This is a genomic window from Paenarthrobacter nitroguajacolicus (genome assembly GCF_051027655.1).
In the GTDB taxonomy this organism is placed as follows: domain Bacteria; phylum Actinomycetota; class Actinomycetes; order Actinomycetales; family Micrococcaceae; genus Arthrobacter; species Arthrobacter nitroguajacolicus.
Genome location: NZ_CP073234.1, coordinates 1,930,638 through 2,045,980, shown reverse-complemented (window position 1 = coordinate 2,045,980; position 115,343 = coordinate 1,930,638). Strand labels below are relative to the sequence as shown.

Below are 115,343 nucleotides of genomic sequence, written 5' to 3'. Positions count from 1 at the left end.
CCGGCGGCCCGTGCTGTCTTGCACTGCTCCATGACTTCATCCAACGTGGTAGCTTGCTTGAGGCCAAGCTCCTTCAAGACCGCGGTGTTCTGCAGTTCCGTAATGGGCGCCAGGTCCGCCGGAACGGCAAAAATCTTGTCTTCGTCGTAGTACAGGTTCTTGGCGGAAGCGGGGATCGCGTCCGCGGCCCACTTCTGGTCAGTGAGTTCCTGCAGGTACCCAGCCTCCGCCAAAGAGGCAAAGGACTGATTGTTTCCACGGCCTGCAGTCACGTAGAAAATGTCAGGGGCGTTGCCGGCCTGGAGCTGAGTGCGCATGGTCTGCCCATGCTGATCGTTGGGCGATTCCACCAGCTTCACAGTGATGTTGGGGTTCTTCGCTTTGAAGGCGTCGATGAGTGCGAGGTAGGGATTTCCGGTGCCGCCGCCCGTGTAGGCCGGGGTGGCAAGGGTGATCTCAACAGGACCCGTTTCTTCGACTATGGGTTCGCTGCTGCTGGCGTCGCCTCCGCCGCAGGCGCTCAAAGCCAGTGCGGTCACGGACGCGAGCGCCGCGGCGGAGAGGAACCTCCGGCCTGCGGTGCTTGTTGCTTTCTTCATGGTGTGGCCTTTCATGACGTCGTTGTCCTGCTCGCCAGAGCGATCAGTGGATTCGAGCCTTGTGTCAGTTTGTGTTTCCTGGATCACAAGCTGGCTCCTGTCATTCAAGGTAGGTCAGGTCACAGCGGGCATGGAAATAGTTATCGTCTATGCTCACCATCTTCTCTCCGCATGCCTGTTTCCCCCCATGGTGCATTCACGCGTTTTAGGCTGATTTCAGACTTGGCGGCGAGAGCCGTCTCCCTCCAGTAAGGAAGCTCCAGTGCCCGACGATGTCACGCCCGCCCTTTCCCCAGATGCAGACGCCCTATTCCCGGGCTTCGTGGATCCGCCACTCTCCGCTCGTCCACGGGTTTGGTGGCACTGGATGGATGGAAATGTCGATGAAGACGGGATCGTCAAGGACCTCGAATGGTTGGCAGCTTCCGGTGCCGGCGGCGTTCAAGCGTTCACGGGGTCGATGGGTATCCCCCAGTTCACCCGTGAGCACGTAGCGTTCCGCTCACCGGAATGGCAGTCGGCCATCGCATGTGCCGCATCAACAGCTACAAGGCTCGGGCTCGAGTTGGCGATCGCGACCTCAGCAGGCTGGAGCGCCACAGGCGGCCCCTGGGTTGCCCCCGCCGCTGGAATGAAAAAGCTCGTCTGGAGTGCTACGCGTGTAACTGCCGGTCAGCCAGACCAGCCAACCTTGGCGGCACCGCCGTCGTCGTCGGGACCTTACCAAGACGTGCCCTTTGCGGCCCTTCGGAAGGATCCGATCGGGGTACCGAACTACTACGAAGACGTGGCTGTTGTGGCGTTCCCCCTGAGGGGCGGCCACTTTCCGGTGGAGCCGGATCGCCTAACCGCCAGCGGAATAGCCACCGGGGAGCGGGGTGCTGATTCGCTGACGGACAGCCGCTTTTGGCCGGCCCTGGACATCGCTTCTGACGACAATGCTCCTTGGGTCATGGCGGAGTTCCACGAGCCAACGTCCGTCTCTTCAGTGAGGGTTGGTCTACCGGTGCGTCATGGATTCGGGACGCCTCCCGCCCCACGGGCCCGACTCGAAGCCAGTGTTGACGGCGTGTCGTTCGACCTCGTGGCCGAGCTCCCGGCGTCGGCCTCGCCTGTTCGATCTGCGAGCTTTCCTGCCGTGACAGCAAGGAGTTTCCGACTCGTCCTTGAGTCCGGAGACAGCCCCAGCTTCCCGATTGCGCCTGGCATCAAACCCCTGCCCTTCACGGCCTCGTCAAGCACTCCAATTTTCAAAGTGTCCGCCTTTCAGCTGTTCTCCGGAGCACGGGTCACCCGCTCGGAGGAAAAGGCCGGGTATGCGCCCGTCCCGGACTACTACGCGCTTGACGGCGGTCCATGCCACCCGTCCGACGCGATCCGACCACAGGACGTCCTCGACGTCACGGAGTATCTGCTTCGGGATGGAACCCTGGAATGGATGCCTGACAGCGGAGAGTGGACCATTATGCGGTTTGGCTATTCGTTGACCGGCCATCTCAACGCCCCGGCGCCTGTTGTCGCTACCGGTTTGGAGGTGGATAAACTGGACGCGGAATTGGTCACGGAATACTTCGGGCATTACCTGGGCTTCTTCGAAGACGCTCTCGGCAGCGATTTGGAAGGCATTTCGGCACTCCTCAGTGACAGCATCGAATCGGGCCCGCAAAACTGGACTGGCGCCATGCGCAGCGAGTTCCGGAAGCGTCGCGGCTACGATCTACTGCCGTGGCTGCCCACCATCAGCGGCATGATCGTCGGCGATGCGGAGCAGAGTGATTCCTTCCTCTGGGACCTCCGGAAAACCATCTCCGAGCTCCTTGAGGAGAACCACTACGGGACCATCTCCACCATTGCGCGCGAGCGTGGCTTGACCTACTACGCCGAAGCGCTGGAGGATCATCGGCCACAGCTGGGTGACGACCTTGAAATGCGCTCCCACGCGGACGTCCCCATGGGAGCCATGTGGTGCTACGAGCCGGGCCAAGGACCCCAGGCCACCTACGTTGCGGATCTTCGAGGAGCCGCGGCTGTTTCCCACGTCTACGGAAAAGCAGCCACCGGCGCGGAGTCAATGAGCGCCTTCGGAAAACCATTCATCTATACACCCCGGAAACTTAAGCCCATCGTCGATATGGAGTTCGCCCTGGGTGTCAATCTCCTGAACATCCATACATCGCCCCATCAGCCAGAGACGGTTCCCAGGCCCGGGATCACCTTGTCTCCGTATCTGGGACAGTCTTTCACCCGCAACGAGACATGGGCGCATGCGGCAAAGCCATGGCTCGACTACATTGGCCGCTGCAGCTACCTGCTCCAGCAGGGCACCTACGCCGCCGATATCGCCTACTTCTACGGCGAGGAAGCTCCCGTCACGGGAGTTTTCGGCGACACGGTACCCGAAGTTCCTGAGGGGCATGGCTTCGACTTCATCAACCTTGACGGCCTGCTTCATCACCTCACTGTCACGCCCGACGGCGGTCTGCGCACCACGGGCGGCACTACGTACCGGTTGCTGTATCTCGGCGGTTCCAGCCACCGGATGACGTTGGCTGCCGTCCGGCGCATCACGGAATTGCTCGACGCCGGAGCCACCGTTGCAGGTTGGCGTCCCCAAAGCTCGCCCAGCCACAGCGACCATCCCGTTGAGTGGGCTGCCGCCGTCGAGAATCTATGGGGCGGAGGTCCTGGCCTGCTGGACCTTACCGGGGTGGAACGTGCAGATGGGGTTGCCACCGCCCTTGCGAGGGCAGGCGTGGGGCCCGACTGGTCGATGAGCGCATCAGACGCCGCGGTGCTTCCAGTCATCCACCGTCAGCTCCCGGACGCGGAGCTCTACTTCGTCAGTAACCAACGTGATTGGCCGGAAAAGATCGCTGCATCGTTCCGGGTCGAGGGAACAGCGGCGGAAGTCTGGGACCCGGTCCAGGGTGCCCGCTCCTCCGTTAGTGTGCGCGCGGAAGCCGGCCGGGCCGCCGTCGACCTTCAGCTCGAACCGTTCGGCTCAGCCTTCATTCTTGTCTCGCGGACAGACGGGGCCGCCGCCTCTGTAAGTAATCAGCGCAAAAGCATCGCCGCGGAGCATGTACTGGAGGGCCCGTGGGAAGTGACCTTCGACGGTGACGGCCAGTCTCCGTCGCCTCTCACCCTGGATCGCGTTGCGCCGTGGGCCGGGCCGGGCGCCGGCCAGCATACGAATGACGTCACGTACTTTTCCGGGACCGCGACGTACCGTCACGTGTTCTCTGGTGACCACGTACTGCCGGGATCGAAAGAACGGATGATGTTGGACCTCGGCGACGTCCGCGATCTCGCCGAGGTACGCCTGAACGGAGAGCTTCTGGGAACTCTTTGGACGCATCCCTTCAGAATGGACGTCATCTCTGCCGTCCGAGCCGGCAAGAACACGCTCGAGGTCGCGGTAACGAATTCATGGTGGAACCGTCTCGCTGGCGATGCCGCGGAAGGCAATACTGCACGGCCGGGGGCTGGCATCTTTGAAGCCCGCGCTGAGGCCCTGTCTTCCGGACTTCACGGCCCGGTTCGATTAGTCACAGTGGACGACTAGACACGCCCGGGCAACAAGTACGCCGCTACCATGGCGGAAAGATTGTGGAGCATCTCGTCCCAATCATCTTGCTCGGTGCGCGGCGATGAATGCCCCAGCCCCAGGTGACGGGCGAGGACGTCGTAGGAGAAGGTGAAGGCCCAGTACCGTTTCCTCGCGGACGCTTCGGGGACTTTAGGCCCAAACTTCTGGAGGGCGTCGTCGAACAGTGCTCCCAGCTGCGAGTGGGAAGCGGCGCCGCGCTCCGAGAGGGCTCTGTCCTCCACTGCGTAAAACATTAATGCCCTGAGGACGGCTGCCTCTGATTCCAGTACGGTGGCAAGGCGCGACACGACGTCGCCGACGAGCTTCTCCGGCTGACCCGTGAGTTGACCTTCGTCGGCATCGAAAAGCCCGGCAGAATGAGCGTCCATGCGGTCCATGACTCTTTCATGGACCGCATGGATGAGTTGGCTTTTGCCCTTGAACCTGGAATATATGGTCCCTGTGGTAACTCCCGCGCGGGATGCCACCTCCGCCAAGCTGAAGTCTCCTGCGCCCCGCGCGGAGAGGACATCTTCCGCAGCATCCAACAGCTTGGCTTCAGACTGCCTGCTGCGTTCTTGCTGCGGAACTTTCCTGCCCGCTCCAACCGCGTCCATGGGACTCCCTGTTTCGTAAGACCTAGTTCAAGAGTTCCGCGGGCGTCTGCCACTCAGCCGGGGGCTTCCAGTCTCCAAGCGGCGGCGTGGGAACGGGATCGCCGGCATCGTTGCGTGACGGCTGTGTGGGGTCGCAGAATTCGCGGAACTCCTTGATTTTCCCATCCTCCAAGCGGAAAGCCATGATGTAGTGGTTCGCGGCGTTTACTGGCTCATGTCCTTCTATCCGGATGACGCCTCTGCCGTCGCACTCAACCCAGAATTGGTCATCGTGCTGTGTGTCGAAGATTTGCACACCGCTCCAAGTCCAGTCCGTGAAGATTTGGCGGTTGCGGGTGAAGTTGTAGCTGATCTCCCTGATGCCTTCCATGTCGATGGGGTGACCCATCGAGGTCCACGGAAGCTCCTTCCGACCGTCCGCGGCGAAGAGGGCTGCCCGCTGAAGTCCGGAAGTCACGAAGAATCGTTCCACGGTTCGTCGGTTGACTCCTTTGATGTTGCTGTCGGCCATACTGGCTCCTCCTTGAGCTGTTCCATCGTCCAAACCATAACCATAATTATGATTATGGTTAATGTAGTGTCTGCCAGACTGGCCGTCAAGAATCGCGCCTAGCTTGGATCCTTATGGTCCGCCAGGTGCTGCTCAGGCATGAAGACAGATAGCAACACCCCGGCAGCGAAGATGCATGCCAGAAGCCCGAAGGTCGGAAGGAACGCATCGGTGTAGATGGTGGCCACGCCTGACTGAAGCGCTGGAGGCAGCTGTTGAACGGCGTGGGGATCAGTGATCATTGACGGCGGCAACCCAAGTTTGTTCTCCGCCGAGCCCCGCGCGAGCATCGTCGCGAAGAGTCCGCCGAAGACCGCGGTGCCTACCGTGACACCAAGTTCACGAAGATAACCAAGAGAGGCAGTCACGCTTCCCACCACCGAATGCGGCATCGCGTTTTGCGCTGCCACAACGGTGATTTGCATGAAGCTGCCCACGGCCAGTCCCAGGAGCGCCAGCAGAATCCCGACCACCGGCAGCGGCGTGCCGGGCTGGAGGAACCTCAGGCAGATGGCCACAGCAGCAGCAAGGGCCGAGCCGGCAAGAGGGAAGATCTTGAACCTGCCGGTGCGGCTAACGATCCAGCCCGTGAGGTTGGTTGAGACCATCATTCCCAGAACCATGGGGAGGAGGATCATCCCCGCTACCGAGGCCGACGTCGAGTAGACCATCTGCACGTAGCTGGGGAGGTAGGCGACCACACTGAACAGGCCGGCCCCGATGACCAACCCCAAGCCGGCCGCATTAACCACAGGCCAACTCCGGAACATCCTCATGGGGATCAAGGCATGCTTGGAACGGATCTCGACCACCACGAAGAGCACCCCTGAAACAGCCGCCAGCGCACCGAGGGCTAAAAGAATCCCGGTTGGAATTCCCGATTCAGTGGATAGCGAGATCACAGCGACCAAAGAGCAGGTGAATATCACCATGAGCAGGGTTCCGGCCCAATCCACGCCACCGACGCCACGGCTGGATTTCAAGCGACGGAGGGAAAACGCCATTGCAAGGGCCAACAGGCCAACGGGAATGTTGATCCAGAAAACCCACCGCCAGCCGACCGTGTCAGTAATGGCACCGCCAGCCAATGGGCTGATCACTGTAGCCACCCCAAAGACCGAACCCAAAGGCCCCAGGTACTTGGCCCGCTGCCGGGGCGGAACGAGGTCGGCGATGATCGCCGGCGGCAGCACAGCCAATCCTGCGCCGCCCAGCCCCTGCATGCCACGGAACAGCGAGAGCTGAATCATGTCCTGGGCAAAGCCGCACAGCACGGATGACCCGAGGAAAATCGTGAGGGCGACCATGAGAAGGGCGGGGCGGCCATATCGGTCCCCCAACCGCCCGTAGACGGGCATGCCGATTGTCATAGCCAAGGTGTACGCCGTGATAATCCAGGCCATATGGCGGGCACCATCCAATTCGCCCACCACTGTCGGCAGGGCCGTGGCAACGATCGTATGGTCCAAAGCACCCAGCAGGACGATGATCAGCAGAGCTGCATAGATTGTGCCCACACGGACTTTCGATCCCGGCTGAACGTCCGGAAGCGGCAGGCCCGCCCGCCGGCCCGGCGCCGAATATTCGTCAATCGGAGGCTCACCTCCCGCGGGATCGGAGCTGGCTAGTGGGGACAAGTTTGAACGGCGCACCGCAACCTCGTTCTGGGAGAGTCAACAACATTGACTCGACACCGGCCAGATGCGCGTCCGGAGGAACGTTCACCCCGGCCGACGGGCCATGAAGCCCCGGTATCCCAACGAACCTATCACCGGCGCAGTCCTCAGGGTGCAGCAATGCAGCATCGGAATTAGCGATAGCCCGCATACTTTGGAACTATTTCCACACCCGCCTCTCCCCGGCGTTTACTGGAGGAAATCTCAACGAAGAGGAGAGCAAAACGATGACCCAGAGCATCCGAGCTTCCGCTGCCGAAACGCAGGAAACCAGCCCCGAAAATGCCGCGTGGTTCCGCTACGTCCTCGGCCAGTACCCCACCGGCGTCACCCTGATTACGGCTGCAATCGGCGACGATGAACCCGCAGGAATGGTGGTGGGAACGTTCAGTTCCGTGTCACTGGATCCACCCTTGGTAGCGTTCATGCCCGACGTCCGTTCCACGAGTTGGCCCAAAATCCGGGAAACCGGTTCTTTCTGCGCGAACGTCCTCACTGCTGGACAGCAGGATGTCTGCCGAGCGTTCTCCCGTAAAGCCGAGGACCGCTTCAGCGCCAACCAGTGGGGTGACACCCCCTCCGGGAGCCCCAGACTTGAGGGTGCAGCCGCTTGGATCGACTGCGACATCGAAGACGTGATCCGCTCCGGCGACCACGACATCGTCATTGGTCGGGTCAAAGCACTCGGTGTCGGGTCCTCCAGGGAGTTGCCCCTGCTGTTCCTCCGCGGTGGCTACGGTTCCTTCACCATTCCCTCCATCGTTTCTCCGGCTACCGCACTGACCAGGCACGTCAAGGCCGCCGACGCCGCGCGTCCGGTCATTGAAGCGCTTGCAGATGAACTAAAGCTCGAAGTCCTGGTAAGCGGCGTCGTTGACGATTCCGTCGTCGTGCTCACCGCCGCCGGCGTCGACAGCTCCCCCGGAGGTTCACCATCACGCGTGGGAGTCTCCTTTGGTCTTGCCGCTCCGCTGGCTCCGCTCTACGTAGCCTGGGCAGGCGAGGCTGCCGAGAAGCGTTGGGTCGACAACGCCCGGGACGTCGTTGGCGATGTTGACGCCGGACTGGCGCATGCAGAACTCGAGCATGTGCGAGCCGCGGGCTACGCAGTCTCCGTGGATGTGGGCGCAGCAGCTGAGTTCGAACGAATCGTGCATATCCCCAGCGACACGGCAGCGCCCGATCTCAGCGGTGTACTTCCCCTTCTCATCGACAGGGCTGCATCATCCGGACCGGCGTCCCTGGACGATCCCGCTGGGGTGACTTCCCTGCACGCCCCGGTCTTCGATGCCCAGGGACAGGTTGCAGTGACTCTTACACTCAACGGATTCTCAGGAGATGAATCCTTGGCGCGCCTGGAGGAGTGCCGCGACAGGTTGCTGGCTTCGGCCAAGGCAATCTCCGAAACGATCGGAGGTACTCCCCCTAGTCCAGCGTCCTAGCTCAAAGCTGCTCTTGACCGGGGGTGTGGCGCGTTTCATAATTAGTATCAGTATTCTAATTCGAATTTGGAGAATCACATGGTCAACCTTCTGACTGCCGACCTCAACCTCCTGGTTGCCTTGGACGCCCTACTGGTAGAACGCAACGTCACGCGAGCAGGCGCCAGGATCGGCATCAGTCAGCCGGCCATGAGCTCGTCCTTGCAGCGGCTTCGCAGGCAGTTCGATGATGAGTTACTGACGCGCGTCGGCTCCTCCTATGAGCTCACGCCTCTGGCGCAGGTCCTCAAGGAAGACGTCGCCCAGATCCTCCGCATGGTGGAGCGGACGTTTGATGCGCAGGCCGTCTTTGATCCAGCGTTATCGAGCCGGAGCTTCCGGATCGTCACTTCGGACTACTGCCTTACAGCCATCTCGGGGAAATTGATGGCAATGCTTCAAGAGGAAGCACCGGGGGTTCAGGTTCACTTCGATGCCGTCACGCCCCAGGCGGTTGAGCGCATCAAGGAGACCCTTCAGTCCGCTGATCTCATGCTCATCCCCAAAGGTCATTTTTCCGGCTTCCCACACACCGAGTTGTTTACCGATAACTGGGTGTGCGTCACAGGAGCGTCGTCACCGGAAAGGACGCTGACCGTCGAGGAAATGCGGGACGCACGCTGGGCGAGGCTCTTCGGGGCCGAGGTTGATTCAACGTTGGCCGACCGCAGGGTCTATGACCTCCAACTGGGCGAGAAGACGGACATCATTGTTGACAGCTTCCTGATGCTGCCCTTCGCCGTGACGGGAACAGCCCGCCTGGCCCTCGTCCAGGAAAGGCTCGCACGGATGCTCGCCTCCGTGGCCGGCGTCAGGATCATGCAGCTACCCATCAGCCTTCCCACCTTGGTGGAATGTGCCTGGTGGCACCCCTCCAAGACCGCAGACCCCGGGCATCAGTGGTTCCGCCGGTTGGTAGCGCGCGCCGCGGCTCAACTGGACACCGAGGCCATCGACAGCCCTGTAACACCACCATCAGAAAAACCCGAGGCAGAGCGATCCTCCGAGCCGCAGACGGCTCAACACGTTCTTGCCTGACACAAAACACTTCAGGAGTTCCCATGCATTTCTCTTTGTTCCTCACTTCCCGTTCCCGCGGCCCCGAAGAAGACCGCCCCGTCATGCAGGCCATGGTGGAGCACGCAGTGGATGCCGAGCAGAAGGGATTCGATGCCGTCTTCCTTCCCGACCACCACTTCACCGGGTACGCTCCTCCAGCCAGCGACCCATTCGTCTTTGCTGCCTACCTCGCCGGTAAGCTCGACCGGATGCACTTCGGGTTCTCCGTCCAGACCCTTGCTCTCCACCACCCTGTCCGTTTCGCGGAACGCCTTGCACTGCTGGACCAGTTGACCGATGGCAAGCTGCTGGTGGGCGTGGGCAGCGGAACCACGCCTGAAGAGATGATCGGCTTCGGGGTGAATTACCAGGACAGCTCACGCCTGGCCAATGAGAACCTGGAAATCGCAGAGCGGCTGTGGGCCAAGAAGCCCGGCGACGAGCCGGTGATGTTCGACAACGGCCACTACCGAGGCGCTGTTGTTTCCCGCATAGTCCCCGCTCCATACACCAAGCCTGAACCGCGCGTCATGTCCGTTGCTGCGCGTCCTTCCAGTGTTGAACGCGCCGCCAAGAACGCACAGCCCGCCTTCATCCTGGCCTTCACGCCTCCAGTGATTGACAGCGGAAACGCCTACGAAGAAGTGAAGAAGAACTTCAGCATTTACCGCAACGCCCTGGAAGCGGCCGGCCACTCGGACGAGGCCGTCAAGGCTGCCCTTGAGTGGACCACCCACTCATACCAGCACGTGCACATTGCCGAAACGGACGAGCAAGCGGCCGTCGAGATGGACATCATCCTTGAGCAGTATCAGGAGACGGTTGAACGCGAGCACGCTGCCAACAAGGCTGCCGAGCAGATCAGCGGGGTAGATTTGCGCCCGACGCCGGACGCGCGCACTGAGGGCTACAAGGGAACCTGGTGCCTCTACGGCAGCCCGGAAACCGTCGCCGCTGAGCTTCAAAAGTACGCCGACCTTGGCATTGGCAATGTCCTCATGGCGGTCATGGGCGGCCCGCTCACCGAAGAACGCCGCCGCTTTACAGCTCAAACGATGCGACTCTTCTCCGAGCGCGTTCAGCCGCTGATGCGGGCTTCCGAGACTGCCGCCGAAGATGACAAAGTTGCGGCCCTATGACCGCCGGAGCCGCCACAGGCGAACAAACTGAGGCACGGGGTCCGGAATCCGGCACCGAGCCGGACCTCACTGGAGCAGAACTCACCGGCGGCCTGAACGGCTGGAGCACTGCGGCAAGCACAGCCGCCGGCGTTGAGGAAATGGTCCTGCTGGACGGACCTCTTGGCATCGTCAGCAAGGCCATGGACGAACGGGACACCTCACTGATCATGCCGTCCGGGACAGCTCTTGGCGCCACCTGGAACCCGGAGTTGATCTCGGAAGTAGGCCAAGTCATCGGTCAGCAAGGTGTGGAGCGTGGAGTCTCAGCCATCCTTGGACCCAATCTGAACATGCCGCGGTCTCCGCTCACAGGCCGGGGTTTCGAAATGTTCTCCGAGGATCCCTTCCTGACGGGCGTGCTGGGCGCGGCATGGATTGAGGGAGTCCAATCGCAAGGAGTGGGCTCCTGCACCAAACACGTTGTAGCAAACGACACAGAAACTGAACGACGCCGCATGAACTCCCGTGTGGAACAGGCCACCCTGCGCGAAACTTACCTGAGGCCGTTCGAGACTGCTGTCCGATCAGCCAACCCGTGGATGCTGATGATGGCGTACAACCGTGTCAACGGCACGCACTGCTCGCAGAACGCGGAACTGATCAGCGTCTTGAAGGATGAATGGAACTACGACGGCGTCGTCGTCTCCGACTGGTACGGCGTGGACGACACCATCGAAGCTGCCAATGCCGGGCTGGACCTTGAAATGCCCGGACCCGCCACATACCTCGGTGCCCGTTTTGCGGCGGCAGTTGCCGCTGGTGACGTTGCGCAACCGCGCCTGCGTGACGCCGTCCAACGTGTCACTCGGCTGGCGGATCGAACAGGGCGCCGCTCCGGCGGCACTGCACCAGCCCCCGCTCACCTTCGCAGTCAGGAAGAGCAAAGGGACGTCCTTCGCCGGGCCGCCAGCGAGTCGTTCGTGCTGCTAGAAAACAAGGACGACGCCCTGCCCTTGGACATGTCGGGGATCCGGACGCTGGCCGTCGTGGGGCCCAATGCTCAGAAACCGTGTTTCCAAGGCGGAACGTTTGCCACCGTCCGCCCTGAAGGTGAGGTGGTCACGCCGCTGGACGCCATCCGCGAAGCAGCAGGACCCGGCGTTGAGGTTCTCTACGAACCCGGCGCCGCGCCGTCGTCGGCCCTGTCCCTGACGGATCTGGGCAGCACAGCACCCGACGGCACGCCCGGCGTCCTTTTGGAGGTCCTCTCCGCCGGAGACGCGGAAGACGTCCTCTACAGCGAAGTGCGCAAGGCGTCAGCGTTTGTCTGGTTCGGTCCCGTCCCAGGTCTTGGGTCCGGCGTGCCCGGCCGCGCCCGCATCACAGCGCACTTCGACCTGCCCTCCGCGGCACGGTGGTCGTTAGGTGCCGGCGGAACCGGCGTTAGCTCCCTTCGGGTGGCTGGCACGGAAGTCTTGGTGGTTCCTCCGCCCGCACCCGATGACGTCATGGGTGTAGTTGCCCGTGCGGACACACAGCATATCGACCTGGACATGCCCGCCGGAAGAGTTGAGGTGGTTATCGATATGGCCTTCCAACCTGGGCGCGTGCAAGCCATCACCGCCGTCGCAACGCCCGAACAAGTCACCGACCCCTTGGCTGCAGCGGTGGACCTCGCGGCCCGTGCCGACACCGTCGTGATCGTCGTTGGCGATCAGCAGGGATCATCACGTGAAAGCGCGGACCGCACGACGGCGGCACTCGACCCTGCCAGCAACCGCTTGGTTGATGCGGTGACTGAGGTAGCGACGGAAACAATTGTGGTGGTCAACGCCTCAAGAGCGGTGCTCCTGCCGTGGGCAGAGAAGGTCAAGGCTGTGCTCATGGTTTGGTTCCCCGGGCAGGAATTCGGCCCGGCCTTGGCCTCACTCCTGACGGGCAATACTGCCCCTTCAGGTCGACTTCCGGTGTCATTCCCCCTTCAGAATGAAGATATTCCTGGATGGGGCACCGGACTGGATGCAGAACTCACCCTGGACTACGCAGCCAGCGAACCCATGGGGTACCGGCATTTTCAAGCTGCAGAACGGAAACCTCGTTATGCCTTTGGCTACGGCCTCGGCTACACCACGTTTGAGTTGGAGGACGCCGTGGCCTCCGTTGGCTCCACCCGCAGGGGACCTGCCAGCGATGGCTTCAGCGATGTAACCGTGCGGGCAACCGTCAGCAACAGAGGCGGCACGGAAGGGCGGGACGTCGTCCAGGCCTACACCAAGGCGCCGGGTGAGACGGATTTTAGGCTGGCCGGCTTCACTGCCCTCAAGGTGGACATAGGCGAGACAAGAGAGGCAAAGATTGCCTTGGACCCCCTCGGGTTCAGGCGATGGAACTCCTCGGAAACGGAATGGGTGGTCCCAACCGGGGAATGGGAGGTTCGTGTGTCCCGGAGTGCCTCCGACGAGGGAATCCTCTGTAGGATCGCGTTGTGACCCTTCCGGAGACCAAGTCCCGCGAACCTAAGCAGGCCAGGAGCCGCCAGTCGTTTGAGAAAACGATCGAGGCGGCCCTGGCCCTGCTTGAAGAGCGGGGCAACGATGAATTCACGCTTGCCGACGTCAGCGCTCGCTCAGGTGTATCCATTGGGTCCATCTATGCGCGTTTCGAAGGCAAGGATGACCTCGTCAGTGTTGCCCATGGCCGCAAGATGGACGACATCGACGCCGTCTCCAACCACTTGTTCGAGCCTCTTCCGTCCCATCCCGAGCACGGGCTGGAAGCCGTGGTCCGAGAGGCCATGGACAAAACCATCGAAGTCCTCAGGCGGTACGCCGACATTCTGCGACCCTTCATGCTCCGAGCGACGAACGATGAAACCATCTCGCAACGCGGGGCAGCTTCGCATGCAGTGCTCGCAGGCAATTTTGCTGCGGTGCTCCGAAAATGGCCTGGCGGCTACCTGGGACAGGACGAGATCGACTGGTGCTTCAACGTGGCGTACAGCGTCATCGCCCGAAGACTGGGCCTTGGCAGCACTGTGGAAGGCAGCGGCAAACGGGAGTGGCCGGAAATCTCGGAAAAGCTGTCCGGCATGGTGGCGGCCTACCTTGTGTCCAGCATGGAAGCCCCTTCAGGTACGGCATAACTTTCAGCAATACCGGCTATCCAAAAGCTCATCTTCCGGACGCTTCCCGCCTCTCGGCATAGTGGAAATAAGCACAAATTTCCTGTCGATTGAAAGGAGTCCGCCGTGCACGTTCGCGTCAACCCCGGATCCGTAGCCCTGGATGAGCCCGACGATTGCACCAGCTTCAAGGTGCTGTTGTCGGAGTCCGCACGAGAAAGTCTCCCCACGCTCCTCAGGACCACATCCGCCGGGCATCTCGCCAACGGAGATGTTTTGGTGTCTGTCGATTGGATCCGCAACGAGTGTGCGGGCAGGATCGGCATGGGGTGGAACTACCGCTTCGCCAACATGTTGGTCTATGCAGCTGGCAAGGGGTGGTTGAGTGACGACGGCAGCCATGTGCGTGCCCACGTTGAGGCCTACTAGCGGCGTCCGTGACGGGGAGGCAACGTGGAAGCCCCTCCCCGTCGTAGACGAAGAACGAATTCCTAGCGACGGAATGTGGGAGGGTGGAGGACCGAAGCATACCTACCCCTCCTTCCTTCTGAGGGTGCAGTCTCGCGGACGTGTCGTCACGTTCACCCTGCAGCGAGTCAGCCCGGGATCGATGGATCGAAGCCCGAGCTGAAGGCGCCCGCATGCGCGGGCGCCTCTCTTGTATTGAGGCATACCGGCTACCACCTGATCTGAACTTCCTTGGAGATACCCCGAAATGCCCACACTTTCCTTTAGGTATCCACGCTCTTTATACAGGTGGATTTACCGCACGAAAGCCTTGTTGGATCTCATTAAGTTTGCGAGGAAGCCACACAAACGAAAACCCACCTCTCGCCACGGCTCTGCCAGATGGTGCGCTTGCGAACGGGCGTCATGTCGCTCGGGCCTTTACACGCGATGAGTAGATGTAGGTCGAACAAGTGGAAGGAAATGGCTGTGATCAGGCTCAATAAAGAAGATTTAAGGGTGGACAATGTCCACACCCCCTTTGGCCTGACAAAGCTCTCCCCAGTCAAGCCTCTTAGCTCCAGCAATGAGCTAAAACTAACAACTTTGACGCAGGATCTCGAAGTCATGTTGTGCTCAGTCCCTCTACCCATGAAGAGGTGTCGGCCAACCACGACCTACCGAAAGAACCAAGAAGGGAACCCATAGCCCCAGTACAGAGCCAGCGGAGGGCCATCAGCCAAGACCCTAAACCCGCTCCCCCATAACTGAACAGGCCCACCGGCGGCCAGGCATCAGCCGGCACCACGCATCAGGGACTCGTGTCCACATTTGTACACACGTTAAAGCAAAAACCCCTCTGACGAGGGGGTATGCCGTGCCCGAGGTGGGACTCGAACGGGATTCCAGGCCTTGAAAACACGGGGAAGCGGCGGAAACATGCGGAATCCGGGCCAGTCCGATGGGTGTACGGGCCAGTCCGAGGTGGAAAGTGTGAACTCTGTCCACACGCCTTTTTGCCCACGCTCCATCGACCCATGCCCAAACGACACTGCCGTCCGTCGGGCAGTCATCCACCGTCGCCGCTACAGATTGGCCGTTCAGTATGAATCGAATCCGTTCACCGCGGCCGAATCGGGGAGGCGGCTCAGCCGAGGCGCCTGGGGCATTGAACGCCGGCACCCAAGAAATCTCTCCCGAAGCTTCGATGGCTATTCGTCTCATCCGCTGCTCGCCGTATGGAATGGTTGTTAATGGGCATATTCGCTTTCTGGGTGTCGCAGGTCATGGCTCCCGGTCAGGGCCGCCTCAGCTTGAGTGTTGGCGGGCGTCGCGTACTCAACACCTGTACGCGGGGTAGCAAGTCCCTTATTAGGGCACAGGAATGACGGGGTCGGCGGCGTCAGGAGCCGGCCAAGTTGATTCGGATCCGGCGCATCATCACCACCCATGTCCGTTCCCCGGCTGCGGGCGTGCCAGGTAGTCGATCGCAATGTCTTTCAGCGCTTGAAGGCTTAGCTCAGGTCCGTGGCCCGCGAAGATCGAGGCCGCTTCCAGATCCCGTAGCCGTTTCATGGTGTGTCGGTAGTCGTCCTGGTCAGCTCCGGTGATGGTGTCCAGCAGCTGTCCCTTATAAATGGTGTCTCCGGTAAAGAGCCAGTTTCTTTCAGGGTGGTAGATGCAGATGCTTCCCGGAGAGTGGCCTGGGGTGCCGATGACTTCCAGCGGGGTTCCGAGAGTGTCAATGACGTCTCCGTCCCTGAGGAGTCGTTGCGGGATAGCCCGTGAAATCTCGTATCGGCCGGGGTCGTAGTCAGGGTGCGGGACCTTCTGGAGCATGGAGTCCGCTTCTCCGTCTGGAACATCGATTCCGAGTATGCCGTAGAGGGTGCGGGTATCGAGGGAAACCGGTCCCGGGTTGATCAGTGCGTTGGCTTCGGCTTCGTGAACGGCGACGTCATCAAATTCGTACGCTCCGCCCACATGGTCCAGGTGAGTGTGCGTGATGATCAACTGGGGATCCCGTTCAAACATCTGGGGTATCTCCTGCCGCAACGGGACAATACCGAGGCCGGCATCAATGACCACATCCCGGTCTGGCCCCCGTAGCCACCAGATGTTGGACTGCAACATGTCATGAACGTACGGTTCGGTGACTTTTATGAGCCCTGGCCAGACTTCTTCGAGTTTGAACCATGCTTGCGAACTGGCAGCTTCTCTGCTCGGGATACGGCGGCTCAATGGATGTGCCTTAGGAAATCGCGGGTCCGCTCGTGCTGGGGGTTCTTGAAGAACTCTTCGGGAGGAGCCTGCTCGACGAGTACGCCTTGGTCAAAGAGGGCTACTTCCGTCCCGACCCTGCGCGCGAACTGCATTTCGTGGGTCACGACTACCATTGTCATTCCGTCCGCAGCAAGTTTCTCCATGACGGCGAGGACGTCGTTGACCAATTCCGGGTCTAGCGCTGATGTCGGTTCGTCGAAGAGCATTACTGACGGGTTCAGGACCAGAGCCCGGGCGATGGCCACCCTTTGTTGCTGTCCGCCGGAAAGCTCACTGGGGTAATGACGCAGGTGCGAGCCCAAGCCAACACGGTTCAAGATCTCCGCTGCCTGCTCTTTTGCTTGTGCGGCGTGCACCTTTCTGCTCAACCGCTGGGCCAGTGTCACGTTCTGGAGGACGTTGAGGTGGGCAAAGAGATTGAACCGCTGGAAGACCATACCGATCTCAGATCGTTGGTGGGCCAGGGTTCGCTCGCGTGCAGGTCGGTTGCGGGCGTCCACTCCGATGCGGTTGCCTTTGAAGATCACTTCTCCGGCGTCGAGGGGTTCCAGTAATGCCATCAGTCGGAGCATCGTTGACTTCCCGGATCCTGAACGGCCCAGAACAACTTTGACTTCACCGGAAGCAACGGAGAAATCCACTCCTTTGAGGACCTCTTGGTTTCCATACTTTTTGTGGAGGTTCCTGACCTCAAGCACGGTCGTTACGGTTGGACGCACAGGTGCGATGATCTCGGACATATTAGAGTCCTTTCAGCGTCGACGGGACAGGTTTGGACCAAACTTGGGACCTGTCTGGTTTGGAGACCCACCGGTATCGCTTTTCAACTTGGTGCTGCAACGCCATGACAGCACTGACGATGACCAGGTAGTAGACCAGTGCCGCGGTGTAGTACTCGGCGTACCGGAACGTAGTTGCAACTTGGACCTGCGCCGTGGTCATCAACTCCTGAAGTGAGATGACTGAGGCCAGGGATGTGTACTTGATCATTCCAATGAATTCGTTGCCCGTGGGAGGCAGCGCGACCTTGATCGCTTGGGGAAGTTCTACCCTGAGGAAGGTCTGCGCCGGGGTAAGTCCCAGTGCCCTGGCTGCGAGCTTTTGTCCGCTATCAACACTGAGCAGCGCGGAACGGAGTATCTCTGCCATGAAGGCACCTTCGACCACCGAAAGCCCGATGAAGCCTGCCAGGAAGGGTGAGTACCAGCTGTCCCGAAGTGCCGGGATGATCTGGGGGGCCGCGTTCCAGACGATGAGAAGCAGCAACAGCGTCGGGACCGAGCGGAAGAACCACACGTAGGCCCACGCCAGGCTCCGCAAGGTCTTCTTCTTTGAGATCCCGGCCATGGCAACACCGAGGCCAATCAGCGTCGCGGCTATTTGGGAAACTATCGCCAGCTGAAGGGACAAAGCCGCCCCGGTCAGGAACTCCTTGGATGTCAGGGCCTGAAGGAAAATGCTCTGGTCAAAATCCATTATTTCCCCGCATCAGGGAGCCGGCTGGGGTCCAACCCGTACGTCTTGGCGATCTCGGCAAGCTTGCCTTCGTCGGAAAGCTCCTTGAGTCCGGTTCGGATCTCCTCAGTTAGAGCAGAATATTTTCTTGGCGTACACGCCGAAGACAGCGTCGGTTTCGAAGATACCGGGAACAGCTTGCAGTTTCCCGCCGGTCTTTTCCACGATTTCACCAACCGAGACGTCGGCATCAATGAGGGCATCAGCCTTGCCGTTCGTCACCGCAGCCGTGGTTTGGGTGTTCTGCGGGTAGGACTGCTGGACCAGGTCTGCCAGGCCTTTGCTCTTCAAGGTGTTCGACAAGTCTTTGAGGTTCGCCTCGTAGGCTCCGCCGGCAAGAACGGCAATCGTCTTTCCGGCCAAGTCGTCCACGCTCTTGATGTCCGACCCCTGAGGGGCAATGATGACCGAACCTGTCTTCAGATATGGGACAGCATCGGCAACCTGCTGCCGCGCGTCGTTGACGTAGAGGCCGGACCAGACCACATCGCAGCGGCTGGCTTGCAGGGCGGGCATCAAACCGTCAAAGGCAACATCGGAAAACTTCGCCTTCACACCCCACGACTCGGCCAAAGCGACTGCGGCATCAGCATCAAACCCGATCGGCTGACTGCCAGTGTTGCCATCTTTGTAGAATTCCAAAGGCTTGTACTGCGGCGTCATGCATACGCTGAACTCACCGGCTTTCAGAAGCGCCTTGGGACCACTGGCGGCTGACTCAGGCGCGGAAGCACCGGCGCCTCCGGAACACGCGCTCAACAGTACAGCCGCACCTACAGCAGCTGCGGAGCTGAGAAACATTCTTTTCATGATCTACCCTTTGCCTCGAACAAGTTCGCCATTGTGGCGCTTCTCACATGGTAGGCCCTTCATTTGGACAAAAAATTAGACAGACCGCCCACTTCTGCTGATATGCAAAGTACGATGTGATGATTGATTATCATCACATGTTTTTCCCCTTATTTTTCTGAAAATGAACGACTTGGGATTGACCGAAAAAACTTCTGTAACGAAAACACAGGTGCTGACTCATGGATGAAATCGACGAGCAAATACTGGCCGAGCTCCTGCGGAACGGGCGCATCACACTCACCGAACTCGCCACAACACTGGGCCTCAGCCGCGTGTCCGCCGCGCGACGCTTAAACGCACTCCTGACCGAATCCGGACTCCGGGTCATAGGGCTGGCACACCCTGCTGTTGTCGGGCTTCCAGTCATGGCCCACGTCTCCATCGATGCCGCCGTTCCAGTCCAGGATCTGGCCGAGCAGATCGCCCAAGATCCTCGCGTGCCGTTCGTCTCCATCACCGCAGGCGTAATGTCCTTGATCGCCGAAATCCGGGCCAAAAACCATGAAGACCTTCAGGCCTGCATCGACGACATCCGCCGCATACCGGGAGTGACGTCCATGCGAACAAGCATCTACACCGAACTGCTGGTCGACATCCTGAGCCCTGCCCACATAAAGAACCCCATCCTCGACAAACTCGACCTCGCCCTCATCGACGTGCTCCGCCAGGATGGACGAGCCAGCTACGCAACCATGGCATCAACGCTTGGCGTATCAACCGGAACCGTACGCACACGCGTCATGCGCATCCTGGACAGCGAAATCGTCAAGATAGGTCTCAGTTGGCGACCCGCTTCGCAGGAACGCGTCACCCGCATGGGCCTGGGAATCAGGATCACGGGCACGGCCCTGGACCTCTCGAAATCCCTTGAAGGAATTCCAGGGTTCACCTTCCTGGCTTCAAGCATCGGTCAACACGACGTCATCGCAACCATCCACGGATCCGACGCAAACTCGGCGCTTATGGCTGTCGATCAAATCAGAGCACTCCCCGAGGTCCTAAACATCGAGTCGTGGATCCATCTCAAAGTCATCAAGGAAGAACACTAGAAGCCAGGCCATCCCAAGCAAGACGACATGAGCTGCACCCACTAGATGCAGCGCAAAAAAGACAGCCTCTTGTCCTCCTGTTGGGACTATGCAGTGTCGTCAGGCAAACGATGATTTTGACGCCGGAGGTGGAGGATTTGTCCATGGGCTGCTGCGACGGCGGCTTCGAGTTCGGCGATCCTTTTCCGGTTGGTCGAACGTTCATGGGCGAGTTTGGCGATGAGTGTCCTGACGATGCTGCTCGTGTCGGGATATGGCGGTTCGCGCCGTGAAGCGGAGTGCGTTCGTGCGGTGGTGTTGGCATGGCCCGCAAGGGCCGCCCTTCCGCTGATCGGCTCGGCGGCGGCCCGGAGCAGGTCAGGGTGGTGGCGCTTTCGGTCATCCAGGCGTGGGCACTCTGCGCGCCACCTCGGCCGCTTGCATCGAGCTTTTCTTTGCTGAATGGCAGCCTATTTCCGGGTCATCGTGACGCTGGCGTTGTGGCGACCATCGGAGCTGTCACCGACGCAAATCTCGGTCATGCTGTTGCTGTCGCGGTTCGTCATGCAGGTTCCGCCACCATATCCTTCGGCTTTGAACTCATCGATGTTCTTACCAAGGCGTGAGGCGATCTCGTCAACCGTTACCTCATGGTCAACGGCCCACGCAACTTCCAGCCTGAGGCAGTGGCTGTCGATGGAAACGCAGCCGGGGTCAACCTTCCGCTCAAACCGATGAGTTTCAGTCCAGCCCTCCTCCCGTACGTTGTCAACTGCAGCCCTCATGGCCGCAGCTTTCTCAGCCTGGCTTCCGCCGCCTCCGTTGATCTCGCTCACCAAGGCGGAGCAACCGGCGAACAGGAGTATTCCGCAAATCGTCAGGGAAAGAGCGATGATGCCGAGAATCCATCCAGCCTTGCTTTTCCTGGGTGGAGGCGGAGCCCACTGCTGGGGCTGGCCGTACTGGGGAAAGCGCTGAGGATTTTGTTCATAGTACTGCTGGTGCGGATAGGAAGGCTGATTTGGGTGCCCCGGTCCCTCACGTCTCTGCGGCTCCATACCGCTACCCCCAATATTCTCTTACCCGGTCTTTTGAAAGGACGATGATGCGTTTCTCTCCGAGACGATCATGTCATGTCGAACCTGCCACACCGTGAGTAGGGTCGCCGTAACGACCTGTGGAGACCAGCGGACTCGAACGACCGACCAAGCACACGTTCTCCGGTCCGGGCTGTGGCGCCCTGGACCACTGCACTCACGGAATGGTTGGATATGGTCATGCCTGCGCCTCCCACTGTCGCTATCTGCGGCCCCGCGTCGTGGAACCACCTCATCCTCCTGGACCACCTTCCGGAGCCTGCCCCCCACATGCAATTTGCCCGCCGTTCGTGGGAGACGATAGGTGGGACATCCGCCGGTAAGGCCCTGCATCTCGCAGACCTAGGTGTCACCGTTCGGTTGAGTTCTCTACTCGGAACTGACATTGAAGGCCAGCGGGTCCGCAGCGCCCTCACCGCGGCCGGAGTCGCCGTCGAGGCCTTAACGACCGGGCAGACGGAACGCCACGTCAATTTGATGACCGACGGCGGCCAGCGGGTGTCGCTGTACGTTGCGGTCCCGACCACTCCTCTCCAGCACGAGCTCCGCATCACGGCTGAGGCGGTTGCCGCAGCAGATGTCGCCGTGATTGACCTCAGTGAACTCGGTGCGCTTCTGTTGCAGCGCCTGGACGCCCATCAGACGCCTATTTGGGCGGACCTTCACGACTATGACGGATCGTCCGAATTCCATGAACCATTCGTTCGCGCCGCCACTACAGTTTTCATGAGCAGTGATAGCACGGAGGACCCATGGGAACTTATGCGTTCCTGCCTCGAACGCGGTCCTCGCTTGGCCGTTTGCACCCTCGGAGCAGACGGCGCCATTGCGCTGGAGGCTTCCGGGGCGCGACATGAGGTCAGTGCCCCTCCCGCCGATGTGGTGGACACCAATGGTGCCGGTGACGCCTTCATGGTCGGATTCCTGGCAGCGACGCTCCACGGCGCCACAGTTGATGATGCTCTCAAGGCAGCAGTAGCACAGGCTCGCATTGCGATAGAAAGCGAGCATCTGCACCCGAAACTCTCCGAGGTGCTGACGGCTCCTTAGTACAGCTCGATGTCCAGGGTTTCCTCTTCAACAAAATCCAGAGCGCTCCTCACAGCACCCATGGTCACCACGGAATCACCTAAGGGTGAAACGGCCAGCCGCGGAGGAGTAGCGGTGAATTCAGGCAGGCGCTCAGCAATGGGATCCAGCAGCGCGCCCGCCGATTTGGCTACTGCGCCCCCTATCACCACAAGCTCCGGGTTGTGGATGGTGGCCACAGCCCCGATAACCCTCGCCATGCGATCGGCCAGCCGATCCAGAATCCGCCGTGCCACAGCGTCACCCCGGAGTGCGGCGGCGAAGACGTGTTTTGCTTCGATGGCCTCTGGAGGATATTCACGGAGTAGCGTTTCGTCATTTCCAGTGATGGCCTCGGCAGCCCAGGTGCGTGCCATGAGAGCTATCCCAAAGGTGTCCCCCACCCCCTCAACCTGCTTGAGGAACGCCAGCTCGCCGGCGCCTCCGCCGCAACCATGCAGAAGCCGGCCGTCGTCGATCACTCCGGAACCAAAGCGCTCACTGGCGAGGATAACCACGACGTCGTCCACCCCCACTGCTGAACCGCGCCAACGCTCGCCCAGGGCCGCCAAGTTTCCGTCGTTGGCCAGCAACACCGTCCACCCATGAAGATCCTTCAGAGCCGATTTCAAGCCAACGTCCAGAAGAGCCCAGAAGGGTTGAGTCGTCAGTACATTGCCGTTACGGCCCACCGGGGCCGCAATTCCGGCGCTGACTGCGAGAACCGCGTCGGAGGTGACGCCAGCCTTGCGAAGGGCATCACATGCCGTACTGTCAATGGCCGATACACGCTCGCGGGGACTGATATCAGAACCCGGAATACGGTCATCAGCCGTGATCTGAACTCCACGAAACTGCTGACTCGCCCTGCCCACAATTTCACCACGAAGGTTGGACGCCACGGCCGTCACCTTGGAGACCCCCACATCCAGGCCAATGACGTACCCGGCGTCCTGGTTTAGAACGAACCGTCGGGCAGGACGTCCTTTGAGGTACTCACCAAACTCGCGTTGGTTTTCAAGCTCCAGAATCCAGCCCCGGTCCATGATCTCTTCACATACAGAAATGGCAGTTGCACGGGCTAGCCCCGTGCCCTCCATAACGTCCGAGATTGTCACGATGGTGGAAGCCCTCATAAAGTCCAAGACCGATCTAAGGCTTGCCCGCCGAAGCATCTGCGGCGTCGGCGAGGATGAAGGGGCGCTCATCGGGTCTTGACCTCTCTGTAGCTCAGGTCACATAATACTTCAGGCACTAAATTTTGAATCCAAATTAACTTCGGAGACACAATGAATGCAGCCCCGGACTATTCAGAATCCCCCGCCCCCAGCAACTCCGCCCTGGATCGATGGAACACCCTCTGGGAGCCCGCCGCGCGCCGGTACCAGCCGATCCTCGATCATCCGACGCCGGCCTCCGCTTCCACAGCCACCCCGTCACCAGAGGCGACCGCCCAGCTTTAGCGCCGAGAGCCTCTCGTCCCGCCCCTTCGGAACTACCAGGCAACCATCTTTGTGCGCTTGGCTTTTTGAGGCCTCAGTCGCGCCCGCTTCCATCTGCAAGCGCTTCCAGTTTCTGCTCTTTTGCTCTTGTTTAATGTCTAGACTCCGCCTACCTTGATGGGTAGCCGTCATCGTGACGCGGCCGCCGATCAGTAGGGCGGCGTCGGTCGCTGCCTAGGACTCCCGGCCTGCAGCGGCTCCATCATCGAGGAGACTCACCTCCATGCCAGCACACGACGAGGACGTCGCAGTCCACTTTTCTCACAAAAGGAAACGCTTGCAATTCTTAGCCACGTTGGTCCTTCTTACCGTCTTCGGCACACTGTTTACCTCCACGCTTTCAGCTCCCCTGGCCCAAGCCGCGGCTCCCGGACCCAAAGACGCCACCGCGGTGATGTTCTCCTGGACATGGAACGCAATAGCCCGCGAATGCACAGAGAACCTCGGGCCAGCCGGATACGGATTCGTACAGACATCTCCCCCGCAAGAACACGTACAAGGCCCGGAATGGTGGACCCACTACCAGCCGGTCAGCTACAAGGTGGAGTCACGGCTGGGCACGCGTACGGAGTTCAAGCACATGGTGGACACCTGCCACACCGCGGGTGTGAAAGTGATCGCCGATGCCGTGATTAACCACATGTCCGGAAAGAGCACCGGGGGAACGGGTTGGGCAGGAACCACATTCCAGCACTACGACTATCCCGGAAACTACCAAGGGCAGGACTTTCACTCGTGCCGAAGGGACATCGCCAACTACCAAAACCGATGGGAAGTCCAGGAGTGCAATCTGGTCAACCTCTCCGACCTCAACACGTCCTCCCCCTACGTTCAGGGAAGAATTGCCGAATACCTCAACGATCTGGTGACCTTGGGAGTTGACGGGTTCCGGATTGACGCCGTCAAACATATTGCGGCCAGCGACATGCAAGGAATTCTCTCCAGGGTCAATGACCGTGCCAGGCTCTACGTAGTCCAGGAAGTTATCCGGGCCAACGAACCGGTACAGCCGGAGGAATACACCAGCAACGGTGATATCCACGAGTTTGCCTTCGCCCGCAAACTCAAAGAGGCCTTCAACGGCGGGAACATCAACTGGCTGATCACAGGTAATGGCATCGGCTCCACCTGGGCCGGTTTCCTTCCTCAACAGAACGCCGCAGTCTTCGTCGACAACCATGACACAGAACGAAACGGCGAAACGCTCACCTACAAGGACGGGGCAAACTACGATCTCGCCCAGATCTTCACAATGGCGTGGAACTACGGATCCCCCTCGATCCATTCAGGTTATTCCTTCTCCAACAATGAGACAGGACCGGCTGTTGCCTCGAACGGGGAAGTCATAGATCCCGTGTGCGGCCGGAATGGCTGGACTTGCAAGCATGCGCAAACCAACATCGAAAACATGGTGGGCTTCCGCAATACGACATATGGCGCCCCGATCGTCAACAAGTGGGACAACGGCTCGAACGCCATCGCCTTTGGTCGTGGCGATAAGGGCTATGTGGCGATCAACCGCGGCAATGCCATCACCAGGACTTTCCAGAGCTCCCTTCCCGCCGGCCGCTACTGCAACGTGGTGGCGGGACTGCCCACCGCTACCGGCTGCTCAGCGGGTGACGCGGTAACCGTGGACGCATCCGGGACTTTCCAGGCCACTGTCGACCAAAATGCCGCCCTCGCGTTGCACATCAACGCAAAAGCAGGCGGGCAAACAGAGCCGGGGGCAATCAACCTCAAGGTGTACTACTCCACCGCCAAGGGCTGGAGCGACTACAAAATGCACTACCGGGTGGGCGCCGGCGCCTGGACAACCGCACCGGGCGTCACCATGACCGCCGCCTGCCCTGGGTGGCTCTCGTACACCATCCCCGCCGGCTCAGCCGGTGCAACGGCTGCGTTCAACAACGGAAACGGCGTATGGGACAACAACAACACCAGCAATTACGCCTTGAGCGGTGGGATCGCAACCGTGAACGGCAATGTGGTTAGTCATGCCGATCCTTGCAGCGGTTCATCTACCCCTGGACCGACAGACACCACAGTGCTGTTCTACTCAACCAACAAGAATTGGTCCGCCTATTACGCCCACTATCGGGTGGGGACCGGTGCATGGACCACGGCCCCGGGCATAACCATGACTGCCTCATGCCCTGGTTGGGTAACCACCTCCATCCCCCTCAACGGAGCTTCCGGAATTACCGCTGCATTCAATAACGCGGCGGGCACCTGGGACAACAACGGAGCAAACAACTACGCTGCTGGACCCGGTTATCACCAAGTGAAGGACGGAACAGTCAGACAAGGAAACCCTTGCGCCTGACACACAAAGACCTCACGTACCCGGGCCTTCCGGTCACGTGAGCCGGGAAGGAGGCGGCGCCGGATCCCGGCGTCGCCTCCGTTTGCAGCCTCATCGTCGAAGCCGCGGTGAGCAGGTCTCCAAAGGACCCACAGAAGTACCTGGCAAGCGAAACCGTTTCTTGCGCAGTCTGCATGGCTCGCAGTCCGAGAGTCGCCACGACCTCCAGGGCCGTCTCCCTCCGGCCGGTAGAACCGTGGTCTGGCCGGGGAGTCAGCCATCCGCCACGTCCAGAACTGTATGTCTGACTCCCTCTGGCCGATAACGGCGTATATGTCGGGACTGAAAGCAGTCCCCGGCCCGTCCGGCACAGCCGTCCCGCCAAGCGATGGCACATGCCGAAGACCAAGGTCCGCTCACGTCATGACGCCCCACCCCCGCCTGCCCATGAATAGCCAGAAGCAACAACGCTGTTTGTCATTCTGATATCCCGATCATCGCTGGGTGGGGCCTCCGCGGAACCAGGGCGCTGGTATGCCGGTGCCGATCTGGAAACTTCGCTTAGCGCTCCTAAGCGACCTGCACCTTCCGAACTTTCCGGACCTGCCCCGATCCCCCCAGTTGGACTCCAGCCCTTACCAGCACATCGGCCCCTAGCAGAACGACCCACGAGACCGACGACCGCATGACAACAGACAAGGGCAAAGGAACAGGACAATGAATGCGCTCATCATCAAAGACCCGGCAGACCTGCTCAGCTTCATCGGGCACACTCTAGGGTTCTGGCCCCAGGAAAGCCTCGTCTGCATCACCCTGGACAAAGGAAAGGTCGGCGCCACCCTCCGCATCGACCTTCCCCGCCAACCGGGCACCGAACTGTCCTACGCCCGAACCGTCAGCAGCTACCTCACCAGCGACACCCAAGCTTCGAGCATCGTCTTCGCCCTCTACACCTCCCAGCCGTGCCAACCTGGCCAGCCCAAACCGCACGCAGCCATCATCGCAGCACTGACCGGAGTCCTCGCCGAAAACGGCATCACCATCCGCGACGGCATCTTCGTCAGCGACGACACCTACTCCCCCTACGACAGCGGACCAGGCCAGGACATCAGCCTGCCCATCAGCACTACCGAATACAGCCGAGTCAACGCCGAATTCATCTACCGCGGCAGCACCATAGAACCCACCAACCGGATCATCCTCCCCACACCGACCGGCGAAGCAGACCACGCCATAGCCGTCGAAAACCGCATGCGCACGATTCGCGCCCAGGCGCCGCATCAAGCCGCGCTACAAGCCAGCGGACTGTGGACGACCATGCTCGAGAGGAACGACTTCCCGACCGACGAGGACTGCGTCATGCTCATCGCGAACTTCCAATTCCCCCACATCCGCGACCGGCTCATGGCAGACATCCCCGGCATCGACGAACCACCCCAACACATCCTCTTTGCCCAAACCGCGGCCTCCCCCAAATGGTCGCGCGTCGAATGGGCCCAACAACTGCTCCTGCACGCCTACACCAGAACCAGCCCGCAACACGCAGCACCAATCCTCACCACCATCGGCTATATCAACTGGTGGGAAGGCCGAGGATCGAAAGCACACCAATGGGACTGCCCCGGCTTTTGTTGACTCGGGGTCTTAGGCCGCTGTGAGCGCGGTCCGGTTGATTGTTTCATATTCGATGGGCGTGAGTTTTCCCAGCCGTCGTTGGCGTCGCCGGCGGTGATAGGTTCTCTCGATCCAAGTCGTGATCGCCAGTCGGAGGTCTTGCCGGGTGAGCCACCGCTGGCGGTCCAGGACGTTCTTCTGCAGCAGCGAGAAGAACGATTCCATCGCGGCATTATCCGCACACGCACCGACCCGGCCCATCGACCCCGTCAGCCCCTGGCGCCGGAGTGATTCAACAAAACGGCGGGACCGGAACTGGGACCCGCGATCCGAATGCACCACTGTCCCTGCAGGTTTGCGTGCCCGCACCGCGTTCTCCAGTGCGGCCACGGCCAGCGAGGACTTCATTCGCAAGTCCATCGAGTAGCCGACGATCCTCCCGGAATAAACGTCCTTTACGGCGCAGAGGTAGAGCTTGCCCTCGGCGGTGGGGTGTTCGGTGATGTCCGTCAGCCATAGCTCGTTCGGTGCCGCAGCGGTGAAGTCCCTCTCCACCAGGTCGTCATGAACCGGTGGCCCGGGTCTGCGGTTCAGGCCACGCTTCTTCGAGAACACCGACCAGATACCGTGGTCACTGCACAGGCGCTGGACCCTGTTCTCGCTCGCCGCGATGCCCTTCTCGGAAAGTTCGTCGGCGATGAACCGGTACCCGAAGGCCGGGTCGTCTGCGTGGATGTCAAAGGCGGCGTTGACCAGGTGCGCATCCACCCAGTCCCGTTCCGTTACCGGGCTGACTCTCCAGCGGTAGTAGCCTTGCTTGCTGAATTTCAACACCCTGCAGGTCACCGCCACTGGAACACCGTCGGCGGCAAGATCCGTGACCAGCGGGTAAGTCATTTTGGGTTGATGTCCCTGGCCAGATAGGCAGCAGCGCGGCGCAGAATCTCGTTCTCCTGCTCCAACAAGCGGTTACGCTTCTTCAACTCCCGCACCTCGGCCGACTCACTCACTGCCGGGCCGGCCCCGGAATCCTTACGTTCAGCAATGGCAATCCAACGCTTCAACGTCGTGACCGACAGCCCGAAATCCTTCGCAATCTGCGCCAGCGGCGCTTCGCCCTTGCGGGCCACATCAATAACATCCTGGCGGAACTCCGCCCCATAAGCCGTGGGCATGGTCAACATCCTTCCACGAGCACAAGCTCGCTAGATCAAGGAGTCAACAAAACTGGGGGCAGTCCCTGTTCAAATCCCTTCAACGTCAACGCCGCAGGAGAGCGGTTGATGAGAAATCTAGCCGTAGCCACCGACATTGAAAGGCCTGACTTGTGCCTCTCGAGAAGAACGAGCGTCTACGCACATCCAACAGCTCAGTTGAAATAGAAATCGCGGTAGGAGCTCCGCACGTTGAAACGGCGGCCGTCCTTTCGTCGTTGCAGGAACCCGACGACCGTATTGACGTCGTTCGGGCGCATGCCCAGCTCACGGCACGTTCTGCGCACTTGTTCGACAGAGATCGACGCCCATCGCTCGGGCCGATTCATCATGTCCGCCTTGAGCTTGTCTTCTTCATTCCATTTCAGGCCTGACGAATAGCCAGCTGCCATGCTGGCAACGTACCCAAGTATCTCTTCGACACCGTTGGGAAGCGGTTCACGGGCTTTCTCGCTCTCGATTTCACTGTCAGGCCTTACCGTCTGACCGTTTAGGAGATTAACGGGCTTGGCGTTGGAGATCCATTCTGCGCTTGCTTGGGGATCCCATTCGATAACGACAACCGCATCGGCATCCGCGTTCCAGAGGTCGCTCAACTGCTGGCGATCAGGCCACGCGTAGACCACCCGGCTGCCGGACAGTGAGGCTGCCGAGAAGCCTCGCCAAGTCTGATGCGTTACGCCTGGGCTCGTGACTAGCTTTTTGAGGCTCGGGCTGTCGACATCTTTCCGAGGAGTGACGACTACCATCGCTCCACCAGATTGCTGCTTCAACCATGCGATTGCTCGAAGGACTTGTGGTTCGCGTGATGTCTCGCCTTCGCTGAGTCGAGAAACCGCCACCGGGTAGGAGTAGCCATGAGATGACAACGTGTTCTTCATTCGTTCGTGACTGACGTTCTCACCGTATAACCGGCGACCGACATTCAATTCGCACCCCATGACAATTTGATGCAGCACGCCGCCCGGGCATCACAACACTTGCTCTCTAAACACAGCTAAGGCAAGCGACTGGCCAGCTGATCATGTACTCGCTCTTGACTACAAACATGAATAGGCAAGCACGTTTCACCAAGATCGGACTCTCATGGACCTGGAATTCTTTGAGCCTGCGGAAGCAGCAAGCCTAATGCGATGCAGCGAAGGATGGCTGCGCGACGGCGCTGCCGCGGGACGCTTCCCTCACGCCTGCTGGGGCAAAGGAAAAATCGTCTTTACGTCTGAGCACATCGCGGAGATCGCCAGGATTAGTGAGATATTGCCCGGTTCCCACCCGGCAAAAGATGTTCATGAGCGAAGCAACACCAACACTCGGCTCATAGGGACTAGAGCACGCAACCGCTTAGCTTCCTAGAAGGCCGCTTACGAGTCCGCCCGCGTTAGCGCATGAACGCAGCTACCGACCGCTCCGTGGCGTCCGCCCCGGCTTGGAGAGCCTCGGGCATGAGGTGCCCATAAACGCCCTCCGTTGTCCTGGTCGACGCGTGTCCCAACCGACGCGAGATTGTAAAGATCGGGACACCGTCCTGAATCAGCCAAGAAGCATGAGTATGCCGTAGGTCGTGAATGCGCGGGTTCTTCCGCAGTCCACGATCCTGAGCGGCCTTCACCGCCGGCATCCAGTAGTGGTGCCAGAACAGCTTGTGCACGATTCGCTCACCTTTGGGTGTTTTGAAAAGCAGGTCACCACCAAGGCGCCCAGCCACCAACGGAATCAGCAGGTCCACCAGTGCGGGGTTCAAGCCAATGGTCCTTTTGCCTGCGCCGGTCTTCGTCGGCCCGATGTAGAACTGGTTCTGCCCATCCCGTTTCCACGCCTTGTTTATGCGGGCGGTGGCCGGCTTTCCCAGCAGGTCGATGTCAGCAACGGTTAGTGCAGTCGCTTCGCCAAAGCGAGTCCCGGTCATGACCAGGAAGTTGGTGAAGTCCTTGTAGCGCTCCCCCATGCCCTCCATGATCAGACCGAACTCCGCGTGAGTCAGAAACATCATTTCGTCTTCAGCCTTTTCGACGCTACGCAGCTGCACACCTCGGCAGGGATTGCGCGTGATGTACCCCAGCATCTCCGCTGTGTTCATCGACGCCGAGATCAACCCATGGACATTTTTGATTGTCTTGGGAGATCGCCCCTTGGCCATCATCGATTTCACCCAGTAAGCGATGAGTCGGTAGTCGAGCTTGTCGACGGGGACGTGGCCAATGACCTTTTTCACATGCAGATCGAGCATGGTCTGATACGTCTTGACCGTGCCACTCGACGGCCGGATCAGCAGGTCGATGTGCTCCTGAATGACTTCGCCAACCGTGGGTATCTTCGCCCTGTTGTCCAGCAGTGCCTGCTGTGCGATTTCGAAGGACTGACCGTTCGCATCGAGCAGCCGCTTGAGCGTTTCAGCCTCATGCGCAGAGTCGACAGTGATGCCTTGCTGCTTCCGGATCTTGGGGTCGCGCCAGACCACCATGAAGGACGAAGAGCCGTCCTTTTTGACGCGTTTCCGGATACTAGCCACATAAAAATGCTAGTTCCGTGTCAACAGATTTGGGGGTTTTGTCAACAGTCAGGGGCCATATAGGCCCCTGACCTGCGACATTACAGTGCCCGAGGTGGGACTCGAACCCACACACCTTTCGATACTGCATTTTGAGTGCAGCGCGTCTGCCAATTCCGCCACTCGGGCGCGGATTACCGGGAAGTTAACTCTCGCTGACTGCTCTCATCTCTGTGAGCAACGCGATCCTTTCCCAGCACGCGAAATTACTATACATGCAGATAGGCTGATTCAAAGAACCGGGCGCGCTGATGCAACAAAAACCAGCCATCAAAGAGTCCACACTAAGATGGACATGAACCCGCCGAACCTTTTCAAGGAGATCCCGTGACCGAACAGACGGAGTCCACGTCCACAGCCCAGCCGGCCCGACGAGTTGTCGTAGCCGAGGATGAGACCCTCATCCGCCTGGACATTATCGAGATTTTGAAGGGCGAAGGGTACGACGTCGTAGGCGAGGCGGACAACGGCGAGAAGGCCGTGCAGCTGGCCGAGGAACTCAAGCCTGACCTTGTCCTCATGGACGTGAAGATGCCCGTCATGGACGGCATTTCGGCAGCTGAGAAGATCGTCAAGGCACGCATTGCACCTGTTGTGCTGCTGACCGCTTTCAGCCAGAAGGAACTGGTGGAGCGCGCACGCGACGCCGGCGCCATGGCGTACGTCGTTAAGCCGTTCTCCCCCGCGGACCTCATCCCGGCCATCGAGATCGCCCTCTCCCGTCATGAGGAGATCAAGGCGCTCGAGAACGAGGTTTCCGATCTCCAGGAGCAGTTCGCCACGCGCAAGCTTGTAGAGCGCGCCAAGAGCCTCCTGACCACCAAGATGGGCCTCACGGAGCCGGAAGCCTTCCGCTGGATCCAGAAGACCTCCATGGACCGTCGCCTCAGCATGCGTGAGGTTGCCGAAACCATCATCAACCAGGTCAACTAAAGCAAAAACAACAAACGACGGCGGCCGCTCACCTCACGCGAGGTGGGCGGCCGCCGTCGTAAACCCTAACAAGCCGAAGACAAAACAAAGTGGGCCCCACCGCACGGCGGGACCCACTTCGCAAAACAAAACTGAAGAACTAGCTCTTGGCCTTGGACTTCTTTTCAGGCCACGGGCCAACGGGTTCCTTGCGTGAACCGTCGTCGGTCTTGGAGGTGTCGGCGAGGTCGCCTACCTTGTGGACCTTCAGCGAGTTCGTGGAACCGGCCTGTCCTGGAGGGGAACCGGCAGCGATGACAACCAGGTCGCCTTCGTCCACGAGATCCATTTCCAGCAGGCTCTTGTCCACCTGTGCAGTCATCTCGTCGGTGTGGCCCACGGAGGGAACCAGCACCGGCTGGATGCCCCAAGTGAGGGCCAGCTGGTTCCAGACGTGCTCAACCGGCGTGAACGCGAAGACCGGCTTGACCGGGCGCAGGCGCGAGAGGCGTCGTGCCGAGTCGCCGGACTGGGTGAACGTACAAATGTACTTAGCGTCCAGCTGGTCGGCGATTTCGACGGCGGCACGGGTGATGGCGCCACCGCGGGTCTTGGGCTTGGTTCCCAGCGGGGGGACGCGCTCAAGACCGTGGACTTCGGTGGATTCAATGATCCGGGCCATGACCTTGACGGTTTCGATGGGGTACTGGCCCACAGAGGTTTCGCCGGAAAGCATGACTGCATCGGCGCCGTCGAGAACTGCGTTGGCGCAGTCGGACGCCTCGGCGCGCGTCGGACGCGGGTTATCGATCATGGATTCCAGGACCTGGGTTGCCACGATGACCGGCTTGGCCCAACGGCGTGCCAGTTCAATGGCGCGCTTCTGGACGATCGGCACCTCTTCGAGCGGCAGTTCAACACCGAGGTCGCCACGGGCAACCATGATGGCATCGAAGGCGTCGATGATTTCGTGGAGCTGCTCCACGGCCTGCGGCTTTTCGATCTTGGCGATCACCGGCACACGGCGGCCTTCTTCATCCATGATCTCGTGGACGCGCTTGATGTCAGAGGCATCACGCACGAACGAGAGGGCAATGAGGTCGGCGCCACGCTTGAGGGCCCAACGGAGGTCGTCCTCGTCCTTTTCGCTCAAGGCGGGGACGTTGACGGCAACACCGGGAAGGTTGATGCCCTTGTTGTTGGAGACCTTGCCGCCAACAGTCACCGTGGCTACAACTTTGACGTCGTCAACCTCGATGGCGCGCATGGCCACCTTGCCGTCGTCAATGAGCAAGGCATCGCCAACGTTGACGTCCTCGGTAAGGCTCTTGAGCGTGGTGGAGCAGATGTCCTTGGTGCCGGGGACGTCTTCGGTGGTGATGGTGAAGGTGTCGCCGACAGCCAACTCGTGGGGTCCGTCAACAAAACGGCCAAGACGGATCTTGGGTCCCTGGAGGTCGGCCATGATGGCCACAGGCTTGCCGAGCTGGGCGGCTGCCTTGCGGACGTTTTCGTAGGTGTTGTCATGCACGGAGTAGTCGCCGTGGCTCATGTTCATGCGAGCAACGTCAACGCCGGCCTCCAGCACCGCGAGGGTGTTCTCGAAGCTGGAGATTGCCGGGCCGAAAGTTGCCACAATTTTCGCGCGTCTCATATACCTACCCTAAGTAGTCATGCTGATTGAGTAAAAGATGTGTTCCTGCCGGCGCTATAAGACCGCTATCGCCCGGTCGGTGGGGGCGACCGGTGCCGGGAGGATGGTGCTTCCCATCAGGAACCTGTCCACTGCAGCCGCGCACGCACGACCTTCCGCAATGGCCCACACAATCAGTGACTGGCCACGTCCGGCATCACCGGCAACAAACACTCCCTCAGTGTTCGTCATGTAGTAGCCGTCGCGGGCAACGTTGCCCCGACCGTCGAATTCTGCACTGACCTGCTCCGTGATACCTGCCGGCTCAGCACCGGTAAAGCCCAGGCTCAAGAACACAAGGTCAGCTGGAATGATTCGTTCTGTTCCGGCCTTGGGCAGGCGTTTGCCGTCCACGAACTCGGTTTCAGCAACTTTAACGCCGGTGAGCTTGCCGTTTTCTCCAACGAACTCAACGGTTGATGCAAGGTAGGTACGTTCGCCGCCTTCTTCGTGGGCGCTGGCGACCTCGAAAAGGGTGGGGAACGTTGGCCACGGCTGGTGGGTGGCGCGTTCGGCGGGCGGCTGCTTGCCGATCGCGAGCGTGGTCACCGAGGCAGCCTGGTGGCGGTGGGCGGTGCCGATGCAGTCAGCACCGGTATCGCCACCACCAAGGATGACAACGTGCTTGCCGCGCGCATCGATGTGGTTCTCGGGGTTCTCCCCCGCCACCTTGCGGTTGGACGGAACAAGGTAATCCATGGCGAAGTGGACACCCTCAAGCTCACGGCCCGGGATGGGCAGGTCACGCGGGACGGTGGCGCCGGTGGCGACAACAACGGCGTCGTAACGGCGTCGCAGCTGCTCCCAGGTCACATCGGTACCCACAGCGACGCCGGTCCGGAAGCGCGTGCCTTCGGCCTTCATCTGTTCCAGACGACGGTCAACCTGTTCCTTCTCCATTTTGAAGTCGGGGATACCGTAGCGGAGCAAGCCGCCGATCTTGTCGTCTCGCTCGTACACAGCAACGGTGTGGCCCACTCGGGTCAGCTGCTGTGCCACGGCCAAGCCGGCGGGACCGGAACCAACCACAGCCACCGTCTTGCCGGTGAGGCGTGTGGGAGGAAGGGGCTGGACCCAGTCGTTGTCGAAGGCCTGATCGATGATCGAAACCTCAACCTGCTTGATGGTCACGGCAGGCTGGTTGATCCCCAGCACGCAGGACGCTTCACAGGGTGCAGGGCAAAGACGGCCGGTGAACTCCGGGAAGTTGTTCGTGGCGTGAAGGCGCTCAATAGCTTCTTCACCCTTGTCCCGCCACACGAGGTCGTTCCACTCGGGAATGAGGTTACCCAGCGGGCAACCCTGGTGGCAGAACGGCACGCCACAGTCCATGCAGCGTCCCGCCTGGCTCTTCAGGACGCCCTTTTCCTGGGCTTCGTAAACTTCTTTCCAGTCCATGATGCGGACGGGAACGGGACGGCGTGGCTGCGTCTCGCGCTGCCGGACTTTCAGAAATCCGCGTGGATCAGCCACCGGTTACCTCCAGGATTCGATACCATACTTCTTCGCCATCGGGGTCAAGGCCCTCTTCGATGGCGTCGAGACGGGTTTGCAGGACTGCGGCGTAGTCGCGCGGCAGTACTTTGGTGATGCGGGCGGCGGTGTCGTCGAAGTTCTCGAGCAGACGGCCGGCCAGGACGGATTCGGTTTCCTCAACGTGCTTGGTGAGCAGGCCGTGGACAATGTCGCGGTCCTCGGCGTCGAGCTCCAGGAGCTGGAGTTCACCGGTATCGAGGGCCATCTTGTTGACGCGCTCAGGCTGCAGGTCCAGTACGTAGGCAGTACCACCGGACATGCCGGCACCGAAGTTGCGGCCGGTACGGCCGATGATCAGTGTCTGGCCACCGGTCATGTATTCGCAACCGTGATCGCCAATACCTTCGACGACGGCGGTCGCACCGGAGTTACGGACCAGGAAGCGTTCGCCAACCTGGCCACGCAGGAACATTTCACCGCTGGTGGCGCCATAACCGATCACGTTGCCGGCAATGACGTTGCGCTCCGCCTGGAAAACGTTGGTGCGGTCCGGGCGAACGATAATGCGTCCACCGGAGAGGCCCTTGCCGACGTAGTCGTTGGAGTCGCCGAACATGCGCAGCGTGATACCGGCCGGCAGGAAAGCCCCGAGGGACTGGCCGGCAGTACCGTTCAGCGTCACATCGATCGTATCGGTCGCCAGCACATCGGTGCTGAACGTCTTGGTCACCACGTGGCCGAGCATCGTACCCACGGAACGGTCCGTGTTGATGACGTCCAGGGTGATCTTGACGGGCATGCGGTCGCTGAGTGCTTCCTGCGCCATGGTGATCAGCCGCTGGTCAAAGTGCTTGTCCAGCTCGTGGTTCTGGCCGGTCATGTTGCGCAGCGGCACGTCGTCGTCGAACTCGAGCCCATGCAGGATGGGATCGAGGTCCAGCCCTTCGGCCTTCCAGTGGTTGATCGCTTCGCGGGTGTCCAGGACTTCGGCGTGGCCGATTGCCTCTTCCAGACTGCGGAATCCGAGCTCGGCCAGGATTTCGCGGACTTCTTCTGCGAGGAACTCGAAGAAGTTGACCACGAACTCGGGCTTGCCGTTGAACCGGGAGCGAAGCTCGGGGTTCTGTGTGGCAACACCAACAGGGCAGGTGTCCAGGTGGCAAACACGCATCATGATGCAGCCGGAAACAACCAGCGGTGCAGTCGCGAAGCCGTATTCCTCGCCACCCAGCAGGGCGGCAATGACAACGTCGCGTCCAGTCTTGAGCTGACCGTCAACCTGAACCACCACTCGGTCACGGAGACCGTTGAGCATGAGGGTCTGCTGGGTCTCGGCGAGGCCAAGTTCCCAGGGCACACCCGCGTGCTTCAGCGAGTTAAGCGGCGAGGCGCCGGTACCGCCGTCGTGACCTGAAACAAGCACGACGTCGGCCTTCGCCTTGGTGACGCCGGACGCCACCGTGCCGATCCCGACTTCCGAAACCAGCTTCACGTGCACGCGGGCCGAAGGGTTGGCGCGCTTGGCATCGTAGATGAGCTGCGCGAGGTCTTCGATCGAGTAGATGTCGTGGTGCGGGGGCGGTGAAATGAGTCCGACGCCGGGTGTGGAGTGACGCGTCCGGGCTACCCAGGGGTAGACCTTCTGTGCCATCAGCTGGCCACCTTCGCCGGGCTTGGCACCCTGCGCCATCTTGATCTGGATGTCATCGGCGTTGGTCAGGTAGAGGCTGGTGACACCAAAACGGCCGGAAGCGATCTGTTTGATGGCAGAGCGGCGCTCCGGGTCCAGCAGGCGGTCAACGTCCTCGCCACCTTCACCGGTGTTGGACTTGGCGCCCAGACGGTTCATGGCAATTGCCAGGGTCTCGTGGGCTTCCTTCGAGATGGAGCCGTAGCTCATTGCACCCGTGGAGAAACGCTTCACGATGCTGGAGACAGGCTCCACTTCCTCGAGCGGAACAGCCGGACGGACACCGTCCTTGAACTTAAGGAGCCCGCGAAGGGTCATCAGGTTCTCGGACTGATCGTCAATGCCCTTGGTGTAGGACTTGAAGATGTCGTACCGGCGTTCGCGGGTGGCGTGCTGCAGGCGGAACACCGTCTCCGGGTTGAAGAGGTGCGGTTCGCCGTCGCGGCGCCACTGGTATTCGCCGCCTCCGAGCAACGGCTGGTGCGGGTGCTCGATGCCGCCTTCCGGGTACGCCATCTGGTGGCGTGCCGAAACTTCCGCGGCGATGACGTCCAGGCCGACGCCGCCCAGCTGGGAGTGCGTGCCGGAGAAGAATTCGTCCACGAGCTCCTGGGACAGGCCCAAAGCTTCGAAGGTCTGGGCGCCCGTGTAGGAAGCCACAGTGGAGATGCCCATCTTGGACATGATCTTCAGGACACCCTTGCCGAGGCCCTTGATGAGGTTGTAGACACCGTCTTCGGCAGTGACGCCTGTGACGTCGCCGTTGGAGATCAGCTGTTCAACCGATTCCATGGCCAGGTACGGGTTGACGGCAGATGCACCGTAACCAATGAGTACCGCTACGTGGTGCGTCTCGCGGACGTCGCCGGCCTCAACCACGAGCGCGGTCTTGGTTCGGTTGGCGCTGCGGAGCAGGTGGTGGTGGACTGCGCTGACCAGCAGGAGCGAAGGAATCGGAGCCCACTGCGCGTTGGAGTCACGGTCGGACAGCACAACGTACTGCACGCCACGGTTGATTGCACCGGAGACCTGCTCACAGATCTCGGTCAGGCGTGCACGGAGTGCCGCCTCTCCACCCTCTGGGCGGTAAAGGCCACGGACCTTCATGGCGATGCGGTCGCCGTCGGGGCTTTCGATGTTCGCGATCTTGGCAAGCTGGTCGTTGTTGATCACGGGGAACGGCAGGGAGATCTGCGGCTGGCGGACCTGCTTGCCATCCAACAAGTTGCCGTTGGGACCGATGGCGCACTTCAGTGAGGTGACCAGCTCTTCGCGGATGGCATCCAGCGGAGGGTTGGTGACCTGCGCGAAGGACTGCACGAAGTAGTCGAACAACAGGCGCGGACGCTTGGAGAGCACAGCAACAGGAGTGTCCGAACCCATGGCGCCCAAGGGCTCAGCGCCTGTACGGGACATGGGCCCGAGCAGGATCTTCAGCTCTTCGGTGGTGTAGCCGAAGGTCCGCTGGCGAATGTTCACGGACGCAGCCGTGTGAACAACGTGCTCACGCTCGGGGAGCTCGTTGATGTCGATCAGGTTGTCCTTGAGCCACTCGGCCCACGGGTTTGCTGCGGCGACCTCGGCCTTGACCTCGGTGTCGTCGATGATGCGTCCGGCCTCAGTGTCCACCAGGAACATCTTGCCGGGAGCAACACGTCCCTTCTTGACCACGTTGGAAGGCTCCACCTCGATCACGCCAACTTCGGAGGCGAAGATGATGAGGCCGTCTTCGGTGATCCAGTACCGTCCCGGGCGCAGGCCGTTGCGGTCCAGCGTTGCGCCGACGAGGTTGCCGTCGGTGAAGGAGACAGCAGCCGGGCCATCCCACGGCTCCATGAGCAGTGAGTGGTACTCGTAAAACGCGCGGCGGGCGGGATCCATGGTGGCGTGGTTCTCCCACGCTTCCGGGATCATCATCATGATGGAGTGCGTGATGGGGCGGCCGGACAGCCAGAGGAGCTCGGCTACCTCGTCGAAGGAAGCGGAGTCCGAGGCACCAGGGGTGCAGATGGGGTACAGCTCTTCGGGAACCGAGCCCAGCAGCGGGCTGGCCAGCTGGGACTGGCGGGCACGCATCCAGTTGCGGTTGCCCTTCACCGTGTTGATCTCACCGTTGTGGGCGATGGTGCGGAAAGGCTGCGCCAACGGCCATGACGGGAACGTGTTGGTGGAGAAGCGCGAGTGGACGATAGCGAGCTTCGTCTTGAAGCGCTTATCCGAAAGGTCCGGGTAGAACGGCTCCAGCTGGGCGGTGGTCAGCATGCCCTTGTACACAATGGTGCGCGAGGACAGGGACGGGAAGTACACGCCGAATTTGTTCTGGGCACGCTTGCGGATACGCCAGGCGCGGGAGTCCAGCTCGTTGTGCTCAAGCTGCTCACCGGTGGCGGAGGCAAAGAACGGCTGCGAGAAGTACGGCATACAGGCCCGTGCCATGGCGCCTACGAGGTCGGCGACCACGGGAACCTCACGCCAGCCGAGAACCGTCAGGCCCTCGTCAGCAGCAAGTGCTTCAATGCCGGCCTTCGCAGTCTCGGCTTCACGGGACTCAGCGGGAAGGAAGGCGGTGCCCACCACGTACTGGCCCGGGGCAGGCAGTTCGAATTCGGTGACGGCCCGGAAGAACTCGTCCGGTACCTGCATGAGCAGGCCCGCACCGTCGCCGGTACCTTCATCGGCGCCCACGGCGCCGCGGTGTTCGAGATTGCGGAGGGCGGTCAATGCCGCTTCCACGATGTCGTATCCCGGTTCCCCGCGGAGCGTGGCAATAATAGCCAGGCCGCAGGCGTCCTTCTCCTTGTCAGGGTTGTAAAGACCCTGAGCCTCCGGGAGCGCGGCAAAGCGCTTGAATGGAGACATGGCACCCTGAGGTTCGATATTTTCGGACCAACCGGGGTTATGAAGATGGGTCATGGGAGACGTCCTTCCTCGGAATCGTGCGTATGGAAGGGACAACGTTGGCCCCACCTTGCCTGCCCTGTGACGGGCACAACAAAGCGCTAGTAATTGGAATTGTAGGCCAGCCGATCCAGCGCAACGAACAGTTACGCAGACCTCTGGCCCCGGCTTGACCAGTGAACATCGGTATGCTGCGATCCGGTTTCCGGGGTGCCACGACGCTGTGGACTGGGCCCTACGAGCGGTGACTCTGTTGCCCCTTTACCGAACGCGACTACTTGGTGTCGTCTGCCTTCGGCGTGGATCCGGGGGCCTTCCTCGCGGCAGTAGCAGCAGATGTGGAACCGGTGCCGGACATGCTGTCCTTATCCCTGTCCCCTGCTGGTTCCTGCGGCTCGTCAACGTGGCCCGGATCGCTTTGGTTATCTGGGAGATTACCACGCGAACCAGTATCTGAGACAGATGCGTCCACATCATGACTGGTGACGCTGGTCACCGAGGCAGGGTCTTTTTCCGCCTTCTTTTCCGGCGCCCGGCCCGGCAAATAAGGAGTGTCGGGCACCGGACGGCCCCGCCTGCCAAGGATGAAGAAGATCGCCAGCGCGGCAATAAAGACGAAAATGCTGGTCCACACATTGAGCCTGGTGGTGATGCCAAAAAGACTGATCTGTTCGGCATCGTCAATGCGCAGCGCTTCAATCCACACACGGCCCAGGGTGTAGTACACCGCGTACAGCCAGAAGAGCCTGCCCCAACGGAAGTTGAACTTCTTGTCCAGGAGCAGCAGGATGGCCACGCCTACGAGGTTCCACAGCATCTCGTACAGGAACGTCGGGTGGAAGAGCGTACCTGCAGCCATATCGGGCGGGAAGTTGGCATTCGCGGGATCGATTTCGAGTCCCCAGGGCAAGGTGGTGGGCGCACCGAAGAGTTCCTGGTTGAACCAGTTCCCCAAGCGGCCAATGGCCTGTGCCAGCAACAATCCAGGAGCAGCGGCGTCGAGGAAGGCAGTCAACTTGACGCCGGCCCGGCGGCAGCCGATCCAGGCACCTACCGCACCTAAGATGACGGCACCCCAAATGCCCAGGCCGCCACGTTGGATCTGAGGTATCAGGGAAAGGTCCCCCGTGCCGTCAAAACCCGGGCCGAAGTACGCATCCGGTGAAGAGAACACGTGATAGAGGCGGCCACCGATGATGCCGAACGGAATAGCCCAGATGGCAATGTCCCACAGGCTGCCTTCGGGCGTCCCGCGGCGCTTCCAACGGGTGGAGGTCAACCACAAGCCCACGATGATGCCCGCCAGGATGCAGAGGGCGTAAGCGTGGATGCGCAACGTCCCCCACGGCAGCGGAATGTCGAAACCGGACCACGACGGGCTCGGGATACTCATGGGGACCATTGCCGCAGCGTGGAGGACGGTCTGCATTCGCTTCGCTGTTTCCTTTTCCTAGGCTTCTGCAGCTGCGCGGCCCAAGCCGGCGCTGAGGTTCTTGGTGAGTTGTCCGACGGCGTCCACGCCGCCATCGCGGAGGGCCGCCACCAAAGCGGTGCCGACGATCACGCCGTCCGCGTAGGCGGCGATTTCGCGGACGTGGTCCGGGTTGGAGACGCCCAATCCGACGCAAACGCGCTCGGCGCCGGCCGCATGGGCGCGGGCCACCACATCTTCAGCACTGCTGCTGACGGAGGTGCGTGTTCCAGTAACACCCATGATGGATACGGCGTAGACGAAACCACGGCTTGCCTTGACCGTCATGTCCAGACGCTCCGGGGTGGACGAGGGCGCCACGAGGAACACCCGGTCCAAACCGTACTTGTCCGAAGCTTCGAACCATTCCTGAGCCTCGTCGGGTACCAGGTCCGGTGTGATGAGTCCGGCTCCCCCGGCTTCGGCCAGCCTTCGGGCAAACTCGTCGACGCCCATGCGCATCACAGGGTTCCAGTAGGTCATGACCAAAACTGCCGCATCAGTAGCGGCCGTAATGCCGGCAACCACGTCAAACACATTGGCAACGCGGAAGCCGTTGGAGATCGCTTCTGTGGTAGCGGCCTGGATGACCGGTCCGTCCATTACGGGATCGGAGTACGGAATCCCGATTTCGATGAGGTCGGCACCGTTGCGGGCCAAGGCTATGCCTGCCTCAATGCTCTCCTGGACCGTGGGGTAGCCCGCGGGAAGGTAGCCCACCAGGGCAGCGCGTCCTTCTGCTTTGGCACGATCAATGGCCACGGCGGATTTGCTGGCAAATTCTTCAGTCATCAGTTCTGGTCCTCGTTGACGTCCACGGCTGCTTCGGACGGTCCTTTGGGCTTGCGTGTGGAGAGCGTAGTGCCCTTGACATGCCCTTCCTCGTCCAACATGTTGAACCAGGCAGCGGCAGTTTCCACGTCCTTGTCTCCACGTCCGGACAGGTTGACAATCACCGTCACGTCCGACGGCGTGTCCTTGCCTTCGGTGAGCCGCTTGCCGATCTTGATGGCACCGGCCAGGGCGTGGGAGGACTCAATGGCGGGGATGATGCCTTCGGTCCGGCACAGCAGGCTGAACGCATCCATGGCCTCGGTGTCAGTCACGGCCTCGTAGGTCACACGCCCGATGTCGGCCAGGTACGAGTGCTCCGGACCAACGCTGGGGTAGTCCAAGCCGGCCGAAATGGAGTGGGATTCGATGGTCTGGCCGTCTTCGTCCTGCATGAGGTACGAACGGGCACCGTGGAGTACGCCTGGACGGCCCAGGGAGATGGCTGCAGCGTGGCGGCCCGTTTCTACACCTTCGCCGCCGGCTTCAAAGCCGTAAATCTTCACGGACGCGTCATCGAGGAATGCGTGGAACAATCCGATCGCGTTCGAGCCACCACCGATACATGCAGCGATGGCGTCGGGAAGCTTACCTGTTTGCTCCAGGATCTGGCTGCGTGCTTCTTCCCCAATGACTTCGTGGAAGTAGCGGACCATGGCAGGGAACGGGTGCGCACCTGCTGCAGTGCCCAGAAGGTAGTGGGTGTGCTCCACGTTGGAGACCCAATCCCGGAGGGCATCGTTGATGGCGTCCTTGAGGGTCTGGGAACCATTGGTCACCGGAACCACCGTGGCGCCGAGCAGCTGCATGCGGGCCACGTTCAAGGCCTGCCGACGGCAGTCCTCAGCACCCATGTACACAACGCACTCGAGGCCCAGCAGGGCTGCGGCCGTGGCACTCGCAACGCCATGCTGACCGGCACCGGTCTCGGCGATAACGCGGGTCTTGCCCATGCGCTTCGCGAGGAGTGCCTGGCCCAGCACGTTGTTGATCTTGTGGGAGCCAGTGTGGTTGAGGTCCTCGCGCTTGAGGAAAATACGTGCTCCCCCGGCGTGCTCTGAGAAGCGCTTGGCTTCGGTCAGCAAGGAAGGCCTGCCGGAGTAGTTCTTGTTGAGGTCCTTCAGCTGCGCGATGAACTCGGGATCAGCTTTGGCCTTCTCAAAAGTGTCCTGAACCTCGTCAAGGGCGGCGATGAGCGACTCGGGCATCCAGCGTCCGCCATAGCTGCCAAAGTAGGGCCCCGATGCGTTCCGCAGCGAAGGGCCACCTTGCAGGAACGCGTCCGCCGCATTCTCTTCTGAGCCGGCTGTTGGCGCGTCGACCATCAGTCTCACCGTCCTGTTCCAGTTAGTTCATTGGGTAGTTCCACGTGCCACAAGGCAGCCTCAGGCTTATGCCCGGGCTGCCCTGCAACTATTCGCCGTGATTCAGTTACTGCCTCAGTTCCTGACGGCGATGGCGGCAGCTCCAGCTGCCTTGAATTCAGTGATACGTTCGCGCGGTGTGGAATCGCTGACCAGCGCCTCCCCCACCAGGATGGCGTTAGCGCCACCCGCGGCATAGTGCGAGACGTCCTCGGGACCCCTGACTCCGGATTCCGCCACGATGACGGACTCAGCCGGAATCAAACCGGCCAAAGATCCGAAAACGGAGCGGTCGACGTCGAGCGTCTTGAGGTTGCGGACATTGATGCCGATGATCTTGGCCTGTGCCGCAACCGCGCGCTCGATCTCTTCCTCGGTGTGCGTTTCCACCAGCACGTTCATCCCGAGCTCGTGGCTCAGCGCACTGAAGTCGGCAAGCTCCGAGTCGGACAGTGCCGCTACGATCAGCAGGATGAGGTCGGCTCCGTGGGCACGGGCCTCCCAAATCTGGTACTCGTCAACGGTGAAGTCCTTGCGCAACAACGGAGTTTCGACGGCGGCGCGCACCGCATCAAGGTCCGCCAGCGAGCCGCCGAACCGGCGCTGTTCGGTGAGGACGCTGATGACGGAAGCCCCGCCGTCGGAATACTGCACAGCGAGCGACGCGGGATCGGCGATGGAGGCCAAGTCACCCTTGGAGGGGCTGCGACGCTTGATTTCAGCGATGACTTTGAGGTCGTTGCGGATGGATGACGGGCCGCCAAGGGCCGCCCAGGCATCACGAGCGGGAGCGGCGTTTGCGGCGCGCTCCTTCAGCTCCGCGAGGGACACGAGGCCTCGGCGGGCCTCCATGTCCTCCTTGACTCCAACAATGATGTCATCAAGAACGGTCACGATTAGTGGCCGTTGTTCTGCAGCTTGCTGCCGCCAACTCCGTAGCCTGCCTTACGCATGACGAAGCCCACGATCAGGCCGATAACCATGACAACCAGTCCGCCGACGAAGATCGGGGTGCTGGCGATGACGAACGCGATGGAGGAAATCAGGGCACCGACCAGCATCACAAGTACGCACGTCCAGGCAGCCGGGCTGTTTCCGTGGCCGATGGCGTCAGCGTGGCTGGCCATGGTGGATTCCGCTTGGTTGTTGGACACTGTGGTTTTGCTCATGTGAAATCTCCTCAGGATGAATACTGCTTACATTCTGCCATTTATTGACGACGGCCGGGACATCGCCGGACGTCAGGACGGCCAGTGTCGGCTTTGTTGCACCGGACCTGCATAAAAGTCCGCTGTGAGTGCCTACGTCGGGTCTTCACCGCGCGAGAGGCTGTCCCAACTGTCGATCTCGTCCACGGGTTCGCTGCCGCTCTTCTTTACCCTCGCCGCGGCGTCGTACTTGGTTCGTGAGGTCCAGTGGCGTCCGGCCAGCGGCAAGACAATTGCGCAGACCGCCAGGAGGCAACCGGCAACGATGGCAACCACAGGGAACGCAGTTACTGCTGCGTCGGCTTGCCCGCCCGAGACTCCCGTGGCCGCGGCAATGGAACCTTGTGCGGCTCCCAGCGGATCGAGTATCACGGTGACAGCCGCGAGGACGATCCCCGCAGCAGACATCGTGATGAGGACAGCGATGATCCAGCGGGCGATCTTTCCGGCAATGGATGCGGCCAAACCGCCGGCCAGAGCGACGACGGCCAGCGCCGTGACTGCTGTGGCGGCCTTGCTGCCTTGGACATGGAGGTCGCTGTTCGAAGCGCCGGCGGGGTCCAGGCGCACCTCGATCCAGGTCTGCGTCGTGGCTCCGAAAACAGCCAGTGCAAGGATGGTGGTGGCAAGGACAATCGTGGATTTCCGCGCCCAGCGCGGCGCCTGCCTGACGGAAGGAGCTGATGCTGCCGTGCTCATGAGGCGGGAGTCCCGTCGTCGGAAGCGTCCGCGTTCCGCACGGTGTCCACGGCGATGTTCTGCAGCGACCCTGCCGTGTGGACTGCCCTTAGCGGCGCTGCGGCCTTGTTCACCGTCTCCAACGCCTCGGAAGGCTTGTGGGAATCAGCCACGATCCCACCGCCGGCCTGCACGTAAGCGCGGCCATCACGGAGAAGTGCGGACCGAATCGCAATGGCCATGTCCATGTCGCCGGCAAAGTCCAGGTAGCCAACCACACCACCGTAGATTCCGCGCCGGTGGGGTTCGAGTTCGTCCAGGAGCCTCAGCGCCCTGGGCTTGGGCGCTCCGGACAACGTACCGGCCGGGAAGGTCGCTTTGAGGACGTCGTAGGCCTTGGCATGGGGGGCGAGCTCGCCAACCACAGTGGACACGAGGTGCATGATGTGGCTGAACCGCTCCACTTCCATGAACTGCGTGACGTCAACCGTTCCGGCTACGCATACCTTTGAGAGGTCGTTGCGCGAAAGATCAACCAGCATCAGGTGCTCGGCGCGCTCTTTCTGATCGGCCAGCAGTTCAGTAGCCAGGGCCTTATCGGCTTCAACAGTCTTACCGCGGGGGCGTGAACCGGCGATCGGGTGGGTGATGACTTCCTCACCGGTCACCGTCACCAGGGCTTCGGGTGATGAACCAACGATCGAGTACTCGCGGCCGTCCGCATCCTGCAGGCTGAAGAGGTACATGTACGGGCTTGGGTTGGTATTGCGCAGGACGCGGTAGACATCCAGGGGGTCGGCAGCGCACTCCATTTCGAAGCGCCGGGAGATCACTACCTGGAAAACCTCCCCGTCAACAATGGCTTCCTTGCCGCGATCAATGGCCTCCAAGTACTTGGCTTCATCCCAGCGTTCCTGCACGCTGGAGGCGAAGTCCAAGGCTGCAGTTTCCAGCACGGAAACCGGCTGGGCAACAGGAGTGCTGATCTGGTCCAGCAACCCCTTCACCCGGGCTACGGCGTCGTGCCAGGCGTCATCCACACGCTCGGAACTGTCATCAAAGTTGATGGCATTGGCGATCAGGAGGACGGTACCGTCCACATTGTCGTGCACCGCCATGTCGGTGACCAGGTTCAGTGCCATCTCCGGCAGCTGGAGGTCATCCACGGGCGGGGAAGTCAGGCGCTCCCAGTGCCGCACGGCCTCCCAACCAAGGAAGCCGACCAAGCCGGAGGTGAACGGCGGCAGGCCGTCGAAGCGGTCCGTCTGCAGAGCAGCAATGGTGTCGCGAACAGCTTCCACCGGGTTGCCTGAAACCGGCACACCGACGGGCGGCTCACCGATCCAGTGTGCTTCCCCGTCCTTGGTGGTCAGCGTTGCCCGGGATTTGGAACCAATGAAGGAATAGCGCGACCAGGCGCCGCCGACCGCTGCGGATTCCAGGAGGAAGGTACCCGGCTGCCCCTTGGCCAGCTTCCGGTACAGGCCGATGGGGGTCTCGGCGTCGGCCAAAACCTTGAGTCGGACAGGGATGACACGGCTGTGGACGGCGAGTTCGCGGAACTCTTCCAGGCCCGGGCTGATGATTCCAAGGTCCTGCATGGCTATGTTCTCCGCCTTATTGTCTGAGGTGGTGCGTCAGTGGAAAGTGGTGGGTGCCTTATTCGCGGTGGCCCGTAACGACGGTGAAGTCGCGACCATCGAAGCAGGTCCGGGTTCCGGTGTGGCAGGCTGCGCCGATCTGGTCCACGCGGATCAGGAGGGCATCGCCGTCGCAATCAAGGGCGACAGACTTCACGAACTGTACGTGTCCGGAGGTGTCGCCCTTGCGCCAGTACTCCTGGCGTGAGCGGGAGTAGAACGTGACCCTGCCGGACGTCATGGTGCGGTTGAGTGCCTCATCATCCATCCAGCCGAGCATGAGGACCTCGTTGGTATCGTGCTGCTGAACGATCGCTGCGACAAGGCCGGAAGAATCCCGTTTGAGGGCGCTGGCGATCTCCTGCGGCAAGGGGCTCGCGGGGTCGCTGGAAAGCTCCGCGGCAGGAGTTGGGCTGGGGGCGGACTGCTCTGACATCAGATCAAGTCTAGTGCCTTCGGAGGGAGCGGGATTCTGCGGCGGTTCCACTGCGCAAGAGTGCTCCGATCGTGCTAGTTTCACAAGTGATGCATTTCGTCGATCCTTCCCGAGAAGTACTGGCCGAAACCCTGCTGGCTGCCGGGCCTGACTCCCCCACGCTCTGCGAAGGGTGGTTGACCCGGGATCTTGCCGCGCACTTGTACCTGCGCGAACGGAAGATCGCCGTGGGCCTGGGGCTCCTGATCCCCAGCCTGGGCAAGGCATCCGAAAAAGCCACGTCCAAACTCGCTGCCAAGCTGAAGAGTTCGGACGCCTACGCGGACCTCGTCAAGACGTTCCGTGCAGGTCCGCCGGCGCTTTCCCCTTTGAAGATCAAGGCGCTGGATGAGACATCAAACCTCATTGAGTACTTTGTGCACACCGAGGACATTCGTCGCGCCGGTGACCGCTGGGCGCCCCGGGCCTTGGACGAAGCCTATTCGGACGCCCTTTGGGACGAACTGATCAAGCGTGCCGCGTTCCTGTACCGTGGCGTGGACCTCGGCATCGTGCTTGTGCGCCCCACCGGCCCCCGCCATGTAGCCAAGCGCGCCCCCGTCTCCGTTGCCATCGTTGGCGAACCTGGCGAACTTCTCATGCACGCCCACGGCCGCACCAGCCAGGCCCTTGTCACTTTTGAGGGCCAGCCGGACGCCGTCGCGCTTTTGCAGTCCGCGGACATTGGCCTCTAACCACCAATAGGGCTTAACAGCAAGGGAGGGTCACCTGCACGGTGGCCCTCCCTTGCTGTTAACCCTGAAAGCTAGCGGACTTCGAAGCCGGCGTCTCGAATCGCCGTCTTGACCTGGGCAATCATGTCGTCCGGGCCGAAGTGGAACACGGATGCCGCCAGTACTGCGTCGGCGCCTGCCTCCACGGCGGGCGGGAAGTGCGCAGGCACTCCTGCCCCACCCGAAGCGATGATCGGAATGTTCACCGCGGCACGAACCAGGCGAATCAATTCGAGATCGAATCCGTCCTTGGTGCCGTCCGCGTCGATCGAGTTGAGCAGGATCTCTCCCACTCCCCGATCGGCTGCTTCCTTGGCCCAGGCAATGGCGTCGATTCCGGTCCCGGTGCGGCCACCGTGGGTGGTCACTTCGAAACCGGACGACGTCGGCTGGTCGCCTTCGCGCGTACGGCGCGCATCCACGGAGAGCACCAGCACCTGCGAGCCGAAGTGGCGGGTGATTTCGTCAATGACGTCGGGCCGGGCAACGGCAGCGGTATTGATGGACGCCTTGTCCGCACCAAAGCGCAGGAGCTTGTCCACCTCGGCAACACCACGCACGCCTCCACCCACGGTCAGGGGAATGAAGACTTCCTCCGCTGTACGGCGGACGACGTCGAACGTGGTTTCGCGGTTTCCGGACGATGCTGTGACGTCAAGGAATGTGAGTTCGTCGGCCCCGCCATTGTCGTACCGGTGGGCAAGTTCCACCGGGTCGCCGGCGTCGCGGAGTCCTTCAAAGTTGACGCCCTTGACGACGCGGCCGGCGTCGACATCCAGGCAGGGTATGACGCGTACGGCTACAGCCATGTGCTGCTCCTCAGTTCTTTGTGCTCAGCTGTTGTTACGCGGCTCAAATACGGCAGGCGTGGATGCTGCTGACCAGGATGGCGCGCGCGCCAAGGTCGTACAGCTCGTCCATGATGCGGTTGGTTTCCTTCTTGGGAACCATGGACCGCACGGCAACCCACTCGGAATCGCGAAGCGGCGAGACCGTGGGTGACTCCAAGCCAGGGGTCAGGGCTGCTGCGTCTTCCACAAGGTCCTTGCGGATGTCGTAGTCCATCAGCACATACTGGCGTGCCACAAGAACGCCCTGGAGGCGACGAATGAGGATCTCGATTTCCTTGGCCGTTCCGTTGGCGGCGCCACCGGAGCCGGAGCGGCGGATCAGCACGGCCTCGGACTTCAGGATGGGATCGCCAAAGATTTCCATACCGGCAGCCTTGAGGGTGTTGCCTGTTTCAACGACGTCGGCAATGGCATCCGCCACGCCGAGGCGCACGGAAGACTCCACGGCTCCGTCCAGGCGGACCACTTTGGCGTTGACGCCTCGCTCGGCGAGGTAGTCGCGCAGAAGTCCGTCATAGCTGGTGGCCAGGCGCTTGCCTTCAAGCTGCTCGACGCCGGTGAAGTCACCTACGGGACCAGCAAACCGGAACGTGGACGGGGCGAAGCCCAGGGGAAGCAGCTCTTCGGCTTCCACCTTGGCATCAAGCAAGAGGTCGCGGCCAGTGATGCCGACGTCCAGGGTTCCCTGGCCTACGTAGACAGCGATGTCGCGGGGACGCAGGAAGAAGAACTCAATGTCGTTGTCGGGATCAACCATGACCAGTTCGCGGGTATCGCGGCGCTGGCGGTAACCGGCCTCGGACAACATTGCCGAGGCGGCTTCGGACAGGGATCCCTTGTTGGGGACTGCTACACGGAGCATTGGGAGACTTTCTTTTTGGAATGGAGGTTTTCAGGCACCTTGGCCACGCAGGGGGCTCCGCAAAAGGCAGGCGGAGTGGCGTGGCTAGAGATGCTTGTAAACGTCCTCCAGGCTGAGGCCCTTGGCGAGCATGAGGACCTGCAGGTGGTAGAGCAACTGGGAAATTTCCTCAGCAGCGGCTTCGTCCGATTCGTACTCCGCGGCCATCCAGACTTCGGCGGCCTCTTCGACCACCTTTTTGCCGATGCCGTGGATTCCGGAGTCCAGTTCGGCAACCGTGCGCGAGCCTGCCGGGCGGGTCGCTGCTTTCTCACTCAGTTCTGCGAACAGCGTCTCGAAATTCTTCACGCCCTCCAGACTACTTGCTCGGGGGCGACCACCGCTTGTTGGGGCGTTGCATGACGAAGGGGATGTGAGTGAAGACACACCCACATCCCCTTCGAGCCAACGCTTCTAACTGAACTGCTTGAGTGTCACAGCCGTGGCCAAGGCAGCGGTCACTGCTTCGTGGCCCTTGTCCTCCTTGGAACCGGGAAGGCCTGCACGGTCGATGCCCTGCTGCTCGGTGTCACAGGTGAGGACGCCGAACCCGACCGGTACGCCGGTGCGGACACTGACGTCGGTGAGTCCCGACGTCGCGGCCTGGCAGACGTAGTCGAAGTGCGGCGTTCCGCCGCGGATAACCACGCCAAGTGCTACGACGGCGTCAAAGTGCGGCGCGAGCCTGGCCGCAGCAACAGGAAGCTCAAAGCTGCCCGGAACCCGCAGCAGCGTGGGTTCCGCGATGCCGGCTTCCTTGGCTGCGCGCAGGGCGCCGTCAACCAATCCGTCCATGATCTGCGTGTGCCAGCTTGCCGCCACAATGGCGAGCTTCAGCTGCGAGGTTTCCTCGGGGTTGAGGGTGGTGAGGTCAATAGTGGGTGCGCCGTGGCCGCTCATGTTTGTTGTGAATCCGATCAGTCTTGGTTGTTGTCAAAGGGGTTGGGTGCCGGTGTCTTGCCATTGCTGACCGGCTCGACATCGAGCGTCAGACGGTGGTCCATCCGGTCCTTCTTGGTCTGTAGGTAACGCAGGTTCTGTTCACGGGACGGCACCTCGGTGGGCACCATCTCCACAACAGTTACCCCGGCCTTGTCCAGGCGGTGCTGCTTGTCCGGGTTGTTGCTCAGCAACCGGACTTCGTGGAGGCCCATCTCGGCCAGGATCTGACCTGCCGCAGCGTAGGAGCGCGCGTCAACCGGCAAACCCAGCTGCTCATTGGCTTCAACAGTGTCGAAGCCGGCTTCCTGCAGCGCGTATGCCTTGATCTTGTTGGCCAGCCCGATGCCACGGCCCTCCTGGCCGCGCAAGTAGAGCAGGGTTCCGCCCTCTGCGTGGATGAGTTCCAGCGCGAAAGCCAGCTGTTCTCCGCAGTCGCAGCGGTAGGAACCGAACACATCACCGGTAAGGCACTCGGAATGCAGCCGTACCAAGGGTGCGCGGCCACCCGCGGGCGGGTTCGGGGAACTCACGGCAAGGTGCTCGTGCCCGGTCTCAAGGTCCGTCCACGCCTGGGCCACGAAGTCACCAAAGGCCGTAGGCAACTGCACAATCGGCCCACCGCTGACGGGGTGCGGCGCGGGGCCGGTGTGGTCGCTGTTGCGTGTGGTCGATGCGGTCATCGCTTCTCCTCGTCCTCCTGTGAAACAAGTGCCGACTGGGACTCTACCGCCTCAACATACGACACCAGGTCCTCGATCGAGATGAGGGGGCATCCATGTTCAGCGGCAAAGTCTCGCAGACTGTCCAGCCGCATCATTTCACCGTCGTCATGTACCAACTCTGCGATCACACCCACCGGAGCCAGCCCGGCAAGACGACACAGGTCCACGGCAGCTTCCGTGTGACCTGGACGTTCACGCACTCCCCCGTTAACTGCCCGCAACGGGAAAATATGCCCGGGGCGGGTGATCGATGCCGGAGTACTGCTTGGATCTGCCAGAATCCGGGCCGTCAAGGCGCGGTCAGTGGCTGAAATTCCGGTGCTGACTCCGATCGCGGCGTCGCAGGAAACGGTGTAGGCAGTTCCCTTGGCGTCCTCGTTGATCTCCACCATCGGCGGCAGGATCAGGGCGTCCGCACGTTCTCCATCCAAGGGAACACAGATGACGCCGGATGAATACCGGATGGTCCAGCCCATGAGGGCCGGAGTCGCGTGTTCCGCTGCGAAGATAATGTCGCCTTCGTTCTCGCGATCTTCGTTGTCCACCACGATCACGGCTTGGCCCGCCGCCATCGCGGCGATAGCGGACTCAACAGGATCAAGTCCGGTACGACGCTCGCCGGCCGGAGTTGTCTTGGCAGGAGCGCTCATCGTACGTCTCCCTGCCGGGGCGCGAAGGACAGCAGTCGTTCGGTGTACTTGGCCAGAACATCAACTTCAAGGTTCACGCGGCCGCCCACCGCTTTGGCCCCCAAGCCTGTTTCTTCCAGCGTGGTGGGGATCAGTCCCACTTCAAACCACGGTGCCGTTTCGGCCGCAGGACTGACGGCGGTCACGGTGAGCGAAACACCGTCGACGGCGATCGAACCTTTTTCGGCGATGTAGCGTGCCAGCTGGGCCGGCACTCCAAACCGCAGCCGGTCCCAGTTTCCCAGCGGCTCGCGCTCCAGCAATTCACCCACACCGTCCACATGGCCCTGGACAACATGGCCGTCCAGCCGCCCGCCGGCCGGAACGCAGCGTTCCAGGTTCACGGCATCTCCCTGCGCCAGCTCGCCGATGGTCGTCCGGACCAGGGTCTCCCCCATGACATCCACGCTGAAGTCCTGTCCGTCGATCCGGGTGGCTGTCAGGCAAACTCCGTTGACGGCGATGGAACCGCCCAAGGGCAATCCCTCCGCGGTGGTGGGCGCTTTCAGCCTCAACGTTGCGCTGGTATCGCCGTCGTGCTCAATGCCCAGCACAGTGCCTTGCTCAGCAACGATTCCCGTAAACATCAGTGTCCTTCCGTGACATATTCCGCAGCTTCACTGTGTGAAGCCAAATTGTTCTGCGGAACCGAATTCTTGATAGTGCTGGCGGCCCCTCGTGGGGACCGCAGATGGAGCCGAAGGTCATTGCCGAGGATGCGCACAGCGCCACCGCCGGCCTCGTCCCAAGACCAGTGCTGGGCGTCGGCCAGCGTGGTAATACCGAGGTCGTTCAGTGCCGGAGTTCCGGATCCCAGCAGCGTCGGAGCCAGATAGACGATCAGTTCGTCCACAAGGTCTGCGGCGAGGAACGTGCTCAGAATCGACGAGCCGCCTTCCACCATGAGATGACGGACCCCCTGCTCGAACAGCATGCCCAAGGCTTCCGCCGGATCCCGTGTGGGCAGGTGGACGAAACGCCCATCAGTTCCGCGGACCGCAGCGTCTTGGGGGACGTCCCGCAGGCCCATGACGGCTCGTATTGGCTGATGAGGTGAAAGTTCGCCGTCCGGGGTTCGGGCCGTGAGCCGCGGGTTGTCGACCAACACGGTCCCGGTGCCCACCAGGATCGCGTCAATGAGTCCGCGCAGTCCATGGTTGTCGGCAAGCGACTCCGGACAGGAGATCCACTGGCTGGTGCCATCCACCGCTGCGATGCGGCTGTCCAGGGTCTGGGCGATATGCAAGGTGACGAACGGACGCTTGGCCGCGACGGCGTCGAACCAGTCACGGTTCAGGTCCAGCGCCTTTCCGCCTTCCAGTCCCGAACTGACCTCAACACCGGCGGCCGTGAGCGTACGCGCACCGCCCGCGGCAGGGTCATGGGGATCGTCGACGGCGTAAATCACCTTCGCGATTCCGGCGGCAATGATGGCCTGGGCGCAGGGGCCGGTGCGACCCACGTGGTTGCACGGCTCCAAGGTCACCACCATAGTGGTTCCCACGATGTCGATGCCCTTCTTTCGGGCTTCGGAAATTGCGTCAGCTTCGGCATGGGCAGTGCCGGCTCCCCGGTGATAACCAGTTGCCAGTTGCTCGCCGTCAGGACTGAGGATTACCGCCCCGACCAGCGGGTTGGCTCCACGGGGACCCGCCAGCGCCGCGGTCAATGCGGCCTCCATGGCCCCTTTTTCGGCGGCGGTGTAAGGCGTGTTGGCGAAGCTCACAGGATCGCTCCCGCAGAAACGGCAGCTGCCGGGCTGGCAGCGCGGACGGCGCGTTCACGCTTTTCTGCCCGCCACCATACGAAGAACCCCGTGAGGGTGAAGAAGCCATAGAACAGGTACATCACCGCGCTGGCGTAGTAACCAGCGCTGAACAGGAGCGGCACGCCCACAATGTCTACGGCCACCCAGATCAGCCAAAACTCGGTCCATCCACGGGCCATACCGTAGGTTGCCAGCAAGGAGCCCATGAAGGTCCAAGCATCGGCCCAAACGGGCGGGTAGGAGCCAAGGGCGTCGAACAAGGGCGTCAATGCTGCCGTGCCGGCCACCATCGCACCAATCAGGGCGATGCGGACCTTATTGCTGGCCCAACCGGGGACGATGGCGCGCCCTTGGGTGCTTGATTGCCGACCCTGCTGCCACCGGTACCAGCCATAGATGGCGACGGCGATGAACATGATTTGGCGTGCGGCTTGTCCCCACAAGGTGGCTGGCGCTGCTGCGCCGAAGATGTTGCCCAGGAAGACCGTGAGCAGGAGGATGTTACCGACGATGCCGATTGGCCAAGCCCAGACTTTGCGGCGCATACCGCCGAGGGCGCTGAGGAGCCCAAAGATGTTTCCAAGCACTTCGCGTAAGACAAGAGCAGATCCTCCAACGGGGATCTGTGCTTCGAAGAGCCATCGCAGAAAGTCCATGCCGTTCCTTCCCAGTAAGCCGCGATGACTCCGGGGGTGTACGACAGCGCAATGCCGGGCGTTCGCAAAAGGAACGCCCAAGGCATGACTGTACGTGCTTCTCCCATCCAGACTTTAACTGTCGGTACCGGAATTTCACCAGTTCAACCGTCCGCCACCGGATGCCAATTTCTTGGAATCCAATGGCTCGCGGGTCGCGGACTATAACCGCCGGTTCGGACTTACACCGACCCCGGAGCACGTATGTGTGTTGTTATTCTGCCACAACTACCAAGATGTCCGGGCTATTCCCGGGCCATCTTCGTAACATATTGTGACGGTCGTCAGGCTTTCGTCGCGGAAGCAGCCTGGCCCGCAGCGCGGAGCCGGTCGATCGCTTCCGCAGGGTCCTGATGCCCATAAACTGCCGAGCCCGCAACGAATACGTTGGCCCCTGCCTCAGCGGCCCGAACAATGGTCTCCTCAGTGATGCCGCCATCCACCTGGATGGCAACGCCGATGCCCGAACCTTCGATTGCCGCCCGGGCACGACGGATCTTGGGCAAGATGATGTCCAGGAATGACTGTCCCCCGAATCCGGGCTCCACCGTCATGATCAGCAACATGTCCAGCTCGCTAAGCATGTCCAGGTAGGGCTCCACGGGCGTTGCCGGGCGCAGGGCCATACCTGCCTTGGACCCGCGGGCCCGTAGCTCGCGGGCCAGCTTGACCGGCGCGATGGCAGCTTCGGCATGGAACGTCACTGAAGCAACACCTGCATCCGCGTAGGCAGGTGCCCAGCGGTCGGCGTCGGAAATCATCAAATGCGCGTCCAGCGGAACCGGGCTGACCGCTTGAATTCTCTGCACCACTGGCAGTCCCAGGGTCAGGTTGGGCACGAAGTGATTGTCCATGACGTCCACGTGGACGGCATCAGCATTGCTGATGCGATGGAGTTCCGCCTCAAGGTTGACGAAATCCGCTGAAAGGATGCTCGGGTTGATACAGCACTGAGACAAGGCAGCCCCCTCTAATGGAGTGATAGTCGAAAGCTCGGTGATGGTCTAAAGATTGGTAGCTACGGCTTCTTACGGATGATCGCCATGAACATGGCATCCGTCTGGTGAACGTGCGGCCACAACTGGGCTGTGAGCTCGTGACCAGCGCCGAGGCTACCGGTGAGGCTGACATCGTCCAACGCTTGTCCGGCGTCGAGGAGTTCAAGGTCCCCGCGCTTGGCCAGCACGTCAGTAACAACAGCTGTGGTTTCGGCCGGATGTGGCGAACACGTCACGTAGGCCACCACGCCGCCGGGCTTGACGGCATCAAGAGCGGACTTCAACAAGTCCCGCTGCAGCGGTCCCAGGTCGCCAATGTCCTTGGGCGAGCGGCGCCACCGCGATTCGGGCCGACGTCGAAGGGCCCCAAGACCACTGCAGGGTACGTCCACGAGCACACGGTCAAAAGTTCCGGGCTGCTCTGCGCCCACTTCACGACCATCACCGGTCCGCACTGTCCAGGCCTCAGCGGGAACAGCCGACAGCGCTTGCTGAACAAGTTTGGCCCGGTGCGGTGCAGGCTCGTTGGCCAGGAGAGTCGCGCCGTCGCGGTAGGCCAGGGCAGCTAAGAGCGCCGCCTTCCCTCCGGGGCCGGCGCACAAGTCCAACCATCGTTCACCTTGTGCAGGCGACTCCCCCAGCTCGACGCCGGCCAAAGCCCGAGCCACAAGTTGTGATCCGACGTCCTGGACACGCGTTGTTCCGCGCCGGACCGATTCGAAACGGCCGAGGTCTCCGCCAGCGGATAGAGCTGAATCTTCTACCAGCTCACCTGCGGTGGCTCCATTGTCGAAAGCTTCGTCGAGGTTTCCCAGTCCTGGCAAGGCCACCAAGTTGACCACCGGCGCGGCGTTATCTGCCTCCAGGAGGGCGTCGATTTCGTTTTTAGGGCGGCCATGGTTTACCAACGATTGGCGTAGTGCCCGGACAATCCATTCAGGGTGCGCATGGCGCAAGGCAGCGATTTTGGTTTCGTCGGATTCGTCATCCAGCAGGATCTCAAGCCACTCGGCCATGCTGTGAACAGTGACTTTGCGAAGTACCGCATTGATAAGGGCCGACGGGCCGGCGCCGATAACCGCGCGTGCCAGGCCGACGGTCTGGTCCAACGCGGCATGGGCGGGAACGCGCATGGAGAGCAGCTGGTGCGCACCGATTCGCAGGGCATCCAGAATTGCAGGATCCAATTGCTCCAGGGGGCGGTCCACGCAACGGGCAAGAATGGCATCGTAGGTACCCTGCCCGCGCAAGGCCCCGTAGCTCAATTCAGTGGCGAATCCGGCATCCCGACGGTCAAGGCGGTGTTCCCGGATGCGCGCCGGAAGCACAAGGTTTGCGTAGGCATCTTCGGAAGCAACCGCGCGGAGCACTTCAAAAGCCACCAATCGGGCTGGATCTGCGCGGCGGGTGCGCTGCGACGGAGCGTTATTGGTGAAGCCCCTCTGCGGTCCCCTGTTTCGCTCGCGGCCCTGGGCGTTGCGCTTGCTCTCCCCACGGGCTCCACGGTTGCCCTGCGAGTCTCGGTTTCCCGCCCCGCCGCCGTCCCGGCTCCCGCTGTTGTTGGGGCCTCGGCGGCCGGACTCGCTCATTCGAATACCACTCTCTCGGGTGTTGCCAAGCCGCGGGCCCAGTCGGCCGACGACATCATTTTCTTACCGGCCGGTTGGATCCGGCCAAGCTCCACTGCATGCGAACCTGTACCCACCAGAACCGACTTGCCCTCCACCCGGATGCTTCCCGGAGGAAGGTCCATGATCCCGGGACGGAGAGTTACTGGCTCAAGTTTGACCCTCTGGCCTTCCAAAGTTGTCCATGCGCCGGGTTCAGGAGTAACTCCGCGCGCACGGCGGTTCAAAGCAAGGGCCGGCTGCTGCCAGTCCAAGCGCCCGTCGTCGAGAGTCAGTTTGGGGGCAAGGGAGATCTCCCCGTTTTGAGGCTGCGGAGCAGCTTGACCCGCATCAATAGCGGAAAGTGTTTGGCTCAGCAAAACTGCGCCGCTGATGGACAGTCGCTCGAGGAGATCGCCCGCGGTATCTTCCGGACGAACTGTTTCGGTCAGTGTCCCGAACACAGGCCCGGTATCGAGGCCTTCTTCAAGCTGGAAAGTAACGGCCCCGGTGACGTCGTCGCCCGCGATGATGGAACGCTGCACGGGGGCAGCACCGCGCCATGCCGGAAGCAGGGAGAAGTGCAGATTGACCCAGCCGTGCCTCGGGACACCCAAGGCAGCTTTGGGAACGATGCCGCCGTAGGCAACAATGGCGGCGACGTCGGGAGCGAACTCCTCGATTCTGGCCGTCGTGTCGGCGTCGACCTTTGCCGCGCGAATGACCTCGATACCGAGTTCCATCGCCCGTCCAGCCACCGGCGAAGGAGTCAGGACACGTTTGCGGCCCACGGGCGCATCCGGCCGCGTTAGAACGGCCACGACGTCGAAGCCGGCCTTAACCAGCGCATCCAACGACGGCACAGCCACAGCCGGTGTTCCGGCGAAGAGTACCCTCACTCGGGCGCCCCGAAGCTTCCGCCGCCAAAACTCGACCCGACGGAATTGGCTCGCTTGGACGTGGTCTGCTCGGTAATCGCGTGGTAGTTGGCATTCCGGATAGCGCGGAGGGCGGCCTTACGGTCGTCGCCTTCCAGCCTGTCGGTGTACAGGACCCCATCAAGGTGATCTGTCTCGTGTTGGAAGCAACGAGCGAGCATGCCTTCAGCCTCCACCGAGACCGGATTGCCGTTCAGGTCCACGCCGGTTGCCCGGGTGGCCCGAAAGCGACGCACAGGGAAGCCCAGGCCGGGAATGGAAAGGCATCCCTCCACCTCGTCCGGCTGGAAGTCCTCACTGTTTTCCAGGACCGGGTTGATGATGTGGCCTTCCACTCCCCCGATGCGATAGGTAAACACCCGCTGGCTGACGCCCACCTGCGGCGCGGCGAGACCTGCACCCTCAACGTCCTCCATGGTTTCCGTCATGTCAGCTACCAGCTTGGCGAGCTCCGGACCGAAATCGGTGACGGGGTCAGCTACGGTGCGCAGCACCGGGTCCCCGATGATTCGGATACTCAAAATTGCCATCTGCTGTCAGTCCTCACGATCGTCAAACCAGGTTCCGGTTGTTGCGGAGCCTAAGCCAGTTTAGTTGAGGACAAGGCCGGTGTCGGTGCCGCTCCGGCTGACGCAAAGACCGGCGGAGCAACGGGAAGCAGTGGCTGCCCCGCAGCGACAACGTCCGCTGACATCTCCCATACCCGCCGCAAGGCGCAGAACTTCCACCAATGGTGCTTGAGGATGTCAGGGTTGGCCCGCTGCGGCCGGACTTCGGTCTCACCGATGGCCACCGCGAGCAGCATGGGGTTGTCACCGTATTTCCACGGCTCCCATTCGCCCGCAACAGGATCCACCAGGCTTTCCTCGGCCTTCATCCCGGCCGCGAGTTGCATGACCACTTTGTCATCCAAAGCCTTGACTGTTCCGTCCCTGGTGGTTCCCTTGGTTTTGTAGTCAATCAGGCAGATGCGGCCGTTGATCCGGGCTACGAGGTCCAACGTCCCGGCATAACCCACCGTCTTGTTCCACACAGTGATCTCGGGCGCGAGTGGCTCCACCCGGTAGAGGTCCCACCATTCGTCAAAGCGCGCCGCGAAGGCCTGTTCACCATGGGCAGCGAGGTCGTCCCTGCATTCCTGCATCCGGTGCGGACGACCCATCGCCCGCAACGCTACCTGTTCGCAGTAAGTGTGGACGCGGTCACCGCGTGCGGCCGCCGCGTCCCGGTAAACCTCCGCGGCTTTGGAAGCTTTGTTGATTGCCTGACGGATTTTCGCGGGGCTTCCGAGAATCGAAGGAAGCTCAGGATCCGCGGCCAGGCTGCTCGCCCCCATGTAACTGAACCACCCGTCCAAGGCGTGCGCCTGTTGTCCGATCACCGTAGTAATGGACGGCACGGAAAATTGCTCAGTTGTGGAGCGGGCGTACATCCGGCCGTAGTCAGTAGCGTGGGCAAGCAGTGGAGCAGTCATACAAAGACTGTGTCATAGAGGGCCGACAGAATTCATCCGCGGGAAGATCAGCGCCAGTTGCTCTGGGGGCAGCCTGGCGAGCTTGCCGGCGAGAATCGGGGCGGTCAGCGCGAGATCCGCGAAGGGCGTGGCAGGTTCCGTGGAGGCCGTGGCAGTGGCCTTGGCCGCAGGCAAGTCCGGGTCTTCTTGTTCGCGCATGCTGATGTGTGTCGCGTCCGCACAGTTCGTGACGCAGAAACCCGCAATCCGCCAAACAAGCCTGCTGCAAAGAAAAACCCCGTCCGGGCTGACTCAATCAGTCCAAACGGGGTTTAACCATTTGCATACAGGTGGTGGGCGATACTGGGTTCGAACCAGTATCGCGTTTGCTTGCGAAAGAGCGACATGACGCTAGAGTCCCTTGGATTCACCGGAAATATGGGATGCTGCTTAGGTCATTAGCGGTCACGAAGTACCACGGAATCCCACAACGAGTACCACGCAGGTACCACGAAAGCAGTATGAAAGAGACCCACATGGCCCGCGAATCCTTCGGGATCATCGACAAGTTGCCCAGCGGCAACTTGCGCGCCCGGTACACAGGTCCCGACGGAAAACGCCATGCGGCGCCCGGGACTTTCAAAACCAAGGGTGCTGCCCGGGCTTAGCTGTCGGACCGGAAGACCGAAATTGCTTCCGGCAGGTGGGTACATCCCGACGTGGCCGCCACAGCCAGTGCTGTGCAGTCGGTGACCTTGGGCGATTACGCGGAGACCTGGATTATGACGCGCACAAACAGCAAAGGCGAACCCCTCCGGATCAGGACCCGCGAGGAATACCAGCGCTTGCTCAATGGCCCCTTGGCGGAGTTCCTTCCGCTTATGCTCGGCGCCATCTCCCCCGCCCGTGTCCGCACTTGGCGCTCGGCACTCATGGCCGAAGGTAACGTGACCCAGACCAGCCGGGCCTACAGCCTGCTGAGCTCGATCATCTCCACAGCAGTCCAGGACGGAATAGCTACATCCAACCCCTGTCAGATCAAAAGCGGGCACAGCACGACCACCGGCAAGGCAGTCAAGCCGCCCACAGACGATGAACTGGCAACCATGCTGAAGACAATCACGCCCGAGTACAGGGCAATTGTCATCGTTGCTGCCGTCGGCGGCCTGCGTTTCGGGGAGGCCACTGAGCTTAGAGCCAACAGCGTGAACGTTGAGTGCGACGACAACGGCGCAGTCACAGCTGTGAGACTGAGCATTACCCAAGCTGTCGTGAAGACCGCCACAAAGGGACGCCTGGTTGGCGAGCCCAAGAGCGCCGCTGGCGTCCGCACGCTTGCCATATTCGGCGAGGACGCCGAGATTCTCGCTGACCATGTCCAAGGCAAGACCGGCAATGCTCTGCTGTTCCCGGCGGCAGACGGCACGAGCCATCTCAGCCAAAGCACCTTGTGGAGGCACTGGAACAAAGCACGGGTAGCAGCAGGTCGCAAGGATCTGCCCTTCCATGGGCTCAGACACTACGCGGGCACCCGCTACGCCCAGGCCGGCGCCACGACCAGCGAGACCATGGCACGGCTGGGCCACTCGTCCGTCAAGGCTGCCATGAGGTACCAGCACAGCGGCAACAGGGACGACGAGCTTGCTGCACGCATGAGCCGGCGCACGAAGGCTTAGCTTGGTCAAGGAACGCGTTGAGTCATCGTGATTCAGTAAACCGGCTAAATTAAGTTCACGAAAACGATTGAAGCTGGGAATGCCTACGAATGGAAATCCGGCAAGCCACTGAACGACCAGTCGGCATATGACTCCTGAACATGCGGCAATTCAAAGGAGTTCCTCGAACTCACTCAGCACCTCGCTCATTTCGCGCTTAGTCAGGCGGGTTGGCGGTCGCTGAGATACGACAATGTCGCGTCCAAGAGGTTCACGATGTCTTGGCCGTTGGCGTTTCCGAAATCGACGTCTGCCGTGGCCTGGAACCGCAAGGTGCTATCCCCGAAGAAAGCCGGAGTCGTCTGTTGCCTGCTGTTCTTCTTACCGTTCGCAGCGCTGGTGCCGGCAAATCCATAGCGCACGACCTGTTCCCAGTCTCCCTTTGCAACCGGACGTGACACGCCGTCTTGTGTGAGTAAGCCGGCAAGTTGGGGATGGGCAACGTTCATATACCTCTTCAGCGCAGGGAAGTCGATGTGCGTGTCCATGCTCTGTGACAGCTCATGAGCCGTCCGGCGTATCTCCTCGTTTTCAGGCTCCCCCGGGCGGTTGCCAAAATCCACCCCGAACCGCAATTTCCCGCCTTGGTTGTTCTGTTGCCAGCGCACTTCGGCCATAAAACAGCGGTACTCGTCTTCACCCCTTATGGGAGTCCATGCTTGGATCAGCGGCAGCCCTCCTCCGCTTGCCACATCCGCTTTGCTCAGCCTTCCTCGGCTCCGAAGGTCGGCTGCTATCCGACGGGTCAACACCCGCGCCAAGAACTTCTGAGTGAGTATATTGAGGGGCTTGCCTTCAGCTCCCCGTGCCGGCCCAAAGGCTCTGGATAACAGCCAGTCCCATTCGCTCAGAACTACGAAAGCATGGTTTGCGAGTGCCCGTGACACTCCGTCATCCGTATCGGTCCAGGCTTCAAAAACCTGAGCCAGGCTTAGGAAGCTCCAGTCAAGGGTCGAGTCCGCATCCACGCGCTGCCTATCCATGCTGAGCGCCGCAAGATAGAGACTGGGATTGCCCGGAAGGGATTCATAATTCGCTTGCTGTTTAGCGCTCATGATGTGGCCCAGCTTGACCTCGATTGCAGCAACTCGTCCATCCTTGGCCGTCAGCAACAGGTCCGCTTGATTTGATCCGATTGCTTCCCGCTCCACCGTCTTCGGCATGAAGCCAACTAACTCTGCCCAGGGCTCGCTATTTCGATCACTCAAAAACTGCAAGAGGTCCGAGATGCTTGTCTCGCGTGCCAGAATCCTGTCCAGACCTCGGGTTCTAATCCAAGGTTGTGATGTCGTCATGCCACGAGCCTGACAGGTAATTGGCATGCTGCCCAATCCCTCCGCAGGCGTGAATTCAGCAATCACATTGAAAGTTGTGCAATTGTGGTGGCCGTTGAATTCACGCCCATACGCGGGTTCAACCGAATGCGGCTTTGCCACTGACGCGACGCGTCTTGGCAGCGCAATGCCAACTTTTTGGCAATTTTGGCGTGTCGCTCAAGGTTGGGTTCAGTCGTTCTGATATAAGCAAGGTCCACAACTCACTGTCCCACAACATAACGGTTATTATGTTGTGGATATCAGGTGTGTCCACGAATTATCCAAAAACCCAAAATACTTATCCACATTGCCGATTTTTGCTTGACGGCATCTGTGCAACTCATGTAGGCAATCCAGAAGTGTCCGAATTCGAACCGGGCAAAGCCACTAAAGCCAACAGTATCCTTATGACATGAGCCCGCAGAGTGGGATCTTCCCGCCGTCACTGCAACCGCCGCTGGACGTCGTGCTGGCCAAAGCTGTGGCGACGCTTCCGGGGCCGAACGCGATGCCAGGTAGTAGCTGGTATGAGCCGAAGTTCGATGGCTACCGCTGCCTGCTGGTAGCTGGAGACACTGTGACTCTCTGGTCCCGCTCGCGCAAAGAACTCACCAAGTACTTTCCGGATCTGGTTGCTGCTGCGGAGCGCGAGCTCCCGGAGGGCTGCATCGTCGACGGCGAGGCTGTCATCTGGAACAACAACCGGCTGGATTTTGATGCCCTGCAACGCCGCATGGTCACCGCCAAGGCTATGTTGCCGGCACTGGCACGCGAGCTACCTGCATCATTTGCCGCCTTTGACGTGCTTGCTGTCGCCGGGCAGGACACAAGAGCTCTTCCTTTCTCCAGCCGTCGGGCTCTGCTACATGAACTTGCCAAAGACTGGATCCCGCCACTCGAACTCTCCCCCGGCACCACCGACCTGGACACAGCCCGGAAATGGTTCGAGCAACTGCCCGCTACGGGCGTAGAAGGGGTCATGGTGAAGGGTCTCTCACAGCTTTATGTGCCAGGCACGCGCTCCTGGTTGAAGATAAAACACAGAGACAACACGGACGTTGTCTGTGCTGCCGTCATCGGGAGTATCACCCAGCCCCAGGCAATCATCGCCGGACTACCTATTGATGGTCGTCTCCGCATCGTTGGACGCTCGACGGCTTTGGCTGCCAGTACCGCCCGGGAGCTGGCACGTTATCTGACACCAGCACAGCTCCATCATCCATGGCCTGAAGAAATCAATGAAACAGGGCTGAACAGATTCTCCAAAGACAAAGGGCCAGTCCAACTGACACTGGTCGAACCCCTTGTCGTGGAGGTCTCAGGTGATACCGCCTGGTCCGGCAATGCCTACCGGCATCCGCTGCGGTTCGTGCGCGCCCGGCCTGAATTGGATCCCGACGATGTACACGTACCAGAGCGCTGATCCAATCGCCACGACTGCATGTCGGTCTCTCTACCGCAGTGGGTCATCGCGTAGGGGAGCGACTCAAACTGAGTACTGATCGCCGTAGTCTCCTCACTGGTCCTGCCAAAGTCGAGTACTAGATACGCATGACAGGGCATAGGCACCATGCCACAGTGAGGTTGAAGTTTGATTACTCCACACCCACAAGTGAAGAGACTGCCCTATTCACCTCACGTCGAACCACAACGTGCCGAGAAAATTCCCACCATCCGCAAACTGTAAATTTGGAGGCTCGCGACAAATGAAGCAGAACTTGAAATCAGTGTCGCTGGCCCTCGATTGCTTTTGCCCTTACAGACTGTCGGCGCCAGATGAGATCCTGCAGCATGGCAATCAATCGTCGTCGCTCACGTAGCGCGGTCGCTGGTGGGCTTGGCCCCTTCGGTATTTTTCTCGCTCTCGCGGTGATCGGGCTCCTCATCCAGTACTGGTGGGTTCTGTTGATCACTCTTGGTGCGCTTGCATTTGCCGTGGCAATCGTCCGCTTGGCCAGGACCCCTGCCCGTCCGCCCCGGGAGCGGCAGCCTAAGTCGGTTCGTCCACCCAAGCCTGGACCAAACATGACCCAGCGCAACGAGGCCCTTGTCAGTGAAGGTCTCGAGGTCCAGATGCGCGCCATCAAACAGGCCGGCCGCATACGGGACATGCAGGAATGGGACTACGAATGGATCCGGCTGACCCACCCGGAAAAGAGCAGCCAGGAGCTCACTGAAATCGCCAAAGCCCAGCTCGCACGGCGGCGGTCGATTGGCGTCAACTACGAGCGAGCCCGCCTTCTTGATTCCGCGCCAGAGCAGGGGCTTGAGAGCTCTGGGGAGAGTCTGGAGGACCAGCTCCACGAGGCACTGGTGGCTCAGATTGGCAACACTGACCGCCCCGCATCTCTTATCGAAGGGCAGAACGCCTCTTCGGCCCTGATCTTCAGCAAAGCGCGTAAAGAGGCCGGCGAACTTCTTGCCGGCGATCCCCGCACGATGTGGGCCTGGTCCGAATATCTAAAAAGCCGCCACTGCCTGCCTGTAAACAGCGAGGACGCACGACAGATCCTCGCAGCGATCCCGTCCGGCGACCATGTTGAGATATTCGCCCCGATAGTCATATCCCCGGACTCCCATGAACGGGGCACAGATGAGCTTCCTCGAGAAGCCAGATTCGCCGCCAGGACATTCAACTCCTGGATCCTGCCCTCCTTGGAGCAAGCAGAAATCATCCCCGATTCAGAAACCAAAAGGGGGTTCTCGTCGAGTGGCAGCATGGTCGACCCAATAGCAGAGATCCACTTCCGTGTGACCGGCGGCAAGAACCTTCGCGTCTATGCAGACAGGCGCAGCGACCGGTTCTTTAGCGAAGGCGTAGGGGGGCGCATCCTCAGGCTCCCTGACAGTCCCCTGGCACCGGCCCCGCCGGAGCTCGGAACAGGAGTACGCAGCCCATCGCCAGAGTCCACTTCACGTAGCCGACTTCTCGGCGACTGGCACACCGCGGAGGACGTGGCCTTATGGCACATGTCAGGACCCCTCGGCTTCTTCGGATCCCGGCTTACCGGTGGCGTATCGGACCGCGGAGTGGACGTCGAGCACCCTGAAGCTGTGGCTCAAGTGAAAATGCAGGCGACTCCGGTTGGTTCCCCACAAATCCGCCAACTGCGAGGGGCGCGCCCCCGCCTCACAAATCATGTCTTCTACTCGACCTCAGGCTTTACCAAAGCGGCGATCGTCGAGGCGGCAGATTCCGGCGTCGCGCTATTCATCATGGACGACGACGCCAGGGTCCGTCCACATGGCGCGCACGCCAAACGCCTCACGCTCGAGGGCCACCAGCGCCAAGGTGGCGACGATGCTCTAGTTGCGGAATATGTCAGCTCCGTCGTTGACCGCGTCCACAAGGCAAAGACCAACTACGGCAATGACGACTCAAGGTGGGCGCTCCGCGAGACGGACGGGGCGGACCGGGACAGGCTCTATAGGGCCGAAAGCTACCTGAAAGGCGCTGTAGCGGACGTGAAGCGGCATCCCCGGATAGGAGTTGAGACTCACAAGGCTGTCATCAGCCACTTCCGCAACGCCGACTTGAGAGCTGCCTTTTTCTGCCATGTCCTCGGCCTTCCCTATCCCGGGGACGAACCGCTGAGCCCCCGCAGACCCCCTACAGCAGCCGACTTCTACTGACCTTGGGCGTGCGAGGCGCCCAACGCAACGCGGCATTGCATCTACGTGCCATATTGAAACTGCGCGGCGGGTGCGGACCACTTTCGGCAACGGCTTGGGACCGGACTTGATGAATATTCAGGGTTCAAAATAACCGACTCCGCCAGGTGCCCGGCCTGAACCGGGTCCAGCTCAGGTGGAACTGCCACCAAACATCCGCAACCAACTGACGTCGCCACGATGCCCTATTGAGCACCACCAAAAAGAGATCGCCATATCTCTACATATAATCGTGCAGTGGCACAAAAACGAGTTATTGAAATCCTTGATGATCTTGATGGAACATCAGACGCTACTCCCCGGGAATTCAGCGTCGGTGGAGTATCTTACGAGATCGACCTCTCCGATGAGAACTATGAGAAATTGATGAGCCGCCTAAGTAGTTTCATTGCAGTCGCTCGAAAGACGAAATCCGCCAGCCGCCGTGGGCAACAAAGCCCGAAGGCAAACCGCGAGGAACTTACGAAGATCCGTGAATGGGCTCGTACCAACGGATACGAGGTCTCAGGACGCGGCCGGGTGGCTCAGCCCATCCTCGAAGCCTACGCAGCCGCGAACGCCTGAGAAGGTAGGTGACCGGCATCGGTAATGACTCCCGCATTTCCGAGCCGGCCGCCAACGTGACACATCACAGCCGCAACCTGCCGATCCCTAGTCTTTACTGCGTATCAGATGGTGCGTTGCATTGCAGGTACAACGCCATGTTAATGAGGTTCTGGTACGGCCAATCCCGCTCAGAAACATACGGCGTTCGCCGCCACGGTTGCGGGTCAGGGGTTGCTGGCGTAGCCGAGCCCCAGAGGAATCGGGTTATTCGGGCCACCTGAGGAATCCGTGGAGCAATCTTCACCGTTCGACGAAATGCATAATTCGTTGGCCAACTGAAGACTTTTCCGAGCTTGCCGACAGCTCGTCGGTGATACCAGTTTTGCCACCAGCGGAGCGGCATATGCATATCAGTGTTTACCCACAGCGTTCCGTCGGAATCCCGCCGCACCCAGGGCTTACCTGCACCGTCAACGAAATAAAGTTCAAAATTCCACACAATGTGGGATGCCTTCAAGGGAAACCTAATGCTCTGCCCGCCAGGAATGGCCAAACCCCGGTAGTGAGCATCGCCAAGATTCAAGTCTTCCCACTCCGCGGCGGTAATCGGCAACGTAGAATCGTTCCGGATTTCGACCGTGACGGCCTCAATGCTATGTCCGCCTCCAGGACTGGGCTTCGTTACTTCCCCCCGGATAAGGGACACCTTCGAGGCTTGATCACGCTCTTGATCCGACCGGACCTTTCGCCGGTCCTTCTGCCCTTGCCTGAACAAAGTCAGCGTGAAAATAGCCAGAATGCCATTCAGCGCAAATTGGGCAATGTCTACCCAGTCCTTGATGGTCATAAAATGCGGAACCCAACTATCCGGAGAAGGACAGCCGGTGCGATGCCCTCGTCTACATTAGGGCATTCCACCAGGATCTTCCGGCGTCAGATATCTCTCTTGAGGTAAGAGTCACCCACCGCACGGATGCCACCTTGGTTCAAGATATCCAAGGCAAATGTCCTCACGGCATCAAGCGCCTCTGCAACATCCCCTCGCCCTGGTATCAGCCCAACAACAGGCTGGAACGCGTGAATAACCGAGAGTCTTGATCGTTCAGTCAGCCGCTGCCAGGACGAATCGTAGGTGCGGATGTAAAGCCCACCAGCTGGGCCCTTGAGAATCATCATGACTTCGTAGTCGCCGACGACGTCCAACACCTCTGCTGCAGTCCTGATTAAGTGAACGATGTGAGCAGGCAATAGTTCGGCATCCATCGCATGAACGTCCGAGGCGTTATCGAATCCTGACGAATCAAAGGGGTAGCCGGCAGTGGCCACGGCGACGCTGCCATCGTCATGGATCTCAGCGATGCTGTGGAGGTCCTCGCCCTCCGGTTGCGCAGACCTCCACTTCCTGTAGCCGGGTTTAGCCATCAAGCTAATTGATTCCATGCCGGGCAGGTCTTTCAGAAAAGGATTTCTAACCATAAGGTCCCCAAGGACCTTGCGCGCATCTTGCTCAGATACCCTGCCAGCATAGGCAGGGCGCGGATTTACCGGTCGGGCTGCAGCGGCCAACCAAACCTTGCCGCTCTGGCTGGTTCCCAGAAGCACCTGATCCACAAGCTCGGTGAGCGATCGTTCATGATTGCGCCGGTCTTCGAATCGCAGCCTGTAAGCCTGCTCAATGTCCCGTTCGCTCATGAACACAGTTCGGGGACCATAACGCCGTGGCGCCCTGATGGCATCGTCCTTCATCACAAAATGAGGGGTCTCAAAACTCGCTGGAATCTGCAGCACCACCACATGGGCCTTGGACTCCCCTTCGGGTCCCAACGGTATGAACTGAAGTCCATGGACCGGCGGCTGGATCAGCGAATACGCGTAGCCCAGCAACTTGGTCTGCACGGGGTCGCTCCAATCCTCCAAGGGAGTGATCTCCTTGGCGGCGCTGGTGTTTCCATCCTCTGCAACTCCATACACAATCATGCCGCCGCCAGAATTGACCATCGCCGCTATGTCTTTGGCGAACTCGGCGGGAGCATTGGGAGCCTTGTTCGGCAGCGTCCGCTTCCAGTCCAGGTCAGCTGATTCTTGAACTTGATTCGCGACGGCATCCGTGATCATCGAAAAGTTCAGCGGAGAAGGAGCCAGCCCAAGAGCCCGGTGCAAAGGTGTAAAGACCATGAGACATTCATACACCAGGAGGTCCCAAGAGCTGGCCACCCTGAGTTTTGCCGGTGGACCTCAATCGTTTCTTTGTAAATGACTACCTGGATAGCAGGTATAACTATGTGTTTGCACGTTGAGTTGAACCAGCTGCGTCATGGATGACGGCCATTCAAGCTTGCTGGTGCTTCTAATTGAAAAAGATGCGGGGAAGCTTCGTGACGAACAACTGTCAGACCGCACTACATAAGTGGCTGGAAGAACATGAACGGCGCATCCTCGTGGGCGTACACAGGAAGTGCCAGTGATTCCAGCCGTGGGTACATCGCGGCACAGTTTGTCCGGACTGAGAATTGCAACGGTGTGCGTGCGCGCAGCCAGAGAAGACTACCCCCCTCTCTTGGTTCGCAGTCATGTGGCCGGTCAGGCTCCCCGCCTGACCGGCCACATCCACGTCTGCTTCCAGCAGTGTCTATTTGGACCCCGGTCTGACTAGCCCATGGCGAAATGCGGCTGAGACAGCCTGGGAGCGATCCGCAACCCCCAACTTCATCAATATCCGGTGGACATGAGTCTTGACCGTCGCCTCGCTCAGGAACAGCGCGGCTGCGATCTGCGTGTTGGTCATGCCGTTCGCCATTGCAGTCAGCACCTCGATTTCGCGTCGGGTCAGTCCGCCGAATTCAGTGCTCGTTGGCGCCAGCACCTGGCTGCTGCTGGAGAACTGATCCAGGAGCCCTTTGGTGACGTTGGGGTCAAGCCAGCCCGCTCCGTTCGCCAGCGCACGGATTGCCGCCGCCAGTATGGTCGGCGCTGAGTTCTTGAGCAGGAATCCCGATGCTCCAGCGCGAAGGGCCGCGTGGACAGCGTCGTCGTCGCTGAAGGTGCTGAGAATAAGCACTGGTATCTTGCCCAGGCCAGCTGAGTCGTTGGACATGAGCTCTTTGGTTGCTTCAACACCATCCATGACCGGCATGCGGATATCCATGACGACGACATCCGGCTGTACCTTCGCCACGATCTCCAAGCCGCTGCGTCCGTTATTGGCCTCGCCGACAATTTCGATGTCAGTCTCCGCAGCCAGAAGCAATGCCAGACCTGCCCGGACGAGTTCTTCATCATCAATGAGCACGACACGAAGCTTGCCATGACCGTCGGGGCCATTCATTGAGCCAACCTCCGACTTTGCTGGGCGTGCATGCCGCAAAGTATCCCGCATCTTCAGCCCCGTGTCAGCAGCACCGGGCTGCAAACCTACTATCCGAGCCGGACGCTTTCCCACGAACCTGGCGCTACGGCTGGTTCATGGCAAAACCGGCACAGCCTTGAGCCCCGACCGGATAGTCGGGACTCAAGGCGTAACAGGTAATCCACAAGATTCAGGAAACCTTGGTGACTTGGTAGTACAACTCGTAGTGGCCAGCGAACTGTGGTGCGTCCTTGAAGGTCAGCAACCTGACTCCCTTTCCGTAGCCAAAGTCGCCCCCGGAGATTTCCTCGGCCTTTGCAAAGTCAAGGGTCACGATCTGGGGATCAAAGGTGTAGCCCTCCCTGTTCTGGCTCGTAATGCCGATGGGACGGTCGCCGGCTACTCCAAAGAGTTTGCTGAGCGTGTCCCCGAGGTTCATCGAACTTGCTGCCTTGCCCGCCAAACCAGCAGGACCAAGTGCTTCCGCAGGAATCTTTTCGGCGGCTTTGTCGAACCATTGCGTGAACTGGGTGAACAAATCGCTGCCACCATCCCACTCCCAGACAGTCGGCGTAATCAACGCCTTGTCCTGTCCCTCGACCAAGGTGATCTCTCCCCCACCCAAAGGGAGGCGATCGGGACTCGGTGTTGTTCCCAGGACCCACGGTTGGTCGTTGGGCAACTTATCCCCCATGACGATTCCGCCATTGGCACCCCTTGCTGAACCGGCCTGGACACGACCAACTTGCTGATTGGTGTCTCCCATGATGGAGGACGTATTTTGGCGGCTATCTACTTCATTGCCGTCTTTGTCGATGACTTTCGTCCTGAGGTCCACGTAGATCTCATCGCCTTTTCCATCCTGCTCTGTCATGTGATCAGAAGTTTGGCTCTTCACCGCCAGGCCATTGATGGTGATCCTGTACGTCCCCTTCTTCAGTTCAGGTGCCTTTGGGGGCTCAGGTTCAGGAACTTTTGGTGGCTCGGGGACCTGGGTGGGTTCAACTCCAGGACCGGGAGGATTAACTGGCTGTGCCTGTTGAGTTTCCGGGTTCTGCGGATTGACAGGCTGCTGAGGCGGTTCCACCGTTGCCGGAGGGCCTTGTGTCACAACAACCTGCCGCGGGATTTCAACATTGCAGGCTGCCAACGGCGTCAGAATGGCCGCGGAAGCAACGAACACGAGCATACGCTTGAAAATAGGCATGAATATCACTCCTGATTGGTTTGGATGAAACGGCGCTTCCGTCGAGCACCGCGAATGCAATTGACTTTTGTTGCAGATAAACCCGATGACTGGTCGGGGAGCCTACTTGACGTACGACTGGTCACCCAGCTGCAGTGTTGCGAAAATAAATCCAAATGCTTCGGGTGTCGTCGACAATGAATATTGGAAGCTCAGCTTCTCTCCACTGATTGAAGACGTAAGCGTCATGGTGGACTCATCAGCAATTACGACGCCGGCATCAAAGGGACCCATCCGTCGGTGTTCCCACGTATAACTGCCGTCCTCAGTGAGCGTCAGAAAGTAGTTTGAGCCGACGCCCCCGTGCCATCTGCCTACCAAGTCGGCTCGAAGTTGAGTCCTTTCCGGAACGACAACTTCCGGGACCTCAACCTCTGGAACCACAACTTCGTCATCCGGACCGATCGACTCAAACGCAGATGGCGTCGGAGCGGTAGGAGAGGCAGGGCTGCAGGCACTAACACTGAGAGAAGAAGACATGCCCCATGCCCCGGCCCCGCCGCAGGATGTCTCGTTGAATCCAGAGTCGTCTCTGGGAACGACGGGTGCGCATGCCGTGACTGCCCCCAGGAGCATGGCTGCCACGGAAATTCCGGCGGCGGCCATAACCGGCTTCATGTTGTATCTGGCCAGATCAGAATCCCGAACAATACCCGGTTCCTGATTTTGTTTTACTAGCCTTTTCATCGCTTTTTCCTTTCACTCGATGTGCTATCAGAGTGTCCGCCAAGCGTGACTAAACGCGTCCGCCTGAAGATGGGGTTTATTTCATACAACCGCAGTAGGAATGGAATGGTGCAGAAGTCCACGACTTTGAACCATCTATAGCGACATCTGCCGCAGAGCGTCATCTCCAGGATGTACGAAAGATATGCGGGATTCTCACGATAATCGGTGTTGTTGAACGGGATAGATTTCAGACTCTGCAATGAATCCCTTGGCTTCGCTACACCCAGGGATCGATAACAAGATCAACCACTGGATGGACGCGGCCCTCAACCTCAGGGTTCAAAATGGTAGAGAGCACGAAGAATGAAGGTTCCTCGAAAGAACTGGAGGCGACGTTCTGTTGAGTCACCAGTCCTTGACCCACTTTCTCCGGTTGAGACTGCCGACTCAGGGCAGGCACGGTGTCGGTCGTGAACTGCTGAAACCGCTTCTGGCAGTTCGTAGCCTGAAGCCGAAACAACGCCTGAACGTCCAGCCAATTACTTGGGCGTTCAAACTCGTATCGCAAGGCGTCAGAGACTGACAGGCTCATCGAAGTACTTCAATCGGGATCCAAGGAGGCCTGAATCATGGAACGGAACTCAACATCGAAGAAGTCAGACCACGGTGATTCCATGAAGCTGGCGATTCGTTTCACGGCCGCATTCGCCGCCCTTGGCGGCACGCTTCTAGCAGCCTTTTCACTGTCCACAGCTGCCCTGCCTGAGGGCTTGCCGGAGGGACCATATAGGGATGCAGGTGCGCTTTATGCCCTGTTGTTCCTGCCGGCCATGATTTGTATCTCGGGGTCTGCACTCGGCCTGTACTACCTTCATCCAAAAGGCGGGAGGGCGATCAAGGTCGTCCGAATTGCAGCATTGATTGCTGGTGCTTCCTTCTTTTTTGGAACCACAGGTTTCATCATCGCGTGGTACGTGGGCGTTGTCCTGGTGTATGTATCGATCCTTGCTTTCGTTCTTACCGGAGTGGGGCTACTGACGGCGCGCACGCTGCCATCCTGGGCAGGGGCTTTACTCGCCGTGACATCACTGCTCCTGCTCGGCTTCAATACCGAAGACTCCAGAGTTCTCTTCCTCGTACCGTTTGGCCTGAATTGGATCGCTCTTGCGGGACTGCTAGCAGCCGGGAAGTTCAGAAGCGGTGGTCTGCCATCGCCACAAGCAACAACAATCCAAGTCCAGAAGGACCAGCTCTAGCTTCTGTAATCCAAGGTTCACGGCAAGCTTGGGGAAGCTAGGCATTCCGCGTCGTTGCGGCTACGTCAGACTGTGGAGCGATCTGCGGAACCTACGAAGGCGTCGGCTGGTACCAGCCCTCTCTTTGCTTGGTGACAGGCAGCGACACGCTCACAAAAAACCCGCGGCCTCGTGGGCCCCAGGAGATTTTCCCGCCGGCCACTGCAACACGCTCCTGCAAGCCCAGCAGGCCATATCCGGATGTGGCCCGGTCTTCGCTGATCGGCATTGCTGGTCCCGTGTCCGAAACATCGATCTGAAGCAAATCCGGCTTCCATTCGATAGCAACGGTGGTCTTTGTACCAGGACCCACATGTTTGGAAACGTTTGTCAGGGCTTCCTGAACCGCACGGTACGCTGTGTGCCCGACGCTCGCATCGACTCTTGCAGGCGTACCGGATTCGCTCAGCTCAACGTCTATCCCCGCCGACTGAACAGCCTCCACCAAGGGGGCAATGTCTTCGAGCGTGGGAAGTGACTTGACCGTGTTCATATGCTGATTCGCCTTCAACAGGCCCAACAGGCGTGACAGCTCCTGCGTCGCCTCGGTTCCCACTGTCGCGATGACCTCCAGCGCCTGCGCCGCACGGGCCGGGTCAGTATCGATGATCCTGCGGCCCCCTGCGGCGTGGAGGAGCATTACCGTCACAGCATGCGAGACGATGTCGTGAAGCTCAGCAGCAATATGGGCTCTTTCGGCTTCCATTGCCGCTTCCATCCGCAACCGTTCAGCCTCCAAGTCAGTGATCCGCTGACTGCTCCTGCCCACGAACCTGCCGAATGCCCATGCGCCGCCTGCCCACAAGATGGACGCCACGACATACGCGGGCGCCTCCCAAGGCCTGCCGCCCGAGAAGATCAGAGTGGGTAGGACAGCAGCGGGAATACACAGCAGTGCCGAAGTCCGCAGCGAGGCTGAGGATCCTACCGAAATCAATGCGACGAGAACGCCAAACAGCGGTATGTACGGAATCGACAAAGGCTGGTTTGGGTTGAAAACCATCCCTGGAGGCATGAACAACTCATGATGAAAAATCGGAACGAAGAGAGCCTGATGCAAAAGAACTGCAACCAGAACGAGCTTGGGAAACCGCTGCCTCCAGAGGAGAAGAACAAACGCAATAACCAGATAGCCCAATGCCTGCCAGCGCACCCCGGCCAAGACTGTTATGAGGCTTGACATGATGTTTATCAGCTCAAGCGCAAACGCGACCGCAGTAACGATCCAATCAATTCTGTTGAGGTGAACATAGGCCATCAAGCGGCGCGCGTAGTCACCCGCCCTGGGAGCCCCACGAATGTCTTCATCCATTTGCCTCGCACCTCCAACGCCAGCGCTGGACCCATCGTCCCTGCGCAAAGTATCGCGCAGACCCGACTCGCTGTCAGTACCTAAGGGCTTGCCGGATGGGGCGGCTAGGCAGGTCTCAGACCTTCATTTCAGACGCAGCCTTGGCTTTGGTCCGGGAACCCTGGGAGAGAAAGCCCAGTCCGCTCATCGTCAGCCCACTAGGACTTCAGGGATGACCACCCATGCACACCTTGCCGCAGCATGGCGGTATAGTCATATTCGAAAGTATGTTCGAATACGAGGTGCGTTGTGAGCGTGATAGTTGGTCCCTGCGTGCTAGAGGCGGGGCTCTCCAGGGCAACCGTCCTGTTGGCACCCGTGGCCGTGCCTGCTGGCTATCCTTCCCCGTCACAGGACTACTTCGACGGGCGCCTGGACCTGAACGAGCACCTGATCCAAGACTTAACCAGCACCTTTATCGTGAGGGTCACCGGCCATTCCATGCAGGGTGCGGGCATCAGTGACGGCGATGAGCTGATCGTCAACAGGGCTCTAGCGCCCAAGGACGGCTCGGTCGTTATTGCTGTCCTCGACGGTGAGCTCGCCATCAAACGCCTCCGCGTCACGAAGACAGGCATCGTCCTGCAGGCCGAGAACCCAAAGTACCCTGACATCCGCATGCCGGCCTTGTCTGAACTCACCATTTGGGGAGTCGCCACAACATGCTTGCACCACAGTTAGCGAAGCATTTCATGACTAGCAACGACAACTCCGGAGAGAGATTCTCACGCTCGACTCTGTTGAACCCAACCCCGCCAACCAAGCCCGTCGTTGTATTTGATGTTTGTGTACGGCGCGCCAGCTGCGTCGAGTCGAACTGCTTCCAGCGCAAAGTTGTTGTCGAGTTCCACGCATGTAATTCTGACCATTCCGCCGGGGAAAGGGTTGTAGGCATAATTGGGGCCCAACATGATGTATGTGCCAGCGGCATCAATCTCATTAATGGTCAGGGGCGCCTTGCGCACTGCGTCGCTCAACGGTCTGCCATTGGCCAGAATCCAGTTGTGCGGGACTGCATTATGCGGCGTTTCAGGTGTCAGTATCCCTTTGGCGCGCTGCCCATCGTACCCGTCAGAGTGCGTCACGGAAATGTTGTTTTCCTTCGCACCACCAAGGTAGTCGACACTCAGCGCATAGGCCTGCTGCCCCAGCCCCATCCCGGCCTGTTGACCCGCAGTTCGCGATGTAATGGAGAGATTGTTGTACTTGGACTTCCCCTCCAACCTCACGCCGGGATGATTTTCCGGCGCGGGTTTAGGTGTGGAAGGACCGCCATTCCACGCAGCGTCGTTCGCGTAGTTGTCCGGAACCGGGCCCCATCCATCAGGATTGGAGATCGCGGCCGTGTCCGCGATCATGTTGTTCGCGTTCGAAGAGAGCTGCCCGTTGACACTTTCTGCATCCTGGAGCCAAAAACCTTCACCACCACAGTTCTGCGCTTCAGCCGACGAGAATTCGCAGCAACCATTGACGATCTTGTAGCCAACCGACGCTCGACGCATCTTTACCGCGCCTCCGCCGACCTGCCACCGATCAAGTACTTGGCCGCACCAGAATGCTTTGGTGTTGGTGAATCGAGTCGACCCGTTCTGTTGCAGAAATCCGTGGTACTCCGAATTGGCTACGGTCACTTCCCTGAGGTATGTGTCGTAACCCGCGGTGAAACCGTTCCCGCCGGCGTTCATGGAGACGGCGTTGCGAAAACGAATCTCGCCGCCGACCTTGTTCGTCATGGCGGCGCTGCCATAAGGGTTCACCACGAAGATGTTCTCAAAGTTGGAAAACGTATCGCCATAGGGAGCTACATCGGGCGACGTGTAGTCGGGGACGAGCAGTATGCCGTGCGAGTTGTACTGCCAGTTGTCAGGGTTTGCCGGGTGACGGTCACTCGAAAGATCGACTCCTGGTCCCGAAAACTTCAATGCGTCCGGGAAAGTCTGACCCCAACGATTGCCGTTGATCCTCAAATCACGAACATCGTGATAATTGGTCTTCGGCTTATTCACAAAGACGGAACAGTTCGCCCCGTCAATCAGCATAAAGGTCGTCTTGTTCCACCCCAGGCCCCATATGGCAACTTCGGTCAACATTACGATGGGCTTCTTCACGCCATAGCCCACAAGTTGATTTGTATCGCCCTCGAAAATGGCAATACCTCCGCCCAGATTCGCTATCTGCTGGAGAAACGCATTGATCTCATCAGACTGGTCAGCTGCCTCGGTGCCGGGCGGCGCGCCGATCGCCTGGACATTCGGCTTACCTTCCTTGCCCGCGCTGTACCTCCGGATCGTAGGATCGGTGGGACTTACAGGCAAGTTCACCAACGGCATGGTCGCCCTGGGGAAGATGCCATAGTCCGAGGCGTAGTAGACCCGCCTGGCGCTCTTCGTCACAGCTGTGGCCGCTGCGGCCGGCGCCACCCCGGCGAAAGCTGCCCCGGCGGCCAAGGCAAACCCCCCAGTCGCGATCAGAGTTCGCCTACCAATTTTCGATTCCATCGTCTCTCCTTGTTTTGACATTGTGCGAAGTGACAGACGTCTTGCCCATCCGGGGCCTGTGATCGAATTCGCTCCGATTACACGCCTTCTATTTGTTAGTAGACGGGAAACACCGATCATGACGTCGGCATCACATCATTTGACCCACGCGCCAATTGCTTTCAAGAAGACCACGAATAAGTCGGCGTGAAGCATCACCCAAGCTAGCCCCAGAAAGGACGGCTCCGTGACAATGACACCAGAAGCACCACACAAGCACCAGGACATCCCGGTGCAGTTCAGCCCTGACGGGGTGCCGATGGCGCTGCGCTATGAGAACAAGATCTGGATGGTCGATTCGGATGTCCACACAGCACATTGGTTCACCAGGGATTCTTGGTGGGAGACCCAGCTACGGGCGGCTGTGGGCACCGGCGATCTCGTGAGCATCGAGCACTGGCAGGTCCAGGCCAAGCCGCCCACCGGGGATCAGGAACTTCGCACCTCCACCATCCGTCGTGAGCCCTTGTCCACAGCTTGGCTGCTGGAATCAGTCAGCTGAAGTGACTCCCGACATTTATCAGGGCCCTATCCCCGAGATCGTGTGGGAGCGCATCAGCTCAGAATTCGGCCTGCCGAGCCTGGACAGAGTCCGCACCCGCCTGGGGCGCGTCCATGAGGACCCGGAGCCGATCATGCAGCAGCTGGTGAGAGTGTTCTTCGCTGACGGCACCTACTGCCCCGGCTTTCAGTTCCGCAGTGATCTGTCACTGAACCCGGTCGTGCTGGCACTCTTCGAACGCGCCTTGGAGCTGAAAATTCCCCACAACTACTTCGCTGCGTGGATGATCACCAAGTGTCCTGCCTTACGCGATCAACGTCCCGTGGATCTGCTGAACACACAGCAGACCAGCGCCCTCATCAGCGCGCTTGAGCGGTCGCTCATGCAGGCGTCAGCATGAGTTGCGACCCGACGGGAACTACTTCAGCGTGACCGTTGTCTCGGCTTTTTCCTTCTTGTCGTGGTCCAGCTTGCCGTCAGCTGCAGCAGGAGTCATGGTTGCCTCGATCTCGGTTTCCTTGCCCGCGGTGTAGACGAAGTTCTCCGCAATGTTGAAGGACTCGCCCGGCTTCAGCACGAACGGGGCCTCTTCCTTGAGCTTGGTGCCGGAGCTGCTGAGGCCGTGCTTTTTGTAACCATCGCTGCTGGAGTCCGAAGGCATTCCGCCCATGTACTTCCAGTCCGTGTACTTTGCGCTGGGAGTGATCAGCGAGTGGCTCAGGGGAATGTCCGCGGACGAGGTGTTGGTGACCACATAGTTCAGGTAAACCACCGGATCGCCCTTCTTGAGCAGGTTTTCCTTGGTTTCCTTGTCCACGAACATGCTGTCCTTGGACGCGACATCGGTGGCCACCTGGTAGATGTCTACGTTGAAGCTGTCGCCCTTGAGGCTGCCCAGCTTGTCCCCTGCCTCCGAAATGGGCAGCGCCCAGGCGGCTACCTTGTAAGAACCCGAGGAGGTGCCGGCGCCTTCTGAAAACGTCGAGGCCAACGGGGAGGCGGACGCTGAAGGCGATGCCGACGCAGACGACGAGGATGCGGACTCCGAAGGTTTTGAACTACCCTCCGATGAACTGCCACAAGCGGTCAGCGCCAACAGCCCCGCCAGTGCAATACCGCCTGTCTTGACTACGAGATTTATGCGCATTCTTCTCCCCAAAACTGATTGATCTGATTGAAAGGTCCCCATGTTAAAGGAGTAGCTGCGGTGCCGTGTTTGTGACGCGATCAGGTGAAATCTTTGAGAATTTGCTCAGCCCGTTCTACCAATTGATTCCAAGTGAGCAGGCAACCAATTCTCTTAGTACTTCTGAGCGAGGCTCACAGACGGCGTAGTCGACGCAGGCACCTGATAATTGGCCAGCACTTGGGCCATGACGTCGTTGAACACAGCGGCCTGGGTAACGCCGTAGATATTGCCCTTCGGGCGCTGCACGTTGACCATCACTATGTACTGAGGATCTTCCATAGGAGCCATCCCAACGAAGGAGGCCGTGTACCCATCGAAGCCTGCTCCGTTGTCGGCAACTGCTTCGGCTGTTCCTGTCTTGCCACCAATACGGTAGCCGAGAACTTTCACATCCGTGGCGCCGCCGGCGGTGACCACGCTTTCGAGAATGTCGCGTACTTTCCGGGCTGTTTCCGGGCTGATCACTTTCGTGCCTGCCCCCGACTCCGTAACGTGCTCCACGCCGTCTTTGTCCATCGTGGATTCAACCAGTTGGGGTTGCAGCCGCACTCCATCATTGGCAATGGCCTGAAACGCCATGGCTGTTTGCAGCGGTGTCTGCGACACCCCCTGTCCAAACAGAACAGAGAACTCCTGCCGGGAGTCCCAGTCTTCCGGTTGGGCCAGCAGGCCAGCCGATTCGCCAGGCAACGGGATACCGGTCTTCTGGCCGATGCCGAACTTCTGCAGGTAATCGTAGCGCTGCTGCCGAGAGAGCTTCTCCCCGACCATGACTGTGCCGGTGTTCATGGAATCACCAATGATGCCCGCAAATGTCCGCTGTTGCTCCCCATGCACAAAGGAATCCTGGAACATCTGCCCGTTGACGGTGTACGTCGGCGGAACCAGAAGTTCCGACAGCGGTTCGATCTTGCCCTCTTCGATGGCAGCAGCAGCTGTGATCGCTTTCTCGGTTGATCCCGGCTCAATTGCCGCAGTAACAGACCGCGCACCGCGGTCCTCAGCTCGGGTCGCACCTGGGGCATTGGGGTCCACAGTCCCCGTCTCGGCCATGGCACGGATTTTGCCGGTCTTGGCCTCCACCACGATGATGTTGCCGTACTCGGCGCTCTGCGTTTTCACCTGTTTTTCAATGGCATTTTGCGAATAGAACTGCAGATCGCTGTCGATGGTGAGTTTGACTGTGTCACCGTCGGCCGCCGGAGTGACCTGGTTCGCAGCCGTGGGGATGATGATCCCGTCAGCGCCAATCTGAAATGTCCGCTGGCCATCGGCACCCTTGAGCTGATCGTCGAGAGTCTGCTCGATGCCTGCCGCGCCCCCGTCGTCGTTGACGTATCCGACGATGCTGCCGGCAACCGACCCGAGCGGATACGTGCGTTGCTGGACGGGCCGGGATGTAATCCCGGGGATCCGCAGCTCGGCAATGGTGAACTCGACCGCCGGTGAAACAGAACGTGCCAGATACGTGAACTGGCTGTCGCCACTCAGCGCAGTCCGAATATCCTCGACTGGCCGGCCGAGCGCATGCGCCAATTCATTCAGTCCGTCTCCGCGGGAAACATCATCGATCGTGCCGTCGGTAGCAAGCCGTTGAAAGGTCTCAGCCGCACTGTTCTCCCGCGGAGAGCCAACGATGTCGTAGCGGATGATGCTTTCAGCCAGGACAATTCCAGAGGCGTCGACAATTGTGCCTCGTGAGGCGCCCAGCACGGACGACTGGGTACGGAGATCATTTGCGGCGGCGGCAAGACCTGTCGGGTCAAAGCCCTGAATAACAATGACGCGGCCCGCGATAACCACCAGGAACGCCAGCATGATCCCCATACCGATCCGCAACCGGGTTCTGCCCTGATTTCTGATCATTTGTATTGACTTTTGCGGTGCTTTTCTACCCACGCTATGAGCCCCATTCTTCACCCGTATTTTAAATGGAGTCATTTCTTCGGCAATCTATTACCTCCAGCGATCCTCCTGGCAGCCATCCACTGGGGCAGATTCAAATCAGGCAGACTTCTGCGTCGTACCGACGATTTCCAGCAGCTTCGGGAGCGCAGCATTCAATTCAGCCAGCTTGACGTGATTCTGGGAAATTGCCCCGCGTTCAGCATCAATCATTGCCTTCTCCCAAGATTCACGAGCACCCGTCTCGACCGAGCATTTATGCATCACAGCGGCAGACTCCGCTTCCTCGGAGGTTGGTACATAATTCTTAGCGGGCGAGGTTGGGACAACCTGAATTCTTGCTCCCTCGATGATTTGAGGAAAGTCTGGAACGGGTTCAACTCCTAGCGGCACGCCAAAATCGATGGCCCAGGATGGACTCATGTTTGGTCCGCTGGGGCTGACTGGGAAATCGTGAGTAGCCATACATGCAAAAATCTTCTCGGTCACCTCATCCCAGTTACGGTCGGTAACTGCTTTCAGTGCATCAGCCAAGGTGGCCCCCAATCCGGAGTAGTCCGCAATGAAGGCCTGACTTCCGGGTAGCTTCTCGTCAGCCTTCGAGGCACATGTCCTGGCAACATCCCGAAACTCTACGTCCATGGCATAGACGCTAGTAACCACCGCGGAAGCCCCATGTCCATACCCGCTCTTGCGGGCTTCTCCCTCAGACTCAAACCACGGAGCTTTCGTCAGCCTGCCAAAAGCAGACGCGTAGTCTGGTGTCGAGGGGAGAGTCCGAAACATGTTTGCCTTCTGTTCCGGCAGAACTTCCAGAAACTCCACGTAGCCATTCTCGGCGTAGCACTCATAGGTAATCTCAGTGACAGCAGAGTAGATGGTCAGGAGATCCTGAGCCCGATACGCACTGTAGGGCATCCCGGGCTCGGGCTCCGATGTTGCGGTTGAAGTTTGCGAAAGCTGCGGAACGAAACTCTCCGTTGCACTGCAACCAACAGCGCTGACTGCGATGAGGCGGCCACAATGACAGCCGATGATTTCTTCAAGATGAGTCGTCTCTATCCGACTGGAGGTTGGGAAATGGAGCCTCACGCGCATGAGCGGCCCCATTCCCATGCCCTAGCAGTACTGGTTGGAACCGGTGTGAACCTGCAGATTGTCGAACGTGCGGAACGTGAAGTGATCCATGAACACACACACACACACACGGACCCGGGCGCGTAGAGCTGGAGCGTATGCTCACCACTGCCAGCACCCCAGGCACTAACTCCGTACGAATAGCCGTTGCTTCGGACCCATCCGTCATAGCGGTATCCGCTGGAGTAACCGTACACATTGACTCAGTTGGTTCCGCATCCCGGCGAGTACATCAACTGCGAGGCACCCACCTGGGGTGCGCCACTGATGTACTGGTCCCGCATCGGAACAACAGTCACCTGAAATGAACCCGATGCACATCCAGTCGTTGCTGGGTCGGTTCCTGTGTGACCGGCGCTTGCTGATGCTGGCGCTACGCTAACCAGCAGGCCGGTCGTAGCTAAGGCAACAGTCCCCAGTACGACAGAGACTTTGCGAAGGATATTTCTCAATTTGGATCCCCCTTCCTAGACAGTTGGGACAGCTTCGATGCTTTCCCTAACACCCATCTAGTGGCGGCTAGCCCCCAAACGTGACGCGTGTAAATAGTCCAGGGTCATGCTGGGCATGAGATGGGATGGACAAAGTCCTGCCCCGCCATGAAATCAGAAGATAGAACTCCCCCGCTTGGCAATTCATAGATGCCCGTTCGTCTACGTACCTGAAAATCGATGCATAATTCTGAGCTTTAAGCTGGATGAGCGCTGCCCGGGAACTCCCAATAACCGAACCCACGCGGAACCTTGCGCATGCGTGGGGCGGAACATCTGGCAAAGAGTTTCCGCATTTCGGCCCCCATCCGGCTGCATCGCCGGCACAACCGTATCTAACAACCTGGAAAAGCACAGCCTCCCCTGCCCGCGTGCCCTGCTTAATTTGATGCGAGCCTGGCGCGCTCTTGGCTACTGGGAGACTCGAATGGCACTTTCGAATATCGACGTGCCCTTTCGATGGGGACCTATAGCAAACTGTCGAGAAAGTATGACCACCGCTCGTGTCACCGTGTGCTGAATGATCCATCCCGGTTCGCAGCCTAAGATCTCAGGTGTGACTGAACCATGGGTAGATGCGCCAGAGACTGACCGCCGCAAGGATAAGCTGGACCGAGGTCCCTTCGTCGACATGGCGAAAGACCTCATCGAGAACCTTGCCGACAGCAACGACAGCACTGTTTTCGGACTGGTTGGACCCTGGGGCTCCGGTAAGACGTCCGTGCTGAATTTCATCACCAGCGCTCTGGACCGCTCCGTTCACGTGGTCAAGTTCAATCCCTGGTCCTTCGACGAGGAGAGGCTACAGGCCGAACTCTATTCAGCAATCCTTGAGGCCTTTCCGCGAGGTTCCCGTAAAACCCTCCGCAAGAAAGCCGTGGACCTCGCACGACGCAGTGCCCCTGCCTTGAAAGCGATCCCCGTCATCGGGACAGGGGCCTCGGAAACCGTCCGCGAATTCCTACCGGCGAAATCATGGGATTCCGCGTTCCAGGACATGGCGGAGACAATCAAAGCAGCAAGCGTCAAGGTTCTCGTTGTCGTGGACGATGTGGATCGCGTTCAGCCCAAGGACCTGTTGCTCCTGATGAAAACCATCCGGCTCCTGGGGCGCTTTCCCAGGGTCAATTACATACTTGCCTATGACCGCAAATCAACAATCACGGCTCTAGCTGCTGGTCTAGGAAACGACCCTATTGCCGCGCAGGTCTACTTGGAAAAGATCGTGCAGTATCCCTTGGACCTCCCTGAACCACAGCAGCACTTCCTTCAAGAGATCATAGAATCTGCATTGGGTCCGACAGTGCGCAAAGCATCTCTTGGAACATACCGAGGGCCAACACCGGAGTCCAGGTTCGAAACCTTCTACACCGAACACATGACCACGACGCTGACAACGCCCCGCGCGTGCCACCGTTACGCGGGTCAGGCCATAACCTTCCTGCAGCTTGCCAAGGGGAACGTCGACCCGGCGGACTTCTTCGCGATCACTTTCCTGCGTATCTTCTATCCGGATCTCTACGAGCGTTTGCCGGCCTGGGCGGGCGACCTCACCAGAAAACAGGGCTCTAACCGCAGCAGCAAGGCCCCATCCGAAGATGAGTGGCTCCAGCGAATCAAATCCTGTGGTTACAAGGGTGACACAGTCGTTGAACTCATGGAGGCGCTATCATCATTGTTTCCCCATGCCTTCCCGGACAACATGTGGAGAACAGCTGGCGGAAAGTACCGAGCCAACGACAGCGAGTACTTCGACCGCTACTTCACGATCTCCTTGCCCACCGGCGACATGTCCGATGAAGCCGTCTTGAGGGACATAAATCGTATCCGCACAGCTGAAGTGCGTCCTGGAGGGGTCTGCCCGGAAACGTTCGACCACGCCAATGAGCAGATGCAGATAAAGGCCCTCAAGAAAGGCGCCCGACACACCGATTACGATACGAACGCACGTCCGCTCATCGATTACCTGAGCATCGCGATTGCAAAGCGACCTTCCACCCAGGATTTCCGAGACACTGCCACTCGACTCCAAGAGTCCTGGCTGGCACGACTGCTAAGTCATAGCGACCCCTGGGATGAACCAGAGCTCAAGGCCTTCATCGGACTGTTTCCCCGGCCTGAGTCTCTGGGCCACTGCCTGAACCTCAATAATTCCCATTCGGCAAGAGCAATGGCTGAGCTGGAGGCGATGGGAGCAGCTACGACAGTTGCTGATCAAACCCTGACAGACCAGCTGATTCCGCTGTGGATTGATCAGGCTACACAGTGGTTGGTTGACGCATGGCGGACCCGTGGCTCAGCCGACTCCATCCATGAACAATTTGCCGTGTGGAACTACCTTGTCGCGATGGATGGCTTACCTCATCTTCAGGCCGTCACGCTTGATGCGCTCAAAGACGGTTCCCTCGCGATGACAACCCTTGCTGATGCTTTCGTTATGGCTTCCACAGAGGCCGGAAACTACGAAGCAGCGGCCTCACAACTGACCCTTTTCACCGACAAGCTTGAGAACACAATTACGCCGGAGAAATTGATGGAGTTGCCTTTGGATAAACCGGCAAAGGTAGCGGAAGCCCAAGGAGACGAGATCCCGTCACCCGCTCAGCGCAAGAGATTTGCTTATGAAGAGATCCTGCGTTGGCGCGCAAAAAGAGCCAATCCCCTTGCGGACGGCGATGGCACACCCCCGGCCTAGTGAAGGCGCTTCCAGCTTTGGCCTGTGCGTACCCTGCCCGTTTGTTGCTGGACAGGTCCTTCGTTAGGGGCTTGGCCAGATTTGTCCTCCAGCCGTTGCGCACGGCAATGGCCTAAAACTGGAGGGTCCGGATTCTAGCGATGGATAGCTGTACTCAACCTGAGGACGCCACCACCAAGAGACCCTGACCTCGGACTCCCATCCGGTCCCGCATCCAGGCCCCCAAGGGGCATGACAGCCATCACGAGAGCGGACGAGAATTGCCCGGGGAACATTTTTCCAGCGATGTCAGCCTTTCACTCTACGATGATCTCAGCCGACTACCATCAGGGGGACCAGTTGTTCGTACCGTCCAGACGTGAGACCACATTGCGCGAACTCAACATCACGGTTTTGACAGAGCTGCAACGCTTCCGGTGGAAGGTCTACTACGAAGCTCTCATGGAAGGTAGATTCACTGAGGCACTCGACATAGCAGCGAAGACGCTGGACGAGCAGGCCGCTGCATATGAGCTTTGGTTGTCGGACCCCAACGGACGCGGCGTCCACGTATCCGCACCGGACAGAGGGTGCATGTACCTTGCCTCGATCTTTGGGCGACTGGACATCATCGACAGATGCATCGCATTCGAGAAACTTGGTCAGGACGAAGCCCAACGCCCATACCAGCCCCTTGGGTTCGCCATCGAGTCCAACAACGGCGTCGAAACCGACGACCAGATGCGCATCAAACATGACCGCAATGCCGTTGGTGCCACATTAATTCACGCCGAGCGGTTGGAACAAGCTTTGGAGCATAAGGCAGATCATGCTCGCTTCACGGCGATTTTGAAGACCGTGCGTCGCCAGCCCGGTGTTCTTCAAGTAGACCTGAAATCGGCCGTCCCGGACCGGGACGCTAAAGCCGTGACCAGGATGATCGACCAGTTGGAAGCAGCCGGACTTGTGGCCACCAAGAAAGTCGGGAGCCGCGTCGCCGTCTGGGCCGCAGATGCCCCGGACGTGCCAGCTGAGTCCGAACGGCGTGAACAGCGCTGGGCTTGGGCCTTCGAGGACTACTGGGAAGAGCGACCGCTCGAATGGGATAACCCAGCGCGGACCGTCGCAGGTCTGGAGCGCTTGGCAGCAACAGTCAACGCAGCGGCGGCGCAATCAAGCACCGACGAAGGCCCGCGTCCTACCCCCCTGGACTTCATCAATCGCACTTCACTTGCCGCCCCAGCCATCTCTGAGGGAAATCCTGTCTACTACGACTCTGAAGAATTGGCCATGGCCTTTTGGGGACACCACGATCTCGCCGAAACAGTTGCGTGGGCCAAGCGGATCATCGACGGTGGCGGATACGACACGACGGCCAATCAGAAGAAGAAATGGCTGCTGGCCAAACCAAGGCACACCCACATGGAACGGATCCCGTTTGGGACTGCCCCCAGTTTTGTTGACTCCTTGATCTAGCGAGCTTGTGCTCGTGGAAGGATGTTGACCATGCCCACGGCTTATGGGGCGGAGTTCCGCCAGGATGTTATTGATGTGGCCCGCAAGGGCGAAGCGCCGCTGGCGCAGATTGCGAAGGATTTCGGGCTGTCGGTCACGACGTTGAAGCGTTGGATTGCCATTGCTGAACGTAAGGATTCCGGGGCCGGCCCGGCAGTGAGTGAGTCGGCCGAGGTGCGGGAGTTGAAGAAGCGTAACCGCTTGTTGGAGCAGGAGAACGAGATTCTGCGCCGCGCTGCTGCCTATCTGGCCAGGGACATCAACCCAAAATGACTTACCCGCTGGTCACGGATCTTGCCGCCGACGGTGTTCCAGTGGCGGTGACCTGCAGGGTGTTGAAATTCAGCAAGCAAGGCTACTACCGCTGGAGAGTCAGCCCGGTAACGGAACGGGACTGGGTGGATGCGCACCTGGTCAACGCCGCCTTTGACATCCACGCAGACGACCCGGCCTTCGGGTACCGGTTCATCGCCGACGAACTTTCCGAGAAGGGCATCGCGGCGAGCGAGAACAGGGTCCAGCGCCTGTGCAGTGACCACGGTATCTGGTCGGTGTTCTCGAAGAAGCGTGGCCTGAACCGCAGACCCGGGCCACCGGTTCATGACGACCTGGTGGAGAGGGACTTCACCGCTGCGGCACCGAACGAGCTATGGCTGACGGACATCACCGAACACCCCACCGCCGAGGGCAAGCTCTACCTCTGCGCCGTAAAGGACGTTTATTCCGGGAGGATCGTCGGCTACTCGATGGACTTGCGAATGAAGTCCTCGCTGGCCGTGGCCGCACTGGAGAACGCGGTGCGGGCACGCAAACCTGCAGGGACAGTGGTGCATTCGGATCGCGGGTCCCAGTTCCGGTCCCGCCGTTTTGTTGAATCACTCCGGCGCCAGGGGCTGACGGGGTCGATGGGCCGGGTCGGTGCGTGTGCGGATAATGCCGCGATGGAATCGTTCTTCTCGCTGCTGCAGAAGAACGTCCTGGACCGCCAGCGGTGGCTCACCCGGCAAGACCTCCGACTGGCGATCACGACTTGGATCGAGAGAACCTATCACCGCCGGCGACGCCAACGACGGCTGGGAAAACTCACGCCCATCGAATATGAAACAATCAACCGGACCGCGCTCACAGCGGCCTAAGACCCCGAGTCAACAAAAGCCGGGGCAGTCCCTTTACTGAATACCACCTCAACGGCCGCCCAGGCTGGCTGTTGAAGGAAGTTGCGGAGCCAACAGCGAACAGCGTCCCGGTCACAGCTTTCACATCGTCTAAGGCCTGCACCGAACCCGAAAAGGCACAGGAGTTGGCGGTCGCGTGCTGGCTGAAACAAAAGCCGGTACTAGACGCGAATTCCGCCGAGAACTAGGCACGGGGCATGGCAGGGTTACTGGCTGGAGGGTCATCATCATTAGCGAGGTCAAATGAACGACGGCAATGTGAGCTTCTGTGTTAATGAGACCTGGTTTGGCGAATGGAACCCATATCGAGACGAATACGGGTATCCCATTAACACTTCCATGCCAGCGGCCTTTTACATTGCGCATGGAAGTTCCGTGATCAAGCGCTGGATTCCCGAGCAGGGGCAGTGGAACCACTTTATGGATCTCACGCGCTTGTCGCCTCAAAGTTTTCGCGACGTGATACTTCGGATGCCGCCCGAGCTACCCTTCGAGGCACTGGACCACGACACCAAGAAATCCATACGCAGATCCAGGTCAAAGGGCTTTATCAAGCCCTCTTACCCTCCGCTCCCCCAACGCGCCGATCCAACGGGCGAGGCCCACCGACGACGGGAACGGAACGCAATTCTCGGAAGACGGATCGCAATCACCATGTTGATGATGGTCAGCACTCTTATCGGCATCGCGATAGTACTACGTATTTACTTCGGATAACTGGAGAAGAGGTCGCTGCTTGGTACCGCTCAAACAGCAACAGCCGGCCGCGTGGGAACCTTCTTTAGCCGGAGAATCCCAACCGTCCAGGCTGCAACGAACGCATGCAGAACTGGTAAGCCAATCTTCCCAGGGTCGTTCAAGGCTCCGTCGATGAAGGTCATCAGCAGCACAATAGACACCAGCGACACGACGATCGCAGCCTTCATGGGTTGCGGAGCCGATCCTCTCATGGCCCTGAGGTTCCAGATAACGATGATCACGCCGGCGATGGACGCCAGGCTGAAGCAGACGATGAGGGCAATCAAAATCGCCAGCGCCCAGGCCGGTGGTCGCTGGCCCGCCGCTTACCACCCTGTAGTTCATCGCTCACCATCACGGTGTTCGTCACGGCCAGGTATCCAGTAATCAACCCCTTCAGGCATGCAACAGCCCCAACCAGAACCGCCAATGGTGCGACCTCGTCGCATTATGGGCGCCGAGGGCGAGGGGCTGCGCTGATGCCACAGTGCGGTCCGACTGCGGCTGAAGTTCCTGGCTCATGTCGTGCGCTCCCGGCCCACGTCGGGGCCGTGCCCGCATCATTTCCAGAGGGAGTCTCTCTTCACTCCGGGGAACTTCACGAGAAATGGAGAATGACCGGCAGAGAGCGCCGGCGGAGCCTGTTCGGGGAAGCCCAGCTACAGCCACACGCTTCTCCTACAAATTGAGACTTTCATGACACAGCGAAGAATCAACGGCTTCGACTCCAACGGTGGGATTTACGAATTCCTGAGCAACTTCTACTGCTGGTCTTTCGCACTCACCTCGGATGCTGCAGCGCATCCAGACTCGCTGTTGGCAGAACCATCTGGGCGCACGCTGATGGAGTTGCGCGCTGAGGTAGCTTTACCTCAGCCAAACCGTGCGTAGCCTTCCAGCGCTTATCAGTGGCTATATAACCAGCGATCCCAGCCTCGACATCTGGTGCAGATATCCGGACATCACAGCAGACCAGCTTACGGACGGCTTGGCATGCGAGTCAGTGAGTGCGGGATTCGCTCGGTTCGCACAGAAGCGAAGCTCCAGTTTGCCGCACGGCAGGACAGCACCGAGGCACGTTTCGTTGTCTAATTTGTCCAGTCGCACTTGGACGGAACCGTTGGCCGGCCAGGGGATGTCCTGACCCTTATCGGTACCACCGCTGCTGGAGTAGGTGCGCATGGACTTTTCAGGAACGGCTCGCAGACGGCCATTGGGTTGATGGAAGGCTGTGGGGTGGTCCCTCGGAGGACTGGACTGGCTCTTGGCCGGCACTCGGGCTGGGTGCGCTTTAGAAGTGCTGAGATTCCCACAACACGGCTACCATCTGCTGAGCTGAGACGGGTCCTACCGACGTCGAAAGACAGCGCAGCCTGCCCTTGGTGAAATTCCACCGCCAATGACGCTGACGCTCGCGATCGAGAGGCTCCATGCTTCTTCGGCAGACGACACAGAGGAGCTATGAGCTATGCGCCTCTAGCCCACCAAAGCAGTCAACATAAGAATGCAGGAGGTATGGCTTTCCTCATGGAGTCACAGCAATCAGCGTTTCCGAAACCAATCCGTGTGGAGACGTCATCGACGATCACAAATGGCAGCCCACTATCTTTTCAGACCCTATAAGTTCTTCCACACGCCATCGCCCATCCGACTACGTATCACCAGCGGCAAAGAGATCGCGGAGTGTCTGCTCGCTTACGCGAACGGTCCGGCCCTTGCGGTAGGGGTGGAAGGTCTTCAGCTCACCGGAATCCACCATCCGGCGGACGGTCTTCAGGCTGACGCCCAGGCGTTCAGCAACATCGGGAAGGGAATAAGCGCGGAGAACATCATCGGCGCGTGCGGGAGGGGAGATGGTTTTGGTCGACACGACAAATTCCTAGGCAGCGGAAGCTACCCGTACCCTGCGACTTACCTGCGCTTCACGGCTTCCTATCGGGACCTTACGATTCTGAGATTCGATGCTCAGTGGACCCCGAGGGCTATCTTGTATGCCCCCAAAGTACCCCAATGTCATCTTCTGACACAAACGGACCGGCGTGGGACTCACCGTGGTACCTGCGTGGTATCCCCGTGGTACTCGGCAGGCAGGGCCCCCACACGAACCAGCTGCCCGAGGAACTCACATCGCCAGGGATCCTATCCACGAGTCCCACGCAGGTACCACGGACACGGTGAGAAAGCCTCAGAAACCCAAAAAAACCCCCGGAATTCCGGGGGTTTCTGTTGGTGGGCGATACTGGGTTCGAACCAGTGACCTCTTCGGTGTGAACGAAGCGCGCTACCACTGCGCCAATCGCCCGGTGCATAGAAAACACTAACGGACCAGTGCCGGAATGCAAAACGGATCATGACCCCCGGCCTCACTTAGAACTACAAGAGTGGAATTACGGCCATGAAACTTACGGAAATCCGCGTAAATACAAGGATCCAGCGGGCTCCTCGATCAAAAGCAAGCCACCGATTTGGAGTTTGCAGGAACCTCCTATAGAGTTTTTACTCGTCGGAAAGCGACGGAATGCCTGCAGGGCTGCCCGCCGAAACGACACTGCGGACGTAGCTCAGCTGGTAGAGCACCACCTTGCCAAGGTGGATGTCGCGAGTTCGAATCTCGTCGTCCGCTCGCAAGGCACTGTCAAGGCAAGAATTCCTCGGAATCCTGCTTACACGGTGGGTTGGCCGAGAGGCGAGGCAGCGGCCTGCAAAGCCGTATACACGGGTTCGAATCCCGTACCCACCTCGGTGAAAACCATGTCTTCCAGCTGTTGGCTGGATGCATGGGCGATTGGCGCAGCGGTAGCGCGCTTCCCTGACACGGAAGAGGTCACTGGTTCGATCCCAGTATCGCCCACCAGAACAAGGCAACTTGTTTGTTGTTGAACGCCAGGCATCAGCCTGGCAGGCAACATGTGCGGACGTAGCTCAGCTGGTAGAGCACCACCTTGCCAAGGTGGATGTCGCGAGTTCGAATCTCGTCGTCCGCTCTCCTTTTGAAGGACCCGGTAACGGGCGATTGGCGCAGCGGTAGCGCGCTTCCCTGACACGGAAGAGGTCACTGGTTCGATCCCAGTATCGCCCACCAGAACAAGGCAACTTGTTTGTTGTTGAAAGCCAGGCATCAGCCCGGCAGGCAACATGTGCGGACGTAGCTCAGCTGGTAGAGCACCACCTTGCCAAGGTGGATGTCGCGAGTTCGAATCTCGTCGTCCGCTCCAAAGAGAGAAAAGCAGCTCCCCGGAGCTGCTTTTTTTTATACCCGGATTCGGCCAATACTCAATTGATTAATGGAAGTAACCGATACCCCTCAGAAGAAGTCGCTTTATCTAATGTGATTCGGCTCGCATAATGTACTGCGAGCTCATCACCGTTCCACGCCTACCGGCAGGAGTACCCCCATGAACCAAATGACGGCTTCCAAGTCCGTCCTGCGGCGCAAGCCCATCGACGATATTGAGGAAGAAAACAAACACAGCGGACTTTTTAAGAGTCTTGGCCTCTGGCAACTGACAGCCATCGGCGTCGGCGGAATTATCGGCGTCGGCATCTTCTCGCTGGCGGGGCTGGTAGCCCATGGCAGCGAAAGCAACCCGGGCGTCGGCCCTGCCGTGCTCTTCTCGTTCCTGATCGCCGGTCTCGCCTCCGGTGCAGCAGCATTGTCCTACGCCGAATTCGCCGGCATGATCCCCCGCGCCGGATCGGCCTACACCTACGGCTACGTAGCCTTGGGAGAGATCATCGGCTGGTTCATCGGCTGGGATCTCCTCCTTGAGTACATCGCGATCGTGGCTGTGGTGGCCATCGGGATTTCCGGTTACTTCGACGCCTTCCTGTCCGGCATCGGAATCCATATGCCCACGTGGATGACGTCCACCGCTGATGAGGGCAAGGGCGGCATCATCAACCTGCCGGCCATCTTCGTCTGCCTCCTGGTCACGTGGATCCTGAGCCGGGGCACCAAAGCATTCGGCCGGTTTGAACTGGTAGCCGTTGCCATCAAGGTCATCCTGATCCTGTTCATCATCGGCCTGGGTATTTTCTACATCAACACCGAGAACTACAACCCGTTCATGCCCAGTGGCTTCGGCCCGGTCCTGGCCGGTGCCGCTACCGTCTTCTTCGCCGTCTTCGGCTATGACGCCATGAGCACCGCAGCGGAAGAGGCCAAGGACGGCAAGAAGCACATGCCCAAGGCCATCATCCTCTCCCTCATCGTGGCCATGCTGCTCTACGTTGCCGCGACACTCGTGCTCACGGGCATGCAGAACTACAAGGACATTGATCCCACGGCCGGCTTCGCATCGGCGTTCCAAGGCGTCGGCCTGCCGGTCATCGCCACCATCATTTCGGTGTTCGCGGTCCTGTCCATCCTCACCGTTATGCTCACCTTCCTGCTGGGCGTCACCCGAGTGTGGTTCTCCATGAGCCGCGACGGCCTTCTCCCCGGATGGTTCGCCAAGACTGACCGGCACGGCACTCCGCAGCGCGTCACGTGGATCGCAGGTGTTGCTTCGGCGTTCCTCGCCGGTGTCTTCCCCATCAAGGAAGTTGCCGACCTCACCAACATCGGCATCCTGGCTGCCTTTGTGGTGGTCTGCATTTCCGTGATCGTCTTCCGCTACACCAAGCCCAACGCTCCGCGCACGTTCCGTTTGCCGTTCATGCCGGTGGTCCCCGCGTTCGGTGTCCTGGCATCGGCATTCCTGATGTTCCAGCTCCACTGGGAAACCTGGGTGCGGTTCGGGGCATGGCTGGTCATCGGCCTGATCATCTACTTCGCCTACGGCCGCAGGCACTCCCTCATGAATCCGGACAGCCCGCGCCATAAGGTCGAAAATAAGCCGTTGGCGTAGTTCGTCCACAGGCCGCTGCCGAACCCTTGGCACCCCGGAGAACTGGTGTTAGGGTCGGACGCGGAGGAGCGAACTGGCTCCACGAATGGAAGGGAGGTGCCCGTGGGTTTAATTGACGACCTGAAGGGCAAGGCTCAGGGTCTCATTCAAGGCAACGAAGAAACCATCAAGAATGGCATCGACAAGGCCGGGGATTTTGTGGACCAGAAGACGGGCGGCAAATACGCCGGTCACGTCGACAAAGTCCAGAATGCCGCTTCCGATTTCGTGGCCAAGAACGACGGGAAGCCTGGACAGGCTCCCGTCACGGATGAGCCGAAGCAGCCGTAGCTGCCTGAGCCGCCGTACCAGATACGTCAAGGGGGCACCGGTCCCGCCGAGAGGCGCCACCGGTGCCCTTGGCGTTTAACGGGCAGCCGCTAAACCGGCTGGTCAGGTACGTTGGACGTTATGCCTTCAGCTTCCACCCCTGCCGTCCAAAGCCGCGCCGCCAAGGAGACGCTGGTACCACCCATCACGGCAGGCATCGTCACCGCCCTCGTGGGTTTCACCTCGTCATTCGCTGTGGTCCTGGCGGGTTTGAAGGCTGTGGGGGCGAACCAGGCACAAGCATCCAGCGGCCTATTAGCGCTGACGCTCACCTTTGGACTGGGAATCCTGTGGCTCTCGTGGCGGTCCCGGATGCCCGTAACTTTGGCGTGGTCGACGCCCGGCGCTGCGCTGCTCGCCTCCGCTGGAATGGTCGACGGCGGCTGGCCGGCTGCTGTGGGCGCGTTCCTGATCGTCGGGGTGCTGATCGTCCTGACCGGGCTACTTCCCGTCCTGGGCAGGATCATGGCGAAGATCCCCACCGCACTGGCGCAAGCAATGCTCGCCGGCGTGCTACTCCCGCTATGCCTCGCACCCTTCAAATCGTTGGGATCGGCTCCCCTGTTCATCGCACCAGTGGTGGTGTGCTGGGTGGTCCTGATGAAATTCGCACCACGTTGGTCGGTGCCGGCATCGCTGCTCGTCGCGCTGGCGGTAGTCGGCGTCCACATCGTGTCCAACGGCGTTCAGATTCCCGGCGGCAGCCTCCTGCCAAGGCTGGAGTGGACCACACCGGCATTTACCGTGGAAGCTGCGGTGGGTTTGGCACTGCCCCTCTTCATCGTCACCATGGCGTCACAGAACATTCCCGGGGTCGCGGTACTGAAGTCGTTCGGCTACACCACCCCCTGGCGGCCGTCGATGCTTGTGACCGGAGCGGGCACCATCGCGGGAGCGCCGTTTGGAGGCCATGCGATCAACCTGGCTGCCCTGAGCGCAGCCTTGGCGGCGGGTGAGGAGGCAGGCAAAGACCATGGCAGGCGGTGGATCGCGGCGTTCGTCTCAGGCTTTGTCTACCTGATCCTGGCCGCTGCCTCAGCGGCACTTGTCACCTTGGTGGCTGCAGCACCGCCCGGACTTCTCGAGACCGTGGCCGGACTCGCACTCCTGGGGACGCTGGCCTCGTCCATCTCGTCTGCACTGGCGGTTGCCGAGGAACGTATTCCCGCCTGCATCACCTTCCTGCTGGCAGCATCAGGCCTGAGCTTCGCCGGCGTTGGCGCTGCTTTCTGGGCATTGGCAGGCGGCATCCTGGTGCGGTGGATGCTGAAGAGCCGCGAACCTGTTCACAAATCCTGAAGCAGGCAGCAACCCTGGATCAGGCAGGCTCGTGGTTTTGGGCCTCACGGGCCAGAGCCGTCAGCCTGGACACAGCACGGAAGTACTTCTTCGTGTAGCCACCGGTCATCATCTCTTCGGTAAAGAGCTGATCGAAAGGTACGCCACTGGCCAGGATCGGCACGTCTTTGTCATAGAGCCGGTCCGCAAGAACCACAAAGCGTAGGGCGACGGCCTGTTCGGTGATGGTTTCGACGTCGCTCCACACCACGGCCTCCACACCCGAGATAAGCTGCCGGTAACGGCTGGGGTGGACGGCGGCCAGATGGTTGACCAGAGTGCGGAAATCGTCCACAGCCACAGTCTTACCGTCGAACTCAGCACGCATACGGTGCTTAAGCTCTTCGGTCTTGAGGGGTGCGGGAGCCGCGGGCAAACCGCGGTGGCGGAAGTCTTCGCCGTCGATCCTGACGACGTCGAACTGGTCGGCGAGAACCTGTATTTCGCGCTGGAAGTCCACTGCCGCGAAGCGTCCTTCACCCAAGGAACCGGGAAGCGTGTTGGACGTGGCCGCGAGCTTCACACCGGCGTCGGCGAGTTCACGCATGAGCCGGGACATGAGCACGGTGTCTCCGGGATCATCAAGTTCGAATTCGTCGATGCACACCAGCTTGTAGCTGCTCAGTGCTTCCACGGTCTTGCGGAATGACAGCGCACCCACGAGGTTGGTGTATTCCACAAACGTACCGAAGGCCTTCGGGCCAGGCGACCTGTGCCAAAGGGAAGCCAGGAGGTGGGTCTTACCCACACCAAAACCGCCGTCGAGGTAGATTCCTGCCCTCGTTGCAGGCGCCTTCTTGGCGAACAACTTCTTGAAGAGACCGCCACCGTCATCGGATCCCACGCCGTCGGCAAATGCGGAAAGCAGCTTCACTGCGTTTGCCTGGCTCGGCTGGGAAGGATCCGGCCGGTAGCTGTCGAACGATACCTCTCCGAATCGCGGAGACGGGTAGAAACCCTTGAGGAGTTCCTCCACGGAGACTGCCGGTGTGCGGGCAGCCAGTTGTTCGATCTTTACCACGGTGGTCCGTTCCTTCGGTATTAGGTCCCCAGCAAGAATACCGGCATTGGACACTCGGAAAACCGCCACGTGACCAAGCCCATGTTTCACCGTATGACCACAGGGAAGCATTCCTCGCTGCCCGTGGTTAGTGTTGGAGCACGCCCGGCCGGCACCTGCACCACCTTCCACGGCCTGGCTCCGACCGTTGTCAGTGAAAGGCCATCACCATGTCCTACCCAGTTGAACAGAACGAAAAGTTTGCATCGTATGCGAACCCCGAACGCCTTGTGTCCACTGAGTGGCTCGCGGCAGCCCTTGCAGACGGCGCCATTGCCGATGGCAAGCTTGTGGTTGTCGAGTCCGACGAAGACGTTCTTCTCTACGAAACCGGCCACATCCCGGGCGCCGTCAAGATTGACTGGCACACCGACCTGAATGACGAGGTCACCCGCGACTACGTGGACGGCGCCGCTTTTGCCGCCCTCGCGGCCTCCAAGGGCATCTCCCGCGACAGCACCGTGGTCATCTACGGTGACAAGTCCAACTGGTGGGCTGCCTACGCGCTTTGGGTCTTTACGCTGTTCGGCCATGAGGATGTCCGCCTCCTCGATGGTGGCCGCGACAAGTGGATCGCCGAAGGACGCGAGCTGACCACCGATGTCATACAGCCCTCAGTGGGTGAATACCCGGAGGTGGAGCGCAATGATGCTCCGATCCGCGCGTTCAAGGAAGACGTCCTGGCACACTTGGGCAATCCCCTCATCGATGTCCGCTCCCCTGAGGAATACACGGGACAGCGCACGCACATGCCGGCTTACCCCGAAGAGGGCGCGCTGCGCGGGGGCCACATTCCCACCGCCGCGTCCATCCCGTGGGCACGCGCTGCGGCTGAAGACGGCACTTACCGGAGCCGTGAAGAGCTCGAAGCCCTGTACCTTGGCGAGGCCGGCTTGGAACCCGGCGATGACGTGGTGGCCTACTGCCGCATCGGCGAGCGTTCCAGCCACACCTGGTTCGCGCTGAAGTACCTGCTGGGCTTCGACACTGTCCGCAACTACGACGGCTCCTGGACCGAGTGGGGCAACGCTGTGCGGGTTCCCATCGTCAAGGGCGCCGAGCGCGGTTCCGTTCCTGCGTCCCTCGTCAGCAACTAGGGGCCCGGTCAGCACCAAGGCAGGGAATAAGGCATACGTAGTGTTCGGCCACACAAGATGCATTGACCGCTGTTGTGCGTAAGCTGGAAGTGATGAGTACGAACACTTTGCCCACCGCCCTGGCGGAAATCGTTGATGACTTCCAGGCACTGACGGAGCCTGACCGCCTGCAACTCCTGCTCGAATTCTCGAGGGGCCTGCCGGAGCTTCCGGAGCGCTTGAAGGACCACCCTGAACTGCTGGAACAGGTTGTGGAGTGCCAGTCACCGTTGTTTCTCACCATTGAGTCCGAGAAAAATCCCGACGGCGGCGCCCGCGCCTACCGGCTCTTCTTCAAAGCTCCTCAGGAGGCGCCCACAACCCGCGGCTTCGCAGGGGTCCTGCACGAGGGCCTGGATGGATTGACTGCAGAGGAAATCCTTGCCGTGCCCGACGATATGCCGGAGTTGCTGGGCCTCACCCGGGCCATCACTCCCCTGCGAATGCGGGGAATGACCGCCATGCTGGGGCGTATCAAGCGGAAAGTCGCAGCCGCCAGCCGGCTGGAAAACTGACTCGCTGGAAAACTGAAGGGCACAACCACAGGTATGGCCAAGAAGATGGCTTCGCAGGGAACGCCGGCTACTGCAGCACTTGCAGCGGCCGGCGTTCCCTTCGTGTTGCACCCCTATGCGCACGATCCGTCGGCGGCCAGCTACGGCATGGAGGCCTCGGAAGTCCTGGGCATTGAGCCTGAACGGGTTTTCAAGACCCTCATGGTGGAGGTTGAAGGCCGCCTGGCAGTGGCCATCGTTCCGGTGTCCGGGAACCTCGACCTAAAGTCCGTCGCAGCAGCCCTCGGAGCCAAGAAGGCAGCAATGGCCGATCCCAAGGCCGCCGAACGGCGCACCGGATATGTGCTGGGAGGCATATCACCGCTGGGACAGCGGCAGGCCTCCCCCACAGTCCTTGACGAGTCTGCCTTGGACTTGGCTACCCTCCTTGTGTCCGGAGGCCGCCGTGGACTGGACATTGAGCTGGCTCCGGCCGATCTCATCCGGCTTACCAAGGCCATCACGGCTCCCATCGGCACTGCCTCGAGCATCAAGGGCTAAACCGAAGCCGCCTGGCCACCCGCAACTCCGGGGTTCCTCAGCCAGGCTGCCCGGTGGCGCCCGTCTGCCCGGGATTGTTTCGGGGAGCCAGTTGCCTCTGGAGCCAGGCGCGGACCAGGCGCTCCCAGCGTTCGGGGTCCACGTTCCACTCTTTGGTGTGCCGGGCGCCGTCGAACGGCTCAAAGGTGACCATCTCGGGGTTCTTCTCCGCAAGGCTCGCGGAAGGCCCGAAGGGCACGTAGTCGTCGTCCACGCTGTGGATCAGCAAGGTGGGGGTCCGCAGCTCGACTGCCCGCGCTTCCCAGTCCATTGCTTTCAGGTCCACAGGCGCAGATAGTCCGGTCAGCCTGCGCCCCAAGGGATGGCTCAGCATCATCTGTCCATACCTGCCCACGTTGTAGGGGATCCTGTTCATCTCGGCGTGGTGGGCCATGACATTAACCCAATTGATGACCGGGGCATCCAGTACCAACGCGCGGATGAGGTGGCGGTGCTTGGACAGGTCCGCTGTTTGCAGGCTGATCGCTCCGCCCATGGACCAGCCAAACAAAACTATTTCCTGCGCACCCTGATCCAGTGCGTATTCGATCGCGGCCTCAACGTCCCGCCATTCCGTGGAACCGAGGCCGTATCGTCCATCCGGCGCGGCGGGGGCAAGTCCGTCATTACGGTAGGAAATCAACAGGCTGTCCATACCGAGTTCCCGTGCAGTGCGGACGGCACGAAGGCCTTCCAGGCGCGTGGCTCCGCGGCCGTGGACCATGATTGCGCAGACTGGCGCCGCGGCCGAAGCTTCGGCCCGGATCAGCCAGGCAGGTGCTTTCCCGCCGTCGATCTCTATGTCCACGTCCTCGGCCGCAAGGCCGATCGCCGCCGGGTCCGGGTACGTTGCACCGCTCCACCAAGCACGGCGCGCCTCCGGGAGGTTGCCACTGTAAACTTCCTCGACCTCACGCAGCACGGTTTGCTCGGCGGGCGAATAGGACACAATCCGGCCGATCCTGGCATGTCCTTGGCCACCGGAGAAGAAGAGGCTGAAGACGCCGTCGATGGTGGTATCAGGGGTGGCCGCAAGAATGACCTGAGGTCCCTTGTCACCGCGGATTACGGCAAGTACTTCCTGGTCCTCGTGCCGGGCCGCGGGCGTGATGACACGGCGGGCAAAATACACGGCGAGCGCCGAGGATCCCGCGCCTACCAGACCGGCTACGGTACCGCCGGCCAGGAATCCTGCGATGGCCCATTTGGTGCGGAGGGAGAGTTTCTTGTCTGCAGCGTCGCTCGCTGGCGGGGTAGTCGATGCCATGGTTCCATTGTTGCTGCTCAGCGGCGGTGCTTGGGGCAGGCTTGGACCGCGCGGCGCATCGGGCCGCGAATCCTGGCGCGTGAATCAGAGTCCCAAAAATCTGCGGACAGCGGTTCGCCGGGACTACGCTGTAGCCATGAGTGATCCCATCGTCATCCTGACTGAAGAGCCCCTCGGCCCCGACGACCGCGTTAATATCGCCAAATTGCTCGACGGCGGTGATGCGCCCCTTATTGTCCTGGTCCCCTCAAACACAGAGCGACATCTTCTGGTCGACTTCTTGGAAAACCTGTCGCTGCTTGATATCGCCAAGGCGTTCCGGGAGCTCACTGCACAGCATCCCGACCCTGAGGCTGAGCGTGCGGAGGCCTCTGAGACGCTGGCTGCATCGCTGGCGGCATTGGCCGGGTTGGGCGGTGGCGTCACCGGAGAGGTCGTCGACGGCGGCGCCGTGGCAGGCTTGGTGGCGAAGGTCCGTGCGGTGGACGCCGCGCAGGCGGTTGTCATTACCCGGCCCCATGCCATTTCGGACACGTTCCACACTGACTGGGCCAATAAGGCACAGGATCAGCTGGGTCTTCCGGTCCTCCACCTGTACGCGGGTTCGGGATTTATCGGCGACTCGTGAGCGTTGCATTAGACATGAACACTCCTGACAACACCAGCAAGACAACTTCTGTGCCCGTGGAAAAGAGCGATGCCCAGTGGCGGGAGGAGCTGACGCCCGAGGAATACCGCGTTCTTCGGCAGGCGGGAACCGAGCGGCCATACACGGGCGAGTACTGGGACACCCACACGGAAGGGGAGTACCAGTGTCGCGCTTGTGGCAGCCGGTTGTTCACCAGCCGGGAGAAATTTGATTCCCACTGTGGTTGGCCGTCGTTCTGGGCACCCTTGGCCGAAGGTACGGTCCGGTATCTCCATGACCGCACCATGGGCATGGATCGTGTTGAAGTCCGGTGCGCCAACTGTGACTCTCATCTGGGGCACGTTTTCGAGGGCGAGGGCTATGGCACGCCCACGGACCAGCGGTTCTGCATTAATTCCGTGTCGCTTCGCTTGGTGGCGCCGGAAGAGAGCTAGGCAGTTCCGGACGGGCTGGCGCTTTGCCGGCCCGTCCGGGAACTCAGCGTTTTTTGGGGGCTCCATATGGCGGGACTGAATCTCAACTCGCCTTCACGCACCCGATGGCCAAGACTTTCTTATGCTCAAGCCATTCTTGGATTAGCAACGCTTTTTGCTTGCTACGCTCGGCCCAGAAGCAAACACCACTTCGAAAGGGCCGGGCTCCATGACCACTATCACCACCACTATCCTGCCGCGTGTCACCGCCGACAACGCCGAATGGATGACCCTGAAGGCTGCAGCCACAGCTCTGCAGGCACTCCAGGAGCAGGACGGCTCCATTGCCGATTCCGCAGCCCACTCCGAGGCGGCGAGCCTCGTTGCCACACTGACTGACGCCATCGCAGCCTTGGCACCGCACTTCCCCCACGATGCCCGGTACCTGGAACTCCTGGTGGAAGACTTCGGCCGATGGGTCGAGGGCGGCTTCGGGGTGCCGGACTTCCTGGACTCCCTCCAGTCGTTCCAGCCCCAGGAGCAGCGCATTGACGGCCTCCAGCACCTGGTGGTTTTCCCCATGTACACGCAGAACGGCAGCACCAACAGGTTGGTCGAAGCCGTCCTGATCGAGGTTATCTGGCCGGAGTTCATTGGCGGACTGGAGGCCGGCGAGTACTCCAACAAGCTCTTCGTCCCCATCCGCTTCGTGGATTTCACTCCCGGGTACGACACCAACTCGGCTGTACTCTTCCCCGAGACGGTGGCCGTCCGCGAGACCCCTACCTTTACTTGGGGCGCCATCTTCGCCGACCGCGAGGCCGCTCGTTTCCGCCGCGTCCTCAAGGCAGCTGCGGCCACCACGTCGCTGGAACTCCCCGAGGATGCAGCGCGGCTCATCGAGGACCAGGAACTGACACAGCGAACCTTTGTCATGTGGGACCTGATCCACGACCGCACCCACATGCGCGGGGACCTTCCCTTCGATCCGTTCATGATCAAGCAGCGGATGCCGTTTTTCCTTTACTCGCTGGAGGAGCTGCGCTGCGATCTGACCGCGTTCCGTGAGTCCGTACGCATTGAAAAAGACGAAGAAGCCGACCCCGATGCCCGCAAACATGCAAAGCTCGTCCAGTATGCAGTGATCTTCGACCGGATTTTCCGTTTCGCCATCACGGGCAGCCGCGTCCGTAACTACGACGGCCTGGGCGGCCAGCTCCTGTTCGCATGGATGCACCAGCACCACGTGCTCCACTGGACGGACAGCAAGCTCTCCATCGACTGGGACGAAGCTGCCTCGGTTGTAGTGGAACTCGGTGCCAAAATCGAGGAGCTCTACTGGCGCTCGATCGACCGCCCGAAGGCTGCCCACTGGCTGGCAGCGTACGAGCTCATTTCGAGCACCGTGACTCCCCACCCGGCGTCGGTATGGGCCAAGGGCCCGGACGCGCTGCCCTTGGACGGTCCGCCCCGCGGCCTCACGGACCAGGTGCTGGATGACGAGTTCCCCCTGTCCATGTTCTACGAAGCACTGGAGAAGAAGATGCGCCCTGTCATCGAGTCCACCACCGGAATTACTGGCTCGACGGCGGCCTGATGACCACACTGACTATCCTTGTGACCGGCGGAAGCAGCGCATCGGGCATCGCCGTGGCGCGTGCGTTGGGGGCCGCCGGTCACAGGGTGCTCACCGTGGGTTCGGACGATGCCCGGATCAAAGCGGCCGCAGCTGAGGCCGGCAATGGGGCAACTCCCCTGGTTTCCGATCTCTCCAGCCTGGATTCCGTACGCGAACTTGCGGCCAGCTTCCGTGACCTCGGGATCGAGGGCATCGACGGCGTGATCCACTTGGTGGGCGGCTGGCGGGGCGCCAAAGGCATCGAAGACCAAACGGATGAGGACTGGGACTCGATGGAACGGAGCGCTGTGACCACACTCCGCAACGTCTCCCGGGTCTTCTACGGCCAGATTGAAGCATCCCCGCACGGCCGTTTTGCCATGGTGTCGTCAACCACCGCCGCTGCTCCAACAGCTGCAGCGGCCAGCTACGCGGCGGCAAAAGCAGCTGCAGAAGCTTGGACCTTGGCGGTAGCGGATGGTTTCCGGCGGGCGCAATCCGGAACAGCCGGAAACGCGGAAGCCCCCACCGGGCAGCACAGCGCGGCAGTAATTTTCGTGGTCAAAGCCCTCGTGGATCCAGCCATGCGGGAAGCCCATCCGGAAAGGCGATTCCCCGGCTTCACGGACGTTGAAGAACTGGCGGCTGCCGCCGTCGGACTCTTTGAACAACCCGCCGCCACCCTCAACGGCCAGCGCATCCTGCTGGCCCCATAGAATCCTGCCGGCCAAATAGACTTGAAAGCGTGAATGAACAAGTGACGAGCACAACAGAGGCAATCCACAGCGCCAATGAAACCCCCGGCGCGGGTCAACTGCATAACCCTGCGGTTCGTGGGTTCGCATCCGACAACTACTCCGGCGTACATCCGGAGATCCTCTCAGCACTGGCAACCGCCAACGGCGGGCATCAGGTGTCCTACGGCGAGGACGTCTACACGGCACGGCTGCAGGAGGTCCTGGAGCAACAATTCGGCCCGGGCATCGAGACCTTCCCGGTCTTCAACGGAACCGGCGCCAACGTCCTTGCCCTGCAGTCCCTCCTTCCCCGGTGGGGCGCGGTGATTTGCGCCTCCACAGCACACATCAACATGGACGAGAACGGTGCACCGGAACGGGTGGGCGGGATCAAGCTCCTGCAAGTGCCCACCGAAGACGGCAAGCTCACGCCCGAGCTGATTGACCGTGAAGCCTGGGGCTGGGGCGACGAGCACCGCGCCCAGCCGCTGGTGGTGTCCATTACCCAAACCACTGAGCTCGGCACCTGCTACACGCCGCAAGAAGTGCGGGCCATCGCCGACCACGCTCACGTCAAAGGCATGAAGCTGCACATGGATGGCGCCCGGCTTGCGAACGCCGCAGCGCACCTGGACGTTCCCCTCCGCGCATTCACCCGCGACGCCGGCGTGGACATCCTGTCCTTTGGCGGCACCAAGAATGGACTACTTTTTGGTGAAGTCGTGGTGGCCCTGAACCCGGAGGCGGCTGACGGCCTGAAGTTCCTGCGCAAGATGAACATGCAATTGGCATCGAAGATGCGCTTCATCTCGGCCCAGTTCATTGCCCTGCTGGAAGATGGCCTCTGGCTGCGTTCCGCCGCCCACGCCAACGCCATGGCCGCCCGCCTGCGAACGGCAGTAGAAGGACTCGACGGCGTGGAGCCAACACAGGCAACGCAGTCCAACGGCGTCTTCGCCATCCTGCCCGAAGGCGTGGCAGACAAGCTGCGAGAATCCTTCGCCTTCTACGACTGGGATGCCGCCCGCCGCGAAGTTCGGTGGATGTGTTCGTTCGATACCACGGAGGAAGACATTGACGCTTTCGTGGCAGCAATTAAGCGCGAACTGGCCTAACGCATAACACGTGCAACCCGGGGCGGCGAGCCTGCACAGATTCGCTGCCCCGGCCGCATAATCTGCGATGGTGAACGCCCTCGCACAGGTTCCCTCGGAATTTCTCTCCGCCTTGGGATCGCTACGAAAAGCACAATGCCGCAGCGAACTGCGGCTTGACGAGATCCCCGCTCCTGCCCGCCTGGCTCCCTACGCAGTCGCCCTGGGCGCCGAAGTTTTCAGCCCCACTGCGGCAACCCGCCAAGTTCCCGTCCATGGACCGGCCGCCAAGGCCTTCGCCGCAAACCAAGGCAGCAGTTCCTCCAGCGAAGAGGACGACGAACTGGCCACTGGCCGCTTCATCCTCCTCTATGACCCCGACGGTTCTGCTGTCTGGGAGGGAGAGTTCCGAATCGTCACTTACATTCGGGCTCAAATGGACGCAGAGATGGGGAACGACTCCATGCTCGGCTCTGTTGCCTGGACCTGGCTCGTTGACGCCCTGGAGAACCGCGCCGCGCCCTATCGCGCTGCCGGCGGCACTGCCACCAGGATCCTGTCCGAAAGCTTCGGCACCCTGGCCGAACGGCCGGACACCATAGACATCGAGCTCCGGGCGTCCTGGACACCGGCCAGCCAGGATGTACAAGCCCACCTCGAAGCCTGGTCCGACATGGTATGCACCTTCGCGGGCCTGCCGCCCCTGCCGCCAGGGGTCACCGGACTACCCAACAGGAGACTCAATTGAGTGTGAGAAACGCGTCGGCGGGTACCCGCAAAGGACCTGAAACACCCCGCTGCGGCCGGAATCGGTAAGCTTAACCCACCATGACCCCTGAAAATCCGGAAAACACCACGGCCGGCGATCCGGTTGCTGATCCCACCACCCACATCAAGGTAGACGGCTTCGATAGCCACGTCCCTGAAATCATCGATCTCGATACTCCTCGCGAAGGCGTACCCCTGGTCATCGACACCCCGTCCGGGCTGGAGCGGTGCGCAACCGCAATCGCCGCCGGAACAGGACCTGCCGGAGTGGACGCAGAACGCGCTTCCGGCTTCCGCTACGGGCAGCGGGCTTTCCTGGTACAGATCCGCCGCGAGGGCGCCGGAACCTGGCTGATCGATCCCGAACCATTCGAGAACCTGGACATCATCAATGACGCCCTCCGCGGCGTCGAATGGATCCTTCACGCGGCGTCACAGGACCTCCCTTGCCTTTCGGAGCTCGGCATGTGGCCGGACAAGCTCTTCGATACCGAACTTGCCGCCCGCCTCGCGGGACTCCCCCGCGTGGGTCTTGCGGCCGTCATTGAACAACTCCTCGGATTCGGCCTCGCGAAAGAACACTCCGCTGCCGACTGGTCCACACGCCCCCTGCCGGAACCCTGGCTGCGTTACGCAGCGCTCGACGTCGAAGTCCTCGCAGAACTCCGCGAGGAACTCATCGAGTTACTGGAGGCTGACGGCAAGCTTGAATACGCCGAACAGGAGTTTGCAGGCATCCTCGCGGCAGGCCTTTCCGCCCCGCGCGTGGATCCCTGGCGGAAGACCTCCGGACTCCACCAGATACGCGACCGCCGCCAATTGGCAGCTGTACGTGAGCTGTGGCTTGAGCGGGACCAACTGGCTCGCAAACGGGACGTAGCTCCCGGCCGGCTCATCCCTGATTCGGCGCTGGTGGCTGCAGCCAAAGCCATGCCCACCACCGTGCCGCAGCTCCTGGCCACCAAGGGATTCCACGGCCGGTCCGCCCAGAGGGAAGCCCCGCGCTGGCTCCGCTGCATCACCAACGCCCGGACACTCACGGATCTGCCACCCCTGCACTTACCCACCAACGCCCCGCCTCCGCCACGGGTCTGGGCGGACAGGGATCCCGAGGCCGCAGCACGGCTTGCCACCGCCAGGCCGGCCCTGCAGGCGAAGGCAGATGAGCTGAAGCTGCCAGTGGAGAACCTGCTGACTCCGGATTATTTGCGAAGAATTGCCTGGCGCCCTCCGGCTGATGTTTCCCTGGAGTCCGTCGCTGCAGAGTTGCGGTCCCTGGGTGCGCGTGAGTGGCAAATCTCCTTCGCCGCCCCGATACTCACCGAAGCGTGCTTGAACCCGGCTCCGCTTCCCGGCAAGGAGTCCAAGGGGAAGGAAGTCCAAGCGTCCAAGGACGCGCTACCTTCCGGTAATGCCGGCTGAGCTCCCGCCCGCCCTGAGGCCTGTCACCCGAACTGAGGTTCGTGGGGCAGGCCTTTCGCGTCCCCGGGGACAGGTGGGTAACGCCTGGGTCGCGGGCCTTGCAAGCTAAGTTACCCACGAGTAACATTGGACCCAATGCCAGCCGAAGCACCCGCGACGCGGGATTCGGCGCCATGTCTCAACGAGGAGTTATTACATGAGTCCATCACGCAGTGCTCAGAGGAACGTCCGCGACGTCGTCTTCGTGGACGGTGTGCGCACCCCCTTCGGAAAGGCCGGCGAAAAAGGCATATATGCGGGCACCCGCGCCGATGACCTCGTGGTGAAGTGCATCCGCGAACTGATGCGCCGGAATCCCTCACTGCCCGCGGACCGGATCGACGAAGTTGCCATCGCTGCCACCACCCAGACCGGGGATCAAGGCCTCACCATCGGCCGCACAGCGGCGCTGTTGGCCGGGCTCCCCCGCACGGTACCCGGCTTCGCCATCGACCGCATGTGCGCTGGTGCCATGACTGCAGTAACGACGACGGCGAGCGGCATCGGTTTCGGTGCCTACGACGTCGTCATTGCAGGCGGCGTGGAGCACATGGGCAACCACCCCATGGGTGCAGGCGCCGATCCCAATCCGCGGTTCATGTCCGAAAGACTGGTGGACCCCGCGGCCCTGAACATGGGCAACACGGCAGAGAACCTGCACGACCGCTTCCCCGCGATCACCAAGGACCGCACGGACACCTATGCAGCGGCCTCCCAGGCCAAGCTCGCCGCAGCTTACTCCAACGAACAAATCCAGCATGACCTGGTTCCCGTAGCGACCATGAAGCCCGGCCAGGGCTGGGCACTGCACACCGCGGACGAGCCGCCGCGGCCCGGCACCACTGTTGCCGACCTGGCCGAATTGCGGACACCGTTCCGCGCCCATGGTCGCGTCACCGCCGGCAACGCTGCAGGATTGAACGACGGCGCCACAGCCGCGGTTCTCGCTTCGGCCGAAGCTGCTGAAGAACTTGGCCTCTCAGTCAAGATGCGCTTGGTCTCCTACGCTTTCGCCGGCGTCGAACCCGAGGTCATGGGAATCGGACCGGTTCCCGCCACGGAAAAGGCCCTGAAAAACGCGGGACTGGGTATCGAGGACATCGGACTCTTCGAAATCAACGAGGCCTTCGCCGTCCAGGTCCTCAGCTTCCTGGACCACTTCGGCATCGCCGATGACGATCCCCGGGTCAACCGCTATGGCGGTGCGATCGCCGTCGGACACCCCCTTGCTTCCTCGGGCGTCCGCCTGATGAACCAGCTCGCGCGACAGTTCGAGGAAGACCACTCTGTCCGCTACGGCATTACCACCATGTGTATTGGACTGGGCATGGGCGCCACGGTGATCTGGGAAAACCCGCACCATGCAGCCTACGAATCGTTCACCGCTGACCAGGCCACAGCAGCCACCACCGAAGGAGCCGCCGCATGAGCGCCGCCGAATTCCAGAAGCTCGCCGCACTTTTCCCTGATGAGGTTGTCACGCACTCCTATGTGCAGGACATCAAGCTGCCGGGGGGCGCCGGGACCTTCGCGCTGATCACCTTGGATAATGGCCTTGACCACTCCAAGCCCACCACACTGGGGCCCAATACGCTCGTTGAACTCGGCGGGGTTTTGGAGAAGCTCAAGGAGCGGGCCTCGCGGGGAGAAATCGTCGGCGTCGGCGTCACCGGAAAGCCGTACTTCCTGGTGGCCGGGGCCGACCTGTCGGCCGTAAAAACACTCAAGGAACGCGAGCACGGGCTCTGGATGGCGCAGCTTGGCCACGCCGTCTACAGCACGCTCGCCAACCTGGGTGTTCCGAGCTTCGCCTTCATCAATGGCCTGGCCTTGGGCGGCGGGCTGGAGATCGCCCTGCAGTCCACGTATCGGACCGTCTCCACGGGTGCCGGCGCGCTGGCCTTGCCTGAGGCGTTCATCGGCCTCGTACCGGGTTGGGGTGGCGTCTACATCCTGCCCCGCCTCATCGGTCCCGAGAATGCCGTCAAGGTGATGATCGAGAATCCCCTCAGCAACAACCGCACGCTGACCGGACCCCAGGCGTTCGAACTCGGCGTGGCCGATGCCATGTTCGAACCTGCCGACTTTGTGGAGCAGTCGCTCGCGTGGGCGGCCCAGGTCATTTCCGGCGAGGTGACGCCTGAGCGGAAGAACTCCGTTGATGCCACCGATGACGCAGTCACCGCCCGTTGGGCAGCTGCGGTAGCCGCAGGTCGGGCTTTCGTGGAGTCCAAGACCTCCAACGCCTCCCCTGCCCCGGGCAAGGTCCTGGATGTCATGGAGGCCAACCGCACCATGACCCAAGCCGAGTCGGCTGAACTCGAGTGCGAGACCCTCGCCGGGCTCATGCAAACCGACGAGTTCCGCTCCACCGTGTACGCGTTCCTGGACCTCGTCCAAAAGCGCTCCAAGCGTCCCGCGGGCGCCCCCGATCGCAAGCTTGCCCGCCCCGTCACCAAGATCGGCGTTGTGGGTGCAGGGCTCATGGCAAGCCAGCTGGCATTGTTGTTCGCCCGGCAGCTGAAAGTCCCGGTGGTCATGACCGATATCGATCAGGCACGGGTGGACAAGGGCGTCGCCTATGTCCACGCCGAAGTCGACAAGATGCTTGCCAAGAAGCGGATCAAGCAGGACGCCGCCAACAGGACCAAAGCGCTCATTACGGGTTCCGTCTCCAAGGAAGCCTTCGCCGATGCCGACTTCGTCATCGAAGCCGTCTTCGAAGAACTGCACATCAAGAAGCAGGTCTTCGCCGAGGTGGAAGCGATCGTTTCTCCCGAGTGCATTCTGGCCACGAACACGTCCTCACTGTCCGTCACTGCCATGGCCGAAGATTTGAAGCACCCCGAACGCCTGGTGGGCTTCCACTTCTTCAACCCGGTGGCTGTCATGCCGTTGTTGGAGATCGTTCGGGCACCAAAGACCGACGACGCCGTCCTAGCCACCGCGTTCGAGCTCGCCAAGGGACTCAAGAAGACTGCCGTCCTGGTCAAAGATGCCGCCGCCTTCGTGGTCAACCGCATCCTGCTTCGCCTCATGGGCGAGGTTATCGCGGCGTTCGACGAAGGAACCCCGGCGGAGGTGGCAGACAGCGCGCTGCGTCCCATGGGGCTGCCAATGTCGCCGTTCACCTTGAGTGCAATGGTTGGCCTGCCGGTCGCCCAGCATGTCCAGGAGTCCCTGCACGCCGCGTTCGGCGACCGGTTCCCGGTCTCGCAAAACCTGCAGAAACTCATCGACAACGGAGTGAAGAGCCTCTGGGTCCCCGGGCCTGACGGAACTCCCGTCATCCCGGCGGAGACGCTGGCCATCATGTCCTTCGGCAACACCCCGTCCACTGGCGAACAAGTCCTCCGGCGCACCCAGGATGCCCTGGCCGAGGAGATAGGACTGATGCTCGAAGAAGGTGTCGTGGCCGGACCCGAAGACATCGACCTTTGCGTCATCATGGGCGCAGGGTGGCCGATGTTCCTGGGCGGCATTACGCCGTACCTGGACCGGGTGGGCGCATCGGAGCGTGTCAACGGCAAGCGGTTCCTCGCCCCTGGCGTTGCATCAGCGCCTGCCTAACCCATCCCTCTCTCAGATCCCGCGGCCTAAACCGGAACGCTCTCTCATATCCGCCGCTTAAACCGGAACGCTCTCTCACCTTGGTGGGAGAGCGTTCCGGTTTAAGGGCAGTTATGTGAGAGAGGGACGCCTGTAAGTGGTGGGATGTGAGAGAGGGTTAGAAGAGTGCCACCTTCGGCTCCCGCGGGAAGATCTCATCCAGTTCCTCGCGATCCTCCTGCGTGGGGACCCAGCACACGGCTTCGGCGTTCTCACGGATCTGCTCCGGACGGGTGGCACCCGCGATGACGCTGCTGACGCCGGGCTGCGCGGCCAACCAGGAGAAAGCCAACTGAAGCTCGCTGATGTCCCGTTCTTTGGCGAACTGGCCGAAGCGGCCAAGCTGCTCCCAGTCGGCGTCGTGTACGAGGTTGGTGCGGGTGTGGCTCAATCGTGAGCCTTCCGGGGCTTTCCCTGCGGAGTACTTTCCGGTGAGCAGCCCGTTGGCCAAGGGGAAGTACGGCAGGACACCCAAGGAGAAGGCCCCGGCTGCGGGAAGCACTTCGAGTTCGGCGCGCCGATCCAGGAGGTTGTAATGGTTCTGCGTCGAGATGAAGCGGACGCCACCTGATGGTGATTGTCGTGCTACATACTCAGCCTCGGCTATCTGCCAGCCGGCAAAGTTGGAATGGCCGATGTACCGCACCTTGCCGCTGGACACCAGGTCATCCAAGGCTGCCAGGGTCTCCTCGATGGGAGTCCGCGGATCCGGGGTGTGGAACTGGTAGAGGTCGATCCAGTCGGTGTCCAAGCGGCGGAGGGAAGCTTCGACGGCTTTGACAATGTATCGACGCGAACCCCGGGCGTCGAAGTCCCTGCCGTTGGCTCCGCGCATGTCCATACCGAACTTGGTTCCGATGACCACGTCATCACGGCGGCCTTTCAGCGCCTTGCCCAGCATGACCTCACTCAGGCCTGGCTCACGACCGTAGACATCGGCTACGTCAAAGAAGGTCACGCCGGCATCAATTGCGGCCTGGACAACAGCGTCCGTGCCCTCCTGGGACTCAGTGGGAGTGTTGGCGCGGCCCAAGTTGTTGCAGCCCAGCCCCACAGCTGAGACGGTCAGTCCGGAATGGCCAAGGCGTCGGTATTCAGTCATGAATTCAGCCTATACGGGGCGCGGGGACCAGTTGGTCACCCGAGGCAACAAAAGCACTCCAAGCTAACGGGCGCCGTAGGAGATCCCTGATTCCTCCATGGCATCCTCAAGCTGCGCTATGGCTACCGGGCCCATGCCGTGGAGCTTGGAAAGTTTCAGCTCGCCGAACTCGGCCAGCTGCTCCAGCGTCTCTATCCCTTCGTGGGCCAGGGCCCGTTTCGCCGGCGCAGCGAGACCTTTGGGCAGCGGCGTATGTCCGGGCCAGTTGCTCTTGGACGACATGGAGATCCCTCCTGATGCGTTGGGTGCTACTTAGAGAGTAAAGCCCACACCCTGCTTGGGCGAGTGCTTCACCCGGAATGCCGTGGGGTCGCTGTGTGGCGCTGCTGCGACAGTGAGCTTGGTGAAGTCCAGATCCTCACCGCGGACGCAGATCTTGATGGCGTTCACAGCCTTATTGACGTCCGGGCAGAGGCAGAAGATGTTCAGATGGCCGTTGCCGATTTCCGAACGGTCCACCACGCCCAGCCCACGCCACGCCAGCTCACCGGTGAGGGCGGCTTTGGCTTTCCGCTCAAGATGCCGGTCACGTTCGGTGCCGTCCTTGGTTTTCAAAGCGATTTGGGCAACTACCCAGAACTGTTCGGACTCGGGAATCTCGGCGTAGCCGTCTTCCTCGCATTGCGCGGCAAAAGCGGCCATCAGGCCTTCCACGGCAGATTCGTCGTCAACGTTTGCTTCGTCGGTCTTGCTCTGGTGGCCCACTACACCGTGGTTGACCACGAACTGCTGGTCTTCGTCGTCGTACCAGGCCTCCCGGAAGTGAAGTACTCCTTCGTCGTCGCGCTTGTACGCGCGGATGATGCCGCTCATGCTCGTCCTTTCCTGAACCACTCGGCGCTGGTGCTGGTGGCTCCATTGACGTCGAAAGGTGCTTTCATGGTGTCCACTGCCTTGAAGAGGGCTGCGCATTCTGCGCGCATTGCGTCCACCGTCTGTTGCGGATAGCCCATGGCCATCCGATGCTGCTCAAACTCGTCTTCATCGTCCACGAACACCCCGTGCCTGGTGGAACGGATAACGTCCAGATCCATGTCGATCATGTGGAACTCTGTCACACCCGGTTTGAGGGGGTGCCAAGCGTGGGCTGTGGCGAGGTCGACGTAGATCCTGAAGTCGCCCGGATAGCTGTCGTCATAGAACGTCGCAACAAACTCACCGGTCCGCGGGACCAGCAAGACAGCATCAGACGCCGTATAGAAAGCCGCGCCGGGGCGTGCGCAAAACTCCCCCGCTCCCTGAAATATCCACCAACCGTGAATGTCCTCACCAAGGTAGCGGCCAGGCACCACCCAGTGGGCTTTGCCGTCCCACTTCCTGTTCCTCGACACCACGAGGTCGCCGGGCTGCAATGCGCCCGGCACGCGCTCGTCCGTCACAGGGTTGGCAGGCTGCCGGTGGTGGGGTGTTCCTGGCCCGGGAGGGGCCTGGCAAACGGGACCTTCGTCCCCAAAACCTGGGCTACGACGTCGTGGGTTATTTTCTGGGCGGTGAGGCCCACGCGTTCCAGTACCTGGCTGCGGGAGCCGTGTACCAGGAATTCAACGGGCAAGCCCACCTCATTCAGTGCGGTGTCTACACCGGCAGCCCGCATTTCCTGCCGTATACGCGAGCCCACGCCACCTGCCCGGACGCCGTCTTCGATGCAGATCACCAAGCGGTGACGGGCGGCAAGGGCGATGATCGATTTCCGGACTGGGAGGACCCACCGGGGATCCACCACAGTGGAGCTGATGCCCTGGGCACCCAAGCGGGTAGCAACATCGAGTGCGAGTTCGGACATGGCGCCGACGCTGACAATCAACACATCGTTCTCGGTAGAGCCCTCCGGGCGCCGCGCGAGAATGTCAACGCCGTCATGAAGCCTCTCGATAGCTTCAACCTCGGAACCGACGCTGCCCTTGGAGAACCGCACCACAGTGGGGGCATCGTTGATCGCCACCGCCTCACGCAGTTCTTCGCGGAGCCGGGTGGCATCGCGGGGAGCAGCCAGATGCAGCCCGGGCACGATCTGGACCATCGCCATATCCCACATCCCGTGATGGCTGGGTCCGTCCGGGCCCGTCACACCGGCACGGTCCAGGACTATAGTGACACCGGCTTTGTGCAGCGCGACATCCATGAGGAGCTGGTCAAACGCGCGGTTCAAGAAGGTTGCGTAAACGGCCACCACCGGGTGCAGGCCACCGAACGCCATTCCTGCGGCGGATGTCAGCGCATGCTGCTCCGCAATGCCGACGTCGATCACCCGCTCCGGATGGCGCTCAGCGAACTTGTGCAATCCCACAGGGATGAGCATGGCGCCGGTGATGCCCACGATGTCGGGGCGCTCATCAGCAATATCCGCGATTTCTTCAGCGAATACCGAGGACCAGGACCGCGCTCCAGGCATTTCGGTGGGCTCGCCCGTTTCAGGGTCAATGATTCCTACGGCGTGGAATTGGTCTGCTTCATTGGCCAGGGCCGGAGCATAGCCGTGGCCCTTTTCCGTCATGGCGTGCACAATGACGGGTCCGCCGTAAGCCTTGGCGGTGTTGAGGGCATGCTCCATGGCTTGGAGGTTATGCCCGTCAACCGGGCCGATGTACTTCATGCCAAGGTCCTCGAACATGCCCTGCGGAGCCCACCAGTCCTTGATGCCCTTCTTCATGGCATGCAGGCTCTTATAGGTGAACTGGCCAGCGGGGCCGCCGTCCTGGAGCTTCTTCTTCCACCAGTCCAGCATCCGCTCGTAGGCCGGGGTGGTGCGGAGGGAGTCGATGGTGGGACGCAGTGAGGCAAGGTAGTCAGCAAAACCGCCCACAGTGGGAGCATAGGAGCGTCCATTGTCGTTGACAACGATCACGACGCGACGCCGCTTATCCGCGGCAATGTTGTTGATGGCTTCCCATGCCATTCCACCGGTCAGCGCGCCATCGCCAACAACGGCGACGACGAACCGGTCGCCCTCGCCGGTCAACTGCCGGGCACGCGAAATGCCATCTGCCCAGGACAAGGAGGAGGACGCATGTGAACTTTCCACGATGTCGTGCTCGGACTCCGCGCGGTCCGGATAACCGGACAGGCCTCCTTGCTGGCGAAGCGTGGTGAAGTCCTGACGTCCTGTCAGCAGCTTGTGGACATAGGACTGGTGCCCGGTATCGAACACCACGCTGTCCCGCGGGGATTCGAAATTCCGGTGGACAGCGAGCGTGAGTTCAACAACGCCCAGGTTGGGACCAAGGTGTCCACCCGTTGCGGCTACGTTGGTGATCAGGAATTCCCTGATTTCGCCGGCCAGTTGTTCCAGCTCCGTGCCGGACAGTTTGGCCAGGTCCCGTGGATCCTTGACGGTTTCCAAAAGTCCCAACGGCCCTCCTTAGGGTGAATGACGTGCTTGTTAACTCTAGCGCGTGCCCGGGCCCACGCGTTGCGCTCTGGATCCGAGCCCCGGCATCGTTCTTCCTGGCAGGGCCCGGGACGCCAACAGCCCCGGCTGGTCAGGCGACCAGCCGGGGCTGTCCGGTTTCTGGATCAGCTGGAAACCAGCCGGTCCGTTATGCCGAGATCTGGCGCAGGACGTACTGCAGGATGCCGCCGTTGCGGTAGTAGTCCGCTTCACCCGGTGTATCGATGCGCAGAACGGCATCGAAGGACTTGGCGGTACCGTCTTCAGCCGTGGCCGTTACCTTGAGCGTCTTCGGCGTGGTGCCGTTGTTGAGCTCGGTGACGCCTTCCACCGCGAAGGTCTCCGTACCCGTCAGCCCCAGCGTTGCTGCGGACTCTCCGGCAGGGTACTG

At 60.6% G+C, this 115,343-nt stretch carries 103 protein-coding genes, 8 tRNA genes and 1 riboswitch (2 of these 112 cut by a window edge); of the genes, 49 read left to right on the top strand and 62 right to left on the bottom strand.

What is annotated here, in order from left to right; all coding sequences use genetic code 11:
- Positions 1–686: the 5' end (the start) of an ABC transporter substrate-binding protein gene (locus KCX59_RS09800; RefSeq protein WP_179017312.1), read on the bottom strand. 724 nt of this gene lie to the left of the window's left edge; 686 of the gene's 1,410 nt are visible here — the first part of the coding sequence; the start codon lies at positions 684–686; the stop codon falls past the left edge of the window.
- A gap of 175 nt (positions 687–861) precedes the next feature.
- Here KCX59_RS09800 and KCX59_RS09795 point away from each other — a divergent pair, with 175 nt between their 5' ends.
- Complete coding sequence (locus tag KCX59_RS09795) at positions 862–4,164, top strand: glycosyl hydrolase (protein ID WP_179017313.1); 3,303 nt, start codon at positions 862–864, stop codon at positions 4,162–4,164.
- Here the strand turns inward: KCX59_RS09795 and KCX59_RS09790 are convergent.
- The 3 genes from KCX59_RS09790 to KCX59_RS09780 form a co-directional block, all read right to left on the bottom strand.
- Positions 4,161–4,805 (bottom strand): TetR/AcrR family transcriptional regulator, encoded by a 645-nt coding sequence (locus tag KCX59_RS09790; protein ID WP_179017314.1) that lies wholly within the window; start codon positions 4,803–4,805, stop codon positions 4,161–4,163. The genes KCX59_RS09795 and KCX59_RS09790 overlap by 4 nt on opposite strands.
- Positions 4,806–4,827: 22 nt before the next feature.
- Complete coding sequence (locus KCX59_RS09785) at positions 4,828–5,316, bottom strand: PhzA/PhzB family protein (protein ID WP_179017315.1); 489 nt, start codon at positions 5,314–5,316, stop codon at positions 4,828–4,830.
- A 98-nt stretch (positions 5,317–5,414) separates the two neighbouring features.
- On the bottom strand, positions 5,415–6,872 hold the full coding sequence (locus tag KCX59_RS09780; protein WP_179017316.1) for an MFS transporter: 1,458 nt from the start codon (positions 6,870–6,872) through the stop codon (positions 5,415–5,417).
- A gap of 386 nt (positions 6,873–7,258) precedes the next feature.
- Between KCX59_RS09780 and KCX59_RS09775 the strand changes: the two genes are divergently transcribed.
- The 6 genes from KCX59_RS09775 (at position 7,259) to KCX59_RS09750 (ending at position 14,242) form a co-directional block, all read left to right on the top strand.
- The gene (locus KCX59_RS09775; protein ID WP_179017317.1) at positions 7,259–8,473 is read left to right on the top strand and encodes a flavin reductase; all 1,215 of its coding nucleotides are present in this window, start codon (positions 7,259–7,261) and stop codon (positions 8,471–8,473) included.
- 78 nt (positions 8,474–8,551) lie between these two features.
- The gene (locus KCX59_RS09770; RefSeq protein WP_179017318.1) at positions 8,552–9,550 is read left to right on the top strand and encodes a LysR family transcriptional regulator; all 999 of its coding nucleotides are present in this window, start codon (positions 8,552–8,554) and stop codon (positions 9,548–9,550) included.
- Positions 9,551–9,573: 23 nt separating this feature from the next.
- The gene (locus tag KCX59_RS09765; protein ID WP_179017319.1) at positions 9,574–10,710 is read left to right on the top strand and encodes an LLM class flavin-dependent oxidoreductase; all 1,137 of its coding nucleotides are present in this window, start codon (positions 9,574–9,576) and stop codon (positions 10,708–10,710) included.
- Positions 10,707–13,181, top strand: coding sequence for a beta-glucosidase family protein (locus tag KCX59_RS09760; RefSeq protein WP_179017320.1), 2,475 nt, complete (start codon positions 10,707–10,709; stop codon positions 13,179–13,181). The genes KCX59_RS09765 and KCX59_RS09760 overlap by 4 nt, the downstream gene beginning before the upstream one ends.
- Positions 13,178–13,834 carry a TetR/AcrR family transcriptional regulator gene (locus KCX59_RS09755; RefSeq protein WP_179017321.1) on the top strand — a complete coding sequence of 219 codons (657 nt, stop codon included), beginning with the start codon at positions 13,178–13,180 and terminating at the stop codon, positions 13,832–13,834. The genes KCX59_RS09760 and KCX59_RS09755 overlap by 4 nt, the downstream gene beginning before the upstream one ends.
- A 105-nt stretch (positions 13,835–13,939) precedes the next feature.
- Positions 13,940–14,242: a hypothetical protein gene (locus tag KCX59_RS09750; protein WP_179017322.1), complete on the top strand. Its 303-nt coding sequence runs from the start codon at positions 13,940–13,942 to the stop codon at positions 14,240–14,242.
- 1,458 nt (positions 14,243–15,700) lie between these two features.
- Here the strand turns inward: KCX59_RS09750 and KCX59_RS09745 are convergent.
- The 4 genes from KCX59_RS09745 to KCX59_RS09730 all read right to left on the bottom strand — a co-directional run bounded on the left by KCX59_RS09745 (position 15,701) and on the right by KCX59_RS09730 (position 18,868).
- On the bottom strand, positions 15,701–16,393 hold the full coding sequence (locus tag KCX59_RS09745; RefSeq protein WP_179017323.1) for an MBL fold metallo-hydrolase: 693 nt from the start codon (positions 16,391–16,393) through the stop codon (positions 15,701–15,703).
- A gap of 104 nt (positions 16,394–16,497) precedes the next feature.
- The gene (locus KCX59_RS09740; RefSeq protein ID WP_179017324.1) at positions 16,498–17,283 is read right to left on the bottom strand and encodes an amino acid ABC transporter ATP-binding protein; all 786 of its coding nucleotides are present in this window, start codon (positions 17,281–17,283) and stop codon (positions 16,498–16,500) included.
- A 1-nt stretch (position 17,284) separates the two neighbouring features.
- On the bottom strand, positions 17,285–18,019 hold the full coding sequence (locus KCX59_RS09735) for an amino acid ABC transporter permease (RefSeq protein ID WP_179017325.1): 735 nt from the start codon (positions 18,017–18,019) through the stop codon (positions 17,285–17,287).
- A gap of 105 nt (positions 18,020–18,124) precedes the next feature.
- A complete protein-coding gene (locus tag KCX59_RS09730; protein ID WP_179017326.1) occupies positions 18,125–18,868 on the bottom strand; it encodes a transporter substrate-binding domain-containing protein in 744 nt (247 codons plus the stop codon).
- 221 nt (positions 18,869–19,089) lie between these two features.
- On the opposite strand from KCX59_RS09730, the gene KCX59_RS09725 reads away from it, so the two are divergent.
- Positions 19,090–19,959 carry an Lrp/AsnC family transcriptional regulator gene (locus KCX59_RS09725; protein WP_179017327.1) on the top strand — a complete coding sequence of 290 codons (870 nt, stop codon included), beginning with the start codon at positions 19,090–19,092 and terminating at the stop codon, positions 19,957–19,959.
- 449 nt (positions 19,960–20,408) lie between these two features.
- On the opposite strand, the gene KCX59_RS09720 is transcribed toward KCX59_RS09725, so the two are convergent.
- Entirely contained in the window at positions 20,409–20,996 is a 588-nt protein-coding gene (locus tag KCX59_RS09720) for a hypothetical protein (RefSeq protein WP_218649096.1), read from the bottom strand.
- Positions 20,997–21,215: 219 nt separating this feature from the next.
- Here KCX59_RS09720 and KCX59_RS09715 point away from each other — a divergent pair, with 219 nt between their 5' ends.
- Entirely contained in the window at positions 21,216–22,085 is an 870-nt protein-coding gene (locus KCX59_RS09715; RefSeq protein WP_179017329.1) for a carbohydrate kinase family protein, read from the top strand.
- On the opposite strand, the gene KCX59_RS09710 is transcribed toward KCX59_RS09715, so the two are convergent.
- Positions 22,082–23,311, bottom strand: coding sequence for an ROK family protein (locus tag KCX59_RS09710; RefSeq protein ID WP_179017330.1), 1,230 nt, complete (start codon positions 23,309–23,311; stop codon positions 22,082–22,084). The two genes, KCX59_RS09715 and KCX59_RS09710, sit on opposite strands and share 4 nt — an antisense overlap.
- An 81-nt stretch (positions 23,312–23,392) precedes the next feature.
- Here KCX59_RS09710 and KCX59_RS09705 point away from each other — a divergent pair, with 81 nt between their 5' ends.
- The 3 genes from KCX59_RS09705 to KCX59_RS09695 all read left to right on the top strand — a co-directional run bounded on the left by KCX59_RS09705 (position 23,393) and on the right by KCX59_RS09695 (position 27,545).
- Positions 23,393–23,566: a hypothetical protein gene (locus KCX59_RS09705; protein ID WP_179017331.1), complete on the top strand. Its 174-nt coding sequence runs from the start codon at positions 23,393–23,395 to the stop codon at positions 23,564–23,566.
- Between the two features lie 316 nt (positions 23,567–23,882).
- Positions 23,883–25,931, top strand: coding sequence for a carbohydrate binding domain-containing protein (locus tag KCX59_RS09700; RefSeq protein WP_218649097.1), 2,049 nt, complete (start codon positions 23,883–23,885; stop codon positions 25,929–25,931).
- A 696-nt stretch (positions 25,932–26,627) separates the two neighbouring features.
- Positions 26,628–27,545 carry a DUF4192 family protein gene (locus KCX59_RS09695; RefSeq protein WP_179017333.1) on the top strand — a complete coding sequence of 306 codons (918 nt, stop codon included), beginning with the start codon at positions 26,628–26,630 and terminating at the stop codon, positions 27,543–27,545.
- A gap of 9 nt (positions 27,546–27,554) precedes the next feature.
- Here KCX59_RS09695 and KCX59_RS09690 read toward each other — a convergent pair.
- The 4 genes from KCX59_RS09690 to KCX59_RS09675 form a co-directional block, all read right to left on the bottom strand.
- Positions 27,555–28,699, bottom strand: a protein-coding gene (locus KCX59_RS09690; RefSeq protein ID WP_179016661.1) for an IS3 family transposase whose coding sequence is annotated in 2 segments (ribosomal slippage) — positions 27,555–28,423 and positions 28,423–28,699 — 1,146 coding nt in all. Because the reading frame shifts where the segments join, the coding sequence is not laid out codon by codon here.
- Between the two features lie 194 nt (positions 28,700–28,893).
- Positions 28,894–29,619, bottom strand: a complete 726-nt coding sequence (locus tag KCX59_RS09685) for a hypothetical protein (RefSeq protein ID WP_218649078.1) — start codon at positions 29,617–29,619, stop codon at positions 28,894–28,896.
- A gap of 497 nt (positions 29,620–30,116) precedes the next feature.
- A complete protein-coding gene (locus KCX59_RS09680) occupies positions 30,117–31,247 on the bottom strand; it encodes a tyrosine-type recombinase/integrase (protein WP_179017297.1) in 1,131 nt (376 codons plus the stop codon).
- An 86-nt stretch (positions 31,248–31,333) separates the two neighbouring features.
- A tRNA-Leu gene (locus KCX59_RS09675) sits at positions 31,334–31,415 on the bottom strand.
- A gap of 198 nt (positions 31,416–31,613) precedes the next feature.
- Between KCX59_RS09675 and KCX59_RS09670 the strand changes: the two genes are divergently transcribed.
- Positions 31,614–32,219: an ANTAR domain-containing response regulator gene (locus KCX59_RS09670; RefSeq protein WP_011774540.1), complete on the top strand. Its 606-nt coding sequence runs from the start codon at positions 31,614–31,616 to the stop codon at positions 32,217–32,219.
- A 139-nt stretch (positions 32,220–32,358) separates the two neighbouring features.
- Here the strand turns inward: KCX59_RS09670 and pyk are convergent, their stop codons facing one another.
- From pyk to hisI, 11 genes are all read right to left on the bottom strand, one after another.
- On the bottom strand, positions 32,359–33,852 hold the full coding sequence (gene pyk, locus KCX59_RS09665) for a pyruvate kinase (RefSeq protein ID WP_179017296.1): 1,494 nt from the start codon (positions 33,850–33,852) through the stop codon (positions 32,359–32,361).
- 54 nt (positions 33,853–33,906) lie between these two features.
- Positions 33,907–35,364 (bottom strand): glutamate synthase subunit beta, encoded by a 1,458-nt coding sequence (locus KCX59_RS09660; RefSeq protein WP_091466800.1) that lies wholly within the window; start codon positions 35,362–35,364, stop codon positions 33,907–33,909.
- Positions 35,357–39,970 carry a glutamate synthase large subunit gene (gene gltB, locus KCX59_RS09655; protein WP_179017295.1) on the bottom strand — a complete coding sequence of 1,538 codons (4,614 nt, stop codon included), beginning with the start codon at positions 39,968–39,970 and terminating at the stop codon, positions 35,357–35,359. The genes KCX59_RS09660 and gltB overlap by 8 nt, the downstream gene beginning before the upstream one ends.
- A gap of 259 nt (positions 39,971–40,229) precedes the next feature.
- A complete protein-coding gene (gene lgt / locus KCX59_RS09650; protein ID WP_179017294.1) occupies positions 40,230–41,384 on the bottom strand; it encodes a prolipoprotein diacylglyceryl transferase in 1,155 nt (384 codons plus the stop codon).
- Between the two features lie 21 nt (positions 41,385–41,405).
- Positions 41,406–42,218, bottom strand: a complete 813-nt coding sequence (trpA, locus tag KCX59_RS09645) for a tryptophan synthase subunit alpha (RefSeq protein WP_091466796.1) — start codon at positions 42,216–42,218, stop codon at positions 41,406–41,408.
- Positions 42,218–43,582, bottom strand: coding sequence for a tryptophan synthase subunit beta (gene trpB / locus KCX59_RS09640; protein WP_178995457.1), 1,365 nt, complete (start codon positions 43,580–43,582; stop codon positions 42,218–42,220). The genes trpA and trpB overlap by 1 nt, the downstream gene beginning before the upstream one ends.
- Before the next feature lie 114 nt (positions 43,583–43,696).
- Positions 43,697–44,515: an indole-3-glycerol phosphate synthase TrpC gene (trpC, locus tag KCX59_RS09635; RefSeq protein WP_178995458.1), complete on the bottom strand. Its 819-nt coding sequence runs from the start codon at positions 44,513–44,515 to the stop codon at positions 43,697–43,699.
- 2 nt (positions 44,516–44,517) lie between these two features.
- Complete coding sequence (locus KCX59_RS09630) at positions 44,518–44,790, bottom strand: HGxxPAAW family protein (protein ID WP_011774532.1); 273 nt, start codon at positions 44,788–44,790, stop codon at positions 44,518–44,520.
- Between the two features lie 132 nt (positions 44,791–44,922).
- Positions 44,923–45,528: a Trp biosynthesis-associated membrane protein gene (locus KCX59_RS09625; RefSeq protein ID WP_179017293.1), complete on the bottom strand. Its 606-nt coding sequence runs from the start codon at positions 45,526–45,528 to the stop codon at positions 44,923–44,925.
- Positions 45,525–47,108 (bottom strand): anthranilate synthase component I, encoded by a 1,584-nt coding sequence (locus KCX59_RS09620; protein ID WP_179017292.1) that lies wholly within the window; start codon positions 47,106–47,108, stop codon positions 45,525–45,527. The genes KCX59_RS09625 and KCX59_RS09620 overlap by 4 nt, the downstream gene beginning before the upstream one ends.
- A 58-nt stretch (positions 47,109–47,166) precedes the next feature.
- Positions 47,167–47,583, bottom strand: a complete 417-nt coding sequence (hisI, locus tag KCX59_RS09615; RefSeq protein ID WP_017197407.1) for a phosphoribosyl-AMP cyclohydrolase — start codon at positions 47,581–47,583, stop codon at positions 47,167–47,169.
- A gap of 89 nt (positions 47,584–47,672) precedes the next feature.
- Here hisI and KCX59_RS09610 point away from each other — a divergent pair, with 89 nt between their 5' ends.
- On the top strand, positions 47,673–48,317 hold the full coding sequence (locus tag KCX59_RS09610; protein WP_014921431.1) for a TIGR03085 family metal-binding protein: 645 nt from the start codon (positions 47,673–47,675) through the stop codon (positions 48,315–48,317).
- 71 nt (positions 48,318–48,388) lie between these two features.
- Here KCX59_RS09610 and hisF read toward each other — a convergent pair whose 3' ends face one another.
- The 15 genes from hisF to KCX59_RS09535 all read right to left on the bottom strand — a co-directional run bounded on the left by hisF (position 48,389) and on the right by KCX59_RS09535 (position 60,139).
- A complete protein-coding gene (hisF, locus tag KCX59_RS09605; RefSeq protein WP_091466787.1) occupies positions 48,389–49,165 on the bottom strand; it encodes an imidazole glycerol phosphate synthase subunit HisF in 777 nt (258 codons plus the stop codon).
- A 43-nt stretch (positions 49,166–49,208) separates the two neighbouring features.
- Positions 49,209–50,069, bottom strand: a complete 861-nt coding sequence (gene hisG, locus KCX59_RS09600; RefSeq protein ID WP_017197405.1) for an ATP phosphoribosyltransferase — start codon at positions 50,067–50,069, stop codon at positions 49,209–49,211.
- 84 nt (positions 50,070–50,153) lie between these two features.
- Positions 50,154–50,417, bottom strand: coding sequence for a phosphoribosyl-ATP diphosphatase (locus KCX59_RS09595; protein ID WP_018778638.1), 264 nt, complete (start codon positions 50,415–50,417; stop codon positions 50,154–50,156).
- Positions 50,418–50,522: 105 nt separating this feature from the next.
- On the bottom strand, positions 50,523–51,008 hold the full coding sequence (gene ribH, locus KCX59_RS09590; protein ID WP_014921429.1) for a 6,7-dimethyl-8-ribityllumazine synthase: 486 nt from the start codon (positions 51,006–51,008) through the stop codon (positions 50,523–50,525).
- A 17-nt stretch (positions 51,009–51,025) separates the two neighbouring features.
- Positions 51,026–51,730 carry a GTP cyclohydrolase II gene (gene ribA, locus KCX59_RS09585; protein ID WP_178995464.1) on the bottom strand — a complete coding sequence of 235 codons (705 nt, stop codon included), beginning with the start codon at positions 51,728–51,730 and terminating at the stop codon, positions 51,026–51,028.
- Positions 51,727–52,422, bottom strand: a complete 696-nt coding sequence (gene ribB, locus KCX59_RS09580) for a 3,4-dihydroxy-2-butanone-4-phosphate synthase (RefSeq protein WP_178995466.1) — start codon at positions 52,420–52,422, stop codon at positions 51,727–51,729. The genes ribA and ribB overlap by 4 nt, the downstream gene beginning before the upstream one ends.
- Positions 52,419–53,048: a riboflavin synthase gene (locus KCX59_RS09575; protein ID WP_091466781.1), complete on the bottom strand. Its 630-nt coding sequence runs from the start codon at positions 53,046–53,048 to the stop codon at positions 52,419–52,421. Before KCX59_RS09575 ends, ribB begins: the two co-directional genes overlap by 4 nt.
- A complete protein-coding gene (ribD, locus tag KCX59_RS09570; protein ID WP_179017291.1) occupies positions 53,048–54,187 on the bottom strand; it encodes a bifunctional diaminohydroxyphosphoribosylaminopyrimidine deaminase/5-amino-6-(5-phosphoribosylamino)uracil reductase RibD in 1,140 nt (379 codons plus the stop codon). Before ribD ends, KCX59_RS09575 begins: the two co-directional genes overlap by 1 nt.
- A complete protein-coding gene (gene pnuC, locus KCX59_RS09565) occupies positions 54,184–54,885 on the bottom strand; it encodes a nicotinamide riboside transporter PnuC (protein ID WP_179017290.1) in 702 nt (233 codons plus the stop codon). The genes ribD and pnuC overlap by 4 nt, the downstream gene beginning before the upstream one ends.
- A gap of 90 nt (positions 54,886–54,975) precedes the next feature.
- Positions 54,976–55,130, bottom strand: a riboswitch (FMN riboswitch).
- Between the two features lie 78 nt (positions 55,131–55,208).
- Entirely contained in the window at positions 55,209–55,883 is a 675-nt protein-coding gene (rpe, locus tag KCX59_RS09560) for a ribulose-phosphate 3-epimerase (protein WP_178995472.1), read from the bottom strand.
- A 59-nt stretch (positions 55,884–55,942) separates the two neighbouring features.
- Complete coding sequence (locus KCX59_RS09555; protein ID WP_178995474.1) at positions 55,943–57,511, bottom strand: RsmB/NOP family class I SAM-dependent RNA methyltransferase; 1,569 nt, start codon at positions 57,509–57,511, stop codon at positions 55,943–55,945.
- Positions 57,508–58,428, bottom strand: a complete 921-nt coding sequence (fmt, locus tag KCX59_RS09550) for a methionyl-tRNA formyltransferase (RefSeq protein ID WP_179017289.1) — start codon at positions 58,426–58,428, stop codon at positions 57,508–57,510. Before fmt ends, KCX59_RS09555 begins: the two co-directional genes overlap by 4 nt.
- Positions 58,425–58,997, bottom strand: a complete 573-nt coding sequence (def, locus tag KCX59_RS09545; RefSeq protein WP_178995478.1) for a peptide deformylase — start codon at positions 58,995–58,997, stop codon at positions 58,425–58,427. The genes fmt and def overlap by 4 nt, the downstream gene beginning before the upstream one ends.
- 50 nt (positions 58,998–59,047) lie before the next feature.
- Positions 59,048–59,941: a cytochrome gene (locus KCX59_RS09540; protein WP_091466771.1), complete on the bottom strand. Its 894-nt coding sequence runs from the start codon at positions 59,939–59,941 to the stop codon at positions 59,048–59,050.
- Positions 59,942–59,953: 12 nt separating this feature from the next.
- Positions 59,954–60,139 carry a hypothetical protein gene (locus KCX59_RS09535; RefSeq protein WP_178995480.1) on the bottom strand — a complete coding sequence of 62 codons (186 nt, stop codon included), beginning with the start codon at positions 60,137–60,139 and terminating at the stop codon, positions 59,954–59,956.
- A 302-nt stretch (positions 60,140–60,441) separates the two neighbouring features.
- Here KCX59_RS09535 and KCX59_RS09530 point away from each other — a divergent pair, with 302 nt between their 5' ends.
- Both KCX59_RS09530 and KCX59_RS09525 read left to right on the top strand, forming a co-directional pair.
- On the top strand, positions 60,442–60,588 hold the full coding sequence (locus KCX59_RS09530; RefSeq protein ID WP_179017288.1) for a hypothetical protein: 147 nt from the start codon (positions 60,442–60,444) through the stop codon (positions 60,586–60,588).
- Positions 60,589–60,639: 51 nt separating this feature from the next.
- Entirely contained in the window at positions 60,640–61,596 is a 957-nt protein-coding gene (locus KCX59_RS09525; RefSeq protein ID WP_179017287.1) for a tyrosine-type recombinase/integrase, read from the top strand.
- A gap of 200 nt (positions 61,597–61,796) precedes the next feature.
- Here the strand turns inward: KCX59_RS09525 and KCX59_RS09520 are convergent, their stop codons facing one another.
- Positions 61,797–62,930: a hypothetical protein gene (locus KCX59_RS09520; protein WP_218649076.1), complete on the bottom strand. Its 1,134-nt coding sequence runs from the start codon at positions 62,928–62,930 to the stop codon at positions 61,797–61,799.
- A gap of 433 nt (positions 62,931–63,363) precedes the next feature.
- On the opposite strand from KCX59_RS09520, the gene KCX59_RS09515 reads away from it, so the two are divergent.
- The 3 genes from KCX59_RS09515 to KCX59_RS09505 all read left to right on the top strand — a co-directional run bounded on the left by KCX59_RS09515 (position 63,364) and on the right by KCX59_RS09505 (position 67,187).
- On the top strand, positions 63,364–64,374 hold the full coding sequence (locus KCX59_RS09515) for an ATP-dependent DNA ligase (protein ID WP_179017286.1): 1,011 nt from the start codon (positions 63,364–63,366) through the stop codon (positions 64,372–64,374).
- A 368-nt stretch (positions 64,375–64,742) separates the two neighbouring features.
- On the top strand, positions 64,743–66,584 hold the full coding sequence (locus KCX59_RS09510; protein WP_179017285.1) for a restriction endonuclease: 1,842 nt from the start codon (positions 64,743–64,745) through the stop codon (positions 66,582–66,584).
- 276 nt (positions 66,585–66,860) lie between these two features.
- Positions 66,861–67,187, top strand: coding sequence for a histone-like nucleoid-structuring protein Lsr2 (locus KCX59_RS09505; RefSeq protein WP_179017284.1), 327 nt, complete (start codon positions 66,861–66,863; stop codon positions 67,185–67,187).
- 94 nt (positions 67,188–67,281) lie between these two features.
- Here the strand turns inward: KCX59_RS09505 and KCX59_RS09500 are convergent, their stop codons facing one another.
- The 5 genes from KCX59_RS09500 to KCX59_RS09480 all read right to left on the bottom strand — a co-directional run bounded on the left by KCX59_RS09500 (position 67,282) and on the right by KCX59_RS09480 (position 72,448).
- Positions 67,282–68,016, bottom strand: a complete 735-nt coding sequence (locus tag KCX59_RS09500) for a hypothetical protein (protein ID WP_179017283.1) — start codon at positions 68,014–68,016, stop codon at positions 67,282–67,284.
- Between the two features lie 86 nt (positions 68,017–68,102).
- Positions 68,103–69,344 (bottom strand): AlbA family DNA-binding domain-containing protein, encoded by a 1,242-nt coding sequence (locus KCX59_RS09495; RefSeq protein WP_179017282.1) that lies wholly within the window; start codon positions 69,342–69,344, stop codon positions 68,103–68,105.
- A 454-nt stretch (positions 69,345–69,798) separates the two neighbouring features.
- Positions 69,799–70,494, bottom strand: a complete 696-nt coding sequence (locus KCX59_RS09490) for a response regulator transcription factor (RefSeq protein ID WP_218649075.1) — start codon at positions 70,492–70,494, stop codon at positions 69,799–69,801.
- A 211-nt stretch (positions 70,495–70,705) separates the two neighbouring features.
- A complete protein-coding gene (locus KCX59_RS09485) occupies positions 70,706–71,722 on the bottom strand; it encodes a hypothetical protein (protein WP_179017280.1) in 1,017 nt (338 codons plus the stop codon).
- A gap of 102 nt (positions 71,723–71,824) precedes the next feature.
- The gene (locus KCX59_RS09480; RefSeq protein WP_179017279.1) at positions 71,825–72,448 is read right to left on the bottom strand and encodes a hypothetical protein; all 624 of its coding nucleotides are present in this window, start codon (positions 72,446–72,448) and stop codon (positions 71,825–71,827) included.
- Positions 72,449–73,059: 611 nt separating this feature from the next.
- On the opposite strand from KCX59_RS09480, the gene KCX59_RS09475 reads away from it, so the two are divergent.
- The gene (locus KCX59_RS09475) at positions 73,060–73,686 is read left to right on the top strand and encodes a hypothetical protein (RefSeq protein ID WP_179017278.1); all 627 of its coding nucleotides are present in this window, start codon (positions 73,060–73,062) and stop codon (positions 73,684–73,686) included.
- A gap of 91 nt (positions 73,687–73,777) precedes the next feature.
- Here the strand turns inward: KCX59_RS09475 and KCX59_RS09470 are convergent, their stop codons facing one another.
- Complete coding sequence (locus tag KCX59_RS09470; RefSeq protein WP_179017277.1) at positions 73,778–75,037, bottom strand: sensor histidine kinase; 1,260 nt, start codon at positions 75,035–75,037, stop codon at positions 73,778–73,780.
- 288 nt (positions 75,038–75,325) lie between these two features.
- Here KCX59_RS09470 and KCX59_RS09465 point away from each other — a divergent pair, with 288 nt between their 5' ends.
- The gene (locus KCX59_RS09465; RefSeq protein WP_179017276.1) at positions 75,326–75,757 is read left to right on the top strand and encodes a LexA family protein; all 432 of its coding nucleotides are present in this window, start codon (positions 75,326–75,328) and stop codon (positions 75,755–75,757) included.
- 44 nt (positions 75,758–75,801) lie between these two features.
- On the opposite strand, the gene KCX59_RS09460 is transcribed toward KCX59_RS09465, so the two are convergent.
- Positions 75,802–77,574, bottom strand: coding sequence for a hypothetical protein (locus KCX59_RS09460; protein WP_179017275.1), 1,773 nt, complete (start codon positions 77,572–77,574; stop codon positions 75,802–75,804).
- Between the two features lie 232 nt (positions 77,575–77,806).
- Between KCX59_RS09460 and KCX59_RS09455 the strand changes: the two genes are divergently transcribed.
- Positions 77,807–78,115, top strand: a complete 309-nt coding sequence (locus KCX59_RS09455) for a hypothetical protein (protein WP_218649080.1) — start codon at positions 77,807–77,809, stop codon at positions 78,113–78,115.
- A 1-nt stretch (position 78,116) separates the two neighbouring features.
- The gene (locus tag KCX59_RS09450) at positions 78,117–78,515 is read left to right on the top strand and encodes a hypothetical protein (protein WP_179017273.1); all 399 of its coding nucleotides are present in this window, start codon (positions 78,117–78,119) and stop codon (positions 78,513–78,515) included.
- Positions 78,516–78,533: 18 nt separating this feature from the next.
- Here KCX59_RS09450 and KCX59_RS09445 read toward each other — a convergent pair whose 3' ends face one another.
- The 3 genes from KCX59_RS09445 to KCX59_RS09435 all read right to left on the bottom strand — a co-directional run bounded on the left by KCX59_RS09445 (position 78,534) and on the right by KCX59_RS09435 (position 82,034).
- On the bottom strand, positions 78,534–79,262 hold the full coding sequence (locus KCX59_RS09445; RefSeq protein WP_179017272.1) for a hypothetical protein: 729 nt from the start codon (positions 79,260–79,262) through the stop codon (positions 78,534–78,536).
- A 153-nt stretch (positions 79,263–79,415) separates the two neighbouring features.
- On the bottom strand, positions 79,416–81,170 hold the full coding sequence (locus KCX59_RS09440; RefSeq protein WP_256871390.1) for a peptidoglycan D,D-transpeptidase FtsI family protein: 1,755 nt from the start codon (positions 81,168–81,170) through the stop codon (positions 79,416–79,418).
- Between the two features lie 138 nt (positions 81,171–81,308).
- The gene (locus KCX59_RS09435) at positions 81,309–82,034 is read right to left on the bottom strand and encodes a hypothetical protein (protein ID WP_434122649.1); all 726 of its coding nucleotides are present in this window, start codon (positions 82,032–82,034) and stop codon (positions 81,309–81,311) included.
- A 1,323-nt stretch (positions 82,035–83,357) separates the two neighbouring features.
- Here KCX59_RS09435 and KCX59_RS09430 point away from each other — a divergent pair.
- The 4 genes from KCX59_RS09430 to KCX59_RS09415 all read left to right on the top strand — a co-directional run bounded on the left by KCX59_RS09430 (position 83,358) and on the right by KCX59_RS09415 (position 88,918).
- Positions 83,358–85,532, top strand: coding sequence for a P-loop NTPase fold protein (locus KCX59_RS09430; RefSeq protein ID WP_306294656.1), 2,175 nt, complete (start codon positions 83,358–83,360; stop codon positions 85,530–85,532).
- Between the two features lie 441 nt (positions 85,533–85,973).
- Complete coding sequence (locus tag KCX59_RS09425; protein ID WP_179017269.1) at positions 85,974–86,987, top strand: hypothetical protein; 1,014 nt, start codon at positions 85,974–85,976, stop codon at positions 86,985–86,987.
- 30 nt (positions 86,988–87,017) lie between these two features.
- A protein-coding gene (locus KCX59_RS09420) for an IS3 family transposase (protein ID WP_179016661.1) occupies positions 87,018–88,162 on the top strand; the annotation gives its coding sequence in 2 pieces (ribosomal slippage) (positions 87,018–87,294 and positions 87,294–88,162; 1,146 coding nt in all).
- Positions 88,163–88,444: 282 nt separating this feature from the next.
- Positions 88,445–88,918: a hypothetical protein gene (locus tag KCX59_RS09415; RefSeq protein ID WP_179017337.1), complete on the top strand. Its 474-nt coding sequence runs from the start codon at positions 88,445–88,447 to the stop codon at positions 88,916–88,918.
- A 29-nt stretch (positions 88,919–88,947) separates the two neighbouring features.
- On the opposite strand, the gene KCX59_RS09410 is transcribed toward KCX59_RS09415, so the two are convergent.
- Positions 88,948–89,226 carry a hypothetical protein gene (locus KCX59_RS09410; protein ID WP_179017338.1) on the bottom strand — a complete coding sequence of 93 codons (279 nt, stop codon included), beginning with the start codon at positions 89,224–89,226 and terminating at the stop codon, positions 88,948–88,950.
- A 409-nt stretch (positions 89,227–89,635) separates the two neighbouring features.
- Between KCX59_RS09410 and KCX59_RS09405 the strand changes: the two genes are divergently transcribed.
- Positions 89,636–89,830, top strand: coding sequence for a hypothetical protein (locus KCX59_RS09405; protein ID WP_179017339.1), 195 nt, complete (start codon positions 89,636–89,638; stop codon positions 89,828–89,830).
- Between the two features lie 760 nt (positions 89,831–90,590).
- Here KCX59_RS09405 and KCX59_RS09400 read toward each other — a convergent pair.
- Together KCX59_RS09400 and KCX59_RS09395 are read right to left on the bottom strand one after the other, a co-directional pair.
- Positions 90,591–90,809 carry a helix-turn-helix domain-containing protein gene (locus KCX59_RS09400; RefSeq protein WP_218649103.1) on the bottom strand — a complete coding sequence of 73 codons (219 nt, stop codon included), beginning with the start codon at positions 90,807–90,809 and terminating at the stop codon, positions 90,591–90,593.
- Between the two features lie 357 nt (positions 90,810–91,166).
- Positions 91,167–91,241 (bottom strand) — tRNA-Val (locus KCX59_RS09395).
- Between the two features lie 248 nt (positions 91,242–91,489).
- Between KCX59_RS09395 and KCX59_RS09390 the strand changes: the two genes are divergently transcribed.
- The 9 genes from KCX59_RS09390 to KCX59_RS09350 all read left to right on the top strand — a co-directional run bounded on the left by KCX59_RS09390 (position 91,490) and on the right by KCX59_RS09350 (position 95,457).
- Positions 91,490–91,562, top strand: a tRNA-Gly gene (locus tag KCX59_RS09390).
- A gap of 46 nt (positions 91,563–91,608) precedes the next feature.
- Positions 91,609–91,679 (top strand) — tRNA-Cys (locus KCX59_RS09385).
- Positions 91,680–91,718: 39 nt separating this feature from the next.
- Positions 91,719–91,793 (top strand) — tRNA-Val (locus KCX59_RS09380).
- Positions 91,794–91,850: 57 nt separating this feature from the next.
- Positions 91,851–91,923: transfer RNA gene (locus KCX59_RS09375), tRNA-Gly, on the top strand.
- 23 nt (positions 91,924–91,946) lie between these two features.
- Positions 91,947–92,021, top strand: a tRNA-Val gene (locus tag KCX59_RS09370).
- Between the two features lie 57 nt (positions 92,022–92,078).
- A tRNA-Gly gene (locus KCX59_RS09365) sits at positions 92,079–92,154 on the top strand.
- A 180-nt stretch (positions 92,155–92,334) separates the two neighbouring features.
- Positions 92,335–93,789, top strand: a complete 1,455-nt coding sequence (locus tag KCX59_RS09360; RefSeq protein WP_179017340.1) for an amino acid permease — start codon at positions 92,335–92,337, stop codon at positions 93,787–93,789.
- A 96-nt stretch (positions 93,790–93,885) separates the two neighbouring features.
- Entirely contained in the window at positions 93,886–94,119 is a 234-nt protein-coding gene (locus tag KCX59_RS09355; protein ID WP_179017341.1) for an antitoxin, read from the top strand.
- 120 nt (positions 94,120–94,239) lie between these two features.
- On the top strand, positions 94,240–95,457 hold the full coding sequence (locus KCX59_RS09350) for a benzoate/H(+) symporter BenE family transporter (protein WP_179017342.1): 1,218 nt from the start codon (positions 94,240–94,242) through the stop codon (positions 95,455–95,457).
- Positions 95,458–95,476: 19 nt separating this feature from the next.
- On the opposite strand, the gene zapE is transcribed toward KCX59_RS09350, so the two are convergent.
- Entirely contained in the window at positions 95,477–96,517 is a 1,041-nt protein-coding gene (gene zapE / locus KCX59_RS09345; protein WP_091466765.1) for a cell division protein ZapE, read from the bottom strand.
- Positions 96,518–96,726: 209 nt separating this feature from the next.
- Here zapE and KCX59_RS09340 point away from each other — a divergent pair, with 209 nt between their 5' ends.
- The 3 genes from KCX59_RS09340 to ybaK all read left to right on the top strand — a co-directional run bounded on the left by KCX59_RS09340 (position 96,727) and on the right by ybaK (position 98,747).
- Complete coding sequence (locus KCX59_RS09340) at positions 96,727–97,653, top strand: sulfurtransferase (protein ID WP_179017343.1); 927 nt, start codon at positions 96,727–96,729, stop codon at positions 97,651–97,653.
- A 92-nt stretch (positions 97,654–97,745) separates the two neighbouring features.
- A complete protein-coding gene (locus KCX59_RS09335) occupies positions 97,746–98,207 on the top strand; it encodes a SufE family protein (protein WP_178995486.1) in 462 nt (153 codons plus the stop codon).
- 33 nt (positions 98,208–98,240) lie between these two features.
- A complete protein-coding gene (gene ybaK, locus KCX59_RS09330) occupies positions 98,241–98,747 on the top strand; it encodes a Cys-tRNA(Pro) deacylase (RefSeq protein WP_178995488.1) in 507 nt (168 codons plus the stop codon).
- A gap of 37 nt (positions 98,748–98,784) precedes the next feature.
- Here ybaK and KCX59_RS09325 read toward each other — a convergent pair whose 3' ends face one another.
- The gene (locus KCX59_RS09325) at positions 98,785–100,053 is read right to left on the bottom strand and encodes an alpha/beta hydrolase family protein (RefSeq protein ID WP_091466760.1); all 1,269 of its coding nucleotides are present in this window, start codon (positions 100,051–100,053) and stop codon (positions 98,785–98,787) included.
- 136 nt (positions 100,054–100,189) lie between these two features.
- On the opposite strand from KCX59_RS09325, the gene KCX59_RS09320 reads away from it, so the two are divergent.
- The 9 genes from KCX59_RS09320 (at position 100,190) to KCX59_RS09280 (ending at position 110,363) form a co-directional block, all read left to right on the top strand.
- Positions 100,190–100,681, top strand: coding sequence for a hypothetical protein (locus KCX59_RS09320; protein WP_091467649.1), 492 nt, complete (start codon positions 100,190–100,192; stop codon positions 100,679–100,681).
- A 14-nt stretch (positions 100,682–100,695) separates the two neighbouring features.
- Positions 100,696–101,136, top strand: a complete 441-nt coding sequence (gene msrB, locus KCX59_RS09315) for a peptide-methionine (R)-S-oxide reductase MsrB (protein ID WP_179017344.1) — start codon at positions 100,696–100,698, stop codon at positions 101,134–101,136.
- Between the two features lie 208 nt (positions 101,137–101,344).
- Positions 101,345–102,712 carry a DUF6421 family protein gene (locus KCX59_RS09310; protein ID WP_179017345.1) on the top strand — a complete coding sequence of 456 codons (1,368 nt, stop codon included), beginning with the start codon at positions 101,345–101,347 and terminating at the stop codon, positions 102,710–102,712.
- Positions 102,712–103,449: an SDR family oxidoreductase gene (locus KCX59_RS09305; protein WP_179017346.1), complete on the top strand. Its 738-nt coding sequence runs from the start codon at positions 102,712–102,714 to the stop codon at positions 103,447–103,449. Before KCX59_RS09310 ends, KCX59_RS09305 begins: the two co-directional genes overlap by 1 nt.
- A gap of 29 nt (positions 103,450–103,478) precedes the next feature.
- The gene (locus KCX59_RS09300) at positions 103,479–104,585 is read left to right on the top strand and encodes a threonine aldolase family protein (protein ID WP_370629184.1); all 1,107 of its coding nucleotides are present in this window, start codon (positions 103,479–103,481) and stop codon (positions 104,583–104,585) included.
- Between the two features lie 67 nt (positions 104,586–104,652).
- Positions 104,653–105,312 carry a DUF3000 domain-containing protein gene (locus KCX59_RS09295; protein WP_091466756.1) on the top strand — a complete coding sequence of 220 codons (660 nt, stop codon included), beginning with the start codon at positions 104,653–104,655 and terminating at the stop codon, positions 105,310–105,312.
- Positions 105,313–105,392: 80 nt separating this feature from the next.
- Positions 105,393–106,754 carry an HRDC domain-containing protein gene (locus tag KCX59_RS09290; protein ID WP_178995498.1) on the top strand — a complete coding sequence of 454 codons (1,362 nt, stop codon included), beginning with the start codon at positions 105,393–105,395 and terminating at the stop codon, positions 106,752–106,754.
- A gap of 196 nt (positions 106,755–106,950) precedes the next feature.
- Positions 106,951–108,222: a thiolase family protein gene (locus KCX59_RS09285; RefSeq protein WP_179017347.1), complete on the top strand. Its 1,272-nt coding sequence runs from the start codon at positions 106,951–106,953 to the stop codon at positions 108,220–108,222.
- Positions 108,219–110,363 (top strand): 3-hydroxyacyl-CoA dehydrogenase NAD-binding domain-containing protein, encoded by a 2,145-nt coding sequence (locus KCX59_RS09280; RefSeq protein ID WP_179017348.1) that lies wholly within the window; start codon positions 108,219–108,221, stop codon positions 110,361–110,363. The genes KCX59_RS09285 and KCX59_RS09280 overlap by 4 nt, the downstream gene beginning before the upstream one ends.
- 157 nt (positions 110,364–110,520) lie before the next feature.
- Here KCX59_RS09280 and KCX59_RS09275 read toward each other — a convergent pair whose 3' ends face one another.
- The 6 genes from KCX59_RS09275 to acnA form a co-directional block, all read right to left on the bottom strand.
- Entirely contained in the window at positions 110,521–111,504 is a 984-nt protein-coding gene (locus KCX59_RS09275) for an aldo/keto reductase (RefSeq protein ID WP_179017349.1), read from the bottom strand.
- Between the two features lie 63 nt (positions 111,505–111,567).
- Positions 111,568–111,786 (bottom strand): hypothetical protein, encoded by a 219-nt coding sequence (locus KCX59_RS09270; protein WP_091466748.1) that lies wholly within the window; start codon positions 111,784–111,786, stop codon positions 111,568–111,570.
- A gap of 30 nt (positions 111,787–111,816) precedes the next feature.
- Positions 111,817–112,377: a hypothetical protein gene (locus tag KCX59_RS09265; RefSeq protein ID WP_091466746.1), complete on the bottom strand. Its 561-nt coding sequence runs from the start codon at positions 112,375–112,377 to the stop codon at positions 111,817–111,819.
- Complete coding sequence (locus KCX59_RS09260) at positions 112,374–112,943, bottom strand: DUF402 domain-containing protein (RefSeq protein WP_178995507.1); 570 nt, start codon at positions 112,941–112,943, stop codon at positions 112,374–112,376. The genes KCX59_RS09265 and KCX59_RS09260 overlap by 4 nt, the downstream gene beginning before the upstream one ends.
- On the bottom strand, positions 112,940–114,913 hold the full coding sequence (dxs, locus tag KCX59_RS09255; protein ID WP_179017350.1) for a 1-deoxy-D-xylulose-5-phosphate synthase: 1,974 nt from the start codon (positions 114,911–114,913) through the stop codon (positions 112,940–112,942). The genes KCX59_RS09260 and dxs overlap by 4 nt, the downstream gene beginning before the upstream one ends.
- Before the next feature lie 187 nt (positions 114,914–115,100).
- Positions 115,101–115,343 carry the 3' portion of an aconitate hydratase AcnA gene (gene acnA / locus KCX59_RS09250; protein ID WP_091466740.1) on the bottom strand. 2,565 nt of this gene lie beyond the right edge of the window, so 243 of the gene's 2,808 nt are visible here — the last part of the coding sequence; its start codon lies beyond the right edge, outside the window; the stop codon is at positions 115,101–115,103.

Excerpts from the sequence above, each read along its gene's own strand:
- KCX59_RS09790 (WP_179017314.1), bottom strand. The coding sequence starts at position 4,805 with ATGGACGCGGTTGGAGCGGGCAGGAAAGTTCCGCAGCAAGAACGCAGC.
- KCX59_RS09785 (WP_179017315.1), bottom strand. The coding sequence starts at position 5,316 with ATGGCCGACAGCAACATCAAAGGAGTCAACCGACGAACCGTGGAACGA.
- KCX59_RS09775 (WP_179017317.1), top strand. The coding sequence starts at position 7,259 with ATGACCCAGAGCATCCGAGCTTCCGCTGCCGAAACGCAGGAAACCAGC.
- KCX59_RS09770 (WP_179017318.1), top strand. The coding sequence starts at position 8,552 with ATGGTCAACCTTCTGACTGCCGACCTCAACCTCCTGGTTGCCTTGGAC.
- KCX59_RS09765 (WP_179017319.1), top strand. The coding sequence starts at position 9,574 with ATGCATTTCTCTTTGTTCCTCACTTCCCGTTCCCGCGGCCCCGAAGAA.
- KCX59_RS09760 (WP_179017320.1), top strand. The coding sequence starts at position 10,707 with ATGACCGCCGGAGCCGCCACAGGCGAACAAACTGAGGCACGGGGTCCG.
- KCX59_RS09745 (WP_179017323.1), bottom strand. The coding sequence starts at position 16,393 with ATGTTGCAGTCCAACATCTGGTGGCTACGGGGGCCAGACCGGGATGTG.
- KCX59_RS09740 (WP_179017324.1), bottom strand. The coding sequence starts at position 17,283 with ATGTCCGAGATCATCGCACCTGTGCGTCCAACCGTAACGACCGTGCTT.
- KCX59_RS09735 (WP_179017325.1), bottom strand. The coding sequence starts at position 18,019 with ATGGATTTTGACCAGAGCATTTTCCTTCAGGCCCTGACATCCAAGGAG.
- KCX59_RS09730 (WP_179017326.1), bottom strand. The coding sequence starts at position 18,868 with ATGAAAAGAATGTTTCTCAGCTCCGCAGCTGCTGTAGGTGCGGCTGTA.
- KCX59_RS09725 (WP_179017327.1), top strand. The coding sequence starts at position 19,090 with ATGGATGAAATCGACGAGCAAATACTGGCCGAGCTCCTGCGGAACGGG.
- KCX59_RS09720 (WP_218649096.1), bottom strand. The coding sequence starts at position 20,996 with ATGGAGCCGCAGAGACGTGAGGGACCGGGGCACCCAAATCAGCCTTCC.
- KCX59_RS09715 (WP_179017329.1), top strand. The coding sequence starts at position 21,216 with ATGCCTGCGCCTCCCACTGTCGCTATCTGCGGCCCCGCGTCGTGGAAC.
- KCX59_RS09710 (WP_179017330.1), bottom strand. The coding sequence starts at position 23,311 with ATGAGCGCCCCTTCATCCTCGCCGACGCCGCAGATGCTTCGGCGGGCA.
- KCX59_RS09705 (WP_179017331.1), top strand. The coding sequence starts at position 23,393 with ATGAATGCAGCCCCGGACTATTCAGAATCCCCCGCCCCCAGCAACTCC.
- KCX59_RS09695 (WP_179017333.1), top strand. The coding sequence starts at position 26,628 with ATGAATGCGCTCATCATCAAAGACCCGGCAGACCTGCTCAGCTTCATC.
- KCX59_RS09685 (WP_218649078.1), bottom strand. The coding sequence starts at position 29,619 with ATGAAGAACACGTTGTCATCTCATGGCTACTCCTACCCGGTGGCGGTT.
- pyk (WP_179017296.1), bottom strand. The coding sequence starts at position 33,852 with ATGAGACGCGCGAAAATTGTGGCAACTTTCGGCCCGGCAATCTCCAGC.
- gltB (WP_179017295.1), bottom strand. The coding sequence starts at position 39,970 with ATGACCCATCTTCATAACCCCGGTTGGTCCGAAAATATCGAACCTCAG.
- lgt (WP_179017294.1), bottom strand. The coding sequence starts at position 41,384 with ATGCAGACCGTCCTCCACGCTGCGGCAATGGTCCCCATGAGTATCCCG.
- trpA (WP_091466796.1), bottom strand. The coding sequence starts at position 42,218 with ATGACTGAAGAATTTGCCAGCAAATCCGCCGTGGCCATTGATCGTGCC.
- trpB (WP_178995457.1), bottom strand. The coding sequence starts at position 43,582 with ATGGTCGACGCGCCAACAGCCGGCTCAGAAGAGAATGCGGCGGACGCG.
- KCX59_RS09630 (WP_011774532.1), bottom strand. The coding sequence starts at position 44,790 with ATGAGCAAAACCACAGTGTCCAACAACCAAGCGGAATCCACCATGGCC.
- KCX59_RS09625 (WP_179017293.1), bottom strand. The coding sequence starts at position 45,528 with ATGAGCACGGCAGCATCAGCTCCTTCCGTCAGGCAGGCGCCGCGCTGG.
- KCX59_RS09620 (WP_179017292.1), bottom strand. The coding sequence starts at position 47,108 with ATGCAGGACCTTGGAATCATCAGCCCGGGCCTGGAAGAGTTCCGCGAA.
- hisI (WP_017197407.1), bottom strand. The coding sequence starts at position 47,583 with ATGTCAGAGCAGTCCGCCCCCAGCCCAACTCCTGCCGCGGAGCTTTCC.
- KCX59_RS09610 (WP_014921431.1), top strand. The coding sequence starts at position 47,673 with ATGCATTTCGTCGATCCTTCCCGAGAAGTACTGGCCGAAACCCTGCTG.
- hisF (WP_091466787.1), bottom strand. The coding sequence starts at position 49,165 with ATGGCTGTAGCCGTACGCGTCATACCCTGCCTGGATGTCGACGCCGGC.
- hisG (WP_017197405.1), bottom strand. The coding sequence starts at position 50,069 with ATGCTCCGTGTAGCAGTCCCCAACAAGGGATCCCTGTCCGAAGCCGCC.
- ribH (WP_014921429.1), bottom strand. The coding sequence starts at position 51,008 with ATGAGCGGCCACGGCGCACCCACTATTGACCTCACCACCCTCAACCCC.
- ribA (WP_178995464.1), bottom strand. The coding sequence starts at position 51,730 with ATGACCGCATCGACCACACGCAACAGCGACCACACCGGCCCCGCGCCG.
- ribB (WP_178995466.1), bottom strand. The coding sequence starts at position 52,422 with ATGAGCGCTCCTGCCAAGACAACTCCGGCCGGCGAGCGTCGTACCGGA.
- KCX59_RS09575 (WP_091466781.1), bottom strand. The coding sequence starts at position 53,048 with ATGTTTACGGGAATCGTTGCTGAGCAAGGCACTGTGCTGGGCATTGAG.
- pnuC (WP_179017290.1), bottom strand. The coding sequence starts at position 54,885 with ATGGACTTTCTGCGATGGCTCTTCGAAGCACAGATCCCCGTTGGAGGA.
- KCX59_RS09555 (WP_178995474.1), bottom strand. The coding sequence starts at position 57,511 with ATGAGCGAGTCCGGCCGCCGAGGCCCCAACAACAGCGGGAGCCGGGAC.
- def (WP_178995478.1), bottom strand. The coding sequence starts at position 58,997 with ATGGCAATTTTGAGTATCCGAATCATCGGGGACCCGGTGCTGCGCACC.
- KCX59_RS09540 (WP_091466771.1), bottom strand. The coding sequence starts at position 59,941 with ATGACTGCTCCACTGCTTGCCCACGCTACTGACTACGGCCGGATGTAC.
- KCX59_RS09535 (WP_178995480.1), bottom strand. The coding sequence starts at position 60,139 with ATGCGCGAACAAGAAGACCCGGACTTGCCTGCGGCCAAGGCCACTGCC.
- KCX59_RS09530 (WP_179017288.1), top strand. The coding sequence starts at position 60,442 with ATGAAAGAGACCCACATGGCCCGCGAATCCTTCGGGATCATCGACAAG.
- KCX59_RS09520 (WP_218649076.1), bottom strand. The coding sequence starts at position 62,930 with ATGACGACATCACAACCTTGGATTAGAACCCGAGGTCTGGACAGGATT.
- KCX59_RS09515 (WP_179017286.1), top strand. The coding sequence starts at position 63,364 with ATGAGCCCGCAGAGTGGGATCTTCCCGCCGTCACTGCAACCGCCGCTG.
- KCX59_RS09510 (WP_179017285.1), top strand. The coding sequence starts at position 64,743 with ATGGCAATCAATCGTCGTCGCTCACGTAGCGCGGTCGCTGGTGGGCTT.
- KCX59_RS09500 (WP_179017283.1), bottom strand. The coding sequence starts at position 68,016 with ATGACCATCAAGGACTGGGTAGACATTGCCCAATTTGCGCTGAATGGC.
- KCX59_RS09495 (WP_179017282.1), bottom strand. The coding sequence starts at position 69,344 with ATGGTCTTTACACCTTTGCACCGGGCTCTTGGGCTGGCTCCTTCTCCG.
- KCX59_RS09490 (WP_218649075.1), bottom strand. The coding sequence starts at position 70,494 with ATGAATGGCCCCGACGGTCATGGCAAGCTTCGTGTCGTGCTCATTGAT.
- KCX59_RS09485 (WP_179017280.1), bottom strand. The coding sequence starts at position 71,722 with ATGCCTATTTTCAAGCGTATGCTCGTGTTCGTTGCTTCCGCGGCCATT.
- KCX59_RS09480 (WP_179017279.1), bottom strand. The coding sequence starts at position 72,448 with ATGAAAAGGCTAGTAAAACAAAATCAGGAACCGGGTATTGTTCGGGAT.
- KCX59_RS09475 (WP_179017278.1), top strand. The coding sequence starts at position 73,060 with ATGGAACGGAACTCAACATCGAAGAAGTCAGACCACGGTGATTCCATG.
- KCX59_RS09470 (WP_179017277.1), bottom strand. The coding sequence starts at position 75,037 with ATGGATGAAGACATTCGTGGGGCTCCCAGGGCGGGTGACTACGCGCGC.
- KCX59_RS09460 (WP_179017275.1), bottom strand. The coding sequence starts at position 77,574 with ATGGAATCGAAAATTGGTAGGCGAACTCTGATCGCGACTGGGGGGTTT.
- KCX59_RS09455 (WP_218649080.1), top strand. The coding sequence starts at position 77,807 with ATGACACCAGAAGCACCACACAAGCACCAGGACATCCCGGTGCAGTTC.
- KCX59_RS09445 (WP_179017272.1), bottom strand. The coding sequence starts at position 79,262 with ATGCGCATAAATCTCGTAGTCAAGACAGGCGGTATTGCACTGGCGGGG.
- KCX59_RS09440 (WP_256871390.1), bottom strand. The coding sequence starts at position 81,170 with ATGATCAGAAATCAGGGCAGAACCCGGTTGCGGATCGGTATGGGGATC.
- KCX59_RS09430 (WP_306294656.1), top strand. The coding sequence starts at position 83,358 with ATGATCCATCCCGGTTCGCAGCCTAAGATCTCAGGTGTGACTGAACCA.
- KCX59_RS09425 (WP_179017269.1), top strand. The coding sequence starts at position 85,974 with ATGGAAGGTAGATTCACTGAGGCACTCGACATAGCAGCGAAGACGCTG.
- KCX59_RS09415 (WP_179017337.1), top strand. The coding sequence starts at position 88,445 with ATGAACGACGGCAATGTGAGCTTCTGTGTTAATGAGACCTGGTTTGGC.
- KCX59_RS09405 (WP_179017339.1), top strand. The coding sequence starts at position 89,636 with ATGACACAGCGAAGAATCAACGGCTTCGACTCCAACGGTGGGATTTAC.
- KCX59_RS09360 (WP_179017340.1), top strand. The coding sequence starts at position 92,335 with ATGAACCAAATGACGGCTTCCAAGTCCGTCCTGCGGCGCAAGCCCATC.
- KCX59_RS09350 (WP_179017342.1), top strand. The coding sequence starts at position 94,240 with ATGCCTTCAGCTTCCACCCCTGCCGTCCAAAGCCGCGCCGCCAAGGAG.
- KCX59_RS09340 (WP_179017343.1), top strand. The coding sequence starts at position 96,727 with ATGTCCTACCCAGTTGAACAGAACGAAAAGTTTGCATCGTATGCGAAC.
- KCX59_RS09335 (WP_178995486.1), top strand. The coding sequence starts at position 97,746 with ATGAGTACGAACACTTTGCCCACCGCCCTGGCGGAAATCGTTGATGAC.
- ybaK (WP_178995488.1), top strand. The coding sequence starts at position 98,241 with ATGGCCAAGAAGATGGCTTCGCAGGGAACGCCGGCTACTGCAGCACTT.
- KCX59_RS09325 (WP_091466760.1), bottom strand. The coding sequence starts at position 100,053 with ATGGCATCGACTACCCCGCCAGCGAGCGACGCTGCAGACAAGAAACTC.
- KCX59_RS09320 (WP_091467649.1), top strand. The coding sequence starts at position 100,190 with ATGAGTGATCCCATCGTCATCCTGACTGAAGAGCCCCTCGGCCCCGAC.
- msrB (WP_179017344.1), top strand. The coding sequence starts at position 100,696 with ATGAACACTCCTGACAACACCAGCAAGACAACTTCTGTGCCCGTGGAA.
- KCX59_RS09310 (WP_179017345.1), top strand. The coding sequence starts at position 101,345 with ATGACCACTATCACCACCACTATCCTGCCGCGTGTCACCGCCGACAAC.
- KCX59_RS09305 (WP_179017346.1), top strand. The coding sequence starts at position 102,712 with ATGACCACACTGACTATCCTTGTGACCGGCGGAAGCAGCGCATCGGGC.
- KCX59_RS09295 (WP_091466756.1), top strand. The coding sequence starts at position 104,653 with ATGGTGAACGCCCTCGCACAGGTTCCCTCGGAATTTCTCTCCGCCTTG.
- KCX59_RS09290 (WP_178995498.1), top strand. The coding sequence starts at position 105,393 with ATGACCCCTGAAAATCCGGAAAACACCACGGCCGGCGATCCGGTTGCT.
- KCX59_RS09285 (WP_179017347.1), top strand. The coding sequence starts at position 106,951 with ATGAGTCCATCACGCAGTGCTCAGAGGAACGTCCGCGACGTCGTCTTC.
- KCX59_RS09280 (WP_179017348.1), top strand. The coding sequence starts at position 108,219 with ATGAGCGCCGCCGAATTCCAGAAGCTCGCCGCACTTTTCCCTGATGAG.
- KCX59_RS09275 (WP_179017349.1), bottom strand. The coding sequence starts at position 111,504 with ATGACTGAATACCGACGCCTTGGCCATTCCGGACTGACCGTCTCAGCT.
- KCX59_RS09270 (WP_091466748.1), bottom strand. The coding sequence starts at position 111,786 with ATGTCGTCCAAGAGCAACTGGCCCGGACATACGCCGCTGCCCAAAGGT.
- KCX59_RS09265 (WP_091466746.1), bottom strand. The coding sequence starts at position 112,377 with ATGAGCGGCATCATCCGCGCGTACAAGCGCGACGACGAAGGAGTACTT.